The 115343-nt window shown below is 32.4% G+C and carries 117 protein-coding genes (2 of these 117 running past the window's edge); 25 read left to right on the top strand and 92 right to left on the bottom strand.

Features of this window, described 5'->3' with window-relative positions; translation table 11 throughout:
• A protein-coding gene (locus tag LJY17_RS15515; protein ID WP_264544705.1) for a T9SS type A sorting domain-containing protein crosses the window boundary here: on the bottom strand, positions 1-121 show its beginning. 632 nt of this gene lie to the left of the window's left edge; the window shows 121 of its 753 coding nt (coding positions 1-121); the start codon lies at positions 119-121; the stop codon falls past the left edge of the window.
• A gap of 1 nt (position 122) precedes the next feature.
• Positions 123-641, bottom strand: coding sequence for an ankyrin repeat domain-containing protein (locus LJY17_RS15510; RefSeq protein ID WP_264544704.1), 519 nt, complete (start codon positions 639-641; stop codon positions 123-125).
• A gap of 93 nt (positions 642-734) precedes the next feature.
• Here LJY17_RS15510 and LJY17_RS15505 point away from each other — a divergent pair, with 93 nt between their 5' ends.
• Positions 735-1088, top strand: coding sequence for a hypothetical protein (locus LJY17_RS15505; RefSeq protein ID WP_264544703.1), 354 nt, complete (start codon positions 735-737; stop codon positions 1086-1088).
• Positions 1089-1119: 31 nt separating this feature from the next.
• Positions 1120-1662: a YceI family protein gene (locus LJY17_RS15500; RefSeq protein ID WP_264544702.1), complete on the top strand. Its 543-nt coding sequence runs from the start codon at positions 1120-1122 to the stop codon at positions 1660-1662.
• 1 nt (position 1663) lies between these two features.
• On the opposite strand, the gene LJY17_RS15495 is transcribed toward LJY17_RS15500, so the two are convergent.
• Positions 1664-2620: an ion channel gene (locus LJY17_RS15495; RefSeq protein WP_264544701.1), complete on the bottom strand. Its 957-nt coding sequence runs from the start codon at positions 2618-2620 to the stop codon at positions 1664-1666.
• A gap of 59 nt (positions 2621-2679) precedes the next feature.
• Between LJY17_RS15495 and nhaA the strand changes: the two genes are divergently transcribed.
• Together nhaA and LJY17_RS15485 are read left to right on the top strand one after the other, a co-directional pair.
• Positions 2680-3831 carry a Na+/H+ antiporter NhaA gene (gene nhaA / locus LJY17_RS15490; protein WP_264544700.1) on the top strand — a complete coding sequence of 384 codons (1152 nt, stop codon included), beginning with the start codon at positions 2680-2682 and terminating at the stop codon, positions 3829-3831.
• Positions 3832-3885: 54 nt separating this feature from the next.
• Positions 3886-4668 carry a hypothetical protein gene (locus LJY17_RS15485; RefSeq protein ID WP_264544699.1) on the top strand — a complete coding sequence of 261 codons (783 nt, stop codon included), beginning with the start codon at positions 3886-3888 and terminating at the stop codon, positions 4666-4668.
• Positions 4669-4715: 47 nt separating this feature from the next.
• On the opposite strand, the gene LJY17_RS15480 is transcribed toward LJY17_RS15485, so the two are convergent.
• Positions 4716-6272: an NAD(P)/FAD-dependent oxidoreductase gene (locus tag LJY17_RS15480; RefSeq protein ID WP_264544698.1), complete on the bottom strand. Its 1557-nt coding sequence runs from the start codon at positions 6270-6272 to the stop codon at positions 4716-4718.
• A 98-nt stretch (positions 6273-6370) separates the two neighbouring features.
• On the opposite strand from LJY17_RS15480, the gene LJY17_RS15475 reads away from it, so the two are divergent.
• The gene (locus tag LJY17_RS15475; protein WP_264544856.1) at positions 6371-6610 is read left to right on the top strand and encodes a hypothetical protein; all 240 of its coding nucleotides are present in this window, start codon (positions 6371-6373) and stop codon (positions 6608-6610) included.
• A 31-nt stretch (positions 6611-6641) separates the two neighbouring features.
• Here the strand turns inward: LJY17_RS15475 and recQ are convergent, their stop codons facing one another.
• The gene (gene recQ, locus LJY17_RS15470) at positions 6642-8837 is read right to left on the bottom strand and encodes a DNA helicase RecQ (protein ID WP_264544697.1); all 2196 of its coding nucleotides are present in this window, start codon (positions 8835-8837) and stop codon (positions 6642-6644) included.
• A gap of 83 nt (positions 8838-8920) precedes the next feature.
• Here recQ and LJY17_RS15465 point away from each other — a divergent pair, with 83 nt between their 5' ends.
• From LJY17_RS15465 to LJY17_RS15440, 6 genes are all read left to right on the top strand, one after another.
• Positions 8921-9886, top strand: a complete 966-nt coding sequence (locus LJY17_RS15465; RefSeq protein WP_264544696.1) for a KpsF/GutQ family sugar-phosphate isomerase — start codon at positions 8921-8923, stop codon at positions 9884-9886.
• Between the two features lies 1 nt (position 9887).
• Complete coding sequence (tatC, locus tag LJY17_RS15460; RefSeq protein WP_264544695.1) at positions 9888-10718, top strand: twin-arginine translocase subunit TatC; 831 nt, start codon at positions 9888-9890, stop codon at positions 10716-10718.
• Complete coding sequence (locus LJY17_RS15455) at positions 10693-11043, top strand: carboxymuconolactone decarboxylase family protein (RefSeq protein WP_264544694.1); 351 nt, start codon at positions 10693-10695, stop codon at positions 11041-11043. Before tatC ends, LJY17_RS15455 begins: the two co-directional genes overlap by 26 nt.
• 84 nt (positions 11044-11127) lie before the next feature.
• The gene (gene lptB, locus LJY17_RS15450; RefSeq protein ID WP_264544693.1) at positions 11128-11868 is read left to right on the top strand and encodes an LPS export ABC transporter ATP-binding protein; all 741 of its coding nucleotides are present in this window, start codon (positions 11128-11130) and stop codon (positions 11866-11868) included.
• Between the two features lie 6 nt (positions 11869-11874).
• Complete coding sequence (locus tag LJY17_RS15445; RefSeq protein WP_264544692.1) at positions 11875-12315, top strand: hypothetical protein; 441 nt, start codon at positions 11875-11877, stop codon at positions 12313-12315.
• 11 nt (positions 12316-12326) lie between these two features.
• A complete protein-coding gene (locus tag LJY17_RS15440; protein ID WP_264544691.1) occupies positions 12327-12551 on the top strand; it encodes a DUF5808 domain-containing protein in 225 nt (74 codons plus the stop codon).
• Between the two features lie 38 nt (positions 12552-12589).
• Here LJY17_RS15440 and LJY17_RS15435 read toward each other — a convergent pair whose 3' ends face one another.
• The 3 genes from LJY17_RS15435 to LJY17_RS15425 all read right to left on the bottom strand — a co-directional run bounded on the left by LJY17_RS15435 (position 12590) and on the right by LJY17_RS15425 (position 15162).
• Positions 12590-13447 carry a helix-turn-helix domain-containing protein gene (locus LJY17_RS15435; protein ID WP_264544690.1) on the bottom strand — a complete coding sequence of 286 codons (858 nt, stop codon included), beginning with the start codon at positions 13445-13447 and terminating at the stop codon, positions 12590-12592.
• 119 nt (positions 13448-13566) lie between these two features.
• Positions 13567-14415: a glycoside hydrolase family 25 protein gene (locus LJY17_RS15430; protein WP_264544689.1), complete on the bottom strand. Its 849-nt coding sequence runs from the start codon at positions 14413-14415 to the stop codon at positions 13567-13569.
• A gap of 3 nt (positions 14416-14418) precedes the next feature.
• On the bottom strand, positions 14419-15162 hold the full coding sequence (locus tag LJY17_RS15425; protein WP_264544688.1) for a CDP-alcohol phosphatidyltransferase family protein: 744 nt from the start codon (positions 15160-15162) through the stop codon (positions 14419-14421).
• A 194-nt stretch (positions 15163-15356) separates the two neighbouring features.
• Here LJY17_RS15425 and LJY17_RS15420 point away from each other — a divergent pair, with 194 nt between their 5' ends.
• Together LJY17_RS15420 and LJY17_RS15415 are read left to right on the top strand one after the other, a co-directional pair.
• Positions 15357-16349 carry a PorV/PorQ family protein gene (locus tag LJY17_RS15420; protein ID WP_264544855.1) on the top strand — a complete coding sequence of 331 codons (993 nt, stop codon included), beginning with the start codon at positions 15357-15359 and terminating at the stop codon, positions 16347-16349.
• Positions 16350-16357: 8 nt separating this feature from the next.
• Entirely contained in the window at positions 16358-17467 is a 1110-nt protein-coding gene (locus LJY17_RS15415) for a DUF4105 domain-containing protein (protein WP_264544687.1), read from the top strand.
• Positions 17468-17488: 21 nt separating this feature from the next.
• On the opposite strand, the gene LJY17_RS15410 is transcribed toward LJY17_RS15415, so the two are convergent.
• The 33 genes from LJY17_RS15410 to LJY17_RS15250 all read right to left on the bottom strand — a co-directional run bounded on the left by LJY17_RS15410 (position 17489) and on the right by LJY17_RS15250 (position 55497).
• Positions 17489-18883 (bottom strand): exopolysaccharide biosynthesis polyprenyl glycosylphosphotransferase, encoded by a 1395-nt coding sequence (locus LJY17_RS15410; protein WP_264544686.1) that lies wholly within the window; start codon positions 18881-18883, stop codon positions 17489-17491.
• Between the two features lie 71 nt (positions 18884-18954).
• Positions 18955-19962 (bottom strand): glycosyltransferase family 4 protein, encoded by a 1008-nt coding sequence (locus LJY17_RS15405; RefSeq protein ID WP_264544685.1) that lies wholly within the window; start codon positions 19960-19962, stop codon positions 18955-18957.
• Positions 19934-21289, bottom strand: a complete 1356-nt coding sequence (locus LJY17_RS15400; RefSeq protein ID WP_264544684.1) for an O-antigen ligase family protein — start codon at positions 21287-21289, stop codon at positions 19934-19936. The genes LJY17_RS15405 and LJY17_RS15400 overlap by 29 nt, the downstream gene beginning before the upstream one ends.
• A gap of 2 nt (positions 21290-21291) precedes the next feature.
• Positions 21292-22365 carry a glycosyltransferase gene (locus LJY17_RS15395; protein WP_264544683.1) on the bottom strand — a complete coding sequence of 358 codons (1074 nt, stop codon included), beginning with the start codon at positions 22363-22365 and terminating at the stop codon, positions 21292-21294.
• The gene (locus LJY17_RS15390) at positions 22362-23498 is read right to left on the bottom strand and encodes a glycosyltransferase (RefSeq protein WP_264544682.1); all 1137 of its coding nucleotides are present in this window, start codon (positions 23496-23498) and stop codon (positions 22362-22364) included. Before LJY17_RS15390 ends, LJY17_RS15395 begins: the two co-directional genes overlap by 4 nt.
• The gene (locus LJY17_RS15385) at positions 23498-24037 is read right to left on the bottom strand and encodes a serine O-acetyltransferase (protein WP_264544681.1); all 540 of its coding nucleotides are present in this window, start codon (positions 24035-24037) and stop codon (positions 23498-23500) included. The genes LJY17_RS15390 and LJY17_RS15385 overlap by 1 nt, the downstream gene beginning before the upstream one ends.
• The gene (locus tag LJY17_RS15380; protein ID WP_264544680.1) at positions 24034-25182 is read right to left on the bottom strand and encodes a glycosyltransferase family 4 protein; all 1149 of its coding nucleotides are present in this window, start codon (positions 25180-25182) and stop codon (positions 24034-24036) included. Before LJY17_RS15380 ends, LJY17_RS15385 begins: the two co-directional genes overlap by 4 nt.
• Before the next feature lie 5 nt (positions 25183-25187).
• Positions 25188-26564, bottom strand: a complete 1377-nt coding sequence (locus LJY17_RS15375; RefSeq protein ID WP_264544679.1) for a UDP-glycosyltransferase — start codon at positions 26562-26564, stop codon at positions 25188-25190.
• Positions 26551-27438 (bottom strand): hypothetical protein, encoded by an 888-nt coding sequence (locus tag LJY17_RS15370; RefSeq protein WP_264544678.1) that lies wholly within the window; start codon positions 27436-27438, stop codon positions 26551-26553. The genes LJY17_RS15375 and LJY17_RS15370 overlap by 14 nt, the downstream gene beginning before the upstream one ends.
• Positions 27438-28874: an MBOAT family O-acyltransferase gene (locus LJY17_RS15365; RefSeq protein ID WP_264544677.1), complete on the bottom strand. Its 1437-nt coding sequence runs from the start codon at positions 28872-28874 to the stop codon at positions 27438-27440. Before LJY17_RS15365 ends, LJY17_RS15370 begins: the two co-directional genes overlap by 1 nt.
• Positions 28874-29995, bottom strand: coding sequence for a UDP-N-acetylglucosamine 2-epimerase (gene neuC, locus LJY17_RS15360; RefSeq protein WP_264544676.1), 1122 nt, complete (start codon positions 29993-29995; stop codon positions 28874-28876). The genes LJY17_RS15365 and neuC overlap by 1 nt, the downstream gene beginning before the upstream one ends.
• A gap of 184 nt (positions 29996-30179) precedes the next feature.
• Positions 30180-30467 (bottom strand): GIY-YIG nuclease family protein, encoded by a 288-nt coding sequence (locus tag LJY17_RS15355; protein WP_264544675.1) that lies wholly within the window; start codon positions 30465-30467, stop codon positions 30180-30182.
• Between the two features lie 147 nt (positions 30468-30614).
• The gene (locus tag LJY17_RS15350; protein WP_264544674.1) at positions 30615-31655 is read right to left on the bottom strand and encodes an N-acetylneuraminate synthase family protein; all 1041 of its coding nucleotides are present in this window, start codon (positions 31653-31655) and stop codon (positions 30615-30617) included.
• A 4-nt stretch (positions 31656-31659) separates the two neighbouring features.
• Positions 31660-32331, bottom strand: a complete 672-nt coding sequence (locus LJY17_RS15345; protein WP_264544673.1) for a cytidylyltransferase domain-containing protein — start codon at positions 32329-32331, stop codon at positions 31660-31662.
• Positions 32332-33243: a PIG-L deacetylase family protein gene (locus LJY17_RS15340; protein ID WP_264544672.1), complete on the bottom strand. Its 912-nt coding sequence runs from the start codon at positions 33241-33243 to the stop codon at positions 32332-32334.
• Positions 33243-34184, bottom strand: a complete 942-nt coding sequence (locus tag LJY17_RS15335; RefSeq protein WP_264544671.1) for a glycosyltransferase family 2 protein — start codon at positions 34182-34184, stop codon at positions 33243-33245. Before LJY17_RS15335 ends, LJY17_RS15340 begins: the two co-directional genes overlap by 1 nt.
• Before the next feature lie 3 nt (positions 34185-34187).
• A complete protein-coding gene (locus LJY17_RS15330; protein ID WP_264544670.1) occupies positions 34188-35153 on the bottom strand; it encodes a glycosyltransferase family A protein in 966 nt (321 codons plus the stop codon).
• Between the two features lie 331 nt (positions 35154-35484).
• Positions 35485-36642 carry a glycosyltransferase family 4 protein gene (locus LJY17_RS15325; RefSeq protein WP_264544669.1) on the bottom strand — a complete coding sequence of 386 codons (1158 nt, stop codon included), beginning with the start codon at positions 36640-36642 and terminating at the stop codon, positions 35485-35487.
• Positions 36643-36648: 6 nt separating this feature from the next.
• Positions 36649-37302 carry a CatB-related O-acetyltransferase gene (locus LJY17_RS15320; RefSeq protein WP_264544668.1) on the bottom strand — a complete coding sequence of 218 codons (654 nt, stop codon included), beginning with the start codon at positions 37300-37302 and terminating at the stop codon, positions 36649-36651.
• Positions 37303-37308: 6 nt separating this feature from the next.
• Complete coding sequence (locus LJY17_RS15315; protein WP_264544667.1) at positions 37309-37887, bottom strand: acyltransferase; 579 nt, start codon at positions 37885-37887, stop codon at positions 37309-37311.
• A 74-nt stretch (positions 37888-37961) separates the two neighbouring features.
• Positions 37962-39047, bottom strand: coding sequence for a GDP-L-fucose synthase family protein (locus LJY17_RS15310; protein WP_264544666.1), 1086 nt, complete (start codon positions 39045-39047; stop codon positions 37962-37964).
• Complete coding sequence (gmd, locus tag LJY17_RS15305; protein ID WP_264544665.1) at positions 39047-40159, bottom strand: GDP-mannose 4,6-dehydratase; 1113 nt, start codon at positions 40157-40159, stop codon at positions 39047-39049. Before gmd ends, LJY17_RS15310 begins: the two co-directional genes overlap by 1 nt.
• Before the next feature lie 8 nt (positions 40160-40167).
• Positions 40168-41007: a glycosyltransferase family 2 protein gene (locus tag LJY17_RS15300; protein WP_264544664.1), complete on the bottom strand. Its 840-nt coding sequence runs from the start codon at positions 41005-41007 to the stop codon at positions 40168-40170.
• A gap of 5 nt (positions 41008-41012) precedes the next feature.
• A complete protein-coding gene (locus tag LJY17_RS15295; RefSeq protein WP_264544663.1) occupies positions 41013-41822 on the bottom strand; it encodes a hypothetical protein in 810 nt (269 codons plus the stop codon).
• Between the two features lie 5 nt (positions 41823-41827).
• On the bottom strand, positions 41828-43117 hold the full coding sequence (locus tag LJY17_RS15290) for an ABC transporter ATP-binding protein (RefSeq protein WP_264544662.1): 1290 nt from the start codon (positions 43115-43117) through the stop codon (positions 41828-41830).
• A 36-nt stretch (positions 43118-43153) separates the two neighbouring features.
• Complete coding sequence (locus LJY17_RS15285) at positions 43154-44026, bottom strand: ABC transporter permease (RefSeq protein ID WP_264544661.1); 873 nt, start codon at positions 44024-44026, stop codon at positions 43154-43156.
• A 247-nt stretch (positions 44027-44273) separates the two neighbouring features.
• Positions 44274-44657 (bottom strand): response regulator, encoded by a 384-nt coding sequence (locus LJY17_RS15280; protein WP_264544660.1) that lies wholly within the window; start codon positions 44655-44657, stop codon positions 44274-44276.
• Positions 44658-44672: 15 nt separating this feature from the next.
• Positions 44673-45662, bottom strand: a complete 990-nt coding sequence (locus LJY17_RS15275) for a PAS domain S-box protein (protein WP_264544659.1) — start codon at positions 45660-45662, stop codon at positions 44673-44675.
• Positions 45663-45667: 5 nt separating this feature from the next.
• Entirely contained in the window at positions 45668-46099 is a 432-nt protein-coding gene (locus LJY17_RS15270; RefSeq protein ID WP_264544658.1) for a response regulator, read from the bottom strand.
• A gap of 138 nt (positions 46100-46237) precedes the next feature.
• Positions 46238-47179: a sensor histidine kinase gene (locus LJY17_RS15265; protein WP_264544657.1), complete on the bottom strand. Its 942-nt coding sequence runs from the start codon at positions 47177-47179 to the stop codon at positions 46238-46240.
• 17 nt (positions 47180-47196) lie between these two features.
• Positions 47197-48816, bottom strand: a complete 1620-nt coding sequence (locus LJY17_RS15260; protein ID WP_264544656.1) for an ATP-binding protein — start codon at positions 48814-48816, stop codon at positions 47197-47199.
• A gap of 8 nt (positions 48817-48824) precedes the next feature.
• Positions 48825-54041: a PAS domain-containing protein gene (locus LJY17_RS15255; protein ID WP_264544655.1), complete on the bottom strand. Its 5217-nt coding sequence runs from the start codon at positions 54039-54041 to the stop codon at positions 48825-48827.
• Between the two features lie 34 nt (positions 54042-54075).
• On the bottom strand, positions 54076-55497 hold the full coding sequence (locus LJY17_RS15250; RefSeq protein ID WP_264544654.1) for a PAS domain-containing protein: 1422 nt from the start codon (positions 55495-55497) through the stop codon (positions 54076-54078).
• Positions 55498-56031: 534 nt separating this feature from the next.
• Between LJY17_RS15250 and LJY17_RS15245 the strand changes: the two genes are divergently transcribed.
• From LJY17_RS15245 to LJY17_RS15200, 10 genes are all read left to right on the top strand, one after another.
• Positions 56032-60213: a hypothetical protein gene (locus LJY17_RS15245; RefSeq protein ID WP_264544653.1), complete on the top strand. Its 4182-nt coding sequence runs from the start codon at positions 56032-56034 to the stop codon at positions 60211-60213.
• Positions 60164-60514 carry a gliding motility-associated C-terminal domain-containing protein gene (locus LJY17_RS15240; RefSeq protein WP_264544652.1) on the top strand — a complete coding sequence of 117 codons (351 nt, stop codon included), beginning with the start codon at positions 60164-60166 and terminating at the stop codon, positions 60512-60514. The genes LJY17_RS15245 and LJY17_RS15240 overlap by 50 nt, the downstream gene beginning before the upstream one ends.
• Before the next feature lie 4 nt (positions 60515-60518).
• Complete coding sequence (locus tag LJY17_RS15235) at positions 60519-61451, top strand: PorP/SprF family type IX secretion system membrane protein (protein ID WP_264544651.1); 933 nt, start codon at positions 60519-60521, stop codon at positions 61449-61451.
• A 10-nt stretch (positions 61452-61461) separates the two neighbouring features.
• Positions 61462-63384 carry an OmpA family protein gene (locus tag LJY17_RS15230; protein ID WP_264544650.1) on the top strand — a complete coding sequence of 641 codons (1923 nt, stop codon included), beginning with the start codon at positions 61462-61464 and terminating at the stop codon, positions 63382-63384.
• A 307-nt stretch (positions 63385-63691) separates the two neighbouring features.
• Entirely contained in the window at positions 63692-64882 is a 1191-nt protein-coding gene (locus LJY17_RS15225; protein ID WP_264544649.1) for a sensor histidine kinase, read from the top strand.
• A 245-nt stretch (positions 64883-65127) separates the two neighbouring features.
• Complete coding sequence (locus LJY17_RS15220) at positions 65128-66501, top strand: tetratricopeptide repeat protein (RefSeq protein WP_264544648.1); 1374 nt, start codon at positions 65128-65130, stop codon at positions 66499-66501.
• The gene (locus LJY17_RS15215) at positions 66498-66935 is read left to right on the top strand and encodes a response regulator (RefSeq protein WP_319800136.1); all 438 of its coding nucleotides are present in this window, start codon (positions 66498-66500) and stop codon (positions 66933-66935) included. The genes LJY17_RS15220 and LJY17_RS15215 overlap by 4 nt, the downstream gene beginning before the upstream one ends.
• Before the next feature lie 192 nt (positions 66936-67127).
• Positions 67128-67898 (top strand): LytR/AlgR family response regulator transcription factor, encoded by a 771-nt coding sequence (locus tag LJY17_RS15210; protein ID WP_264544647.1) that lies wholly within the window; start codon positions 67128-67130, stop codon positions 67896-67898.
• 61 nt (positions 67899-67959) lie between these two features.
• Positions 67960-68358 carry a response regulator gene (locus LJY17_RS15205; protein WP_264544646.1) on the top strand — a complete coding sequence of 133 codons (399 nt, stop codon included), beginning with the start codon at positions 67960-67962 and terminating at the stop codon, positions 68356-68358.
• Between the two features lie 140 nt (positions 68359-68498).
• A complete protein-coding gene (locus LJY17_RS15200) occupies positions 68499-69233 on the top strand; it encodes a tyrosine-protein phosphatase (protein ID WP_264544645.1) in 735 nt (244 codons plus the stop codon).
• A gap of 66 nt (positions 69234-69299) precedes the next feature.
• Here the strand turns inward: LJY17_RS15200 and LJY17_RS15195 are convergent, their stop codons facing one another.
• From LJY17_RS15195 to recR, 23 genes are all read right to left on the bottom strand, one after another.
• Positions 69300-71672 carry a GumC family protein gene (locus tag LJY17_RS15195; protein WP_264544644.1) on the bottom strand — a complete coding sequence of 791 codons (2373 nt, stop codon included), beginning with the start codon at positions 71670-71672 and terminating at the stop codon, positions 69300-69302.
• Between the two features lie 8 nt (positions 71673-71680).
• Entirely contained in the window at positions 71681-72475 is a 795-nt protein-coding gene (locus LJY17_RS15190; RefSeq protein WP_264544643.1) for a polysaccharide biosynthesis/export family protein, read from the bottom strand.
• A 5-nt stretch (positions 72476-72480) separates the two neighbouring features.
• Complete coding sequence (locus LJY17_RS15185; RefSeq protein ID WP_264544642.1) at positions 72481-74457, bottom strand: polysaccharide biosynthesis protein; 1977 nt, start codon at positions 74455-74457, stop codon at positions 72481-72483.
• A gap of 97 nt (positions 74458-74554) precedes the next feature.
• The gene (locus LJY17_RS15180; RefSeq protein ID WP_264544641.1) at positions 74555-75679 is read right to left on the bottom strand and encodes a DegT/DnrJ/EryC1/StrS family aminotransferase; all 1125 of its coding nucleotides are present in this window, start codon (positions 75677-75679) and stop codon (positions 74555-74557) included.
• Complete coding sequence (locus LJY17_RS15175) at positions 75672-76322, bottom strand: acetyltransferase (RefSeq protein ID WP_264544640.1); 651 nt, start codon at positions 76320-76322, stop codon at positions 75672-75674. The genes LJY17_RS15180 and LJY17_RS15175 overlap by 8 nt, the downstream gene beginning before the upstream one ends.
• Positions 76323-76330: 8 nt before the next feature.
• Positions 76331-76936 (bottom strand): sugar transferase, encoded by a 606-nt coding sequence (locus LJY17_RS15170; RefSeq protein WP_264544639.1) that lies wholly within the window; start codon positions 76934-76936, stop codon positions 76331-76333.
• Positions 76929-78122 (bottom strand): glycosyltransferase family 4 protein, encoded by a 1194-nt coding sequence (locus LJY17_RS15165; RefSeq protein WP_264544638.1) that lies wholly within the window; start codon positions 78120-78122, stop codon positions 76929-76931. The genes LJY17_RS15170 and LJY17_RS15165 overlap by 8 nt, the downstream gene beginning before the upstream one ends.
• A complete protein-coding gene (gene wecB / locus LJY17_RS15160; protein ID WP_264544637.1) occupies positions 78123-79265 on the bottom strand; it encodes a non-hydrolyzing UDP-N-acetylglucosamine 2-epimerase in 1143 nt (380 codons plus the stop codon).
• A 9-nt stretch (positions 79266-79274) separates the two neighbouring features.
• Entirely contained in the window at positions 79275-80393 is a 1119-nt protein-coding gene (locus LJY17_RS15155; RefSeq protein WP_264544636.1) for an NAD-dependent epimerase/dehydratase family protein, read from the bottom strand.
• Positions 80394-80396: 3 nt separating this feature from the next.
• A complete protein-coding gene (locus tag LJY17_RS15150) occupies positions 80397-80822 on the bottom strand; it encodes a WxcM-like domain-containing protein (protein ID WP_264544635.1) in 426 nt (141 codons plus the stop codon).
• Positions 80823-80829: 7 nt separating this feature from the next.
• Positions 80830-81873 carry a polysaccharide biosynthesis protein gene (locus tag LJY17_RS15145; protein WP_264544634.1) on the bottom strand — a complete coding sequence of 348 codons (1044 nt, stop codon included), beginning with the start codon at positions 81871-81873 and terminating at the stop codon, positions 80830-80832.
• Between the two features lies 1 nt (position 81874).
• The gene (locus LJY17_RS15140) at positions 81875-82684 is read right to left on the bottom strand and encodes a glycosyltransferase family 2 protein (RefSeq protein ID WP_264544633.1); all 810 of its coding nucleotides are present in this window, start codon (positions 82682-82684) and stop codon (positions 81875-81877) included.
• Complete coding sequence (locus LJY17_RS15135) at positions 82681-83967, bottom strand: O-antigen polymerase (RefSeq protein ID WP_264544632.1); 1287 nt, start codon at positions 83965-83967, stop codon at positions 82681-82683. The genes LJY17_RS15140 and LJY17_RS15135 overlap by 4 nt, the downstream gene beginning before the upstream one ends.
• A gap of 77 nt (positions 83968-84044) precedes the next feature.
• The gene (locus tag LJY17_RS15130) at positions 84045-85499 is read right to left on the bottom strand and encodes an oligosaccharide flippase family protein (RefSeq protein WP_264544631.1); all 1455 of its coding nucleotides are present in this window, start codon (positions 85497-85499) and stop codon (positions 84045-84047) included.
• 8 nt (positions 85500-85507) lie between these two features.
• Positions 85508-86548 (bottom strand): EpsG family protein, encoded by a 1041-nt coding sequence (locus LJY17_RS15125; protein WP_264544630.1) that lies wholly within the window; start codon positions 86546-86548, stop codon positions 85508-85510.
• 79 nt (positions 86549-86627) lie between these two features.
• Positions 86628-87506 carry a glucose-1-phosphate thymidylyltransferase RfbA gene (gene rfbA / locus LJY17_RS15120; protein WP_264544629.1) on the bottom strand — a complete coding sequence of 293 codons (879 nt, stop codon included), beginning with the start codon at positions 87504-87506 and terminating at the stop codon, positions 86628-86630.
• An 81-nt stretch (positions 87507-87587) separates the two neighbouring features.
• Positions 87588-88634 (bottom strand): dTDP-glucose 4,6-dehydratase, encoded by a 1047-nt coding sequence (rfbB, locus tag LJY17_RS15115; protein WP_264544628.1) that lies wholly within the window; start codon positions 88632-88634, stop codon positions 87588-87590.
• A gap of 3 nt (positions 88635-88637) precedes the next feature.
• Positions 88638-89993 (bottom strand): UDP-glucose 6-dehydrogenase, encoded by a 1356-nt coding sequence (locus LJY17_RS15110; protein WP_264544627.1) that lies wholly within the window; start codon positions 89991-89993, stop codon positions 88638-88640.
• A gap of 25 nt (positions 89994-90018) precedes the next feature.
• On the bottom strand, positions 90019-91290 hold the full coding sequence (locus LJY17_RS15105) for a nucleotide sugar dehydrogenase (protein ID WP_264544626.1): 1272 nt from the start codon (positions 91288-91290) through the stop codon (positions 90019-90021).
• Position 91291: 1 nt separating this feature from the next.
• Complete coding sequence (locus LJY17_RS15100; protein ID WP_264544625.1) at positions 91292-92260, bottom strand: SDR family oxidoreductase; 969 nt, start codon at positions 92258-92260, stop codon at positions 91292-91294.
• A gap of 13 nt (positions 92261-92273) precedes the next feature.
• Positions 92274-94730, bottom strand: a complete 2457-nt coding sequence (locus tag LJY17_RS15095) for a polysaccharide biosynthesis tyrosine autokinase (protein ID WP_264544624.1) — start codon at positions 94728-94730, stop codon at positions 92274-92276.
• A 5-nt stretch (positions 94731-94735) separates the two neighbouring features.
• A complete protein-coding gene (locus tag LJY17_RS15090) occupies positions 94736-95524 on the bottom strand; it encodes a polysaccharide biosynthesis/export family protein (protein WP_264544623.1) in 789 nt (262 codons plus the stop codon).
• A gap of 63 nt (positions 95525-95587) precedes the next feature.
• On the bottom strand, positions 95588-96208 hold the full coding sequence (gene recR / locus LJY17_RS15085) for a recombination mediator RecR (protein WP_264544622.1): 621 nt from the start codon (positions 96206-96208) through the stop codon (positions 95588-95590).
• Between the two features lie 86 nt (positions 96209-96294).
• On the opposite strand from recR, the gene LJY17_RS15080 reads away from it, so the two are divergent.
• Positions 96295-97791, top strand: a complete 1497-nt coding sequence (locus LJY17_RS15080; RefSeq protein ID WP_264544621.1) for a sodium:solute symporter — start codon at positions 96295-96297, stop codon at positions 97789-97791.
• On the opposite strand, the gene LJY17_RS15075 is transcribed toward LJY17_RS15080, so the two are convergent.
• Positions 97788-98144: a CoA-binding protein gene (locus LJY17_RS15075; protein WP_264544620.1), complete on the bottom strand. Its 357-nt coding sequence runs from the start codon at positions 98142-98144 to the stop codon at positions 97788-97790. The two genes, LJY17_RS15080 and LJY17_RS15075, sit on opposite strands and share 4 nt — an antisense overlap.
• Positions 98145-98255: 111 nt before the next feature.
• Here LJY17_RS15075 and LJY17_RS15070 point away from each other — a divergent pair, with 111 nt between their 5' ends.
• Positions 98256-98891 carry a MarC family NAAT transporter gene (locus LJY17_RS15070; protein WP_264544619.1) on the top strand — a complete coding sequence of 212 codons (636 nt, stop codon included), beginning with the start codon at positions 98256-98258 and terminating at the stop codon, positions 98889-98891.
• Between the two features lie 63 nt (positions 98892-98954).
• Here LJY17_RS15070 and ctlX read toward each other — a convergent pair whose 3' ends face one another.
• The 27 genes from ctlX to rpsC all read right to left on the bottom strand — a co-directional run.
• A complete protein-coding gene (gene ctlX, locus LJY17_RS15065) occupies positions 98955-99887 on the bottom strand; it encodes a citrulline utilization hydrolase CtlX (RefSeq protein ID WP_264544618.1) in 933 nt (310 codons plus the stop codon).
• Positions 99887-100843: an arginase gene (locus LJY17_RS15060; RefSeq protein ID WP_264544617.1), complete on the bottom strand. Its 957-nt coding sequence runs from the start codon at positions 100841-100843 to the stop codon at positions 99887-99889. The genes ctlX and LJY17_RS15060 overlap by 1 nt, the downstream gene beginning before the upstream one ends.
• Positions 100844-100954: 111 nt before the next feature.
• Entirely contained in the window at positions 100955-102238 is a 1284-nt protein-coding gene (locus LJY17_RS15055) for a citrate synthase (protein ID WP_264544616.1), read from the bottom strand.
• Positions 102239-102403: 165 nt separating this feature from the next.
• Positions 102404-103696 (bottom strand): phosphopyruvate hydratase, encoded by a 1293-nt coding sequence (gene eno / locus LJY17_RS15050; protein WP_264544615.1) that lies wholly within the window; start codon positions 103694-103696, stop codon positions 102404-102406.
• 100 nt (positions 103697-103796) lie between these two features.
• A complete protein-coding gene (gene carA / locus LJY17_RS15045) occupies positions 103797-104906 on the bottom strand; it encodes a glutamine-hydrolyzing carbamoyl-phosphate synthase small subunit (protein ID WP_264544614.1) in 1110 nt (369 codons plus the stop codon).
• A gap of 89 nt (positions 104907-104995) precedes the next feature.
• Positions 104996-105481: a 50S ribosomal protein L17 gene (gene rplQ, locus LJY17_RS15040; protein ID WP_264544613.1), complete on the bottom strand. Its 486-nt coding sequence runs from the start codon at positions 105479-105481 to the stop codon at positions 104996-104998.
• 62 nt (positions 105482-105543) lie between these two features.
• A complete protein-coding gene (locus LJY17_RS15035) occupies positions 105544-106536 on the bottom strand; it encodes a DNA-directed RNA polymerase subunit alpha (protein WP_073311678.1) in 993 nt (330 codons plus the stop codon).
• 23 nt (positions 106537-106559) lie between these two features.
• Entirely contained in the window at positions 106560-107165 is a 606-nt protein-coding gene (gene rpsD, locus LJY17_RS15030; protein WP_264544612.1) for a 30S ribosomal protein S4, read from the bottom strand.
• 88 nt (positions 107166-107253) lie between these two features.
• Positions 107254-107637, bottom strand: a complete 384-nt coding sequence (gene rpsK / locus LJY17_RS15025) for a 30S ribosomal protein S11 (protein ID WP_073311682.1) — start codon at positions 107635-107637, stop codon at positions 107254-107256.
• 11 nt (positions 107638-107648) lie between these two features.
• A complete protein-coding gene (gene rpsM / locus LJY17_RS15020; RefSeq protein ID WP_073311683.1) occupies positions 107649-108023 on the bottom strand; it encodes a 30S ribosomal protein S13 in 375 nt (124 codons plus the stop codon).
• Between the two features lie 2 nt (positions 108024-108025).
• Positions 108026-108142 carry a type B 50S ribosomal protein L36 gene (gene ykgO / locus LJY17_RS15015; RefSeq protein WP_002987490.1) on the bottom strand — a complete coding sequence of 39 codons (117 nt, stop codon included), beginning with the start codon at positions 108140-108142 and terminating at the stop codon, positions 108026-108028.
• 10 nt (positions 108143-108152) lie between these two features.
• Positions 108153-108368, bottom strand: a complete 216-nt coding sequence (gene infA / locus LJY17_RS15010) for a translation initiation factor IF-1 (RefSeq protein WP_007136545.1) — start codon at positions 108366-108368, stop codon at positions 108153-108155.
• A 1-nt stretch (position 108369) separates the two neighbouring features.
• A complete protein-coding gene (gene secY / locus LJY17_RS15005) occupies positions 108370-109716 on the bottom strand; it encodes a preprotein translocase subunit SecY (RefSeq protein WP_264544611.1) in 1347 nt (448 codons plus the stop codon).
• A gap of 13 nt (positions 109717-109729) precedes the next feature.
• The gene (rplO, locus tag LJY17_RS15000) at positions 109730-110182 is read right to left on the bottom strand and encodes a 50S ribosomal protein L15 (protein WP_073311685.1); all 453 of its coding nucleotides are present in this window, start codon (positions 110180-110182) and stop codon (positions 109730-109732) included.
• A gap of 14 nt (positions 110183-110196) precedes the next feature.
• The gene (gene rpmD / locus LJY17_RS14995) at positions 110197-110376 is read right to left on the bottom strand and encodes a 50S ribosomal protein L30 (protein WP_264544610.1); all 180 of its coding nucleotides are present in this window, start codon (positions 110374-110376) and stop codon (positions 110197-110199) included.
• Between the two features lie 12 nt (positions 110377-110388).
• Positions 110389-110913 (bottom strand): 30S ribosomal protein S5, encoded by a 525-nt coding sequence (gene rpsE / locus LJY17_RS14990; RefSeq protein ID WP_073311689.1) that lies wholly within the window; start codon positions 110911-110913, stop codon positions 110389-110391.
• A gap of 4 nt (positions 110914-110917) precedes the next feature.
• A complete protein-coding gene (gene rplR / locus LJY17_RS14985; RefSeq protein ID WP_264544609.1) occupies positions 110918-111271 on the bottom strand; it encodes a 50S ribosomal protein L18 in 354 nt (117 codons plus the stop codon).
• An 11-nt stretch (positions 111272-111282) separates the two neighbouring features.
• Positions 111283-111828 (bottom strand): 50S ribosomal protein L6, encoded by a 546-nt coding sequence (rplF, locus tag LJY17_RS14980; RefSeq protein ID WP_264544608.1) that lies wholly within the window; start codon positions 111826-111828, stop codon positions 111283-111285.
• Between the two features lie 14 nt (positions 111829-111842).
• On the bottom strand, positions 111843-112241 hold the full coding sequence (gene rpsH / locus LJY17_RS14975; RefSeq protein WP_264544607.1) for a 30S ribosomal protein S8: 399 nt from the start codon (positions 112239-112241) through the stop codon (positions 111843-111845).
• Between the two features lie 107 nt (positions 112242-112348).
• Positions 112349-112618: a 30S ribosomal protein S14 gene (rpsN, locus tag LJY17_RS14970; RefSeq protein ID WP_073311697.1), complete on the bottom strand. Its 270-nt coding sequence runs from the start codon at positions 112616-112618 to the stop codon at positions 112349-112351.
• A 3-nt stretch (positions 112619-112621) separates the two neighbouring features.
• Positions 112622-113173, bottom strand: coding sequence for a 50S ribosomal protein L5 (rplE, locus tag LJY17_RS14965; RefSeq protein WP_264544606.1), 552 nt, complete (start codon positions 113171-113173; stop codon positions 112622-112624).
• Positions 113174-113175: 2 nt separating this feature from the next.
• Positions 113176-113490, bottom strand: coding sequence for a 50S ribosomal protein L24 (gene rplX / locus LJY17_RS14960; RefSeq protein ID WP_073311701.1), 315 nt, complete (start codon positions 113488-113490; stop codon positions 113176-113178).
• Positions 113491-113502: 12 nt separating this feature from the next.
• Positions 113503-113871 carry a 50S ribosomal protein L14 gene (rplN, locus tag LJY17_RS14955; RefSeq protein ID WP_014166275.1) on the bottom strand — a complete coding sequence of 123 codons (369 nt, stop codon included), beginning with the start codon at positions 113869-113871 and terminating at the stop codon, positions 113503-113505.
• A 2-nt stretch (positions 113872-113873) separates the two neighbouring features.
• Entirely contained in the window at positions 113874-114131 is a 258-nt protein-coding gene (gene rpsQ / locus LJY17_RS14950; protein WP_073311703.1) for a 30S ribosomal protein S17, read from the bottom strand.
• A gap of 15 nt (positions 114132-114146) precedes the next feature.
• Entirely contained in the window at positions 114147-114338 is a 192-nt protein-coding gene (gene rpmC / locus LJY17_RS14945; protein WP_060383160.1) for a 50S ribosomal protein L29, read from the bottom strand.
• A gap of 11 nt (positions 114339-114349) precedes the next feature.
• Positions 114350-114775 carry a 50S ribosomal protein L16 gene (gene rplP, locus LJY17_RS14940; protein WP_073311705.1) on the bottom strand — a complete coding sequence of 142 codons (426 nt, stop codon included), beginning with the start codon at positions 114773-114775 and terminating at the stop codon, positions 114350-114352.
• A gap of 18 nt (positions 114776-114793) precedes the next feature.
• On the bottom strand, positions 114794-115343 hold the 3' portion of the coding sequence (gene rpsC / locus LJY17_RS14935) for a 30S ribosomal protein S3 (RefSeq protein ID WP_264544605.1). The gene runs 191 nt beyond the window's last position; 550 of the gene's 741 nt are visible here — the last part of the coding sequence; the start codon falls outside the window, past its right edge; the stop codon is at positions 114794-114796.

Below are 115343 nucleotides of genomic sequence, written 5' to 3'. Positions count from 1 at the left end.
TTACCGTATTTACATCTATTTTACCTGTATAATTTCCAAAAAAAGACATTGTTCCTGTTGTATAAGTCTGACCAAACATATTAAAATACAAAAACAATAAGAGGATGGTAATTTTTTTCATGTTATTTGGATTTAAGAATTTCTATAAGTTTATCATCATTAGCAATAATCGCATAATCAATAGCAGAATTTCCCCTTTTGTCTTTTAACTCAGGGTTTGCCTTATAGCTAATCAAAATCTTTGAAATATCATACATTTTAAACATCGTTGCATACATTATAGCTGTGACTCCATTTTCGTCTGTAATATTTGGATTCGATCCATTTTGAAGAAGCAACTTGACTAATTCTATTTTATTTTTTACTACCGCTGCCATTAATGCCGTTCCCATTTTATTAGAATAGTTGATATTCTCTACATTTTTCATGAGATATAAGGCAACTTCTGTATTTCCATTATAACATGCTAGTGTTAACATTGAATTTCCATCTTCATTAATATAATTAACAATTTTAGGATTCTTGGTGACTAATATCTCTAATTCTTGTAAAGTACCATTTCTAGCAATATCAAAAGAACTCCTCTGCGAAAAAACACAGCAAGACAAAAAACAAATGAATATAGACAATCCTTGTTTCATTATCAATAAGAAAATTCAATCAAATTTAAATATTTTTTATTAAATTTAATAAATTTTTAAATATATTTTCAATTACTGGTTAAAATAAGGCAAATGCAAAAAAAATTAATTTACATAACAAGCATCCTATTATTTTATGGATGCAGTAACGAAAGCACTGATGATTTAACAGACCCTGTCCCTGAAAAAGTGAGTTATTCAAGAGATGTAAAGCCAATAACTGATACTAATTGTATTCCTTGTCATAACAACCCACCTCTCAATGGAGCGCCAATGTCGTTACTAACAAAATTACAAGTTCAGGATGCAATAATCAACAGAGGTCTTTTGGATAGAATTTCTAGACCACAAGGAGCTTCTGGAATGATGCCTAATGGAGGAACAAGACTTCCGCAAAGCAGTATTGATATAATTAAAAAATGGCAGACAGATAATTTTTCGGAATAATTATTGAAACAACTCATTAAAAATTAGGATTATGAAACATTTATTTCTTTTAATACTAATCGCTTTTATTCACACTAATACTTTTAGTCAAGAAAAAGTATTAACCAAAACAGGCATAACCACTTTTGAAGCATCCGTTCCTTCTTTTGAAGAAGTTAAAGCTACAAATAAAAATTCAGGCTGTGTTTTAAACACAAAAACAGGTGAAATTGTTGGGTTACTTATGATGAAAGCTTTCAAATTCAAATTAGCTCTAATGGAAGAACATTTCAACGAAAATTATATAGAAAGTGACAAATACCCAAAAGGAATTTTTAAAGGAAAAATTATCAATTTTAACATAAACAAACTTACTTCACAAAGTCAAGATTTTACCATAACAGGAACTATGGAGATTCATGGAAAAACCAAAGAAATTTCAATCACAGCAAAAATATCGAAACAAGAAAACACAATATTTCTTAATTCAAACTTTGATTTAAATACTGATGATTTTAACATCGATCTACCAATTTTAATAAGAAGTAAAGTAGCTAAAAAAGTAAACGTTCAGATAGATTATTCATTAAAATAGATTAAAGTTCTACTTTGTGATATGTATTTAACTTGCTTAAATCTAACACCGTAATTGTATCGTCTTCGTCATCAAACATTTGAGAAAATTTTGCTCCATAAACAATTTCCGAAAACATATAAGAAGAGCTTATCGCCACTGTATTACTAAACATCTCATCAAAAGCCTTTACAAAAACTATAACTTCCCCGTTATTCTTTTTAAAATCTGCTTCTGTAAAACCGTACAAAGGGCTATCTTCAGTAATAGGATGTACAATTGTCCAACTCAAAGTCAAAGCATTAATTTTATCATACTCTAAATCTAAACTAAAAAATCTATTAATTTCAATACCATTTTCTTCAACAATCATTCCTAGATTAACTTTTGCTTCTGCTTCTGTTAAATTAGTATTTTTATAAGGAGTCATACGAAACATAAGCGCTTTCCCTCCTTGAAAAGGGGCTATTACAGCATTTTCAGAAAACTTTATATGCGCTTTTGGCTTGCTAAATCGACCATAAAACAAACCCGTAGCGATTGCAAAAGTTAGCAACCCAAACAAAGCTTCAATTGAAGCGACAAAACTTGCCCAAAAACCGACTGGACTTATGTGCCCATAACCAACTGTCGTAAACGTTTGTGCACTAAAAAAGAAAGCTTGACCAAAGTTTTGCACAAAAGCCGAAGGCTCAATCCCATTCAAATGCTCAACCCCTATTAAACAATACAGACTAGCAAAAACAAAATTTACTAATAAATAAAAAACAAAAATTATACACATAAATTTTATTCCAGAAATATTAAGCATAGTGTGATACCAGCTGATTCTTTCAAGAATAGGTATTCCAATTTTTTTTACGTTTGCACTTCCGTCTTTATTTATAAATCTACCTCCGTAATTAGAAGCATTTGTTCCAAATCCAGTTTGTTTATTAGCTTTTTTCTTCTTGTTAATTCTATTTTTTAATACCGACATGTATTTATAATTATAATCGTAAATTTAGAGATTTTAATATTCAACTCAATAAATATTCAATGAGAGCAACAAAATTGTTTACAGAGTTTTTCGAAAATGAAAAAGCTAGCGGAATAACATTATTAATTTGCACAGCAATATCAATTCTTTTAGCAAATTCTTTTTTTAGTGAAACATACATCCATTTTTGGCATTCAAAGATTGGAAATTTCTCAATAGAATATATAATCAATGATGGTTTAATGGCCATCTTCTTTTTGTTAATAGGGCTAGAATTAGAAAGAGAAGTTTACATAGGTGAATTATCAAACATAAAAAATGCATTATTACCCATATCGGCAGCTTTAGGAGGAATGTTAATTCCTGCGTTTATCTATTTCATATTCACAAAAGATACTTCCTACCAAAGCGGAATAGGAATTCCTATGGCTACAGATATTGCTTTTGCAATAGGAATTTTATCTCTATTAGGGAATAAAGTACCCACTTCGTTAAAAGTTTTTTTAACTGCATTAGCAGTAATAGATGATTTAGGGGCTATTCTTGTCATTGCAATTTTCTATTCTAAAGAAATTCAAATGACATATTTATTGCTTTCACTGGGAGTTTTTTCAATTTTATTACTTATGAACAGATTGAAAATTTATAAACTTTTACCCTATCTAATTGGCGGAATATTTATGTGGTATTTTATGCTTAACTCAGGTGTACACGCAACTATTACAGGAGTTCTTCTCGCATTTGCCATTCCGTTTGAAAATGGAGAAGAGAAATCTATTTCTTATCAACTGCAACATTGGCTACACAAACCAGTTTCTTTTATAATTTTACCCATTTTTGCTTTAGCCAACACTGCAATTGCATTAAACTTTAGTGACTCAAACTCCCTATTCCCTATTTATGCTTATGCTATTATTTTTGGATTAGTAATTGGCAAACCACTAGGCATTTTTATTTTTTCTTATCTATCAGTAAAACTGAAGCTTTCAAAACTTCCTTCAGATTTAAATTGGACAAAAATAATTGGGGTTGGAATTTTAGGTGGAATAGGATTTACTATGTCAATTTTCATAACTCTATTAGCATTTACTGACGAACAAGCAATAAACAATGCAAAACTTCACATAATCATAGCTTCGTTAATAGCAGGAATTTTGGGACTACTTTTCCTTAAAGTTATTTTAAAAGAAAAAGCTATTGAAAATGATTGATTTCAACTAAAACTAAATATTCTATAAATTTAGCTGTTTTTAAAGTTTATAAAAATGAAAATCTTTTTTACATATACCCTACTTTTTCTATGCATGGTTGTTAATGCTCGATTTCAAAAAGCAGAAGTTCTTTTTAACGACGGACATTCAGAAATTGGATTTGTAAGATCATTTTTAGAACAACGAGTTATGACTGCAGGCTTTTCAAATAATTTAGAACATGAACTAAATTTAGATGATAAGATTATCAAGTTTAAAATAACTGAAGATGCCGAAACTAAAGATCTATCTATTGACGATATTAAACAAATAACCATATTTTACGAGAATAATTACACTGCAATTTATAGAGCATTGTTTTTAAAAGAACTTGACAAAAAAGGTAATTTCAAAGAAAAATCGAGAAGAGTCTTTCTTCCATTATTAAAAGAAGGAAAAATAAACATTTATGGATTAAGATACTCTACACAAACAGGATCTGGTGCAGGGCCATATAGCGCAGAAGTTTTTTATTACCAAAATGCTAAAGAGAATTATGCTGTAAACTATTTTAATATGGGATTTTCTGCACTGTTTAACATTCAGGAACGAACACTAAATCCATTTCGCTCTTTATTTAAAGATTGTCAAACGGCACTAGCAGAAATTGATAATCTGCAAAACAAATGGAACAATGCAACTAAAGACGAACGAAAAGCCAAAAAAGAAGAAAACAAAAAATTAATGAAGGAATTTGATAACCTAAATAAAACAGAAAGAAACAAACTCTTGACAATTCATCATTATTATTTTAATGATTTTGAAAAGCTAATTAATGCATATGAAAGTTGCGATTAAAAGTTTTAATATTATAAAAAAGGTCTGATTTTTCAGACCTTTTCTATTTATAAGCTTTCAACACACATTATAGCACATTTTTCACCATCAATCGCTGCCGAAATAATTCCACCAGCATAACCCGCACCTTCACCACAAGGATACAAACCTTTTATTTGCAAATGTTCTAGTGTAAAATTATCTCGCGGAATTCTTACCGGAGATGAAGTTCTACTTTCTGGCGCATGTAAAATTGCATCGTTTGTAAAATATCCTTTCATAGATTTACCAAATTCTTGAAAGCCTTGACGCATAATTTGCGTTAGAAAACCCGGAAAAACCTGTCCCAACTCAACCGAAGTTGTTCCGGGAACATATGATGTTTTAGGAATATCTTTTGACACTTTACTCTGTGAAAAATCAACCATTCTTTGTGCTGGTACTTTTTGAGTTTCCCCTGCCAAATGCCATGCTTTTTGTTCAATTGCTTTCTGAAATTCCATTCCTGCCAAGGGTCCAAATTTTGCAAATGGTTTAAAATCTTCCAATTTCAATTCTACAACAATACCTGAATTTGCTGTTGCTTGATCACGTTTAGAAGGTGACCAACCATTAGTAACCACTTCTCCCGGACTGGTAGCACATGGCGCAATAACACCACCTGGACACATACAAAACGAGTACATGCCGCGTCCGTTAACTTGCTTTACTATCGAATATGGAGCCGGAGGCAGATATTCACCTCTAAAATCACAAGAATACTGAATACTATCTATTAAACTTTGTGGATGCTCTGCACGAACTCCTAAAGCAAATGGTTTTGCTTCTATTAAAATTTTCTTTTTATCAAGTAACTGAAATATATCACGCGCAGAATGTCCTGTAGCCAAAATAATTTTCTTAGCTTCAATTACATCTCCGTTCTGTGTTACTATTCCCTGAACTTCGTTTGACTTCACAATAATATCTGTCACACGAGTTTCAAAAAGTACTTTACCGCCAAATTCTATAATTTTATCACGAATATCCTGTATAATTTGAGGCAATTTATTTGTTCCGATATGCGGATGTGCTTCGACTAAAATTTCAGGAGTAGCTCCAAAAGCTACCAAAAGTTTTAGAATTCGGTCAACATCACCACGCTTCTTTGATCTAGTATATAGTTTACCATCGGAATACGTTCCTGCTCCACCTTCTCCGAAGCAATAGTTAGAATCTTCATCTACAATATGATCTCTATTAATAGCTTTTAAATCACGCCTTCTGCCTTGAACGTCTTTCCCTCTTTCAATTAAAATTGGCTTAACTCCCAGTTCAATCAATTGCAAAGCTGCAAATAATCCGGCAGGACCAGCACCAACAACAATTACTTCTTGTGCATTAGAAACGTTTTTATAATCAGGAAGTTCAATAACTTCTTCTGTAATAGGTTCTCCTTTAAAATAAACATTTGCCTTGACATTTATCTTAATGCTTTTTTGTCTGGCATCTATTGAACGTTTCAAAACCGAAATATGCTGAATTTCAGCCAAAGGAGTCTGAACTAATTTTGCAACATGCTCTTTAAGCAATTGTTCGTTTGCAGCAATTTCTGGAGTGACCTGTATTTGTAATTCTTTTGGCATAAAAGATGGTAAATTTTTATTTTACAAACATTTCAGCAACAAAAATACAAATTCAAAATCAACCTAACTATCTTTGTTATACATTCCGCAACGATATTATGCAACGACAAATAAAACTAATTTGGGACTTTAGAGGACCATCGGCCGCAAAAACTGCCGAACATCATGAAATTCATCTAAAAGAATATATTGACATCGAAAAATTACCATTAAAGATTACTGGTTTTGAAATCATAAACGATATGCATGCTATTGCATGGATGGTTGTAGATGACAACCATATGATAACAGTTAGAGATGCATTAAAACCTCATCGAGGAGAAATTTATAGCGAATAATTAAAAAAGGGAAGTTTAAAACTTCCCTTTTTTAATTTGCTACTTCGCTAATGAATTTAATTCGCATTAGACGTAATTCTTCGGTATCATATTCTCCGTCAAACTCATCAAGAGCATCCTGAATTTTATCTGATTGTGATTCCATAAAATAATCATAAATTTCTTCCTGCTGATCTTCATCGAGAATATCATCAACCCAATATTTAATATTAAGCTTAGTCCCTGAATAGACAATTTGTTCCATTTCCTTCAGCAAAGCGTCCATATCTATTCCTTTTGCTTTAGCTATATCTTCTAAAGGTAATTTACGGTCTATATTTTGAATTATATAAAGCTTTAGTGCCGAATTTGCTCCTGTTGATTTAACCACTAAATCATCTGGGCGCATAATATCATTGTCTTCTACATATCTAGCAATTAATGCGACAAATTCCTTACCATATTTTTTTGCTTTCCCTTCACCAACACCTTGCACATTACTCATTTCTTCTATAGAAATAGGATATTTTAAAGCCATATCTTCTAAAGAAAATTCTTGAAACACTACGTATGGAGGAACTCCTTCTTTTTTGGCAACTTTTTTTCTTAAATCAATAAGCATAGACATTAAGGCCTCGTCAGCCACACCTGTTGATTTTGAAGCAGTAACAATTGTTTCATCTTCACTCTCGCTATACTCATGATCTTCAGCCATCATGAAAGAAGAAGGATTTTTAATAAAATCTAATCCTTTATCTGTTACTTTAAGTATTCCGTAAGACTCAATATCTTTAGAAATTAATCCGTCAACAAGAGCTAGTCTCAAAACAGCCATCCAATAACGCTCATCATGATCTTTACCAATTCCAAAGAATTTCTGACCATCTGTTCTGTGCGCTTTAATAACCGCATTTACCTTGCCAATAAGGGTAAATACTATCTCTTTGGATTTATAAATGCTTTTTGTTTCTTTTATAACTTCAAGCAGTTTAACAACTTGATCTTTAGCTTCTACTTGTGGTTTAGGATTACGCACATTGTCGTCCATATCTGCTCCTTCCCCAGTTTCACTATCAAACTCTTCACCAAAATAGTGAAGTAAAAATTTACGTCTGGACATTGCTGTTTCTGCATAGGCAACCACTTCATGAAGCAATGCAAAACCAACTTCCTGTTCCGCAACAGGTTTACCAGCCATAAATTTTTCTAGTTTCTCAACATCCTTATACGAATAATAAGCCAAACAGTGCCCTTCTCCACCATCACGCCCAGCACGTCCTGTTTCTTGATAATAACTTTCTAATGATTTTGGTATATCATGGTGAATAACAAAGCGCACATCTGGTTTATCGATACCCATACCAAAAGCAATCGTAGCTACTACTACATCAACATCTTCCATTAAGAACATATCTTGATGCTTGGCTCTAGTTTTAGCATCGAGACCTGCATGATAAGGAACTGCCGATATTCCATTTACCTGTAAAACCTGAGCGATTTCTTCAACTTTTTTTCTACTTAAACAATAGATTACTCCAGACTTACCTTTATGTTGTTTGATAAATCTTATGATATCTGCCTCAACATTTTTAGTTTTTGTACGTACTTCGTAAAATAAATTTGGTCTATTGAATGATGCTTTAAAAGTATTAGCATCAGGCATATCTAGATTTTTCAGAATATCTTCCTGAACTTTTGGAGTTGCTGTAGCTGTCAAACCTATAATTGGAATATCTCCTAAAGCCTTTATTATGTTTCTTAAATTGCGATATTCTGGTCTGAAATCATGCCCCCATTCTGATATACAGTGTGCTTCATCAATAGCTACAAAAGAAATTTTCTCACTTCTTAAAAACTCAATATACTCTTCTTTTGTAAGGGATTCGGGTGCCACATAAAGTAATTTAGTTAACCCTGTAGAAATATCTTTTTTTACTTGCGTAATTTCAGTTTTGTTGAGCGATGAATTCAATACATGCGCAATACCAAACTCAGAACCTAAGCTTCTTAGTCCATCAACTTGATTTTTCATTAAAGCAATTAATGGAGACACAACGATAGCCGTCCCTTCTTTAATCAAGGCCGGCAATTGGTAACATAATGACTTACCTCCACCGGTAGGCATTATTACGAAAGTGTTTTTCCCTGAAACTATGCTTCGAACTACTTGTTCTTGCAATCCTTTAAATTGGTCGAACCCAAAATATTTTTTTAGCTCCTTATGTAAATCAATTTCGTTAGAACTCATCCTATGATAACAGTATTTTTATAAATTTGCATACATAAAGATACAAATTTCTTTTTCACACACAAATTTAAAACTATTCTGTTTTGATTACAAAAGAAAATATTCTGGCTAGTGCCAAAAACACCATCCTATCACAAAGCGATTCCATATCTCAGTTAATCAATTATTTGACTGAAGATTTTGCAAAAGCAGTAGAGTTAATTTACAATTGCAAAGGAAGATTAGTGGTTACTGGAATTGGGAAAAGCGCCATTATAGCGCAAAAAATGGTAGCAACTTTCAATTCAACTGGCACTCCAAGTATGTTTTTACATGCTGCTGAAGCCATTCACGGAGATTTAGGAATGATTCAGCCAAATGATGCTATTATCTGTATTTCCAAAAGCGGAAACAGTCCTGAAATTAAAGTTTTAGTCCCTCTTTTAAAAAGATATGGAAATCCATTAATTGGTATGACTGCAAATCTCTCTTCATTTTTAGGAAAAGGTTCTGATTTAGTTTTAAATGCACATGTAGACAATGAATCATGCCCAAACAACTTAGCACCAACAAATAGTACGACGGCGCAATTGGTTTTAGGTGATGCTCTTGCTGTTTGTTTAATGGAAATGAGAAATTTTAAAAGCGAGGATTTTGCAAAGTATCACCCAGGTGGAGCTTTAGGAAAAAAACTATTGCTACGTGTAACTGATATGCTTGACAGAACCCACAAACCAATGGTGAGTAATAGTTCGTCTATCAAAGATGTTATTGTTGAAATATCTGAAAAGAGATTAGGTGTAACTGCAGTAATGGAAGATAAAAAATTAGTAGGTATAATTACAGATGGAGATATTAGAAGAATGCTTAATAAAACAGAAACCATTTCAGGTTTAGTTGCAAAAGACATTATGACAATAAATCCAAAAACTGTTCAATTAGAAAGTATGGTTATTGATGCTTTCAATACAATGGAAGATTTTTCGATAACACAACTTGTGGTTTTTGACAAAGAAGAGTATGTTGGCATTATCCACATTCACGATATTTTAAAAGAAGGAATTATATAAAATGGCAAAGAAGAGTTTAGGAGAAATGTCCTTTTTAGATCATCTAGAGGAATTAAGATGGTTATTGGTTAGAAGTTCATTCGCTATTGTATCACTAGCAATAGCAGTATATTTTGTATCAGATTTTATTTTTGATGATATTATTTTTGGTCCCACAAGAGTTGATTTTGTTACTTACAGATTTTTTTGTGACGCTTCACATTATTTAGGATTCGCTGAAACCATTTGCATTGAAGAATTGCCTTTTACCATACAAAACACAAGTATGGAAGGTCAGGTAAATGTATTCGTATGGACATGTATCACTGCAGGTTTTATTTTAGGTTTCCCTTATCTTTTATGGGAAGTATGGAAATTTATCAGCCCTGCTTTATATGAAAGTGAACGCAAATATGCCAAGGTTTTTGTAGTTACTGCTTCGTTACTTTTCTTTATTGGAGTTCTTTTTGGTTACTATGTAATTGTACCAATGTCTGTAAACTTCGTTGCAACCTTTTCAGTGAGTAACGTTGTAAAAAACGAATTCAATTTAGAATCTTATATCAGTATGATTAAAACTTCTGTAATTGCAGGTGGTTTATTTTTCGAATTACCAATCATAATTTATTTGTTGACAAAAATTGGATTAGTAACTCCTACCTTCTTACAAAACACTAGAAAATATGCTGTTGTAATAGTTTTAATTATTGCTGCAATTGTAACTCCTCCAGATGTGGTGAGCCAAATTACAGTAGCAGTTCCAATGCTTTTGATATATGAAATAAGTATACTAATTTCAAAATTAGTAGTTAAAAAAAGAGAAAAAAATGAGCAACTTAGTACAAGAATTTAACGATTATCGTTCTAAAATGAACGAAAAGCTATTAGCTGACGAAAATAAAGTTATAAAACGTATTTTTAATTTAGACACCAATACCTATGCAGAAGGTGCTTTAGATGTTAAAACAAAAGAATTATTAGGCTTAGTTGCTTCTGCTGTATTGCGTTGTGACGATTGCATAAAGTATCATTTAGAGACTTGTTATAAATTAGGCATTAATAAAAAAGAGATGATGGAAGCTATGAGTGTTGCCACTTTAGTAGGCGGAACAATTGTAATTCCTCATCTAAGAAGAGCTTACGAATTTTGGGAAGCCTTAGAAGAACAAACTAAATAATTGTTAATATGAATATTTATGGTTTTGTTTATTCGTTACTTTGCGTCTAATCAAATTGTAAATAACCTACATACTCATTGAACAATGATATTAAGAGCAGATAATTTAATCAAAACCTATAAAAAGAGAACTGTTGTAAAAGGGATTTCAGTTGAAGTAAATCAAGGAGAAATCGTTGGTTTACTAGGACCTAATGGAGCGGGAAAAACGACATCCTTTTATATGATTGTTGGATTGGTAAAACCAAATTCTGGCAATATCTATCTCGACGACATGGATATTACTAATTTTCCCATGTACAAACGTGCACAAAACGGAATTGGTTATTTAGCTCAAGAAGCTTCTGTTTTTAGAAAAATGACCATTGAAGAAAACATTTTAAGTGTTTTGCAACTAACTAATCTATCAAAGCAAGAACAAGAAGCTAAAATGGAAGCCTTGATTGATGAGTTTTCATTAGGTCATATTCGCACAAACAGAGGTGATTTACTTTCTGGTGGTGAGCGTCGTCGTACAGAAATTGCCCGTTGCTTAGCAACCGATCCTAAATTTATCTTACTTGACGAACCTTTTGCAGGAGTTGACCCGGTAGCGGTAGAAGATATCCAACGTATTGTTGCGAAGCTTAAAAACAAAAATATTGGAATTCTAATTACTGATCACAACGTACAAGAAACCCTTGCAATTACTGATAAAACATATCTAATGTTTGAAGGCGGGATCCTTAAAGCTGGAGTTCCTGAAGAATTAGTGGAAGATGAAATGGTACGTCGTGTATATCTTGGTCAAAACTTTGAATTGAGAAGAACTAAGATTGAGTTTTAGTTTGAGATGAAAAAAATCTATGTTTTTATCATAATATTAGCAACTCTTCTTTTTTTAATCATTTATCCAAAACACAATTTAGACCTTGGAGGTACTTGGTTTGTAAATAAAATTCAACTTAACAACGAAAACATAGATGGATCTTTTGTAAAAATTGATGACTGGCGAAAAACAATATTTTTTGAAAAAGATCATAACCATCAAATAATAGCAAATTTTAAAATAAAATATGACAGTATTTTTCCTTACATGATTTTATCATCAAAAGAAAAATCACTTAATGGTAAATTTGATATTAAAAAAGACACTATCATTCATTCTGATGTTTATAGAAATGATTTGATAATAAACTTAAAGTTAATATCTAAAAAGTCATGTCTAAGTTTATACAAAACTATTCAACCCAATAAAAAAACCGAGAATTTCCCTAAGAGAGGTAGACCTTAAATTTGTAAAAAATGCAACCTACAAAAGAACAAATCGAAAAATGGCATAATGACCCAAAAAACTGGAAATTGGGCTCAATCTACTATAATCCTGAAGATCCTAGAGGTTGGGTAAACAAAAGGATAGAATGGATGGGATGGACAGTGAATTTCGCCAACAAAAAAGGAATTGGAATCTTTGCAGCTCTTACGATAATCATCATATTAATGATGGTGTTTTTACCTAAAAAGAATTAAAAGAGTGTATTACAATTGTAATACACTCTTCCTTTTATCTAATCTTCAAAATCAATATTAGTAGGTTTATCAGGAAGCCCACTTATTGAGGTTTCTTCAATATCTTTTACTACTTCAAAAGAAAGACGATCAAAATAAACAATTCCAGTACCATCTAATAGAACTCCGAAGTTTAACGTCTTACTTTCATTAGGAACATTTAACACGATTTCACATTTAGTCCAATCTGTATTTCCTTTCAGACCTCTTTTATACATATTATCGAACCCCAACATGGTAGTTTCTCCCTTATCATTAACCCCGTCAACTCGCAACCACATTCCTGCCCAGTTTTTAACATTAACTGTTTTTATATAACCAGTCATTTTTATACGTTTTCCGAGGTAAAGTTTTGCTTGACAAACTTGCATTAAATTTCCAAAACCTTTTATTTCGGAATCAATTGATTTAATATACGCACATTTTTTTCCCATTGGAGATACAGTTTTATCTAAACCGATCTCATAACTTTTTGGCTTATCACCCCTTTTAATCCATCCATCGATAGTTTGTGCCTGAGTTTCATTTTTAAAGAATAAAACAAATCCAAGAACGACAAGGACAGATGCTACAGATAATTTTTTCATAGTGTCTTTTTTTAAATTAAAAATATCTTTCCAAAAACCACTTGATGCAGACGTCTTTACATCAGTAGAATTGCCATTCAAATTATAATAATCAAAATCCAAAGCCGCGAAAATAACTTTTAAAGTATAACTTCTTGGTGTAACCTCATTCAATTCAATACGCTGAATTGTTCGCAAACTTACACTACACATTTCTGCAAGTTCATTTTGTGTAAGTCCTTTTGAAAGTCTTAACTCTAAAATTTTTTTTCCTAATTCTGGTTGATTCATAACTCAAATTTGCACTGCAAGAATAATTGCTTCTAAAAAAAGTACCAAAATTTTGTCAATACTTACTTATGACATTCTTACGTCAATTACATAAATTACTTATTTTTAATTATTTAAAACTATTTAATCAACAATTCTTTCATTTCAACCGAAGTTCCATTGTATATATTGATATCTACAGATCCTTTTATTCCAGGAACACATCCATTCTCTGTTAATTGCCAAATGGACCATTCGTCATCAATATCTTTATAGAAAGCTGTGTAATTTGCTATCCAAAAAGGATATTCTTCAAAATCATCTTTCAAAAAATCTAAATAATAACTTTCACCACTGTAAATAATTGGTTTTACTCCATAATGAGCTTCAACTTTTTCTAACCAACGCTTTAAACCTACTTTAAGACGTTCTAATGATTGTGTTTTAGGTAACTTCTCAATATCTAAAACTGGTGGAAAATCACCTTCAACCAGCGTAACTTGTTTGATAAAATTTTCGGCTTGTTCAATAGAATTTTCATTTGGACGATAGTAATGGTATGCTCCACAGATAAATCCTTTCTCTTTTGCTTTTTTCCAATATGTCTTAAACTTTTTATCAGGTCTTTCGTTTCCTATAGAAGCACGAACAAAAACAAATTCAATTGGATAACCTCCATCAATATCTTTAACCTTATCCCAATTTATTTTATCCTGATATTCAGAAACATCAATACCAAAAGATTTTTCGATATGAGCATCAAGCACTTTATCGACTGCAACCTCTCGTGTTTCCATAAATATTTTATCTGTCTTAAAACCCAAATAATACGCTAACACATTGCGTTGACTATAAATAACTACTGCGAAACCGAATAATAAAATCAGTTTAAAAAAAGTAGAACTCGAAAAAAAGGATGGTTTTTTAGCAGTTGATTTATTACTTCTTTTTGTTGGAGGCTTTCTAACAGTAACTTTTTTAACCGGCATAGATTACTTTTCCTTTTTGATAAAAACATTATTAACTACAGATAATAAAACGTAAAATAAAATAATTAGCGGAACGCCTAAATATTTAAAAACCAAAAGAAACACAACAGAAACTGCCAAAAAGAAAATTTGCAAAGCATTTTTTTGAAAAGAGAAGTTTTTGATTTTAAGAGAAAACAAAGGAATTTCGGCATTCATAACATAAGCGCTTAAAAGTGTAATAACTAAAAGTACTTTAATACATTGTAATGATTCTGAAATAAATTCGATTCCTGAATATTGAATTACAAGTGGTAAACTTAAAATAAATAAAGCGTTGGCAGGGGTTGGCAATCCTATAAATGAATCTGATTGACGTGTATCTATATTGAAATTTGCCAACCTAAAACAAGCTCCAAGCGTAATTATAAAGCCTAAAAACGGCATAATCATTACTGAATTATCCCAAGAATTAACATCGTTTACTTTATCTGAACCAAATGAATTAAGTATCAACTGAAACATTACATAACCTGGTACCACTCCGCTCGTAACCATATCTGCCAGTGAATCTAATTGCAAACCTAATTCGCTTTGCACTTTAAACATTCGAGCAAAAAATCCATCAAAGAAGTCAAAAAATATTCCCAAACTCACAAATATGAAAGCTAGTTCAAACTGTTTCTGAGATGCAAAAACTAATGCAATACAACCACAAAAAAGATTAATTAATGTTATAATATTGGGAATGTGCTTTTTAATATTCATTTTTAAAGTTTGATTTATATACAAGTAAGCAAATTTAACACAATAAGTTTATATAGAACAGAGTTTAATATATCAGATTTTTATTTAATCTTTGCTGAAACTATTTCCCATTGAAAAAATTAGTCTTATTTACATTATTAACAGTAACTTGGTGTACTCAATCTCAAACTATTCGTAAATATTCCAACGAATTTATGAATATAGGTGTAGATGCTCGTGCATTTGGTATGGCTAATACTATGGTTGCGCATAGTGGTGATGTAAATTCAGGATATTGGAATCCAACAGGTTTATTAAAAATTGAAGATAGCGAAGCGGCTTTAATGCATGCCAGTTATTTTGCTAACATTGCACAATATGATTATGCTGGTTTTGCAAAAAAAATAGATGACCGAAGTGCTTGGGGAGCACACATCATCCGTTTTGGTGTTGATGACATTTTAAACACTACACAATTAATAGATTCTAACGGAAACATTGATTATAACAGAATTAGTTTATTTTCAACTGCCGATTATGGTGTGACTTTTTCATATGCAAGAGAACTGCCAATTCAAGGATTTCAGTATGGTGTAAACGCAAAAGTTATCAGAAGAATTATTGGAGATTTTGCTAGTTCTTGGGGATTTGGATTTGATATTGGATTACAATTTCAAAAAGATGACTGGCAATTTGGTTTAATGGTTCGAGATGTAACTACGACGTACAATATTTGGAACATTAACGAAGAAGAATTCCAGAAAATAAAGGATGCACAAACTCAAACTCCTCTACAAAATCAGGACTTACCAGAAAACAGCGAAATAACATTGCCTAAAGCACAATTAGGAGTTGCGCGAAAATTTGATTTTCACAATGACACGAGTCTTTTAGCATCAGCTAATTTAAATATGCAATTCCAGCAAACAAACGATATCATTTCAACTAGTTTTGTCAGTATTTCTCCTGCTTTAGGATTCGAATTTGGGTATAACAATTTAGCATTTGCGAGAGCGGGTGTTGGAAACTTTCAAAATACATTACAAATTAGCGGCACAGAAAAAGTGAGTTTTCAACCTAACATTGGCTTAGGATTCCATTACAAAGGAATTTCTGTTGATTATGCCTTGACTGATTTAGGAAATCAGGCTGCTGCATTGTATTCTAATGTATTCTCTCTTAAAGTAGATTTATCCATTTTTAGATAAAAACTAACATGAAAAAACAATTACTGCATTTCTTTATTCTGTTACACAGCCTAGTTGCTTTTTCACAATTTAACCCAATTACTCCCGAAACAAAAATTAGCATTCTAACAGTAGATGTTGCTAACGAATCGCATACTTTATATGGTCATACAGCCATCAGGATTAAAGACGAAAAAAACAAATTTGATTATGTGTGGAATTATGGTATGTTCGATTTTAGAACCGAAAATTTCATTCTAAAATTTGTAAAAGGAGATTTACAATACTACGTTGCCGCTTATCCTTTTGAAAACTTTGAACATAGTTATCAAGAAGAAAATAGAAGTATTTACGAGCAAGTTTTGAACATTTCATTTGATGAAAAACAAAAATTATTTGACAAACTAAATAAATCGCTTTTTTCTGAAGATAAGTTTTACACTTACAAATTTATAGATCGAAACTGTACAACCAAAGCAATTGACATTGTTAACGAAACGCTACATAACAAACCTATAAAAAACACTTTACACAAAGAGGAAAGTTATCGTGATGTTCTATTTCCATATCAAGAGAAACAATATTGGTTAAACTTAGGGATCAATATTATTTTTGGGCATAGACCTGACGAACAAGCTGCTGTATTATTTCTCCCTCTAGATTTAATGAAAATTCTAGAATCAACTCAATATAAAGAAAAACCATTAGTTGAAAAAACAGAAACATTGTTTCAAGCATCACAGCCAGAAAATGATTTTAGTTTTTGGAACAGTTGTTATGCTTTAATCTTATTCCTTCTTCCATTTGCTATTTTAAACAGAAAAGCAACCAACATTCTGTTTTTTAGCATTTTGGGACTTATAGGGTTATTTTTCTGTTTGGTGGGATTATATTCTTTACACAGAGAAGTTCTTTGGAACTACAACGTCTTATTATTTAATCCACTGCTATTGATTTTAATCTATTTTTTAATCAAGAACAATTTAAAGGCAATAAGAAAATTGAGTCAAATTTGCTTACTATGCTTAGTGGGTTATGTCTTGTATATGCTTAATAAAGCACATCTTTTAATGATTTTGCCAATCTTATTGACGTCAACAATCATTCTTATACGATTATCGCTTAAAAAAGAAAATTGATTTTATAATCTGATTTAAAAACTACTGTCCTCTGTAGAACAAAACTGTACTAATAGTTTTTACTGTAATATTTAAATCTAAAAATAAACTTCGGTGTTTAATATAATATAAGTCGTATTGAAGTTTAATAAGGCTATCCTGTAATGTTTCTCCGTAAGAATAATTTACTTGTGCCCAGCCTGTAAGTCCTGGTTTAACTACATGTCGCGTTTCATAAAAAGGCATCATTGTCGCAATCTCTTTAACAAAAACTGGGCGCTCAGGTCTTGGCCCAATCAGAGCCATATCTCCCTTCAAAACATTAATAAACTGAGGCACCTCATCAAACCTTGATTTACGTAAAAATTTACCAAAAGCTGTTACTCGATTATCTCCCAGAGTTGCAAAAACAGCTCCATTAACTTCTGCATTAACCACCATTGAGCGAAGCTTAAATATTTTAAAAACTTGGCCGTTTTTACCAACTCTCTCTTGTGTATAAAACAAAGGTCCCCTATTGGCTAAGATATTCCCTATTAAAACAAAAGGCAAAAGCAATAATCCTACTCCTAAACCTGACAATGCAACAATAATTTCTAAAAACCTTACAACACTGATGTACAATTTATTTTGATTACTTCTTGAAAATGGAAAATATTTATAAAAATCCTTTTCAACATATTGAACAGGAATTCTATGTGTAATACTCTCGTACACTTGTGTGTACTCACGTATCATAAACCCTTTTTCTAATAAGCTAATTAACTTATTGTATAAATCAACTGTTATGTGTTCAGTTTTTTGAGAAGCAATTACTATTTCAGAAATAAAATTAGTTTCTAAAAACGAATCAATTTCATCCAATTCGATAGATTTTATATGTTGATAAGCAACATCTTTTGTTAAATTTACTTCTAAATTAATAAATCCAACCACTCTATAATGAGGATCAACATTTTGAATCCCTTTGACTAATTCGCCTAATTCAGCCTTATCACAAACTAAAACAGCACTTTTTACAAATCGTGTTGAGGCAAGAAATTTTACATAAACTAATCGCCAAAGCATTAATGAAAAAAGTATTGTAAAATAAAAAAGTACAATCTGCAATCTATTTTCTGGCAAAACTGGAGTTAATATTGGTGTCAACAAATACACCAAAACAGTCATCGAAGTTGTTAAGACTATACTTTTAGTAACCTGAAACTGATTACTAGCAACCTGTAAATTGTACATTTCGAATACAGTTCCAAAAAAAAACAAATAAAATGACAGAACTAGTGTCCAGTAAAAGTTTTGCGAAGATATAGTGAAGTAATTAAAGTCTAAAAAATCACCTAAAAAATGTAAAAAAAACAAAACAACAATAACATCAAAAAGTCTTAGAAGTACTTTTCTTTCAGACACTTCAAAATGTATTTGCTTATGTTGGTTCATTTTTAAAATTAAGTTTGTTTAAGGTGTAATTAACTAACTCAAATAACTATAAAATATTTTACAATATCTAATTACTTTAAAAGATTTATCCATTCCTTTTTTATTATTTCCCAATTGAAGTTTTCTGCTTTTAATCTAGCATTTTTAGAAAGTTTTTCAGTTAATTCATTGCTAGTTAATAATAACTCAATTGCTTCTACCATTCTATCAACATTACCTTGATCAACTAAAAGTCCAGTCTGGTTATCATCAATTAAAAAAGGGATTCCTCCAACATTAGATGAAACTATTGGCAATCCTAGTGACATAGCTTCTATGACACTTACTGGAGTGTTATCAAAGTTAGTAGTATTAATAAATATATCATAATTACTAGCTAATTTACACCATTCTTCTTTAGATAATTTTCCAGTAAATTCAACATCAACATTTAAAGATTTGGCATATTCTTTTGTCGTGTACAAAGATCCATCTTTATCTGGTCCAACCATACAGAGTATAGCATCAGAAAATTTCACTTTTAATTTTACAAAAACATCTATTGCCATCTTAGGATTGTAAATTGAAGCAAAAGCTCGAACCCAAATCAATTTAGGGTGTATTTGATTTCTTAACTTAAAAGCATATTTATCAACTTCTATACTGTTTGGTATATGAATTATATTAGTAAAACCTCTTTTTTTAAATTCGTTTAATAAATAATTTGAAGGAGCAATATTTATGTAAGCATTATGAAAAATCATTTTCGAAAACTTACTATTCTTATCCAATCTAAAAGGAAGATTTCCTCCATGTAACATTGGAATATATTTTAAGCTAAACAATCTACAAAGCTGACTTGTAAAAAAGGCATACCAAAAAGCAGAAGTACTATAAGTATCAATTAAAACATAATCAACATTATTGTTTTTGATAATAGACAACAACATATCCATTAGCCTTACAACCTGATTCGTCCTGGATGAACTTGTAACTACTAAAAAACCTTCACTTTGCAACTGCTTGCTTAAAGTATCAATAGTGGTTGCGTTTAAACCTTCCTTGGTTAATTTATTCCCTATGTATAACAGGTTTTTCAATACTATAAACTTTTAATAAAGATAAAGCATAAATAAAAGCCGGTGCAGCAATACGCATAGCGGCATGATTAATCGTAAGTAACCAGAAAATAACAAAAGGTAGAATAAAAATATTCATCCGATTGTTGAAAGCTAAAAGCAACGGAGTAAAAAACAGAATCAATAAATCAAAAAACCCAAACATTCCGTGCTCAGCAAGCATTCGGGAAATCTCATTGTGTGAAGCAGCCTCGATACCGGTTGTTTCCTGTCGGTACTCTTTGTTTTTACCTACACCAACACCAAAAATAGGATTATCCATAAACATTTTAAACTCAGATTCGATTAGTTTTTCTCTCCCTGTTAATTTACTTGCTTTAATCCTTCCCCTAGCATCCTGATTAGCATAGCGCTTATCGATCAAACCTCCAGTTTGAACAGAACTATAAGTCCAAATCCCAAAGAGTATTAAGGTCATCAAAAAAATAAATCTAAAAACAGTCATTTTAGCTTTTGTTCTGATATTAAAAAATATGATAATCATCAAAATCAAAATCATGATACCTCCTGCAATAACTCCTCCTCTTGAAAAAGTCACAATCCCCCTGAAAACAATTATAATCAACAAAATAACATCAATGATTTTATTTTTTGTTGAATTCGAAAACAATACAAGTTTGGTAAAAAACAGGAATATCCCCAAACCTAATATAGTCGACATCTGATTTGGCCCATATCCTCCCGAAGTAGCAAAATTAGATTCTGTGTTCGTTACAACCTCTTTTATGCTTGGTGTGTATAAAAACAAGTAGACAACAATACTAATAATGGGAAAAGATGCACTATGAAGAATATCTACCATTTCCTTCAATGAGATCCTCCTGCCATAACAGTAAATTGCAGAAAATGCTAATGTAAGTGGTCCTATAATATTAAATGTGATGGCTTTCCTTATATCAGTATCAAGATTAAGGGTAAAGACGCCAAGGATTATTCCTGGAAGTAAAAAAACGAGAAAAACAACATAGGGAATAGCTGGCTTAGCAATTCCTTCAAATAATATTCCAAGCAGTAAAATACCTATAATTCCAAATTTAGCATATTGTTCTATAAAATTCCCTTCGGTCATCCTAAGAAACACCTCAACTCCAGTAAGATAAGCCGCAACATAAAGTGCTTCGTTATTTTTATTTCTAGTTTTTATGACTATTAAAAAACCTACAAGAAGAATCAACAAAGCATAAATTTTGGACAAAAATGGCAGTAAAAAAACAGCAATACCAATCAACACATGCAACAAAACAAGTGTTAAGTAAGATATTTGCTTCCCTCCTGATTTTGAATTCATATCTAAACTGATTGATAAAATTTTATTGCTTTCTGAATAATTATTTCATGAGAAAAATTCTCATAAACATAAGACTTTAAATTAGAAGAATAAAACCTTCTTAAGTCACTATCATCCGCCAATTTTTGTAACGACTCTTCTAATTGCTGAACATCATCTGGTTGAAATAACAACCCATTCTTTCCTTCAAGTATGATTTCGGGACATTGTCCTACATTAGAACTTATTACCGCTAAACCAGATTGTCCGTATTCGAGCAGCACAACGGGAAAACCTTCAAAAGTTGATGCCAAAACACCAATTGTGGCCTGAGATAAAACTGAGTATACATCATTTTGTGCTCCATATACAAAAACCTTATCTTGCAAATTCTTGTCTTTTATAAACTTTTTTATATTTTCAGAATACGTGTCATGACTATCTTTACCAACAAGATGTAATGTCCAACCGCTTTCTGCAAGCTTTGATTTGTGGAAGCCTTCAAGCAGTACCATATGATTCTTAGGATTCCTCAAATTAGACAAACAGACAATTCGTTTTCCATCAATTCCACTCAGAATCAAAGACTTTTCATGTTTAGGATTATGAACTGTAAAATTAGGCAAGTAAACATGTTTGGCATTGTATAAATTGGATTTTGCCCATTGCAATAATTCATTATTACAGACTATTACCCCATTAAAAAACAAGGAAGCAAATTTAATCAGCCAATTATTTGACATACTGTTTTTAACCCTATCTCCATAATGGTCGTGCCAGATTAATTTCACTCTGAAATAAATAATTTTCACTAACAAACCAACAAAAAAAGAACTCCCATGCGCATGAACAATTTCAACTTTATGCTCTAAAAGAAATTGACGCAAACGTAACAATTCTTTTAAATCAAAAGTTTTGGTACGATTTAAGCATATAAAATGTACATTATCATCAATCTGTGTTTTTAATGCTCCCTCACTTCGGGTTGCAATCAATCCAGAAAATTCAATTACTTCTGCTAAACTGTTTGCATAATTAACCGACATACGTTCGGCACCTCCAGCATCTAAACTATCTATTATTTGTACTACTCTCACCTCTTTGAATTCACTAATTTTGCGATTTCGCTTTCAAAATAATCAATTGTATATTTTCTAGACCAATCCGAAGCTTCCATACTTGTCTTTTGGTAACTTTTCTCATTACTTAGCAAAGTTATAACTGCTTTGCTATCTTTTTCAAGATTTAACGTTAAAATTCCTCCTCTATTACCATGACCCAGCATATACGGCACACATGAAATCTCAGTCGATAAAGGGACACAACCCCAAAACATTGCTTCGGCAACTACTTTAGGCCACCCCTCACTTTTTGAAGGCAATAGCAAAAAATGACTTTCCTGATACGCTTTTTTGACAGTTTTCACCAATTGATTTCCTTTCAAAACAATAAAATCAGTCAAATTATTCGCAGCAATATAGGTTTCTAAGAGCTTTCTTTGCTGTCCGTCACCATACAAATCCAAGTGCACATTATACCCACTGGCGTGTAAACTTTCAACTAATTTAATTGCATACAAGGGACGTTTCCCTTCTGAAAGGGTGCCGACAAATAAAAAACGAATAACCGCCCGATCCTGCAAAATAATTTTTCGTAAAGAAACATCTTCTTTATCCCCTTCAGTGTAAGATGCCGTAAAAAAAGGCTTTATATTTTTAGAACTGCCCTCCCATTCCCCATAAACCAATACCTTCATATTTCTGGTTAAAAAAGTATTGGATAAAATCCATTTTTGAATTCGATAACTTAAGGGTTGTTTAGCCTTAGGATCCCAATTCCCGGCATATTTAGCTGTTTTTGGAGTATTCGGAAAAAAAATCTGAGCCACACATCCTAACAAGCCTATGTTTCCGGGACATCGCAAATGAATGTGGTCTGCTTTTCGCATGGCCCGTACAATAAGCCATAGGTTCAATACGGCTGCGATTATAGTATGAAGCACTGCTTTTATGGAAGTAACATTAAAATCTTTTAAGACAACTGGAGATACCGTTTCAAACGGAATTTGTGTAACCAACAACCCTCGATCGGTTTCCCAAACAGGACAACAAAACTGAATGGTATCAGTATGCTTAGCCCAAATTGCCATTTCTTTTACATAAGGACCATAAGCCATCCAACCGTTATTTGACGGAATTAAAGGCGCGGCAGAAACAACAAGTAATTTCATTAGATATAGCCCTCCGAACCTTTCAAAGAAACTTCCGTTGCCGGAACACCCACAACAACCGCATTAGAATTCACATCGCTGGTCACCAGCGAACAGGCACCGATAACCGCATTATCTCCCACAGTAATCTTTCCCGCCACTACAGCATTAGCTCCTATATATACATTGTTCCCTATAACCGGAACCCCTCTTTTCTCTCCCGTTCCGGAAACCCCAATAGTAACTCCTTGGGAAATATTACAATTGTTGCCGATAACGGTTTTTGCATTTAAAATGATGCCTCCAAAATGCCCGATGTAAAAGGAATTTCCTATGGACACGGAAGCTGGAATCGAAATCCCTGTTAGTATTTCAATTGCTTTTTGCCATAAAAGACAAACGAAAAGCAATAACTGTCGAAGTACGGGAATGTGCATTTTTCTATATACTGCTCGAGCTATTCGATACTGGAAAATTGCCCAAAAACCTTGAGTAAAGAAAAGTATAGTAATAAAATTACCTCCGTATTTTTTATATTTTTTATAATCCGATACTATCATTTCTTACTTAATGATTTGAAAAAATCAATATTTTCAGCAACCAATTCCGACACTGAAAATCGTTTTTGAACCTCTTTTTCTGCATTTTTGCCCATTGCAGAAGCTGCTGCTTTGTCCGTAAAAATACGAAGAATCTTTTGAGCGATATCGTTAGGGTCTAACGGATTACACAAAAGTCCTGTGACCGTATCGGTAATAATTTCAGGTCCCGGGCCTCTATTTGTAAAAACCACTGGTTTTGCAATAGCCATAGCTTCGGGAGCGACTAGGCCAAGGGTTTCCATATGAGATGGAAAAACACAAACTTCTGCTTCAGCATATTTTTTTGCAACCTCACTTAATGGCAATACTCCTTGAAAAAAAACACTTTCAGCAACAGGACCAAGTCTTGGAAGCTCTTTTTCTTTTAAAAACGCAACAAAAGAAGCCCCATCCGGGAAGAACCAATCCCTACCATAAAGATGTAATGTTGCATCGGGAAACTCCTCTTTTACCAATGGAAAAGCCTGAATAAGCTGACGTACCCCTTTCTTTTCACAAATAGTCCCTGCAAATACAATTTTATGAGGAATTATATCATTAAGCATAGGCTTAAAAACAGCTGTATTAATGGGATTATTAATGTAACCCAACGGCTTATTATGATAACTTAGGTACTTTTCAGTATGGTTTTTCACATACTTTGAAACGGCTATAAAAGCATCTGCTTTGGCAAAAGACCTTTTTTCCTGAAACCCTTTCCACCAGTTAATCCCTCTATTTTCGGCTTCGGCAAAAAAATAATGGCCTCCGTGCAAACGAATTACATATTGTATGTCTTTTATTTTGGAAAGAAACGCCAAACCTGATTCGGCACTTTCCACGATATCAATAGGGTGGTGTTTGTGAATTTCCCTGATTTTCCCTGAAACAGCTTTAGAATTCATCCACCAGGACAATCCTTTAAGTTTACTTCTATTTAATCGGTAAATCCTAACACCTGATTCCATCAATTCTTCATACTCCGAAGTGTAATTCATCCCTACCACACTCACTTGAATGCCATTTGCTGCCAAAGCTTCACCAATGGTTTTAACAAAACTGCCCAATCCACCATGTGGAAAACCAGGTTTGGGATATTCATGAGTTATGAAACAGATGTGCATATCGGTTAATCTATATTTAATTGCTTTCGGATGGCAACCGAAGCGTTTTTATAATCGGCAATAACAACAGTTTCCCATTGCTTCATCGCTTTACTATTAAACGGCTGGCGCAGTTTTTCAGCTATCTCATCAGGATGGTTGAGCCAAATTACAGCTTCACTATTAGGCATGCTTCTGAAATGCTGGTATTGATAAATCGTTTTAACAGACCAATTTGGATTTTTTTTATGTTTCTGATCGTAATTGATAAAAATACACGGTTTATCGAACATGGCAAAATCAAAAGCCATGGTAGAACCAACATTTACGACAATATCAGAATAGTAAGCGGTGCTTACCAAAAGTGAAACATCATCCCGTGAAGGATATACCATACTCCATGCTGAAGAATTCTTAAAAAGCCAAAGTGGGGTTGCCTCTTTTATTAATCCGCGGTGTTTTTTTACTACAGCTTCAAATCGTCCGGACAAATCCACCGGGCAACGACGCAAAAGGAGCTGATACTCGTTTTCCAGTCCTGCTTTAATCAATGCTTCTGCAATATCATCAAGGTATTGAGGATCATCGGGAGACGTTTTGATGTCGTCTCCGGAATAACAAATTATTTTTTTATTGCAATCCAAGCCGTATGCATCATAAAAAAAATCCTTTGGAATAATTGAATGTGCCGACTCATAACATTCAAATTGTGGCGTTCCAGTAACAACAACCTGTGTTTGATTAAACTCAGGATAATACAACTCTACTTCTTTTTTCATGTAATCGGACCAAACCAGATATTTATCGGCCCGTAATGCCATTCTGGCTTTAGGAAGGTTATCCCACGAATAAATCACGGTTGATGTTTCGATACCCAAATCAGCAGCAGCCGCAAAAATAGTAGCACACTGTAATCCTCTTTGATGAGAACAGAACAACATATCCGGTTGCACTTTTTCGAGTATTTCTTTCACCTCTTTATAAAAAAAAGTTCCTCGAATGGCTTTCTGATAAAACGACTCCAAAGCAAGAATAGTATCGTATTTTTTTATAAAAGGAGCAGTAATTTCGATTGCCTTATAAAAAACTTTTTTAGAAAAACTTTTATGGTCCCGATTCCAATTGGTCAGAATGGATGGATTTCCAGTTTTATTTGAATTACGGTACAAACGCGACAAGCATATTAACTCCCTCAAAAATTTTTCTTTAAGGGATTCATTATATTTTGGTATCTGGAAGGCCTGAGAAAGTCCGGTTAGTTTTTTTACATCGGCTGCTGTTTCATCATCGAAATTGTGAAACAATATTAGTTCTGCTTCGGTATTTTTAAAAACATCCGAATACAAATAATTCCGAATCCCGACACCATCCGGGAATAACAATAAAATTTTATTTTTTCTCATTTAGAATTTCATTTGCAACCAATCGCTTTGTAAAGAGTAGTGCTCCTTGCTGGTTTAGATGAGCACAATCATAAAACAAGGTATCGTTATAGCCTGTAGAATAATCCTTTAACTCCGGTAATTTTGTTTTTAATTTTCCAATATACTCTTTATTTTCGGCTATCGAACAGAAAGGGGCGCAAAATAAAACCACCTCAATCTGATGCTCCTTACAAATCTTCTTAATGGCTTCCACTGCTGTATTGGTTTCCGAAATGGATGAAGGCAAAGAATACTTCTCAAAAGAACGGTTGCCTTGTTTGGGTGTAAATCCTTCTCCGGGATTAATTTTCGGTTTCTTATTCATGGCCGAAAAACAAAATTCACGGAACCCAATTTTAGGAGCGGCCATAATGTACCTGTAAAAAGGAATATAACAATTCGCTTCGAAATTTGGAGTATTGGTGGAACGCAAATGCTCTTTAATAACCGGATGTTTAATAAAAGGCATGGCTTCTGAAAGGGCAATCGGCGATCTTCCTTTGTCTTCAAATTGATAATCCACCTGTAAAAAAAGTTTTTGCATTCTAACTCCCTGATGCAGTAATAATTTCAACTGCAACAGATTGTCTTCCAAATGCGCGCCTTCCATACCCAAATTAACGGCTCTTTTACCGGTTAATTGTTCTACTTCTTTTGTATCGATATGATTGGCTACACGAGAAGATCCCAAAAAAACATAATCAATCGTTTGTGGTTTAAGTGTAAGGATGTATTGGAACTTATTTCTAGGTGGAGCGGTTTCATACACACGAGTGAATAAATAGTCCATTGCATATAACAACACGACAACACTACCTATTACTATCGCTAAAGAATATAAAAACTTCCTCATTAAAACTGAAAATAGATAAAATCTGCAGCATTTGTAAATGCTCCAAACAATAATAATCCCAAAAGTACCAATACTAATCGAATGTAGCGAAACTTACCGAAAAAAGGATGCTCTTTTTCACGGGAAACCCATTCAAAAACAATGAATAGTCCCAAAAGCCCAACCAGTTCGATGGTATAACGATCGATTGATAAATAAGCTATACCTCCTTTAAAATTAAACAGAAAAATATTTTTTATGTACTGTAGGGCCATGGTAACGGTTTCTGCTCTGAAAAAAATCCAGGCAAACATTGCAAGGCAGAATGTCAGCATCATACTGAAAAATTCTTTAACCGTAGGCCATTTTTTCCCTTTTGCAACGATATCAATATGGTTTCGGTTACGGTTGGACAACAACAAAGGCATAAAATATACGGCATTGAGCAATCCCCAAATTATAAACGTCCAATTGGCGCCATGCCAAAAACCGCTTATTAAAAAAATGATGAACGTATTTCGTACTTTCATTAACGTTCCTCCCTGACTGCCTCCCAACGGAATATAAAGATAGTCCTTAAACCATGAGGAAAGTGATATGTGCCATCTTCTCCAAAATTCGGCGATATCCCGGGAAAAGTAGGGATAATTAAAATTCCGAAGTAAATCAATTCCGAAGAGTTTTGAAGTTCCCAAAGCAATATCCGAATATCCACTGAAATCCCCATAAATCTGAAATGTAAAATACAGGGCACCAAGTAACAAGGTTAACGAATTCGCACTTTCATAAGTGTCAAATATTTGATTGGCATAAGTAGCACAACTGTCTGCAATTACAATTTTCTTGAACAATCCCCAAATAATCTGATGTAGCCCGTCGATAGCTTTATCACTGTTGAAAACTCTTTTTTTCTTGATTTGCGGCAGTAAGTGCGTGGCCCGTTCGATAGGTCCGGCAACCAACAAGGGAAAATAACTCACAAAAAGTGAATAATCCACAATATTGTGTTCCGGTTCGATACGTTTTTTATAAATATCAATTACATACGACAACCCGTGAAAGGTATAAAACGAAATCCCCACCGGAAGAATTACCTGCAAGGTCCAGAAGTTAGCTTGAAATCCAAAACCGGACAGCAGATCGGCAAACGATTGGGCGAAAAAATTATAGTATTTGAAGATGCCTAAAAAACCAACGTTAATACTAATACTCAGCCAAAACCAGAATTTCCTGATACGGACAGTCGAAGCATCCTGCATTTTCAATCCAGTATAATAATCCAATCCCGTGGAAAATACCAGTAAAAAAAGAAAGCGCCAATCCCAACAAGCGTAGAAATAATAACTGGCTACCAAAAGCAACAGGTTCTGAAGCTTTAACGATCTGTTATTTACGCCCCAATAAAGGGCAAATACCAACGGCAAAAAAATCAGATATTGCAGGGAATTAAAAAGCATTATTTATCTCTAAACTGTTTTTGATGGTTCAGTTGCCAAATATCGTTGTTTTCCAACGATTGCAAAAACAATTGCGCACTGTTTCCTTTACCAAAATCACCATCGGTTTTCTGTACTTTATGGGTGTCGATAATGTCAAGTGCTTTTTTAATACTTTTTTTATCGTAATCAACATTAAGGATATCGGCATGAAGCGCCCTATTTTGCTGACGCGTCCCAATATTAATAATCGGTAAACCGTAATAAGGCGCTTCCCGAATTCCGGCACTACTGTTCCCGATGATAAATTGTGCTTTTTTTAATAACGTTAAAAAGTATTCGAAACGAAGGGACGGGAAAACACGAAAACGTGCATTGTCTTTCAATCGTTCATACGCTTTTAAAATGGCGGTACTTCCCAAATCATTATTGGGAAAAATCACCACATAGTTGTGAGTGTCCTCCAGTAAAGCTTCAACAAAATCATCGGCATATTGTTGCATGTATTTGGCTTCCGTGGTTACCGGATGAAACATTACCACGGCATATTGGTCGAAAGTAATTTCATAATAGTTCTTCGCCGTTGCCAAATCCGGCAAGGTATCGGAAAACATGATATCTACATCAGGAGATCCTATGGTAAATACCGATTCCGACAACTCGCCCATCTGAATGAGTCGTCTCTTAGCCTGTTGGTTGGAAACAAAATGCACATGGCTCATTTTACTGGTGGAATGACGAATCAGTTCATCAATCGTTCCCGAAACTTCACCACCTTCTATGTGCGACACTAAAATATTATTCAACGATCCTACAATGGCTCCTGCTAAAGCTTCCACACGGTCACCGTGAATAACTATCATGTCTGGAGTACAGGTTTTAACATACGCCGACAATCCTTCTATGGTTTTGGCTAATGTTAAATCCATCGTGGTTTCGTGAGTATGATTTTCAAAAGTATGTACATTGGAAAATCCGCAACGTTCAATTTCTAAAAGCGTATAGCCATATTCCTGTTGCAGGTGCATACCGGTAACAAATACAAAAGCTTCAAAATCCGGATGGTCTTCCAGAATTTGAAGTAAGGATTTTATTTTACCGAAATCCGCTCGGGTACCGGTTAGAAAGAGTATTTTTTTCATTGTACTGATGAAGTGCACTTAACAGGCCGTGAAGATAACAATATGAAAAATCAATTAAAAACTTCTCGATACATTTTATTCCGTTAACACTCCATAAAATACTCGAAGTGACGTAAAAAAGAAATCTACGCCGTCAGTTTGAGTGGTTTTGCGCAATGCAATGAAGCAAAAATGTATCGAGAACCTAGAACTTTTTCTTCGCTAAATTAAGCAATGCATCAAAATCACCATTTATCAAAGCTTCCTTCTTAGCTTTAGACCATTTTTTAATCTGCTTCTCTTTTTCAATTGCAAGGGTAATGTCTGTAAAATCAAAGAAATATACCAAATCAATCGGTCTTTTCTTAAACGTATAGCACTCGGGATAGAAGCCGCTCTCATGTTGAAAAAGTCGCTTTGTTAAGTTGCTGGTAACCCCTGTATAATAAGAATCGTCAGAACATTTTAAAATGTAAACATAAGATTGTTTCATAAAGTAACTACTTAGAGTACAAGACTTCTCGATACATTTTATTCCGTTAACACTCCATAAAACACTCGAAGTGACGTAAAAAACAAATCTATGCCGTCAGTTCGAGTGGTTTTGCGTAATGCAATGAAGCAAAAGTGCACTGAGAACCTATTGAAAATCAGACCAATCCAATTGTTTGTCGCTCGCAATATCACGAGTGGCTGTTTTTCCTAAAAGACTTTCAAAATGTTCCGCTAAGATCTTACCGGTTCCCGGACGCTTTACCCAAATATTCTCTTTGGTCAAGACCTCGCCTTTTTTAATGGGCGCAATGGAACAAACCGTAGCAAAAGCAAAATCGATGGTCACCTGTTCTTCATCCGCCGGTTTTTTTGTACCGCCTCGCATTAAAGCCATTTCGGCACTGTTTACAATCAGTTCTTTCGTTGCCTGTTCGTCCATACTGCAAACGATATCCGGTCCGGTGCGGTTCATGTGGTCGGTAAAATGACGTTCTAATATCGAAGCACCCAAAGCCACAGCTCCCAAACAGGCATTATTGTTTAACGTATGATCGGACAAGCCGAAAACCTTATCAGGAAAAGCCTCGTGCATTTCCATCATCGCGCCGAAACGCACCAAATGAATCGGCGTTGGATACAAATTGGTAGTATGCAGGAGCGCAACCGGAACCTTATGCTTATCGAAAATAGCGACCGCTTTACGAATGCTTTCAATGGTATTCATCCCGGTACTTAAAATTACCGGCTTTCCAAAAGAAGCGATATGTTCCAATAACGGATAGTTGTTACATTCCCCAGACCCAATTTTATAAGCCGGAATATCAAATTTCTTCAAACGCTCTGCAGCCGCACGGGAAAAAGGCGTGGAAATGAAAATCATTCCTTTGCTTTCTACATAGTTTTTTAATTCCAGTTCTTCTGCTTCGTTTAAGGCGCAACGCTCCATGATTTCATAAATGGACACATCGGCATTACCCGGAATCACTTTCTTGGCTGCACCGCTCATTTCATCGGCTACAATATGGGTTTGGTGTTTTACTACCTCAACACCCGCTCTGTGAGCAGCATCTACCATTTCTTTGGCTACCTGCAGCGACCCTTCGTGATTGATACCGATTTCGGCAATAACTAAAGGTGGAAAATCGGGGCCAACTTTTCTTCCGGCAATTTCTATATAGGGATTCATATGTTCAGTTATTAGTTTTATTTAAAAGAAATTCTGCGTAATCAAAATCTTCTTGTGTATCGATATCTACATCAGCAAAAGGATGATTTACTTCTAACGGAAATGCTTCTTTTGTAATGATTTCATTTTGAAGTATAACGGATGCTTTTGTAATATAAAGCAACCCATTTTCGTAATATAAAGGTTCTAAATCTTGGCTGCGTTGTCCAATTTCATAATTAAACGGAATAAATTTATCGTTTGCAATCTTACCAAATTTCTGATGGTTTCGCGTTACGGTAAACAAACTGTCGTACTCGCCTTCTTTGTACTTCAAAAAAGCTTGTTTGAGTAAGGTATCCGGTCGAAGCGGATTGGTTACCTGCAAAAGAATTACATTTTCGACACCTGCTCCCACAACTTCCAAAACATGTTTCAAAGCGGAAACCGTTGGCTCAAAATCTCCGGAAAGATTTTCTGGACGGTCTACAACTTTGGCACCATAAGTTAATGTAACATTTTTAATCGCGGCATCATCGGTAGAAACGTAAACTGCATCAATAAACTCATGCTGTTGGGCATATCGAATACTGTGCACCAACAACGGCAAATCGCCCAGTAATTTTATATTCTTACCAGGTAAGCGTTTGGAACCGCCTCGTGCGGGTATGATGGCGATGGTTTTTTTCTTATTCAACTATTTCAAAAATAAATTATATGAATTTATACAAATCTCATGACCCTTAAATAATTCATGTGTGTTCACATTATGAAAAATAGAAATTATTTTATTGTATTCATCTATATTAACTTTAAAAAAGACTTCCACATACCTTTTTTCTTTGCTTACTGATAAAAATCTAGAACTCCAAGCATCGCGAGCTATAGTTAAATGATCGTATGCCTGAGCTACCAACTGGGATTCGTAGCAACTTAGTAATTCTTGTTTTTCAGCTTCCTCTGAAGTAATATCAACAAAAAAATTAGGAATTATTTCGGTATGTACAGAGTATAAAAACATTGAAAAAGCTGGTTTTTTAACCTTTGTCAGTGCTTTTTGGACAAATAAGGCACAAATTCTATGCTTTGGAGGGTAATCCATTGGCCAAACTGTAAAAACACTATCCCATTTTTTACTGTTAAACACTGACACCATTTGTTCTAAGTGCTCGCATTTTATTTCCATTGTATTATTGGGAATACCAATTTCAATACAATCGGCATTTAATTTCAGTGCTACTTTTTTAGCTTCTTCCGATCTTATTTTTTTTGTCTCGGATGGATTCAATGCATTGGCTCCATCAGTTAAGAAAACCAATGTAACACTGCATTCTACATTTTTTAACTTAAGTAATGTTCCTCCAAGACCTATAACTTCATCATCCTGATGCGGAGCTATAACAAGTACGTTCTTTAAAGTTTGAATTTGAAGCGGTAACGGATCTATAATTTCTCTAAAAAAATCCAATTGAAATACTTTTTCTATAAATAAGATATCTGTAGACTTATAAATCTTTTTTAAAAGCGTATTAGTTGCACCATGCTTAACGTTCGAAAAATATCTGTAATAATATATACTTTCCAGTTTATTTAATATTCTTCTTATCATTATCGTATTATTTTTAAACCTCTTCCTGTTAATTTAAACGAGCAATAGCCTATAATGAGCTTAGAAATCCAAATAAGGTATTTTAAATTAAAAATGAAGGTTTTTTTTATTAGCAACCAATACAATTTAAAAAAGTCAGGGCTCTCATAAAGCACTATTAAATTTTGCACTTGAAATTTAAAAAAAAATAGTTTTATAGTCGAGTTTAACATTTTTTTTCCCTGCAGCAAATCAAGTATATCCAGTACTGCCCTATGTCTTGTTTCCAACACAGTGTACTTTGCATTTGATGAATTAGAATCCGAATGAATACGGTATAAGGTAAGATATGTATCAGCTAAAACCAATTTAGGTTTTTCTGCCAATCTTCTTATATGAAAATCACGGTCTAACCATTTGAGCAATTTTTCATTGTACAGCATTTTTCCTTCCAAAAATTCCTTCCGCCACATGATATCGTGCATGTACCAAGAAATTTTTAACGTAATAAAATCTTCGATTAAATTATCCGACAATTTTGTACGGTGCTCTCTTTTAATTTCTTCTTTAGCATCGTTTGTCATAATTGTTTTTGAAAGCACACCATCAGCAGTAGGGTTTTCATCAAAAACTTTAATTTTTACTGCTATATGATTGGGCAACAACCAATCATCAGAATCCAAAGACATAATATACTTTCCGCTAGATTTATCAATACCGTAATTCCTAGCTCCATTTGGCCCTTTAGGAATATGTAACGGTCTATTGAAAAATTTTATACGGGAATCAATAGCCATATATTCTGAAACGACCTGCTCTGTATCGTCTGAAGAGCCGTCGTCGACTACAATACACTCCCAATCCGTATACGTTTGATCTCTTACACTATCGAGTGTTTCCTTAATCAAACCGGCTCGATTGTAAGTCGCAATTATTATTGAAACTAAATTATTATTATTCATTGTTTATGCCTGTAGTAATTTTCGAAAAATCCGTGTAAAAAAAATTTTAATAATATACGGTAAAACTAAAGGTTTTAAAGCAGTTAAACTAGTGTTTGAACAAACCAGTTTTTTATTTTCCAAGGAGGATTGTAACAATTCCTGTTTAACATTGTTTCCCATATGATAGGCAAAAGCTTTGATTAGTGAAACTCTGTAATATCCAAGCTTGTCAATTGGTGTATCAATAAATTTCAGTTCTCCTCCAGGAAAAACAAAAATAGGCTTTTCTAATTTCATTTCAGTAAATACCTGTTTTCTGTATGTGGAAGCAAAATGACTTGCCCCAATAACCACTTTCACTCCTTTTTTATTCAGATAATACTGTTTTTGTTTCCAATTGTTATTTTTTGATATGAAAAAATCTTTTTTATTAATTCCTTCTTCAAAAAGTTCCAAATCAAAATCGTTCACAACTTTACCCTTATTAACAGAAAAAAAAGAACCAAAAAACAATGAATTATTACAATAAAAAGCCATATGCGGATCTGGAGTTAAACCAACAACCCCTATTTTTTTAAATGTATCAAATACCTGATGAACCTCATTTTGCCAATTTGTAAAAAAGAAAACATCGGCATCAGCAATGGTAATAAAATCTTCATAAGACGAACGGGCTTCCTGTAAAACGGAATACACTTTACCTTTATTTTCTGAATAAACTATGTATTTATCTATTCTTTTTTGCAGGAGTAACGCCTCAATAAAAGCACCAACTTCTTTCTTTGAATTGTTATTGATTATTGTTATTGCAGTATTTTTGGGATCTATGGTTTGCAACAGTGACTGTATTGACGCATAAAAAACTTCCGCAAGATTCTTAAAATAATCATGGGCATCATCAGGAATATACACAGGAATTATTACCCTGTGCTTTTTGTAATTCAATTGTTTTGCCTTTTGTTTTTCAGGATTAGTTCCTATTCGCATTAGAAAATTATATTATTTAAGAAAAATATGATGAAAAAATATTTTACTGCTAAAAATGTTTTTTTTAAAACTCTTTATTTAAAATTTTAGAAAAAATTGCTACATCTTTTTATTTAAATATTCACAATTATAAAAACTACTTTTGTCAATAGGTAAATTAATAAAATTCTAATTGGTTACGTTAAGCTTATCCGAAAAAATAACTGGATAACAACATTAAACCGTTTAGGGTTTTTATTTTTTTTTTATGACGAACCAATAAAAAGACTATTTATAAAAAAACGTAATTAACAGAATTATAAAAATGAAAAAACAGTATAATAACTTGATATTAAAAACTTTTGATTTTGTTTAAAGATTCTAAATATTTCTCCGTTATGGATGCTATTGAATAATAATCTAAATACCGTTCCCTATTATGTTTTGAAATCATTAATCTTTCAGATTCATTTAAACTTAGAACCTGTCTTATGGCTAATTCAAGTGTAGACAAATCTTCAATTTGAAACCAAAAACAATGAAGTTTGTTTAAACGTTCTTCCATAGCTCCTACTTTTGTAGAAATAATAATTTTCCCAGCCGCCATGGCTTCTAAACCAACTAAAGGTCCTGATTCTTCATACGAAGGAATAACTAATACATCAATTTCATTAAAAAATAAATTTAAATTTTCGTTTATTAGTGACCCCATAAATTTACAATTAGATTTATCTGCAATAATCTCCAAAAGTTCTTTCTTTTGATTACCATCACCAGCAATTACAAAAGGTAAATTTGTTTTAGAAAAAAATTCAGCAGTTGGTAAAATTCCTTTTTCTGAAGTAAGTCTTCCAAGATAACCAAAACGCAAATCTTTATTTAATTTAATTTCCGAGGCTAAAAATTTATCTTCATTTAGAGCACATTGATCTATAATGATATAAGGTAAATTAATTTGCTTATTTAAATTATAAGCGTTTTTTTCAGAATGATGAATAAACATACTTACCTTTTTTAAAAAAGACAAATCTAATATAGACACTTCTCTGATTGTTCCCGTTGTCCGAACCAAACATGGGATATTTCTTCTTTCACAAAACGAAACTATTTCTGGTAAAAATTTTGATGTTAATTGCACGCATAACAACACTAAATCTGATTCCTTTATTTGCTTTTCAATTTCATTCTGATATAGTTTATCTAAATCAAAAAGTTTTTTTGAAATTGAATTTTTCAAATAAGCATAATTTTTAAGCTTACCTCTATTTACAATTTTAGTAAAAAAACTTAGAAAAAAAAGTAGAAAATTTTTTGAAATTATTTTTTTTGGGACTGACTCCCATTTAATAGAATTTAAATTTTTTAATGCAAAAGAGTGTCCTGTCATATAACCTGTAGATAAGACACTCACATCAAAATCGCTTTTCAATGCATTAGCAATAATATTAACTTCTAATTCCCTTCCTCCAAAATCACCTATGGGTCCTGCAATGAGTATTTTCTTTTTCATCTGAATTTATTGGTTCTGATGTATAAAAGCATCAACATCAAAAAAAAGAGTATTTATTTCCTTTAACTTTTCCTCATCAAAATCCCACCAGGCTATCTTTTTTAATTTTACAATTTGTTCTTGGGTAAAACGATATTTTTTAATCTGAATCGGGCTGCCAACCGCAATGGCATAATCCGGAATGTCTTTGGAAACCACAGCACCAGCTCCGATAACAGCACCATCGCCAATAGTCACCCCATCCAAAATGGTTACATTAGCCCCAATAAACACATCGTTGCCAATGGTAATCGGTTTACGTTCTTCAGCTAATTTTTTTGTCGCAAGGGTACTGCCGTTTTGTTTCGCTGTACTGTAAAAATAAGGACTGGTAGAAATGCCGTTAGTAGGATGGATCCCCCAACCGCAAACTAAATTAGGTCCAATCGAGCAAAATTTACCGATGGTGGTGTTTACTATTTTTGAATTGGCAGAAACATAGGTTCCTTTACCAATTTTAGAATGCATTATTGTGTAGGGCGGATGTAATTTTGTTAAAGTATCCCGTTCTACATCCTGTTCGATATTTTCAATCCACTGCAAAGCTACTTTCCCTCTTAGTATGGGTGCTAATTGCGGTACAAGTCGTAGTAAAATTTTAGAGGCTATTTTTTTAAACATACCCAATTATTTCCAATTAATTTCTTCTTTAATAACTTTTGCAGGATGCCCAGCGATTAAGGTATTTTGCTTTGTAAAAACACCTCTAACAATCGAATTGGCTGCAATAACACAGCCGTCCGGCACAACGGAACCTTTGTAAATTTTAACCCCGCAACCAATCCATACGTTATTACCAATTGTAATTTCGTTTGGGGTTATCGTTTTACCTTCGTAATCAATATCATGAAAATCCTCATCCAAAAACTGACAGTCCCATGAAATAACGCAGTAATCCCCAATGGTAAGTCCGTGCATAATGATAAAAGTCGAATTCACATTAATATACCCACCTTTTCCAATCGACATAACGGCTTTTTCAGCGATGTCGAAACGACACCCTCTTCCTATGGAATACGGTCCGTTTAATTTCAGTTTACCCTGAATATTGAGATAAGTTCTATGCGTTTTGTGCATAAACCCAATGTAACTCATTCCTATATCAAGCCGGTCATTGGTTTCGATATTCGTAATTCCTTTCACTGACACTTTATGGTGCAGGATGAAATTTTTAGAATACAAAATCCTATAGGCGAAATGCTTCATAAAGGAAATTACGAAATTACTTTCTGCCTTTTTACACTTCTTATACAACGAAACGGTTTTTGATAAAAACATATTTATTTTTCCTGTGTATACCAACGGTACATTTTGTTCACTCCTTCTTCGATATCAACCTGATGTTTCCACCCCAAGGCATTCAGCTTACTTACATCCGTTAGCTTTCGCATCGTCCCGTCGGGTTTTTCGGCATTAAAAACAAACAATCCCTTAAACCCAACGGTTGCTTTGATGCGTTGCGTTAAATCGGCAATTGAAATATCACTTCCGGTGCCAATATTCAGGTGCGTATTCCGGATTTCTTCTGTTGAAGTAACACAATCCGAAAAATCACGGTTTTCCATTAAAAAAACACAAGCATCGGCCATGTCTTCCGACCATAAAAATTCGCGCATCGGTTTACCAGAACCCCAGATTTCGACAACAACAGTTTCATTATTTTTTGAAATGCCAAAAGAACGCAATACTTGTAAAATTTCAGCTTGCGAAGCCTGTCCGTCAATTCCCCGTATTGGCAAACGATTTAAATCCGACTGAATGGTTTCCCAATCGTTATTTTCCAATGCTTTTCCCAAATGGATTTTTCGGATTAATGCCGGAAGCACATGCGATTTTTCCAAATCAAAATTATCATTCGGGCCATATAAATTAGTCGGCATCACCGACATGAAATTAGTGCCGTATTGCAGATTATAACTCTCACAGGCTTTGATACCTGCTATTTTAGCGATGGCATAAGGCTCATTGGTGTATTCTAAAGCACCCGTTAACAGGTAATCTTCTTTTAAAGGTTGTGGTGCATTTTTCGGATAAATACAAGTACTTCCCAAAAACAACAATTTTTTCACCCCATGCACATAACTCTGATGAATCACATTGTTCTGGATCATCAGGTTTTCATAAATAAAATCGGCCCGATAGGTGTTATTCGCCACAATACCGCCCACTTTGGCAGCGGCCAGAAATACATATTCGGGTTTTTCTGTACCAAAAAAATCAGCGGTTGCTTTCGCATCGGTCAAATCGAGTTCGGCATGCGTCCGCACCAGAATATTGGTAAATCCTTTAGCCTCCAGATTTTTCTTTATGGCACTGCCTACCAATCCGCGATGTCCGGCAACATATATTTTGGAATGTTTGTCCATTATTCGAAATAATTCTTCGTTTCAAAAGCGCCTTGCTTTAAATACACTTCTTTTTGCATCAGTTTCAAGTCGCCTTGCATCATATCGGTCACCAAATCCTGTAAATTATATTCCGGTACCCAACCCAGTTTGTTTTTGGCTTTGCTGGCATCACCTATTAACAAATCTACTTCGGTTGGTCGGAAATATTTTGGATCAACTGCTATTACCTCAGTCCCTTCAGCTAACTGAAAACGCGGATCTGAACATTGGGCCACATGGCCTTTTTCATCGGCTCCGGATCCTTTAAAGACCAGTTCAATACCTACTTCGGCAAATGCCATCTTTACAAACTCGCGAACTGCTGTTGTTTTTCCGGTAGCGATTACCCAATCTTCCGGTTGTTCTGCCTGTAGAATCATCCACATCATTCGTACATAATCCTTGGCGTGACCCCAATCGCGTTGCGCATCTAAGTTTCCTAAATATAACTTATCCTGCAATCCTAAAGCGATACGTGCTGCGGCTCTTGTAATTTTTCGGGTAACAAACGTTTCCCCGCGAATGGGTGATTCGTGATTAAACAAAATACCGTTACAGGCAAACATGCCGTAGGCTTCCCTGTAATTTACCGTTATCCAATAGGCATACATTTTAGCAACGGCATAAGGGCTTCGAGGATAAAAAGGAGTGTTTTCGGTTTGAGGCACTTCCTGTACTTTTCCATACAATTCAGAAGTAGAAGCCTGATAAATCTTTGTTTTTTTTTCCAATCCTAACAACCGAACGGCATCCAGAATGCGTAAAGTACCCAAACCATCTGCGTTCCCGGTATATTCCGGTATCTCAAAAGACACGTGCACATGACTCATCGCCGCCAAATTGTAAATTTCATCGGGCTGAATTTCCTGAATAAGACGAATCAGGTTGGTACTGTCAGTCATGTCTCCATAATGTAAAAAGAAATTACGGTGCTCGATATGCGGATCCTGATACAAATGGTCGATTCTATCGGTGTTGAATTGAGAGGAACGTCTTTTCAAACCGTGAACAATATAGCCTTTTTTTAATAAAAACTCACTCAAGTATGCGCCGTCCTGACCGGTTACTCCTGTTATAAATGCAACTTTCATAGTCTGTATTATTTTCTCTTATCGAATAGTTTCATCAGCAGTGTGATTGCTGAAAGCTGAAAGGTAGTAAATTTTCTGAAAAAAGATCGTTTATCAATCTCACGGAGCATTCGAAACCGTTTGTTCGTTTCCTTGAACTTATCAAAAATATAGCGATCATTTTCATTATTGAAAACATAAGGCAAGTAATTTTTAAAAACCCGAAGCTTCTCTTCCTGCACCTTATCCTCATGAACCGAGGATATACCATTCATATCAAAATGGGTAATCGTATGATGCAGCTTTTGATAGCTGGCACCATTTAATCCCAAAGCTTTGAAAAAAAACTCCCAATCCGAAACAATTTTATTGTTTTCATTGTACAAGCCATAGTGTTCAAACAGCGTTCTTTTTATAAACGTGCTGGGATGGTAAACGGTCTTCGAAACCAAATAACTAAAGCTCATTTGTTCGGGATGCTCTTTAACTACAACTTTTCCGGACTGTTCATAACACAAATGCCCACATATAAAATCGGCATTGGAATCAAAACTACTGAAAACGTTTTCAAAAACCGTAGGATCAACCAGGTAATCACCGGAATTTAAAAACAGCAGGTATTTCCCTTTAGCGGCTTTAATTCCTTTATTCATGGCGTTGTAAATCCCTTTGTCTTTTTCACTTACCGAATAAGCGATATTCGGTTTGTAGGCTTCTATAAGCGTCGGACTTTCATCGGTCGAACCACCGTCAATAACAAGGTATTCAAATCCTTTCCAGGTTTGGCTTACCACACTGTCCATGGTTTTTTTCAGCCCAGCGGCATCGTTATAATTAATGGTAATTACCGATAAGAGAATATTTTCCAATTTGGTTATTGATTTTGGTTGAGAATTAAATCGGTACGCTTTTCAAAAGGGAACACATCGAAATGTGAAAAAGGATCACCGTTTACAATTTGTAATCCCTTTGTTTCGGCTTCTTTTTTTAGGCTTTCATATTGCTGATACAATTCATATTCGCGGTACAACCGTTCTTTAGGGAAAGGTTGCTTTTGTTCTTCGTAACTGATTTTTATCCCTTCTTTTTTAAGGTAATATTCTAATGAAGGTTTTTCGTGATTGTAAAAATGGGTATACGGTTGAATGCACTGCCAGTCGTGATTAATCCCCAACAAAACGATTTTGGGAATTTTGCAATACACCGCCAGTTGCAGCCCTACAATAGTGACACTCCAAGGAGATAGGATTTTCTTTGTAAAATCAACCGGTAATGTTCCGCCATAAGAGTACGTATAAATTTTTCGTCCATTGAAAACTTCAAGAGCCTTTATTTTGTCTTTTGCTTCAACTAAAACCGGGGTTTGTTTCGGCAATACCTCATGGCATCGGGTCCACCAGTCTGTCAGTACTTTTTCAGTCATGGGCAGATGGGAGGCAGCAAAAATATGCAGCTTCGGATTGATCTTTTCGATATCAGGATGTTCGTAAAAATTCCCCATCGTAATCACAAAGTCATCCTTAAAAACGGATATATCCAAGTTGTTAATGGAAGGCCCGGAACCCAAAATCAGGGCTTGTGGATAGGTCCCGAAAAGATCCGCCAGTACACTGTTTTCAGGATGAATTATCTGAGAAACAAACATACTTTTGATTTTATTTTTTATTTTAAGTAAAATGCTCATCCTGCTTATTCTCTAAATCGGGCGTCTATAATCGCAACATTGGTTGCTCGGTTTATCCTTCCGGAATTCCAAAAATCACCCGGAAAAACATTAAATTCAAACACATCATGCAACAAATCAATTTGATTGACTGCGATTTTCCCGTTTTGAACAACAATATCCAAGCTGTACACACCTCCTCGCAATAGTAGTTTTGGTATTTCTAAATCAACATACCCATTTTGAAGTACTTTGTCGAAAGTTATACCCATCTCATCCGAATAAAAATCCGCAACTTTTACTTCGTTAATATCTCTAAACACCACTCCAAAAACTAGATTTTCGGCAGAAGTATTTTTTAACTGCTCAAAAGCAAGCCTAAATCTAACTGAATCCCCAGAAACTATTTCTAATACAGAATCTCCTTTTTCATTGAGTAAACAAACTGATGAAAATTTTAATTCTCCACTTCCTCTTCTATCTGTTCTCGACAACAAGTCCGTATTAATTTTATTGCTATTATTGGTTAGATAGAAATCTACAGCAGCATTACTTTCACCATCAAAAACCACTTTTCCATGTTCCAGAACAATTCCTTTTGTACACAAACTTTTCACAGCAGCCATGTTATGACTCACAAACAAAACGGTTCGTCCTTCTCTTTTGGAAATGTCCTGCATTTTACCAATCGCTTTTTTCTGGAACTCAGCATCACCCACAGCCAAAACCTCATCGACTACTAAAATTTCAGGTTCTAGGAAAGCAGCCACTGCAAACGCCAAACGCACGGTCATACCACTACTGTAACGCTTTGTAGGAGTATCAATGTAACGTTCACATCCTGAAAAGGCAATAATCTCATCCATTTTAGAAACGATTTCTTTCTTGGTCATTCCTAAAATGGCTCCATTGAGAAATACATTTTCCCTTCCAGTTAATTCGGGATTAAAACCTGTACCAACTTCCAATAAAGATGCAATACGTCCTCTGGATTTAATCGAACCCGTAGTAGGCGCAGTTACCTTGGACAAAATTTTCAATAAAGTTGACTTTCCAGCACCGTTTTTACCAATAACGCCCAGCACATCTCCTCTTTCAACCTCAAAACTAATGTCCTGCAAAGCCCAAACATATTCGCTATTGCCTTTAGTACTTCGGTCATTGGCCTCACCAATTTTCAAATACGGATCTTCTTTCCCTCGAACTGTATGCCACCATCGATTCAAATCATGACTTAATGTCCCAGTACCTATAGTACCCAGTCGATATTGCTTGGAAATATTCTCAACCTTTAATATGATGTCCTTCTCTTTCATTTAACTGTTTTTTTTAAAACGCTACTCCTTTAGGCCTTATACGGTATCTATAAATTTCTTTTCTGTTTTATTAAAAATGACCAAACCTAAAAAGAATACCGTAACAGAAACCACAACCGTATACAATAATCCTCCCCAACTAATAACGCCTTCCCCTAAAAGAAGGTAGCGGGATGTTTCCACAACATAGGCTAATGGATTATATTCAATCAGCCAGCCCAATTGAGGCAACTTTTCTTTTAACAAGGCCATAGGATACATAACAGCCGATACATACATGAGCAATTGAACGCCAAAAGAGACCAAAAAAGTCAAATCTCGATATTTTGTTACCATTGAAGAAATAATCATTCCGAAACCTAAGCCCAAAAGCCCCATAATTAAAACTAAGAACGGATACCAAACAAGATTTATCCCCAACGTATTATCCATACCTTTCAATAAATAAAATATATAAAAGCAAACAAAAATGAACGACTGTATTCCTAATTTTATCAAATTAGTTATGACAATCGATATTGGAATAATTACTCTGGGAAAATACACTTTTCCAAAAATAGAAGCATTTTTCTTGAATGTATCTGAGGTTTCATTTAAACAAGAAGTGAAGTAATTCCATACGATAATTCCAGCTAAATTGAACAAAAAGGGAGGAATTGAACCAGTAGCTATTCCAGCCATACTATTAAAAATAACGGTAAAAATAATAGCTGTAAACAAGGGCTGTATAAAATACCAAAGCGGCCCTAATATGGTTTGCTTATATACTGTTACTATATCACGCTTTACAAAAAGCAGCAACAAATCGCGGTAACGCCAAATTTCTTTAAAAGGGAGTTGGAAAAAATTGTTCTTTGGGGTTATTTCAAACAACCATTCATTATCATTAAAATCCTCCTGATACTTCATTTGTTAAATTAAAATAAGCTGCGAAATCTATTTACTTCAATGCGCAACATGTAAAATCACAGAGGTCAAATATACTAAACTTTAAGTAACCTAAGAGCAATTTAACGTTATTAGAAGAGTCAACATTAATAAAAAAAATTATAGTTTTAATATCCTACGTTGTATTCTTTTTCAAAAAAAACATACCAGAATAAATGAATTAAAAAGACCTTATCTCTGAATTAATTTTTATAACCGTAAAATATTACTAATTCACTTTAATCAACTCGTCTAAAGTAGCAACTGAAAGAGGCTTTGACAAAAAACGTGACACAAAAGGAGATTGATTCGCACGGATTTTATCTGTTTCATCTACTGAAGAAGTTACTAAAAAAACCCTTGTTGTATTTGGAGTTGTAAAAGTCTCTAAAGAATTTAAAAACTCCCATCCATTCATTATAGGCATATTAATATCTAGAAAAACAATATACTGATTGCTGGATGAATAGTTATTTTTAAAATGATCTAATGCTTCTTCACCATTTTTAAAAGATAAGGGGGTAATATTAAAATCACATTTTATCAATAGTTTTTTTAGAATCATAATAGCTATTGGATCATCATCAACGATAAAAAAATGTTTTTTTAACATATAGATTTCATAATTTTAAGGGAGAATCAATTTTGATTGCTTTACAATTTCCCGAATGATTTCATCCAATTCATTTGCAGAATCCAACACATGCGACAACATTTCTAGTTTTTCTTCTATGGAAATACCTTCATCTGAAATCAAATTTACAAGACCCATAATTCTTGCTAAAGGAGCACGAACCACGTGTGATTGAGTCCATGCGATTTTCATGAGCCGTTTATTTTGTTCCTCAATAGCCTTAAGATGTTTTATACTTTCTGTAATATCATTTACTAAAACAACCTTGGCTTCTTTTTCTTTATAAGGAATAGTATTGCTTTGGATGGATACATATATGATTTCGCCATTCTTTTTCCTATGTCTATAAACCTCTTCAAAATTTACAAAAATTTCATTAGAAATCAAATCTTTTTCAAAACTATCACATTCTATATCTGTAACAAGCATGGTTTGAAACTCTTCTGTTGTATAACCATAATGATCAATTGCAGCTAAATTCACATCCAGAAATTGGTAATTATCAAGATTATAAACCCACATAGGTTGAGGGCTCAAGTGAAATAAATCTGAATAGCGATGTTCTGATTCTTTTAACTTGACCAAATTTTTATTGCGTTCAATATTGTAAATAATGCTTTTATAAAGAGTAGCTGCATTTAAATCATCTTTAAGAAGATAATCAGAGATTCCTAAGGCAAGAGATTTTACTGCAAAAGAGAAATCAGGATAACCTGTAAGTACAACTGTTGGTGTAGTACCAACAATTTCGAGGGTATCTTTAATGAGTTCCTCTCCTTTTTTGTCTGGAAGACTCAAATCCAGAAGTACAATATCAATCTCTTTAGAGTTTGTAGCAAAAAATGAATCTAATTCCTTGAAAGAGGCTACATGAATAATTTCTGGTGCCAAAATCATTTCATCCAAGTAATCTTGTAGAAGAAAGAAATCACCAGCATTATCTTCGACTACAATTAAGGTATACTTTTTTCTATCCTTGTGCATTATTTTTATTTTCTGACAGGTAATTTTACAATATTAAACCAAAATTGTTCAATACTGGCAACAGCTTCAAAAAAATCTGTTAAATCCACAGGCTTAGTAATATAACAATTTACAAAGTGTTTGTAAGAGAGATTAATGTCTCTTTCAGATGATGAAGTAGTAAGCATAATTACCGGGATATGTTTTGTTCTGTCATCTCCCTTAATTACCATAAGGACTTCATGACCACTTTTAAGAGGTAAATTTACATCTAGAAGTATAAGATCGGGCTGCGAAGCTTCTTTATACTTGCCTTCATTGAAAACATAATCGATAGCCTCTTTACCATTACGTACTACATTAATACTGTTTATTATTTTACTTTCTTCTAAAGCTTCTATCGTTAAAACAATATCTCCTTCATTGTCCTCCACTAATAAAATATTTACTGATTTCATTTTTCTATTTTTTAATTTTGACGAATTTGGATTAAGACCTTTTAAAGGAAAATAATACTGATATTAACAAATTTAACATAAATTTACTTATAGAGAAACTAAATAATAGAAAGGTTTCACTTTTGTTTTGTAAAACGATTACTGTAAACTCTTCTTTTTTAAAGAAAAATAAAAAGTAGCTCCTTTATCTTTTTCAGAAATTACCCAAACTCTTCCGTTGAGTTTGTCTACATTTTTTTTAACAATTGCTAATCCTATTCCATTTCCATTAAATTCTTCACTACTATGCAACCGTTGAAAAAGAAGAAATATTTTCTTAAAATACTGTTTTTCAATTCCAATTCCATTATCTGCAACTGAAAATATCCAATCATGATTTGTTTCTTCAATCGCTATGGTTATTGAAGGCAAAATCATTTCATTAGTATATTTAAGTGCATTCCCTATAAGCTGATGAAATATTTGAAAAATTGCTGAAGAATCTGTATTAATTACTGGCAGTTTTTGTACATGAATTTGAGCTTTTTTTTGGGTAATTACCTCATGGTGGAGCAATAAAATTTCTTGTACTATTTGGTTTATATCTTGAATTTCAGTTTTTTGTTTTTCTTTCCCAATTTTAGAATATTCGAGTAAATCAAGTATTAAAGTACGCATTCTTTTAGCACCCGATACTGCAAAGCCAATATACTGTTTTCCTCTTTCATCAAACTTTTCTTTATACTCAGTTTCTAATTTAGTTATAAAACTAATAATTGTTCGTAACGGTTCCTGAAGATCATGTGAAGCGACATAAGCAAATTGCTCGAGTTCTTTGTTAGACATTTCTAATTCCTGTGTATATCTTTCTAGTTGCTCTACTTTTGCATTAATAATTTTATATTGTCGTCTTAATAATAAAAAAAGAAGTAATGCTGTTGAAGCTACATAAAAGAAACCTTTCACGCTTTGCAGATAGGTCAGTTTTTTTAGTTCAAAATCATTGAAGAAGAATAGTAGAAATCGATCACTAATCAAAATCCATAATATACCTGACACTAAATAAATTAGTGTTATTTTCATTTCAGGTTTAACTTTCATTTCATAAAAGGTTAGTTCTACAAATCATTTTTATAAGGTAATGTAAAGTAAAAAGTAGTACCCAGACCTACTTCAGATTCCAACCATACCATTCCTCCTAGGTTGTTTATTATTTTTTTTACAATTGCTAATCCCAATCCAGAACCTGAATATTGATCTTTTGAATGTAAGCGTTGAAAAATTACAAATATTTTTTCGGCATATTCTTTTTCAATACCAATACCATTATCTTTTATTGAAAAAAGCCATTCATTATCATGTCTTACCACTACTACGTGAACTATTGGATGCACCCCTTCGCGAGAATACTTAAGAGAGTTTCCTATTAAATTCTGAAACACTTGTAACATTGGGGAACGATAAGTGAAAATCTCTGGTAAAACATCATAGGTAATAACGGCTTGTTTTTCTTTAATTATTTTTTGAAGTCCCATACAAACCTCATCCAACAATTGATTTAAATCAATTTTTTCGGGTTTTTCAATATATTTTCCAACCCTAGAGAACTCCAATACATCTAATATTATGGATCGCATTCGTTTAGCTCCTTCTACAGCAAAATAAATGTATTTTTTTCCGTTTTCATCTAAAACATGTGAGTATTTACGCTCAATTTGAGTTAAAAATGTAGATACCATTCGAAGTGGCTCCTGCAGATCGTGCGATGCGATATAGGCAAATTGTTCTAATTCTTTATTGGAAATAGTGAGTTCATGAGCTCTTTCTTCTAACTCTTTATTGAGCCTATCTAAAGCTTTGGTTTTATTTTCAACAAGCAATTTTAACTTTTGTGGCTGTTCTGAAAGATGCCACATAAAAAGGGTAAATAAAAAGGAAAACAACAACCCCAATAATGAAAATTGCAAAGCTCTATCTAAGTAATGAGGATTATTTAACTTGATATAAATATCCCAGTCTCCTATTTTTACATGTTCTTTAAAAAATACTCCTTTATTAAAACCTTTCATGTTCTTGAACATCAAATCTGAATTTCCACTTTCCTTATCTGATTTTACAAATTGATAGCTGTAAGTATCATTTTTTCCTGTACTGTCGATACCAATCGCATTGAGTAATGTTTCTTTTCGAATAATCACGGCTGAAAACCCCCAAAACACATTATTGCGATAAACAGGTAATCGCCCTACAATACCTACACCACCTTGTTTTAATTTGATAGGACCTTCAAAATAAAGCTCATTTCGTTTTAAAGCCTTTAGAGCCTCTTTTCGATGGAATGAATTTCGAAAGACTGAGTACCCGATTGTTGCTTCATTTCCTTTTAAAGGATAGGTTTTTATAATTGTACTATCTTTAACTAACTGCAAAGCATCAACAAAACTATTTTTACTAATAAGTTCCTTTGATACATTTTCAAAATAATTATCAATTAAATCACGCTCTATAAGAAAACCAATTATCCTAGAAGTATTAATACTCTGATAAAGTGTTGTCTCTAATTGATTTTTAACATTTGCTGCTTCCCGTTCTACTTGAAGAAATTCATTTTCCTTTTCTACTTTGTAAATACGATAAGCAATTCCTTGTGTAATTAATAGGGAAGCTATAAAAACAATCCACGCATTTCGATTAGGTCGAGTCTTTAAAAGATCACTCAAAATTAAAAATGACTTCATATATCTAATTACTTGGGAATTTTGAAATAAAAGGTACTTCCCAAACCTTCTTCAGATTCTACCCAAATACTTCCTCCTAAATTATCTAAAATTTTCTTTACAATAGCTAAACCTATGCCTGTTCCTCTATATTCTTCATTAACATGAAGACGTTGAAAGAGAATAAATATTTTTTCATGATATTCCTTACTAATTCCTATACCATTATCTTTTATAGCAATTTCCCATTCATTTCTAGTTTCTTTTGCGCTTACTTCTATGGTAACTGGTACATTATCTTTTGAATATTTTAATGCATTCCCAATTAAATTTTGAAATATTTGAAGAATTGGAGAACGATAAGATACAACTATTGGGAGATTTTTAAATTTTATCAAAGCTTCTTTTTCCTCAATTAACTTATGTTGCAACTGACAAACCTCATTAATAATTTCATTCAAATCAATTTCATCTTTGTTTTCATCATGTTTTCCAACTCTTGAAAATTCTAATATATCTAAAATAATTTGTCGCATTCGTAAAGACCCATCAACTGCAAAATGAATGTATTGGTGTGCTTTTTCATCAAGTTGATCATTGTATTTTCTTTTCAACTGATTTAAAAAACTTGTCACCATTCGAAGTGGTTCCTGCAAATCATGTGAAGCGATGTATGCAAACTGTTCTAATTCTTTATTAGAGATCATCAGATCTTTTGTTTGTTTTTCCAATTGTGCATTAAGACTTTTTAATGATTCTTCATACTCTTTTCGATAGGTTATATCTGTCATAGCTCCTATCATTCGTAAAGCTTTTCCTTGATTATTTCTAATAATAACACCTCTATCAATTACGTAAGCTGAACTCCTATCTTTTCTTGTAATCTTATATTCTTCTTTCCATATGTTAATTTCTGGATCTTTTATAGCTTTATCAATACTATTTGCAATTCTACTAACATCATCAGAAAAAAAATGACGTTTCCAAAATTCATCTGGAACAATATCTTTTTCCATTTTGTAACCAAAAAGTCTGTCAAAACCTTCACTACGGTAATAGGTATTATTTTGTATATCCCAATCCCAAATCGCATCATTAGTGGCTTCTGTTACTTTTTCAAAACGTTCATTAGTTTGACGAATTTCTTCTTCTGCTATTTTTCGAATACTTACATCTTTAAAGTAAACTGACAATCCTTCCTCTGAAGGATAAGCACTCACCTCAAACCATTGATTACTATACGGATAATAGTCTTCAAAATGAACAACCTCACCCGTTTTCATCGCTTTACTATACTCAGTATACGACCTAAGTTCTACCGCATCAGGAAAAATTTTCCAAAGTGATTTTCCAAGTATTTCCTTTTTCTTTTTCTGCAATACTTTTTCTGCTTGTTTATTCCAATAGGTAACTATCCAATTCTTATCTACAGCAAAAAAAGCATCACCTATGCTTTCAAGAATATTATTACGTTCTTCAAAAGATTTTTGCAACTCAATTTCAGTAACTTTTTGATTATGAATATCTTGCAAACTTCCGTAAATTTTAAGACATCGATATCCAATACGATCTGATTTACCAATACAACGAACCCACCTAAGGTTTCCTTTTGCCGTGGTTAATAGTAATTGTAAATCAAACGTTTGTCCTAATTCTATGAGTCTTTTAACTGCAGTTTCAATCTGATATCTATATTCGCCTTGAAAAAAATCAAATGCTTTTACCAAAGTCGTTTCAAAAGAAGAATCAACTTCCATGATTTGACGTGTCATAAAAGACCAATACATATCATTAATATTACCATCAACTAAATCTAGCTCCCAACTTCCAATTCGAGCCATAACAGAAATACGTTCAGCCAGTTCTTCCAAGTCATGTTTCTCTGTAATATCCATTACAATAGAGTCCCAAACTATAGATCCGTCTATCATTTTTTGAGGATTGCCATAACCTTCATGAAAATGAACACTACCATCTAGTTTTACATATTTCCAACGAGAATGCCAACGTGTTAATTGCTCTTTTGATTCTAATATATCCTTACGAACTATCTCAAAATCACCTCCTTTTTTAATTCCTTCCCATATACCTTTTGCATCCTTCATACTCTCTTCTGATGTAATCCCCCAAACTTCTTCAGCACCACCACTTACATACAAAAGCTTATCTGTTCCGTCTGGATACAGATGGTATTGAAACAAAATTCCTGGCACATTATCAGAGATATTTTTTAATCTTGATTCAGTAACCTTGCGCTCATGAATATCTTGAAAGCTACCGTAAAGGCGAATACATTTACCTTGAAAAAATTCAGCATTTCCAATTGCCCTAATCCAACGTTCTTTTCCTGTCAAAGTAATTATTGGAGCTTCAAAATCAAATGGCTCACCAGTTTCAATAGCATTTTGTACATACGATTTGACCTTATCTCTAAAATCCTCACGATAAAAATTAATTGAATTAAAAAAATTTGTTTGAAAATCCTCTGGCACCTCGTGAATAATCTTAGTCATTGGAGACCAATACTGTAAATTATTTACTACATCTACTTCCCAACCACCAACACGTGACAATTTAGATGCATTTTCGAGCAATCCTTGTAGCTCAATGATTTCTGTCATATCCCTACCATAAACGAAAATAAGATTTTCGTCACCAAATGTATTTGAAGAAGTCCATGATATCCATCGATAATTACCAGATTTTGTACGATATCTGTTTAATGAACTATATATTCTTTTTTGACTAGTAATAGCTTTTGAATACTCTATGTCAGTTTTTACCAAGTCATTGGGATGTATAAAACTATCAAAGGGTTGTTCCAATATTTCCTTTTCAGTATAACCCAATAAATTACAAAATGCGGGATTAACCTTTACAAAATACCTGTCAGGCGAAACTATTGCCATAATTTCAGGCGCACTATGAAATAAAAGAAACATCTCCTCTTCCTGTTGCTTTCTTTTAATTTCGTCACCTAAATTATATTGTAATGATTCATATTGTTCTACCAATAATCTTGTGAAGAATTTATTTGTACTGGAACATACTAACAAAACACCAATTACTTTATCTTTATGAAAAAGAGGTAGTGCCATCGCACTTTTCAAACCAGCTTTTTTTGCAGCATTTCTACGAATGAATAAATAATTTTCATCTATATCATCCCAAATCTCAACTTGACCTTTTTTCCATACTTGGCCTGGCATTCCTTCACTGCTTTTTAGCTTATTTATATTGTCGCTTTCATTAAAAAAAATAGCTGCTTTAGTTGTTTGAGCATATCGTGAAGAAGACATTACATTCAAATATTTTTCATCAATACTTGTTAACCAAATTTCAGCGGTTTGTAATTCGCCTTGAATTGTAAGAAACTTTAAAACTTGCGATAGTGTTTCATTCAAATTATTTTCTGTTTTGAAAAACTGAGACACCTGATACTGTAGTTGTTTTTGCTTTTCAATAAGTTTTGCAGAAGAAACATCTCGCAATACTCCAATCATTCGCAAAGGTCTCCCGTTTTTATCTCGAATTAAATGACCTATTTCTTCAACATAAGCATAAGTGCTATCTGCTTTTTTGAATCGAAATTCTTTTGTCCACCTAGTTCGGTTTGAATCGTTTAAAAAAGCAATCCATTTCTCTTTAAGCCTTTTATCATCTAAAGGATGCATTAAATTTGACCAATCTGCAATACGAAAAACACCTTTATCTTTCGAATAACCAAAAACCGAATAAAAACTTTCATTCCAATAGAAAATATCTGAAACAATATCCCATTCATAAATAGCATCTTTAGAAACCTTATTAATAAGCTCATAGCGTTCGTTACTTTTTTGAATATTTTTGATGTATTCAAATTTTTCTATAAAAATCGATATTAATCGTCGCGAACGTTCTATGACATGTTCTTCTAATGCATTTGGCATTCTATTTGTTGCAGGGTAATTGGCAAATGTAGCGATTACAGCACCGCTTGAATTAAATATAGGATAAGACCAACAAGCTTTTATATTGTGTTCCCTTGCTAAACTTTTGAATTGTCTCCAACGTTCATCATTAAGAACATCTGTTACAATGACTTGCTCTTTTAATTGTGCTGAAGTTCCACAGGATCCTACATTGTCGCCAATCATAACACCTTCTATACTTCGAATATATTCTTGAGGTAAGAAAGGTGATGCCAGATTTTCAAGTGTATTATCCTTTATACGCATTACAGATGCTTTTATATCTGGAAAAAAACTTTCTAATTTTTTTATATATGTTGTCAATATACTCCTAAGATCAGTATTAGTAGACATACTATTTTCAATAATCTCCTTCTCCAACAAATCAAACTGATGATAAAAATACTCTGATGTATTGTCCTTAAGTGACCCTACAACTCGATAAGCAGTACCTTTTTCATCTCTCAAAATAACAGCTTCATCTTTTACATAGGCTATTTCTCCATTTGATTTTATCAAACGGTATTCACAAACCCATTTTTCCTGATTGGTTTGGTTTAGTACATTATAAAAAAGATCAAGAACCCTATCTTTATCAAACGGATGAATGTGGCTAACAATGAGCTCATGGTTTTCTTGAAGTGTTTTACTTTCAATTCCAAAATTTTCTTTAAAACCGTTGCTCAAAAAAAACTCATTATGAAGCAAATCATAGTCCCAAATACTTTCGGAAGCAGCTTTCATTAAAACTTCGAATCGTTCATTACTTCGGTTAAGAGCATCTTGAGTATGAACCAAAGTGGAAATATCTACCGTATTAATTACAATACCCTGAATTGTTTCGTCGGTAAGAAGATTAGAACCTGTGCTCTGAAAAAAAGACCAATTTCCGTTTTTATGTTGAAAACGGTATATGGATGATTTAACTCTTTTCTCTGAAAACAAACTAACAAATTCTTCTTTGATTTGCTCCAAATCATCTGGATGAACAAAATCGAAAGCACACTTGCCTAATAAATAATTTTCTGAATAGCCAACAATATCTGGGTAATTAGGGCTAACATAAAGATAAACACCTTCCTGATTTACGACTGCTGTCATATCAGCCCCTTCTTGTACCAATGCCTTGAATCGTTTTTCGCTGAATACTAATCGTTCTTGTATCTTAACCTGTTCTGTAACATCCTTTAATGAGACCACATAACTGGAAGTCTCTTCCCCTGCGAAGAACATTTTTGCTGTTTCACATTCAAGGATGAGTTTTTCAACTTCTTTATTATCGTTCTTTTTTGGCATGTTAAACTATTACTTATTTTATTGTAACTAAATGTTATCTTTCCTTTTTTGGGATTGTGATTTCCGTTTTTCCTTCCTTTGACATTGCTGCAATTACTTGCTGGATTATAAGATTTTTCAATTCTTCTTCGTCATAATGAAGTTTAGTAGCATATTCTTTAACCAATTTCTGAAACGAAGAATTCTCTTTAAATAAATTTAACTTGCTTGTAAGTACCAACATACTTTCAGGTGCAAATTGAAGTATACTCTCAATAGTTGTTAATAGTTTTTGTTGTTGTTTTATGAGTTGATTACGTTGGGACAAATCTACTCCAACACCATAAACACATTTTTCTCCTTTATAGATAAACCTTGAAGAAATAAAAAGCATGGGTTTTCGTTCTCCATATTTAGAAATAAATTCAGTTTCAACCTCTGTGTATCCCTTGTCGATTACTTTTTTAAAATGTTCTGTTAATATATCTCTTTGGGTAAAATCAAAAAAATCCCAAGGAGTAAGATTTTTCATATCATTATCTACATAACCACTTACTTCTAATAATTTATCATTCCATAAAAGAAATTTACCTTCTTCACTGAACAAAAAAATTACGTTTGGAAGATGTTGTATAAGTTGTCTATTAAGATTACGTTCTTGTTCAAGTTTTTTATGAATTTCTTTATTTTCAGAAATATCTACAAGAAGCCCTCGTAAAATAACAGGTTTACCATTTTCAGAAATCACTCTCACACGATCCTGCAACCAAACATAATCACCAGATTTCTTCATCATTCGATATTCGAAAGTATGATCTTTTGCATTTAGAGTTTGTTCATGACAAAAATGAATGGCTGCTTCCCTATCTTCAGGATGAATATGATTTTGCCAAAAAAATGGTTTTGTAAGCCAATCTGAAGGAGAATAGCCTAAAATACGTTCTACTTGATTGCTGATATAAGTGAATTCAAATGTAGCAGCATTTGCTTCCCAAATAATTCCTTCTACGCTTGTTGCAACAACTTCAACTAATGATTTTACAGATTCTAATTCTTGATGAGCCATTACAAAATCAGTTATATCTTGAAAAACTCCAATTAATTTATGAGGTTCTCCATTTTCATTTAAAAGAAGTTTCCCTGAAGAACGAATATATTTAATTGATCCTTTTGCTGTTATAAATCGCTTTTGAATACTGTATTCCTTACCTTGATTAATAGCGTCATTCATTTCTTGAACGGCTCTATCTCTATCTTCAGGATGAATGACCTCAATGCCCTTATTATAATCTACTGGGAATGACTGCGGAGGATATTCTAAAATCATATAAACTCCATCAGACCAATATAACTCCTGAGTTTGCAAATCAAGTTCCCAACTACCAGTCTTAGCTATAGCTTCAGTTTGCGTAAGCAGAAAAGCCTCCCTATTTACCACCATTTCCCTACTATTAACTATTTTGTTTTTTTTCTGCATAGAAGGTTTTAAAAAATCATCTTTTATTAAACTGTGCTTATGACTTTTAAACTTTCAAACAATCATTTTAATCTTTAATAGAGATATTCTAGGATTAAATGAAATTAATAGAAAAATCATTTTGTAAAGTAATCATCACAACAAAGTGTTGTAGTGTAAATATATTTATTTTTTCTTAGAGAAAAAAAACACAACTCGCTTATTCACTGCACTAAAGGATATTATTTAACAAGAAATTACTCTTTTAAATTGATTTCATTGAATGAAAAAATAAATAATTCACATCAAAAAGAACAATCAGAAAGCAAAAACAACTTTTAAATCAAAAAAATTAACATAAAGATAAAAAAAAATCATTTTTTTAACACAAAAAAATACATTACAAAATATTTTATGACTATTCCTTAAAACAATACAGTTGTTAAGTCTTTCTCACCAGTTATTAAGCTATGGTATAGTACTTATAAAGGGTTAGCGACATTTGTTAAAAGTTTAAAAAAAGATTATTAAAAAACAAGAACAAATGCGACGCCTATGATACCAAAATTACATTCAATATTATGGCAATCTCTTTTTCTAATAGTATTTTTATCGACACTTCAGAATGCAGAGGCTCAGTGTTCAAACAACTTCATTCGTCCTTCAGACAGTTTTCAAGTGGTAGGATGGTCTCCAAGATGTAATAATGGGACTGATGGAGAAATTCAGATAACTAATATTTCAAGTACGCTAGGACAAGGCAACTTCACTAATCAAAACTATTCCGTTCGTATATTATCTGGACCAAACGCCCCAGCAACCTACCCTATTAGCACAAATTCGGCTTCTATAACTTTATCTGGCCTATCTTCAGGAACATATACATTAGATATTATAGACCAATGTGGCGGTAATAGTGCCGACAAAACAGTAACGCTTACTAATCCTCCGCTTAACACGACTTTAGCAACAACAACTTATCTTCTTAAAGACAAAACCAACAACTCCTTGTATAATGAATGTGGTAACACATTAAAGTACAGAATGTTTATAACCTCAACAACTACAGCAGGAGATGTTATTTGTATTTTTACAAACAATCAAGGTAATACGCTTTCATTCATAAAAACAATTATTCGCTTACCCCAAGTATCAAATAAAATTGAATTCTTAGACATCGAAATTCCAACAACTTTTTTCAATAATCAAGATATTAACTATTCTGTCTCTAATATGTGTGGAGTATTATCAAATGGGACTTTAGCTTTTCCAACAACAAACAACATAGTTTATGGCATCCCAAGCATTATCGACACATCAAACCCTCAAAATGAATGTATTGTAGGTTATAACATTAAAGTGTTTAGAGATTTTATGACCAATCCAATAACAGTTACTGTAGAAGAAGCAATAAATCCTGGTGTAACACCTTTAAATTTTATAGGTGAACCAATTACTCCAAGTGTAGTTAACTTACTACATCTTAATTCAGCACCCATGGGTATGGGGACAGAAATTTCTTTAGGACTCAAATACAATATTGATTATAATATTACTTTCACTGATGCTTGTGGCTTAATGGTTACCAAAACTATGGTACAAACTATTACTCCTTTCAATCCAACTATGAGTTGTGGAACAGATTCATCTATCGCGGACGAATCTGGCTATTTTGATGACGCAGCGTTAATTAAATATGATGGTGTAGCTATTTCCAGTAATGCAGTTGGGCCATTGACTTTGAGTATAAATTCAGGTCCTTCAAATTATACCACCTCTTCTGGTAGCAACAACATACTTTCATCTGTAATTACTCAATACCCTTATTCAATAGCAATTTCATCGCCTTTTTCTAATGGTTACATCTCAATGAATGGGATTCGTACTTTTCCTCCAGGATTATACAATATGACCATTACTGATGCTTGTGGCAAAACAAATACATTTGATTATAATGTAAGTTGTACTAGAAATTCTAACATATCTCATTCCTTAATGACATGTGAAACGGTAACCCAAGAAAACATTGGTGTTAAAATATTCATTCCTAAAGGGCTTTTAGGAACAAATGCCACCATATACAAAGCTAACGGAAATGTTGCCATAGGAGGTATCATAAACTCTGGTGCACCATTTTATTATACAGCTTCTTCATCATACGGTACTCTAACAATTAATTTACCTAACAATACAGAATACTATTTCAGATATGGAGGAGTTACACAAAATGGAAATTTAACGGAACCAATACAATTTGGAGGTAATGGAGCTCTACAAAGATTACAGGGAGGATATTTGTATGAGTATTACTTTAAAACAGAATTATCCCCTTTTCAATTCGAGGCTATTCAAGCCTGTGGCACATCTGTAAATATGACTGCTTCTGGTGGAACTGCACCATATACATTCACAGTTCTAGACGCATCAGGTAATGCTCAATTATTTCCTAACCAAAGTTCAGCTTCTTTCTCGGGATTAATTACAGGAATGTTGTACACTGCAAAAGCTATTGACGCTTGTGGAAGAGAATTCACACAACAATTTCAAGTATTACCACTTCCTATACCTACTTTTGAGACAATCATTCATCCTAATTGTCAAAACAATTTAGGTAGCGTTACAATAAAAGATCTTCCCACCAATTGGACTATCACAATGAATCCAGGAAATATTATTTTTAACAATACCAGTAGCTCATTCACCATCAACAATTTGGCTCCAGGAAATTATACTTTTTCTGTTCAAGACAACATCACTACTTGTACAGAAAACCAATTATTAAATATAACTATCAACCCACAACCCATTTGCCCTATTGCTTCAAATGATATTGCTAATTATAGCTTAGGAATCCCCTCTACTGTAAACACGTTAGAAAATGATATTACTGGCGCATTAGTAAATCCTACTTCTGTAAGTTTAGTTACTCAATCCAATAGTACAAATATTGTTAGTAATAATAATCTTATTATTAACATGGATATTATTAATGAAGGGTCATGGACTGTAAACACTACAACAGGACAAATTTCATTTAATCCACTTGCTACATTTAATGGCACTCCTTCTTTAATAGAATATAATGTAAGAGACTTTAATGGAAATATTAGTAATAATGCTACAATTACCTTGGATTTTCTACCAATAGCAACAAATGACACCTCCTATTATACTCCGGGAGTTCCTGTCACAATAAGCATTATAAATAACGATACACTAGGTGATCTAGTTAATCCATCAACAATTAGTCTTTTACCTTTTGGAAACTCAAACCAAAATAACTCAACACAAGTTGTTCAACTTACCATTAATAATGAAGGCAATTGGTCTATAGATACTAATATTGGGACTGCGACTTTTACACCTTTTTCTGGATTTACAGGAATTCCTACAACACAACAATATACAATAAAAGATTTTCAGGGTAATCTTTCTAATATCGCTACTATCAGCCTAAATAAAAATTGTTCATTTCAAGTTAACTGTCCTTCTTTTCCCGACACAACTGTAGCATGTTATAATGATATACCAACAGTTTTTCAACTTACAGAAGCTGAATTTGAAATGTTAGGTAACGGAAATGGAAACATTGAAAATACTTCTTGTGGTATAATAGAAATCACTGCTTCTAATTCACCTTTTACTGGTTGCAACACAAACATTCAAAGAACATATCAAATTACTGAATATGAAGACACAAATACAAATGGAGTAAGAGATTTAAATGAGAATACAATTCTAAATTCCATTATTTGCACTCAAGTTATAAATATAAACGACACAATACCTCCAACATTTAATGAAACACTTCCAACAAATCAGTTAGTAGAGTGTGACGCTGTGCCAGCAGCAGCATTATTAACCGCAACAGACAACTGTGGAAATGCAACTGTTACTTTTAATGAAGTGCGTTCTAATGGCAACTGCGCTAACAATTACACAATCACTAGAACATGGATAGCTTCTGACACTTGTGGAAATATTATTACACATACACAAACTATTAATGTAGAAGATACTACACCACCAGTTTTTAATGAAGACCTTCCTTCTAACATTACTATAGAAAACAATAACATTCCAGCAGTCGCCATCTTAACAGCAACTGATAATTGTGGAAACGCTACGATTACCTTTAATGAAACGCACACTGATGGCAATTGCCCTAACAATTATACGATTACTAGAACATGGAATGCTACTGACTCATGTGGAAACATTACCACACATACACAAATTATAAACATTAAAGATACAACTGCTCCAATATTCAACGAAACACTTCCTTCAAATAGCATTTTTGAGTGCAATTCAATCATTCCAACACCTGTTATCTTAACTGCAACAGATAATAATGGAATTGCGTCAGTAATTTTTGAAGAAGAAACCACAAATGGGAATTGTCCTGGAAATACTATAATTACTAGAAAATGGAAAGCTATCGATGCTTGTGGGAATGAAAACATCCATATCCAAACTATTACTATTAATGATACAATCCCACCTGTGTTTGATGGTATACTGCCACAAGACCAAACATTGGATTGTGATAACATTCCAGTACCTCAAACACTTACAGCATCAGACAGTTGTAGCAATGTAACTGTGACTTTTGAAGAAAAAGAAATAGAAGGAGGCTGCAAAAGTAAATACCAAATTATACGAAAATGGACAGCTACCGACACATGTGGTAATACAGCAACTCACACCCAAACCTTATCACGTAAAAGTATTTAATGCTGTATCACCAGATGGAGACGGAAATAATGATATTTTTTATTTAGAAGGCATAGAATGTTTTCCTAACAACTCTGTAGAAATATTTAACCGTTGGGGAGCAAAAGTTTTTGACACAGTAGGATATGACAATACAAAAAATGTTTTCAGAGGTAAATCTGAAGGACAAAATACCATTTCAAAAAACGAAGAATTACCTACAGGAACTTACTTCTATGTTTTACACTATGATTTTAATTCTAATGGAAGTCAAAATGAAAAAATAGAAAAAACAGGATATCTATACGTTGTAAACAAATAGAAAAATGGAGATGATTTTAAAAAAAATAGGCAACACATTAATCCTTAATTTATTCATAGGAATATCACTTCCTTGTTTTTCTCAACAAGACGCACTATACACAAACTATATGTACAATACCTCAACTATTAATCCAGCATATGCAGGGACAAGGGAAGCATTAAGTGTTTTTGGATTACATAGATCACAATGGGTTGGTCTGGAAGGTGCTCCTATTACAAGTTCTTTTACTGCACATACCCCTTTAGGACTTTCAAACACAGGATTAGGAATATCATTTGTGAACGATCAAATTGGTCCTTCTGTAGAAAATAACATCTCAATAGATTTTGCTTACAGAATTTTAATAGGCTTAAATACATTATCCTTTGGAATCAAAGGCTCTGCAAATTTATTAAACATTGACTATCGCAAACTGGACATTTATGATATGTCTGATTCAAAATTCCAAAATAATGTCGATAATCAATTTTCACCAAATGTTGGAGCTGGATTATATTGGTACTCTAATAATCATTACATAGGGTTATCAATACCTAGTTTTCTAGAAACCAAACACTATAATGATAATTCTTACTCATTAGTCAAAGAGCGTATGAACTATTATATTATGGGAGGATATGTTTTTAGTTTAAGCGATGATATCAAACTTAAACCTGCTTTTTTAACTAAAATAGTACAAGGATCAAAACTACAATTAGACACAACTGCAAACTTAATGTTTTATGACAAATTCATAATTGGAGGATCTTACAGATGGGACGCAGCAGTTAGTATTCTTACAGGGTTTCAACTAACAGAAAAATTTTTAGTAGGATATAGCTACGATACAGACTCTAACCGTTTAGCAAATTATAATTCAGGATCACACGAGATTTTCTTAAGATTTGAATTACTTCCAAAACAAGAAAAAATTTATGCGCCACGATTCTTTTAATCTTTAGCAAATGAAAAATAACTATATATTCATTTTTTTACTTACCTCTGCAATAGTTTTATCCCAAAAAACACTATTAAAAAAAACGGATAATGCTTTTGAGAACCTTGCTTACATGGACGTTGTAAAAATTTATGAAAAGGCAGTAATAAAAGGACATGGTACTCCTGAAATTTTTCTAAAACTAGGTGATTCTTATTATTTTAATGCAAATTACTCTACAGCAAATAAATGGTACACAAAAGCTATTGAAACCACTAACACTATTGATCCTGAATACTATTTCAGATATGCTCAATCATTAAAATCAGTTGGTGAACAACAAAAAGCAAATGAATATTTAAAAAAATTTTCAGAAATAAAAAATAACGATTCAAGAGGAATTCGATTTTTACAAAAGAGCAGTACAAATACTGAAATTCAGGAGCACAATGAATACGAGCTGACTGATGCAGGAATCAACACAGAATATAGTGAATATGGTGTGGTTTTCTATAACGGAAATTTAATTTTCACAAGTAGTAGAAAAAACCAAAATCAGACGAATCAAATACATCAATGGACAAAACAACCATTTACTGATTTATACTTTGTTTCGGTAATTTCAGAAAGTCAATTAGGAAATGAAATACAAAATTTTGACCCTTACATCAATTCAAAACGAAATGAATCGACAGCCGTTTTCACTAAAAATGGAAAAACAATATATTTTACTAGAAATGATACTGAGTCCAAAAACAAAACCAACAGTGTTTTTTTAAAAATTTACAAGGCCACCTTTAATAATGGTCATTGGGAAAACATAACCGAATTACCTTTTAATGGCTCAAATTTCAATTGTGCACATCCTACTTTAAGCAATGATGAAAAAAAACTATACTTTGTTTCGGATAGGCCAGGCACATTAGGGCAATCAGATATTTTTGTGGTAACAATACATGAAGATGGTACTTATGGGACTCCTTCGAATTTAGGAAACTCAGTAAATACTGAAGGACGCGAATCGTTTCCGTATATAACACCCAATGGAGATCTTATTTTTGCCTCAGATGGTCATTTAGGTTTAGGAGGATTGGATTTATTTAAGGCAACTCTAAACCCCTTAAATAATTCTTTTAGTAAAATAGAAAACTTAGGAATCCCTTTTAACAGTAGCTATGATGACTTTACCTACTTAGAAGCCCCTAATGGCAACTATGGTTTCATTTCATCAAATCGTCAAGGAGGAAAAGGATATGATGATATATATAAATTCGCTAAAAATAAAAATCTTGTTTATGATGATACGCTACAAATCTCGGGTCAAATAATCGATAGAGAAACAGGTATAGGTATTTCCAAAGCTATTGTAACAGTATTTAATGATGAATACAAAAAAATTGAATCGATAGAAACAGACACCATTGGAAACTATAATTGGAGCGGTAAAACCTCAAGTAAGAACATATTTATTCGTTCTGAAGCCAAAAATTACCATACACAAGAACAACTCATCAATATTGAAAAAAACTCTAATAGCTTTATTTACAACCCTATATTACCAAAACAAATACATAGTATTAAAACAGGAAAAGATCTTGCAAAAGCATTAGAAATTGAAAACATTCATTTCGATTTAGACAAATGGGAAATAACCCAAAAGGCAGAAGAAAAATTGGCACTATTACTTGTTATACTTCAAGAATTTCCGGATTTAAATTTAGAAATACGCTCACACACTGATAATCGTGCCTCAACAAATTACAATTTGGCTTTATCCGAAAAAAGAGCTAAAGCTACTGTAGAATGGCTAATAAAAAAAGGAATTACTAAAGAAAGACTTCGTTATAAAGGAATGGGAGAAACACAACCCCTAAACCAATGCAAAGACGGTATTGAGTGTAGCGAAGAACAACATCAAATCAATCGTAGAAGTGAATTTATTATATTCTAAAAAACTTATGATTGTGTAAAAAACTTTAATAAATCGCACAATTCAAAAACATTAGAATATCTATCAAGATTTTTTACATGTAAAGAATTAAGATACTAAAAAATGAAAAACACGTTCAAAAAGATAAAACTAACTTTTGAAACACTAAATAAAATATTTAGCATCAAAAACTTAGCTTTTTCAAAACAAAAGGATTTTTAATTCAGTTATTTTGCCTTTGTGAGGGCCTATATTTTTATTATCTTGCATGATATTGATAGTTTAAAATGTTTCTAAAAAAGGACTATTCTTAATATTTAGGCAAACCATGTGGAAAGAAAATGAGATATTACGCTCAAGACTTCTGGAAGAATATAAAATTTTTGACACTTCTCCAGAACAAATGTATGACGACATAACTGCTATGGCCGCATCAATTTGTAACACTCCTATTGCTTTAATAACTTTAGTTGACAAACACCGTCAGTTTTTTAAGTCACATTTTGGAATTGAAATAAACCAAACTCCAATAGAACAATCTATATGCAATCATACCATAAAATCGAATGAAGCTTTTTTAGAAATTAAAGATCTTCGTATTGACAATAGATTTGAAAATCACCCTATGGTTATAGGAGAACCAAAAATAGTATACTATTTTGGTGTTCCTCTCATTTCAGAAGATGGCATTCCTTTTGGCACGTTGAGTGTCATCAATACCAAAATACAAGAATTAACAAATATTCAAAAAAATGCTCTAAAAGGTTTAGCTAAACAAGTTGTCTATTTACTTGAACTTAGAAAAAAGAATTTTTTATTAGAAGCTTATCGAAGAAAGTTAGAAGGGCATTCTAAAGTTATGGAAGAATTCGCCTTTATAGCTGCACATGATTTACGTTCTCCACTAAGAGGTGTTAACTCGTTTTTAAAACTTCTCGAAAGCAAAAACGATCATTCATGGGATGAAAAAGACAAACAGTACTTTAGTTTCATCTTCGAAAATGTCCAACGAATGGACAAACTTGTTCTAGATTTACTAGATTATGCAAAAAGCTATATGACACATAATCATAACGCCATAGTAAACACAAAGGAGCTAGTAAGTGATATTTTTAAAGGACTAACTAAAGAATATACTATCAATCGCCCTGAATTATTACTTTCCGAATTACCAACAATAATCTCATCAGAAATTGCACTAACAATAATTTTCCAAAACCTGATAGCCAATGCATTAAAATATCAATCTGGAGGAAAAACACCAAAAATAGAAGTTAGTTGTAAAGAGAATGAGGCAGAATGGATCTTTGAAATAAAAGATAACGGAATTGGTATTGAACAAGATAATCTAGCTATAATTTTTGAGCCTTTCAAACGGCTTCATAATCAATCCGAATTTAGCGGTAGCGGCTTAGGACTTGCCGCCTGTAAAAAAGTAATTGAATCGCTAAAAGGCACTATTAAAGTTACGTCAGAAAAAAACAACGGTAGTAGATTTATTTTCACAATTCCTAAATAATACTTTCTCTCAAGTAGTAAAACTATTAGCTAAAAAAGGAATCGATAACAAGCCAATTTTTAACGTTACTAACTTTTTAACTAAAATGAAAAACTATGAATCTATACAAATTAAAGGTAACAGCTACGTTTATACTGATATTGTTTCAGATGGTGGTTTTTTCGCAAACTAATCCTCAAATAAAATATATTGATTCACTAAGCAATTTAGTTAAAAAATCTCAAAAAGATAGTACTCGCGTGGTCTTGTTAGAAAAAATAAGCCTTGCTTATGCCAACAGCGATCCTTCCAAAGGACTTGAATATGCAGACAGAGCTTACAAATTAGCCACCGAAATGAATTTGAAAAATCGGCAAGCAGCTTCAATGGCTATGATGGCTGTAAACCATTTAGCGGCATCAAATCCTGAAAAAGGGATTGAATACAACCAAAGGGCAATCGAAATATACAAATCGTTAAATAACAAAAAATCAATCGCAGCAGTATATTCAAATCTTTCGCAAATTTATCTACGACAAGGAAATTACGACAAGGCATTAGAATGCAGTTTCAATGCACTTGCCGTATACGACCAAAGTAAAGAATACCGAAACAAAGCTATCGTACTTGAAAACATTGCAAACATTCATTACGAACTGAAAAATTTAAAAAAAGCAAAAAACTACTATACCCAAGTCCTTGAACTTTTTAAATCCTACGGTTTAAAAACCGATTTGGCCCGTTGCATGGGCAATATGTCACGCGTGGAAATGGATAAAGAAAACTATCCAAAAGCTTTGGAATACCTAAAAAAAGCACTCAAAATCAATCAGGAATTAGGAAATATAAACTCCGAACTCATCAACCTTACCAATATCGGAAACGTATATTCGAAACAAAAACAAAATAAAAAGGCTCTTATCTTCATGAAGAAATCGCTCGAAATGAGCGAAAAACTCAACATGAAAAATTCCATTGCGGTAAACAAGGGCAACATTGGGAGCATCTATTTAGAAATGTACAAAGAATCAGGTCACTCAGACATAAATTTATTGCAAAATACGATAAAAAACACCCAAGAAGCCATCAGTATTTGTGACAGTATAGGGTTTATTGCTCCAAAAATGGAATTCACACAAATTCTAACAGAAGCCTATTCTCTTCAAAAAGATTATAAAAGAGCATTTGAAACCTTACAAGAAAAGACCAATCTTTCCGATTCCTTAAAAATCATGGAAGCTAGCCAAAAACTTTCGATTTTAGAAACAGAACGGGCAAAATCCCTGAAGGAAAAACATTTAGTCATTAAAAATAAGGAACTTGAAATCATTCGGCTGAAATCAGAAAAGAAAACATTATTTTATTTATTGATTATTTCCGTTTTAGTAGTTATTTTTGCTTTTATTGTAAGAAGCTTTCTCCAAAAGCAGAAAAAACACAGTCAAATTTTGTCTGAAATAAAACAAATCCAATCGCATGAAATACGTGGGCCTATAGCAAGTATATTAGGACTAACAGCTCTTTTAAAAGAAAAACCAGCAGAGGATTTTTCAAAAAGCAAACTATTAGAAGGTATTGAAGAACTAGCTTTGAGATTAGACGAAATTGTAATCAAAATAACTAAAAACTCAAGTTTATAAATCTAAACCAATCATTAAGGCGAATTATAACTAAAAACATCCTTCTGAAAACAATATTAATCATAGACGATTCAATGTTTGACCGCTTAATTGCCACTGAGGTTATTAAACATCGTATGCCTAATAATGAAATTATTGCTTTGGAATCTGCAGAAGAAGCTCTAGAATACATTAACAATACAATAAATACACAATCGACAATACCTGACATTATTTTTCTTGATATCAAAATGCCTAAAATAGATGGATTTGGTTTTTTAGAACGCTATGAAAAATTTCCTTCAACCATAACAGGCTTATGCAGAGTTTATATGTTGAGTTCTTCAATAGATCCAGATGACATAAACAAAGCAATGAAATCTAAACATGTTTATGATTTTATTGAAAAACCTTTGACAAAAGAAAAAATCGAAAAGCTTTTCTCTAATTTATAACTATAGCTAGTTTTCATAGAAAAGATTCTATAACAAATCATAACCAAAAAAGTAAAGCTAGATAAACGACACTTGGCAATACCCTTAAAAACGATTTTATTTCTTTCTTATGTAATTAAAAACATATTACTTAAAAATTGCAAAAAACATAAATTTCTTTTTTGTAAATTTGAGTAAATCACAAAAGCTTAAATGCTTAAGAAAAGCATGAGAATAGTAAATGCCATTGTAATTGAAAACGAATCAGGAACTGCACAAATTTTAAATAAATTTGGTGAAGACAATTCATTAATATTAAACATTATTGAAACTGTAGAGGATATTACTCATAGCTTAGAATTAATAAAACTTCACAAACCAGAATTAATTTTTTTACATGCAAGTTCTGAAAATCTTAAAAACCTAAAACAAATAACCGACCTAGATTTTAATACACCTAAATTCATCTTTATGTCGGATGAACCTCAAAAAGCTTATGATGCCTTTAAGTGTAATGCTGTAGATTTTCTTTTAAAACCTTTAGACTTCAATACCATTATAATTTCTATTTACAAAGTAATTAAAACAATAGAAATGGAAATTAGTTTTCAAAACCAAAAGTTACAACAAATAGACTCTATAAATTCTAAACATCGTAACAATGAATATATTGCTGTTGCTTCTATAGATAAAATTGAGTTATTAAAAATAGAAGATATTATTTTTTGCAAAGCAGAAGGAAAATATACAGAATTTATCCTAACCAATGGTATAAAAATACTTTCTAGCCGAAACTTAGGAGAATATAGCAGCATTTTAAGTGACAATTTTTTCTTCAGGATTCACCACTCATATATAATAAATATCAAACATGTAGTAAAAATTTCTAAAAAAGAAGGCTTCTATTGTGAGTTTTCTAATGGAATGACACTTCCTATCGCAAAAAGAAGACAAGAAGAATTCATCAAATTTATCAAGTTATAAAGTTTTTCAATGAATTACAGAAGATTACTATATTTTTACAAAATTAAACAAAGACGATTTTATGACACCACGATTTAATAAATTGATGGTTATTGACGACAACCAATTTGACTGTTATATAACAGCCAAGCTAATTACTAATATCAACTTAACAAACGAAGTACTTGAATTTAATTCAGCTGAATTAGCTTTACAATATTTAGTGGAAAATCAAAACGATCCCACTATGTTGCCAGAAATTATTTTCCTAGATATTTACATGCCTATAATGGATGGGTTTGACTTCATAAATATGTTTAAACTTTTACCTGAAACAGTAATTAATCACTGTGAGTTATGTATTGTATCAACTACTGTTGATGATTATCATATTTACAAAGCAAAAATTGATGAAAGTATACGATTATTTACAAGTAAACCAATATCGGTAGAGTTTTTACAAAGTCTTACTAAAAATTAATATTTCAACTTTACCTTAAAAGTGTTACACTTTTTCTTTTTTCTGTTTCATATATAATAAAGATGTTTTAAGATTCGCTTTTTTTATGGGTTTACATTAAGTTATACACTATAAAATTTAAAAATACGTATCTTTGACTCATGTTATCATTTTTCAAATCTAAGCCAGTTTTAAAAGACATAATACCTAATAATTATGTAGACATCCATTCCCACATTCTCTTTGGTATTGATGATGGAGCCAAAACAATAGAAGACACAGAATATTTAACATCAGAGTTAGAAAAAATAGGCTTTAAAAAATTTATCACCACACCTCATACTTTCGCTGGATTTTGGGACAATACAAAAGATGGAATTCTAGCAAAAGAAAAGGAAACTTTAGAATTACTTTCTTCTAAAAACATCTCTATTAATCTAAAAGCAGCATCAGAGTATTTAATTGATGATCATTTTGTTTCATTGTTTAAAAAAGGAGAAATTTTGACTTTAAAAGACAATTTAGTTTTAGTTGAAATGTCTTATCTAAATGCCCCTATTAATTTGTATGACATCCTTTTTGACTTACAAGTAGCTGGTTACAAACCTGTTTTAGCTCATCCAGAAAGATATTTATTTTATCACAAAAATTTTGACGAATATAAAAAGCTTAAAAATGCTGGCTGTTATTTCCAATTGAATATGCTTTCAACTGTAGGCTATTATGGAAATGAAGTGACCGAAACAGCTAAGAAATTGCTAGAAAAAGGCTTATATGATTTTGCCGGTTCTGATGTTCATCATCAAAAACATATTAAAGCATTTGAAAATAAAGTTTTATTTAAAGACACGAAGGTATTAGAGGAAGTTATTAGAAACAATAATTTTTTCAAATAAAAAATATTTACAATAAAAAAAACCTCTAATCTTAGAGGTTTTTTTATTCTTTTTATAAAATCTAATTTATCCTATAAACGGAATATAGCTAAATAACTTTTTATACCAAGGTTTATTTTCAACCTCAACTCCATAACCATAACCGTATCCATAACCATTAATGGTATCAGTATCGTTTAATAACACACATAAATTAGGTAATTTATTTTCTCTATGTAAAACTTCTAAAGTTTTTAGCATCGGTTTGTGTAAATAATTAGCTCTCACCACATAAATAAAAGAATCTGCATTCTTGGAGATTAAGAGAGTATCAGTTACTAAACTTACAGGAGCAGTGTCTACAATTATATAATCATATTCTTTTTTAAGATCCTCAAACATTAATTCTACTTTCTTACTCATTAGTAATTCAGCAGGATTTGGAGGAATAACTCCAGCAGGTATTATATCAAAACATTCATATCCTTTCTGCTTAACAATATAATCATGGATATCTGCTCCATTAGTTGATAAATAATTTGTTAAACCTCTGCCTGGCAAACTAACATATTCATCCAACTTTGGATTACGTATATCCATACCAATTAACAAAACTTTTTTACCAGAAATAGCAATAGTAGCTGCTAGATTCATCGTAATGAAAGTTTTACCTTCTTTTGGAACTGTCGATGTAAGAAATATAGTTTTAGCTTTATCAGTACTAACATTATTGAGTATGAACTCTAGATTAGTCCTAACAATTCTAATGGCTTCTGCAGAACTTGTTCTACTATCCGATTGAATAATTTCGTTATTTGAATCTGAATGAGGTACGTCGCCAACAAAAGGAATACCTAGCCAATCTAGATCATGTCTATCTTTAACTTTAGTATCCATTAAATTTTTCAAATATATAATTGCAAAAGGTATTAATACTCCCATCATTAATCCTACTAGATAAACTAAACTTCCTTTTGGCGAAACTGGTATTCCTGTGGAATAGGCCTTATCAACGACTTTTGAATTTGGGGCAGTTCCTGCAAGTGCAATTGCAGTTTCTTCTCTCTTTTTAAACAAATACAAATAAAGCTCTTCCTTAATTTGTTGCTGTCTAAATATATTTCTAAATTCTCTTTCTTGTTTTGGTATTTTAGATATTCTATTCCCTAAAATATTCCCTTGGTTACGTATATCATTATTTTTAACAGATAAAGACCCTTTTAACCTTAAGAGACTTTCATTAATATTATTTTTGAGAGCATTAATTTTATCATCTAATCTTATAACTAAAGGATTTTCTTTTGTTGAACTCTTCAAAATTCTATCTCTTTCAACAACTAAATTATTATAATCTCCAATTAGTTGTGATGAATTATTATCTGAAGGAATTATATTTGCAGGTATAACATCTGATTCGCTATTTGATTTCAAATAACGGATCATCATATCAACTACTTTTACTTGAGTTTCTACAGAGATTTCTTCTGTTTTAAATTCATTCGCTGATCTTAAATTAAGTTCAGCTTCTGATGGAAGATCAGTAATTTTATTCTTTATTTTGTAACCCTCAGCATCTTTTTCAATGTTTCCAAGCTCTTCGGTTATAATAACTAATCTTTCATTAATAAATTTAGCAGTTTTCTCGGATATAAGATTCTTATCATTAATCGCATCCCTGTTATATATTTCAATCAATTTATCTAAAAAATCTTCAGCTTTATCACTTACACGATCTGTTATTGATATTTCAACTACATTTGCGAATTTTGATAGCGTTTCAACATTCAACCTATTTTTAAAATCATTGGAACAAGTCGCAAGATTTGATATTTCAATAATAGTCTTTCTTTTTTTTAATGGTTCTGGCTCATCATAATCGTCAAAGACAACATTTTTTTGAACTATAAAATCTCCTAATCTTTTTGAATGTATTTTTTGTCCAAAAGAATATCGACCTATTTTGTTACTTTCTTTGTCGAATAAATCAAACTGATTACCTGAAATAACATCAACACTGAAAACAGTATCAGTTACGTACAAACGTTCCTTTTTATTTAAAAAAGATACTTTAACTTGATTTTTACCATACACATCTGATGACTTTATACGACCTTCAGCTACATAGTTAATATTAAACTCACCTTCTTTGATTGTTTTCTCAATTAATTGTCTAGATTTTAATACCTCTATCTCATCCACAATACGATTTTTAGGACCTGAAAACAAGCCTATATCCTGAAAAGCAGACAACTCTGAGGCCAACCCTCCTGATTGATCATCTTTAATTAAAATACTTGCAGACGATTTATAAATTGGAATAGAATAACGTAAATAAATTTTAGATAAAATCAGAAAAGCAAAAATGCTCAACAAAAACCATTTCCAATGAATTAAATATTTATAAAACAAATCTCTTAAGTTTCCGCTATTCTCGTCAGTATTGTCTATTTTATGCTGCATAATTCCTTTTAATTTTTATTAATTAGAAGTATAGAGAAAACAGCTGATGAAACCAATGAGGCTATTGCTATCCAAACAGATGTATTTTGATTAAATGTTGACGAGCTACTTTTTGCCTTATTCGGCTCTACATACACTAAGTCATTTTGAGATAAATAATAAAATGGAGAATTAATAAAATCTGCTTTAGTTATATCTACTCTTCCAACAGTTTTTTTCCCATTTATTTCTCTTACAACTATTATATTGTTTCTTTTTCCATAAATAGTTAAGTCCCCTGCCATACTTAAAGCTTCAGTAATTGTAATTCTTTCAGAAGATACAGAATAACTTCCAGGCTTTACTACCTCACCGTATACCGTTATCTTATAATTCATAATACGCATATTTACTATGGGGTTTTTAACATATTGGAGTAATTTATCTTTTAACAATTTTACAACTTCTGTTTTTGTCACTCCTCCAACATTAATCGACCCTAGAACTGGAAAATCAATTGTTCCATTTTTATCAACTAAATATAATTGCTGTTGACGTTGTGCCATATTTGCTTGTCCTATAACCGTTGGAATATTCTCTGTTGTAAGATTAAATGGAGATGCTGCTTCTTGGTCTGGCGCAGATACAATAATCATCAATAAGTCATCTGGTTGAATAGTTGGTTCAAAACTTGAACCATTAAATTCTGAAATCTGATCAATGTTTTGAAAGTAGGTAATCTTTTTTTGTTGACTGCAACTGCTTATTAAAAATAAAGCAAGTAACAGCATTGTTGAACCAACAATTTTGGGCAATCTAATCATAATTATTAATTAACTTTTTTGTCTAAAATTTCGAAAATCGAATTTAGACTTTTAAATTCGGGTACTAATTCTTTCATCTTGGAAACTACAAGATGATTATTATATTGTGCAGATGCTTTTAGAATTTCTAAAATAGATGCTTTAACATTATAATGAGCATCTATTTCTTCTTGCGCGACCATTATTTTTTCGTGGTGAGTTGGCAAGGTTTTCGAATTATCATTCAAAAGCTCCTCATACAGCTTTTCTCCTGGCCTAAGACCAACTTCCTTTATTTTAATATCTTTATCAGGTATGTAACCTGCTAAACGAATCATTTTTTTTGCTAAATCATATATTTTAACTGGTTTACCCATATCAAAAATATAAATTTCACCACCATTACCCATAGCCCCAGCTTCTAAAACCAATTGACAAGCTTCTGGTATGGTCATAAAATATCTAATAATTTCTTTATGAGTAATCGTTACTGGTCCTCCTTCAGAAATTTGTTTAGAAAATAAAGGAACGACAGACCCATTTGACCCTAGAACATTTCCAAATCTTGTAGTAATAAATTTTGTAGTATCAGTATTCCCTTTTAATTCATCAAAATACAATGACTGGACATATTTTTCTGCAATTCTCTTACTAGCGCCCATTACATTACTAGGATTTACTGCTTTATCTGTGGAAACCATTACAAACCTTTCAACACCAAACTGTATCGACAAATCAGCTAGGTTTCTTGTTCCCATAACGTTTGTAAAAATAGCTTGAGATGGGTTTTCTTCCATTAACGGAACATGCTTGTATGCTGCCGCATGGTATATAAGATTGGGACGATAAAGATCAAATATTTTTTCTAAACCAACTTTATCTCGTATATCAGCAATCACAGAAACCACATTAGTAGCAATACTCATTTTTTGGAGCTCTAAAGATAAATCGTGCAAAGGAGTTTCTGCCTGATCTAATACTATAAGCGTTGCAGGATTAAAATCTATTACTTGACGTACAATTTCACTTCCTATAGAACCTGCTGCTCCTGTAATTAAAATAGTTTTATTTTTAATTTGAGATGATATACTTCTATTGTCTAAAACAATAGGTTTTCTATCTAATAAATCTTCAATCTGAAAACTTTTAATTTTTTGAGAAATTTCTTTTTGATTTTCCCAATTGCTAATTAGTGGAACGGTATAAACTTTTAAATTATGTTCTAAACATTCATCAACAATTGCTAATTGTTCTTCTTTAGAAAGTCCTTTATCAGCAATAATTAATGCTTCAGCATTTAACGAGCGCATTATAACTGAAATCCTCTTCTTCTGATTAATAATGGGTAATCCTAAAATTTGTTTAGATTCATTTAAACTGTATTTATCAATAAAACCTAAAAGTTTAAATCGTGTAGGAGTTTCAGATTGCAATGCGTTTGAAACTGAAATTGCGTTAGCATCTGCTCCGTAAACAATAGCATTTACAAGATTTGCTGCTTGAATTCCTTTAAAATAAACTTCAAAAATTTGCTTTACTAAGACTCTGTACAAAAACAACAGGCAAAACGAAAAAATTATATTAATCAACAATGCTGTTGTCAAAAAAATATTTTCTTTAAAAAAAAACGAATAACCTAAATTAATTAATCCTAAGAAGGCAAAAGTAGTTACTTGTGAAAAGAATATTTTTATTGCATCTATAAAAGAAGAATGCCTTATAATACCTGAATATGTTTTAAACCACCAAAAAAAGAAAATATTAAAGCCAAAATATAAAACAATCTTAAGTGCTTCATGAGTAGAATTAAAGTACTCTAACCCAATACCCTTAAAGAGATAAAAAGTAACAGAGCCTGAAAATGTTATGGCAACAATATCCAATAAAAGTATAACCCATCTTGGTAAATAACCTAAATTTTTAAGATTAAATCCATTTCTAGGGTTAAACCTAAGCACTTGCTTCAATACTGATTTTATAGTAGCTCTTTCCTCTATATCCAAAACATTAACATTTAAAATGCATCTTCAAAACACTTAAATCACTTCTAACAAATAACTTATAAAAGCTAAAAGAAGCTTAAAAGAGGATCGCAAAATACTAAAAAAATAGTTCTAAAACGGCTTTTATCCTGTTTTTTTCTTCCTCTTTTAAATTTGATCCTGAAGGCAAACACAGTCCCTTGTCGAACAACTTTTCTGACACATCACTACCATAGTAAGGGCAGTTTGAAAAAACAGGCTGTAAATGCATAGGTTTCCATAGTGGACGTGTTTCTATATTCTCTGCTTCAAAAGCTAATCTAAGAGCTTCTCTCTTTTCGTAAGAATCAAGCTCAATGGCACTTAACCAATGATTTGAAAAATAATCCTGTGTAGGCTCAAATAGAACATTTACCCCTTCTTTTTCTTTAAAAAAATTCAAATAAAAATAGTGATTCTCTCTTCTTAAGGCTACATGTTCATCCAAAACCTCCATTTGACCTCTACCAATACCAGCACATATATTACTCATTCTATAATTATAACCAATATGTGAATGTTGATAATGTGGTGCATTATCTCTTGCTTGAGTAGAAAGAAAAACTACTTCATCTTTTAACTCTTTAGTTTTTGCGACTAAAGCACCTCCACCAGAAGTTGTGATAATTTTATTTCCATTGAATGATAAAATACTGATATCTCCAAAAGTCCCACATTTTTTTCCTTTATATGTACTTCCAAGAGCCTCTGCACTATCTTCAACTATTGGAATTTGATATTTTTGAGAAATCGTTTTGATTTCATCGTACTTAAAAGGCATGCCATATAAATGAACCGCAATTATTGCCTTTGGTTTCTTGCCTTTTGCAATTCGATCAACTATAGCTTCTTCCAAAGCAATTGGGCACATATTCCAAGTTTCACGTTCGCTATCAATAAAAACAGGCGTAGCTCTCAAATAAGCAATAGGATTTGCTGAAGCCGAAAATGTCATACTTTGACAAATAACCTCATCATCTTGCTTAACATCAAGAAGAATAAGTGCTAAATGCAAAGCAGCTGTTCCTGAGCTCAGTGCTGCAACATGAACATTTTCCCCAAGATAAGTCTCTAAATCAATTTCAAAACCATTAACATTAGGCCCCAATGGTGCAACCCAATTAGTATCAAATGCTTCTTGCACATATTTTTGTTCATTTCCTCCCATGTGCGGTGAGGAAAGCCATATTTTTGAATTATTCATTGGTATGAAATTTTATAGGTTTTGCCGGAATACCAACTGCTGTACAATTTTCAGGTAAACTTTTTGAAACTACAGCTCCAGCACCAACAATTGTTCCGTTTCCTATATGTAATTGATTAATTATTTTTGCTCCTGTACCTACATAAACACACTCGCCTATTTTTACTTCACCAGATATATTTACAGATGGCATAAAAGATGAATAGGCTCCAATGATTGTGTCATGACCAACCGTACAAAATAAATTTAGAATTGTAAATTTTTCAATTTTAATATTACAAGTTATAATATTTCCAGCACATATAATACACCCTTTTTCGATTACAACATAATCTTTAGAAATTATTGCTGATGGATGGATAAGTGTTGGAAAAGTTAACTTATTATTAGACAACTGACTTAACAATTTAGACTTAACAATAGGATTACCAATAGCAACAGCTACACTTATCGAATCTGAGACAGAATTCAAATCTGCAATTCCTCCCAAAACTGGGAACCCATTTACTAATGTATCTAAAGCAAAACCATCATCATAGAATCCTAAAAATTCATATTTCCTTTCTATCTCATTGATTGCATCTATAATTATTTTTACTTCACGGCCAAATCCTCCAGCTCCAACAATAACAATTTTCTCCATAATCAAAATCAATTATATCCTGTAAAAGGCTCAATAGTTGCTGAATCAGCAGCGTTTACACCTTCTTTTTTTAATACTTTCAAAAAAGTCTTTACTATTATCTTAAAATCAGTTAAAAAATTACAATGATCTACATACCAAACATCATAAGCAAATTTTTGATCCCAAGAAATAGCATTCCTTCCATTAACTTGAGCCCATCCTGTAATCCCTGGTTTCACTTCATGTCTTCTATTTTGAAAATCATTATAAAGATGAACATAGTCTGTTAATAATGGTCTAGGCCCTACTAAACTCATGTCTCCTTTAAGAACATTAATTAATTGAGGAATTTCATCCAGAGATGTTTTTCTAACAAATTTCCCTATAGGCGTTAATCTTTCCGAATCATGAAGTAGTTTACCTTCTTCGTCTTTTTTATCATTCATTGTCTTGAATTTAATTATGGAAAAAACTTCACAATTTTTACCAGGACGACGTTGTATAAAAAAGGGTTTTCCTTGATTGGCAAAAAAAAGTAGGACAGTTATCAAAAAAAGAACTGGCGAAAGTAAAATCAAGCCAATCAAAGCTAAAATAAAATCTAAAAAACGTTTGACAAAAAAATTATACATGATTCATTATCCTTTCATAACTATGCTTTGGAGTAACCTCATTAATAAAATACTCATACCCATTTTCTCCCATAGATGTACAAAGTTGCGGATTTGCTCTTAAAAAATCTATTTTTTCTTTAATTTTTAATGGTTCATTTGAAGGAGCCCAAACCCCTCCTCTTATTTGTTCTTGAATCAAAAAACCATAATCAGTATTTTTATCAATTGCTGCTAAAACAGGAATTTTTGCATTAAAATAGCTTAAAGACTTAGACGGAATGTTAGGTATAGTGAATTTTTCACTGAGAGAAATTAAGCCACAATCAGCAGCTGAAATAATATTTTGATAATCCTCACGTGGTAAAGAGTCTTTTATCACAACATTTTTTAAATTCATTTGCTTTGATAGAGCATCAATTCTTTCTTTTTCTGTCCCTTGACCAACAATAAAAAAAAGTACATTATCGTTCCCATTGTACAATTTTGCAACTTTAAGTATGTTTTCTAATTTCTGAGGAAGTCCAATATTTCCCCCGAAAATAACTACAAAATAATCATCAAAGCCATATTTTTCTCTTAATGAAGCTCTATTTTCGGGATTTAGCAAAATTTCCTTTTGCCAATTTGGCAACAAATGGAGCTTTGATATTGCAACCTCTGGATTATACTTTTTTACATAATCAATATTCCCCTGTGACATACAACCAATACTATCTGAAATCTCATAGAGCTTTCTTTCTTTTTGTCTAAAAATACGATACAAAAAACCTCCTTTTTTCATCATCCCTAAATCAACAGCATTTTGTGGAAAAATATCTCTCAAAATCAGATAGACTTTTGCATTACTCTTTTTTTTCAACCAAGTAGCTACAGTAACAAGACTTATAGGTGGAGTAGGCATTATTATTAAATCTGGAATAATTTCTGATTTAAAATGGTTTTTTATCGCTTTCTTATATTGAAAAGGCAATAATAAATTAGCTAAACCTTTTTTGACAGCTCCAACATTCAACAATGACATTGTTTTTACCCTCAATACTTTAATTCCTCCTTCATCTATTAATCCAGTTTCATTTTCATCAATAGAGGGGGCAACAACAAAAACTTCATGTCCTTGGTCACAAAATTCTTCCATTAAATCTGTATAAAGATTACCTCCGTGTCCAATTTTAGGAAAAGTTAAAGCTAAAAAAAGTATTCTCATTTATATATTCTTTGACCAAACAACTCTATTCACATAATCAGTATAACTTAGAATTATACGTACCATTTTTTCTGAAACATTAGGCATAGAATAATCAGCAACTGGTCTATAATTACGTATTGTTTTTCCAACATTTTGTTGCTTTAATTGAACTAGTGACTGCATAATTCTCTCTGAGGAAAGACCTGTCATCATTACTGAAGTCTCCTCCATTGCTTCTGGCCTTTCATGTGCTTGACGAATATTGAGTGCTCTAAAATTTAAAATAGAACTTTCTTCAGAAATCGTTCCGCTATCAGAAAGTACTGCGTAAGCCCTCATTTGTAAAGCATTGTAATCATGAAATCCTAATGGTTTTAAAAATCGGATTTCGGGCCTCACTTTTACTTGCTTCTTATCAATCATATTTCTAGTTCTTGGATGAGTTGAAACAATAATCGGATATTGATACTTTTCTGCAATTAAGTTTAGACTTTCTATTAATCCATTAAAATTCTTTTCTGAATTGATATTTTCTTCTCTGTGAGATGAAACAACAAAATACTTACCTTCTTCTAAATTTAAACGAGACAAAACATCTGAAGCTTCTATTTGTGGAAGATAATGATTCAAAACCTCAAACATTGGAGAACCTGTTTTAATAATTCTGTCAGCCGGCAATCCTTCACGAAGTAAATATTCTCTAGCAATATCACTGTAAGTTAAGTTAACATCGGCGGTATGATCAACTATTTTACGGTTTGTTTCTTCAGGAACTCGTTGATCGAAACAACGATTACCTGCTTCCATATGAAAAATTGGAATTTGACGTTTTTTAGCTGGTATGGCACACAAACAACTGTTAGTATCTCCCAAAACTAAAAAAGCGCCAGGTTGTAGCTGCTCTAAAAGTGGATCAATTTTTATTAAAATATTGCCAACGGTTTCGGTAGCAGTTTTACCAGCAGCTTCTAAAAAGTAATCGGGTTTCCTTAAGCCTAAATCTTCAAAGAAAATCTGATTAAGTTCATAATCATAATTTTGGCCAGTATGAACAATAATATGTTCAATTGCCTCAGAAGCATCCAAAGCCATCAATACTCTTGATAATCTGATAATCTCCGGACGGGTTCCTACCACCGTCATTACTTTTAGTTTTTTCATAGTTGTATTTTATACTTCAACAAAATAAGTATCTGCATCTTGTGGATTATAAGGTTCGTTTATCCAAAAATTAGTATATAAATCCTCATCCCCTATGTTTTTTATGTTGTGGGTGTACCAAATGGGCATATCTACATAAGCTGGCTCGTCTCCATCAAGATAAAAATTAAACACTTCATCAGTTCCTATTTTTCGCAACTGAATTAAAGCTTTGCCTTTAATAACAGCAAAACGTTCAATTTTTCTTGTATGATAATGATTTCCTCGAGTAATACCTGGTACAGTAGTAGAAAAAGAAACTTGTCCCCCTACTCCCAATCTAATTACCTCAACAAAAGCTCCTCGAGGATCTGTATGCTGAACAAATTTAACTGGATAATGATTTTGTATATCAAAATAACATCTGAACGTGTTAAACAAATTCAAATCGAAAGTAGTATCTAGAACCGGAATTTCTCCTTTGTCGAAATAAGTTTGCTTATAATAATTCAATTTGGCTAAAACCTCCGAAACTTTATGGGTTGAAGTATGCGAAATTATTAATTCACTTTCAGAATTTCCAGTTCTGATTTGGCTGATGATTTCCTGAACCAATTCACCCACATAAATCAATTTTACTTCGCCATCAACATCAATGGTTGGTATTTCGTTATGTGTTAATTTATGACAAAAGGTAGCTACAAACGAATTATAATTTGGTTTTCCGAAAGGACCAAAAACATTCGGAATAATTAATCCGGTGAATTTTGTCTCGTTTCTTCCTGCCCAATTTACAAACAATTCTCTACCTTCTTTTTTAGATTTTCCGTATAAGTTATCTCTTTCTTCTTGTGACGAAGAGGAAAAAAGTAAATGTGGTTTTGATTGCGTTCTTTCTAATGATGAAACTAATTTCTCTACTAAATCTAAGTTGGTAGCATATATAACTTCTTGACTTTCGTGTCTATTCATCGCTGCTAAATGAACAATTACATCACATTGTTTCACAAAAGCATCTAATTGCTGTTGGTTTTCAAAAAAACTTTTATCAAAATCAACTCTTTCAAACTCATCAGGAAATAATCCTAAAGTATTGTATAAATGATTCCCTACAAAACCATTTTGTCCTGTAATTCCTATTTTTAGCATATTTTATTGTTTTGTGCAGACAAAGTACTCTAAAGGATATTTATATTCATCTTTAATTTCTCCCAAAAGATAATCGCTCATTACTAAAAGTTTTGCATTTTCTTCCTTTGATTGAATACAAGAAATATAACCCGAAGGAACATGTAATATATCTAAGTTCTCTGAAGAAAGACAAAAAACATATGGTTTTAATGTTGGCTCAGGATTATCCCAATTATCTATCCTTATTAGTTGTATTTCAAAAGTTCCAACCATAGCAGAAAACCATCTTTGTTCTCTTTTATGTCCTTGCCATCCTCTCCTAAAATTAGAACTTTCATTTTCAATTACATACATCCTTTTTATTTGACTAGCATCAAAACCATTATTGAATTTAAGAGTGCCTCTATGGTCTGAATGACAATTCCCTTTTATTACTATTGGCAACATACTCAATTTAATCTGGATATTGTTTTAAATCAGCTTCTCCTAATACATCTTTACGAATTAACGGAAGTTTCATTAAGAGTTGCTTCATCCCTTCAACATCTTGTTGGATTGTATTATGGGAATGATAATCTTCAATTTTAGAAACATCTATTTCGCCTTCAGAAAAATATTGGGCATAATTTAAATCCCTATTATCAGCAGGAATTCGGTAAAAACCTCCCATATCTTCTGCTTTTACCATTTCTTCACGAGTACAAAGTGTTTCATACAGCTTTTCACCATGTCTTGTTCCAATAATTCTAATTGGATTATCTGCTTTGAACATTTCTTTTAATGCTTGCGCTAAATCGCCAATTGTTCCTGCTGGAGCCTTATTCACAAACAAATCCCCTGAGTTTCCATGTTCGAATGCAAAAAGAACTAATTCTACCGCCTCTTCTAAAGACATCAGAAAACGTGTCATTGAAGGATCAGTAATCGTAAGTGGTTCACCATTTTTAATTTGCTTAAGGAACAATGGAATAACAGACCCTCTTGACCCCATTACATTTCCGTAGCGCGTTAAACAAACGGTTGTATGCTCTAAATTTCTTGAAGCTGCTACGGCTACTTTCTCCATCATGGCTTTAGAAATGCCCATTGCATTTATAGGATACGCCGCTTTATCGGTGCTTAGGCAAATTACTTTTTTTACACCATGCTTTACAGCCGCATCTATAACATTTTGTGTTCCCTCTACATTAGTTTTTACCGCTTCCATTGGAAAAAATTCGCAGGAAGGCACTTGCTTCAAAGCGGCTGCATGAAACACATAATCTACACCACGCATTGCATAATCAATACTTGATGGATTACGAACATCTCCAATATAGAACTTGAGTTTGTCGTTTCTATACAGATTTCGCATGTCATCCTGTTTTTTTTCATCTCTGGAAAAAATTCGGATTTCCTTGAAATGGTCTGTTTGTAAAAAACGATTAAGCACAGCGGTTCCAAATGAACCTGTACCACCAGTAATTAAAAGTATTTTATCTGTGATGGATTGTTTCATTTTATAAATATTTTTTATAAATTCTATATGATTTTTGTATTACTTCATATTTGTATCTTGAATTCATTTTGGAAGTTGTAGCTGATTCATTATGATAGCATTTTAATGTAGGCTCGTACATTATCTTACCACCCACACTCTTAATTTGACCTGCTAAAATTGCCTCTTCTCCATATAAAAATACCTTTTGCCATAAATTGTCAAAATGTTTGAAAAAAGATGGAGTTAAAACATACAAAGCACCAATGCCCATATAAATGGGTTTTCTTTCAGAATCAAATGGCTTAAATTTTCTTTCTGACGAGTAAAATTTAGTTATCAATTTTGCAACATAATAATGACTATAGTAAACACTATACATTGTTCTTCTTATATATGACACTCTACTAATAACATGCGGATTTTCATGCGAATTGTCATTTGTAACAATATCAGGAGCTAAAATTAAAACATCTGATTCTTGATTGATCTTATTTAATTGATCCAAAAAATCTTTCTCAAAAGTAATATCATTGTTTCCGACAATATAATAATCTGCTTTAAAAACTGAATTTTTAGCATAATTAATTCCATTGTTAAGTCCATCAAAATATCCCTTATTTTCAATTTTAACAACTGAAACTAAATCACTTAAATCATTTTCAATGATATATTGTTTTATAATAAAGAAATCAACTTCATCTTTAGAATTATCAACAACAATAATTCTAACTTCATTTTGAGGATAAAACAATACTACATTTTGAATGTATTTTAATGTTTCTTCTCGAGAATGGTAATTAACACATATGAAAACGAACTTCATACTCATTTAGCTGTTTTTTTGCAAATATTAATAATAACAGCAGGGACTAAAAAACTAATTAAGACAGCATTATGCACTGTTATAGACAACAAAATAGTGTGAAATAAATAAGTATAGACCACAATCATTATAGCTATTGCAGCAAGAGATCCTTTTACCGCTTTTCCATAGAAATATCCTGAAAAAATACCATATAAAAAAAACACAAATAAACCTCCTAATAAACTAAAATCATCTATGAATTGTCTAAAAGCAGTAAAAATATTTGTTGTTAAAGAAGAGTCTTTTTTTGAAAATCCTAGATACTTTGTGTAAACTCCTATTTCATTTTTAGAAATACCTAATAAATCATAAAGGGAACTGTAGGAGTATTTCCCTAACCCAAGTGTACTAAAATTAGAATATTCATTTTCAAAATAGGTTGAAAAGGCAGATATTCCCCCAAAAAGATATTCTTTAAAAACAGTAGTTGATGTCTCTAAATTTTCAGGAGTTAGCGAAAATTGTTGTCTTCTTAACATATCTCCACCAATAAATATAATAAAGGCAAAAACAATAAGTACCATCATTTTTTTTATTAGCTTTTTTTCAGCAAAAAAATTATTATTTCCTTTATAGTTGAGCTTTTGATCATAAACAGTTATCCAAAAACTAGACAAAAATACTTGAACTAAAATTAAAATAAAACCTGCTCTTCCCGCTTGAGCAATTCCCATAATTAGCAATGATATGTATGGTAAAAACAAAAACCATTTTATTTTTCTATACAATAAAAAGTAGATAGTGGTCAGTACCACATCGCTATAACCTAACATTAAAATGGCTCTAACAGCAATAGGGACAGAAATTTCTTCAAGTGCTCCTCGTGCAGCCCATCCAGCTGTAACACCAGCTTCAAAAGAACCAAAAAAAGAAACAAAATAACCAAAATATAGTATTGCACCAACAAAAGATAGAACTCCTAATATTATTAAAAAAAAAGTAAATTTACTTTTAAAAGTTAGCGACTGATATATTTTATAGTCTGTACCAAAATTGACCTTTTTAGATGATAGACTCTCCAAATAACTTCCTGTTATATCGCCTAAAAAAAACGAAAAAATAAAAATAAAAAAAAGCTGTGCTGTAGTAGATGTAAAATAATATTCTGGTGCAAAAACGAATTGTAAAATCACACAAACTCCCCAAGTAATACCTAAAATACCTGTAGGGCTTAAAAAATAATTAGAAAAATCTTTTCTAATTATAAGTATTAAAAGAATACCTAATATGAAAAAAAAATGTAGCATTTATTCTGCAAAAAACCAACTTATTTTGTTACATCTCCTCTATATATTGAAAGAGTAATAATGTAAAGCAATCTAAGTTATAGTTCGTTATTATTAATCGTTTTAAACATTTTTTTTATTTCTATTGAACTAAATAATGTTAAAATTGTCAGTGCTACAAAAATAAACATTCTAATCATTAAATGTGAGTTCTCTGTTAAAATATAATTGGAAATTAAAAAGGAAATTAAAACTAAAAAAATATTCTTAACTATGAACATGGGCGAAATTTTAATACGGTAAACATTTACAGAATAATAGTACACAAAAACATTATACAAAACCTGAGCTAAAATTGATACCAAACAGGCTGCCTGTACACCCCAAATGGGAATTAGCCAAACATTCAGAATCAAGCTTAATCCAGCAACAACCAAGGCAACTTTCGCCATAAGCTCTGTTTTGCCATCTACTTCTAATCCTTTATGTAAATACATCGATATGGTTCCCAAAAAAATAGAAAACACAACTAGAAACATAAGATTGGTTTCTAACAGATACTTTTTACTTACTATATAAACCAGCACATATTCCCCAATAAAAAAAATGCCCATAAAAATAGATGTAAATAGCGTGGTTAGCAATTTAATATTCTGTATAATTATATTCTCAATTTCTTTTTTATCAACCGCTGTTTTAGCCATTTGAATAATTATTGGATGTGAAGCCATAAGCAAAGGCATGGTAATAAAACCTGACAATCCAACAGACAAATCTCTGAAAGAAGCATAATTAGCAACTAAATTTGTTATATTAAAATACTTAAAAAGTATCCTATCTCCTATAGCAAAAAATTGAGAGGCAAAGAACCAAATACAAACAGGAATTCCATACGTTAGTACTTTTTTGGCGATTTTAAAATCAAAAACGGCAAAAACTCTTTTATTTAATAATAATTCATAAATCTTATCCGAATACATTACATAATTGCTCGCTAAGAAATAACTCAAGAAAAGGACTGCAAATATTGCATAAAGATTTTCCTTACAATAAAAATAACAACCAGTTACACCTATTACCTGTACAACACTCTGAACAAATGTTGATCTAATTTGAATTAAAACACGTCTTTCAGCTTGCAAAAAACTATATAACAAATTAATAAATGTTTGAGAAAGCATTAAGAACAAACCCAACCCAATTATTAAAAAATCTTTTAATCCGAAGTAACACATAATGAAAAAACCAATAGCTCCAACGAAGTATAGAATTAATTGCAGAAAAATAATATTGATTTTTAAAACATCTAAATTATTTTTTGCATCATAATCCGGGTAAAAATAAATAACGGAACTATTTATCCAACCGCTAATTAGCTGTCCAAACAACAAAATTGTAGCACTTACAAAAACATAATTTGAATAAAGTGAATTAGATAAAGTTCTTGTTAAAAGATAAATGGTAAGCAATCCTGATATGGCTGGTAAAATCTTTACCACCAAATATTTTAAAACATCTTTATTTAAATTATTGACTTGCGTTTGATTTCGCATACTTAAAATTATTTAAACAACAAATTACTATCAAACAATGGAAAAATTGTTTTTTCTCTAACTAAGAAAATAAAACAATAAAAGCCAAATAAAAGATAACTTAAAAATAAAATTTTTGGGATTTTTTTTTCTCCAAATAAAATAGATTTATTTGTTATGAATACCAAATTAACGATAGACATATTCAAAAGTATTCTGATAAAAACAGCCATTTCGTAGTAAACCACAATGAGTAATAGCATGACAATATTAATATTTACAATCATGATATTTAACCTTTTATCACTTGTAGTGCCATTTACGTCATCTGATTTTAAAAAATATTTAACAATCCACAGGTTTGCAATTTGAATAGATGAATAAAACAAAAATAGCGATAAACTAGTAGTATAAAATATTACTTTATCCTTTGAATATATTGACAATATTCTAAATATTAAATCATGTGACACTAAAACTATTGTAAGTAAACCAATGACCCAAAATACAATCGTTTTAATTTTGATCTCATTTTCTTTAAAAGCTAACAAAAAAATTAAATACATTAGCGATGAGATGTGAATAGTTGAAGCAAGCAGTACACACAGAACGAATTTCTCTCTATAATATTTTTCATTTCTAAAAACTGAGATGAATCCTTGTAATACAATTGAAAAAGCGATAAAATTCCTTAAAACAACATATTCTAATGGAAAAAAGAACCACAAGAAACACAACCCTACAAATGCTGGAACATTTGAAAAGATATAGAAAAAACGGAATATAAAAAGTAAAACTATTCCTGAAACTATTATTAAAAATTCCTGTAAACTTAATCCCAAATATCTAGAACAGAACATTAAAAAACTGTAACCTCCTTCAAATTTTAGGAATTCTATTTTAGAGATAGAAACACTATACATTTCTGTATACATTCTGCGATCTGCATTTGAATAATTCCATCCAAAAAGCAACCACATAAAAACAAATAAAATCAACAGGATTATCTTCGATCTCTTAAAAAAAAAAGCTAAACCAGACAGTACTACACCAAAAAAAAACGCTATCATGAATTTCTATTCCTTTATAATTCTATTCTGACTCTAAAAAAATATTTTAAAAATCATTTAAACACAGAAAATCTTTTCATCATTGGTATTTTGCAATTTTTCTTAAATATTCAGCATAGGTACTTTTACCTAAAATTCCTGCACAATTTTTAAACTGCTCATTATTTATGAAGCCCTTCCTATAAGCAACTTCTTCTATACAAGCAATTTTAAGGCCTGTACGTTTTTCTACAGCTTTTACAAATTCTGTAGCTTCTGTCAACGACTCATGCGTGCCAGTATCTAACCATGCAAACCCCCTTCCCATTAATTGTAAATTAAGAGCTCCTTTTTCTAGATAAATTTGGTTTACTGTAGTTATTTCAAGCTCCCCTCTATGCGAAGGTTTGACGTTTTTAGCAATTTGAACAACTGAATTTGGATAAAAATATAATCCAACAACTGCAAAATTAGATTTTGGTTGTTCAGGTTTTTCTTCAATCGAAAGAACTTTACCGCTATCATCAAACTCAGCAACTCCGTAACGTTCAGGATCATCTACATAATATCCAAAAACCGTTGCTTCTTTCCTGTCAGTAACAATACTTACAGCATTAGACAGCAAATTTTGAAGTCCTGCTCCATAGAAAATATTATCGCCAAGAATCAAACATACATCATCATCCCCAATAAATTCTTCACCTAAAATAAAAGCTTGAGCTAAACCATCGGGAGATGGTTGTTCTACGTATGAAAGTTTTAATCCGATTTGACTTCCATCACCAAACAATCTTTGGAAATTTGGTAAATCATGAGGAGTAGATATAATCAATATTTCTTTTATTCCAGCTAACATTAATACTGATAGCGGATAATAAATCATTGGTTTGTCATAAATTGGCAATAATTGCTTAGAAACCACTTGTGTAAGCGGATGTAATCGTGTTCCTGAACCTCCTGCTAAAATTATTCCTTTCATATTTTAAAGCTTTGGGCTTTAAGTTTTAAGCTTTAAGCAAAACTTCAGAAAAGCTTACGGCTTATAGCTTACGGCTTATAGCTATTGATATTGTTTTTCGTAATATTTTGCGTATTCTCCAGAAGTTATGTTATTCAACCATTGTGTATTATCTAAATACCAATCGATAGTTTGCTTCAATCCTTCTTCAAAAGTAACCGATGGTTTCCAGCCTAATTCAGCATTGATTTTTGAGGCATCTATAGCATAACGCAAATCGTGTCCTGGTCGATCTTTTACAAAAGTGATTAATTTAGCTGATTCACCTTCTGGACGACCTAGTTTCTCATCCATTTTTTCACACAATAAACGAACTAAATCTATATTTTTCCACTCGTTAAATCCGCCAATATTATATGTTTCGTGATTTTTTCCTTTGTGAAAAACCAAATCTATAGCTACTGCATGATCTTTTACAAACAACCAATCACGAGTATAATTACCATCACCATATACTGGCAAAGGTTTTTTATTGATAATATTATTGATGAATAAAGGAATTAGTTTTTCTGGAAAATGAAAAGGACCGTAATTGTTAGAACAGTTTGTCAATACATACGGAAGTCCATACGTTTCTCCATAAGCTCTCACGAAATGGTCTGAACTAGCTTTAGAAGCAGAGTATGGCGAATTAGGATCATATGGTGTCGTTTCTGTAAATAGTCCAGTTTCTCCTAAAGAACCATAAACCTCATCTGTAGAAATATGATAAAAACGTTTTCCATCAAAATTATCCTTCCAAAGTTTTTTGAAAGCATTCAAAAGATTTACTGTTCCAATGATATTTGTTTTCACAAACGCTAATGGATCTGTAATTGATCTATCTACATGAGATTCTGCAGCAAGATGCAAAACTCCTTCAAACTGATATTTTTCGAAAATTTCATTTATAAAAACTTCATCAACAATATCACCTTTTAAAAAAGTATAATTTGATTCGTTCTCGATATCTTTAATATTTTCTAAATTTCCGGCATAAGTTAGTGCATCTAAATTATAAACATGATAGTTAGGATAGTTTTGAACAAACCTTCTAACCACATGAGACCCTATGAATCCCGCACCCCCCGTAATTAATATACTTTTCATAAACTAACTTCCTACTGCTGAATAAACAAACCCAATTTCTTTCACTTTTTGTTTGTCCAAAAGATTTCTTCCATCAAAAACAAAAGCTGGTTTAGACATTGAGTCATATATTTTTTGCCAATCATAAGTTTTGAATTCATCCCATTCAGTTAAGATAGCAATAGCATGAGCATTATTACAAGCTTCATAAGGATTTGTTTCTACTTTAATTTTATCTTCTATTCCTTCTAAATCAAATTTTATTTGATCATGAGAAACTTTTGGATCGTAAACAACCACATTAGCTTGCTCAGCAATTAAATCCTGAGCGACAGTTATAGCTGCTGATTCACGTGTATCATTTGTATCTTTTTTAAACGCCCAGCCTAACATTGCAATTCGTTTACCCGAAACTGTATTATACAGAGTTTGCACTATATTTTTTGAAAAGCGATGTTTTTGATGATCATTCATAATAACCACTTGCTCCCAATAATCGGCAACTTCGTTTAAACCGTAAGACTTTGCTATATAAACTAAGTTTAATATATCTTTTTGGAAACATGATCCTCCAAAACCAACTGATGCTTTAAGAAATTTTGATCCAATACGAGAGTCCATTCCAATAGCTCTAGCTACTTCATTAACATCCGCTTCTGTTTTTTCACACAATTCAGAAATTGCATTGATTGAAGAAACACGTTGCGCTAAAAATGCATTAGCAGTTAATTTTGATAACTCAGATGACCAGACATTTGTTGTTAATATTCTATCTTTTGGCACCCAATTAGCATATACTTCTAGTAAAGATTGAATTGCTTCTGCATCATTTCCTCCAATAAGTACGCGATCAGGATTATGCAAATCAGTTACTGCGGTACCTTCTGCTAAAAATTCAGGATTTGAAAGAATTTGAAAATTTACTCCATTACCTGTATTATCTAAAATACTTTTAATAGCCTCTGCAGTACGCACTGGTAAAGTTGATTTTTCAACTACAATTTTATCAGACTTTGCTACTCGAGCAATTTGACGAGCACATAATTCTATATATTTTAAATCGGCTGCCATTCCTTTACCTGCACCATACATTTTTGTAGGTGTATTAACAGAAATAAAAATCATTTCTGATTCTTCAATAGCCTTGTCTACATCAGTAGAAAAAAATAAATTTCTCCCTCTAGCCTCTTTTACGACCTCATCTAAACCAGGCTCATAAACAGGTAGTTTTCCAAAGTCTACATCATTCCAAGCCGCAATTCTCGCTTCATTTAAATCGACAACTGTTACTTTAATATCTGGACATTTTTGTGCAATAACTGCCATTGTAGGACCTCCCACATAACCAGCACCTATACAGCAAATGTTTTTTATTTTCATTTAATTAAAAAATTAGTGTGTAAAATTACAGTTTTCCATCGACATGAGAACCTAAAATTCCTTTCACATCATATAAAACAGAGTTTTCTTTTCTTAATTGAGATAAATCTATATCCATAAATTCTTTGTGAGCAACTCCTAGAACCAAAGCATCAAATTTACCAGATGGTAAATTAGTTTCTGTATCTAAATTATATTCATGATTTACTTCTGCAGGATTTACCCAAGGATCATAAATTGTTACGTTTATTCCATAATCATTCAATGCTGCAATCACATCTACTATTTTAGTATTACGTACATCTGGGCAATTTTCTTTAAAAGCTATTCCAAGCATTAACAAATTGGCTCCATTTATGGCAATACCTTTTTTAATCATTAATTTAACGACTTGCGACGCAACATACTCGCCCATGCTGTCATTCAGTCTTCTACCAGCCAAAATAATTTCGGGGTGATATCCTTTTTCTTGTGCTTTTTGAGCTAGATAATATGGGTCAACACCAATGCAATGACCTCCAACTAATCCTGGTTTAAAAGGAAGAAAATTCCATTTTGTTCCAGCTGCAGCTAAAACATCTTGTGTGTCGATTTCTAAAATATTAAAAATCTTTGACAACTCATTTACAAAAGCAATATTGATGTCTCTTTGAGAATTCTCGATAACCTTTGCCGCTTCTGCTACTTTAATTGTGGGCGCAAGATGTGTTCCTGCAATGATTACCGATTTGTATAATTCATCAACTTTAACACCTATTTCTGGAGTAGAACCAGATGTAACTTTAAGTATTTTTTCTACAGTATGCTCTTTGTCTCCTGGATTAATTCTTTCAGGAGAGTAACCTGCAAAAAAATCTTCATTAAACTTTAATCCACTTACTCGCTCTAGAACTGGTACACATTCTTCCTCAGTAACCCCAGGATATACTGTAGATTCATAAATTACTATATCTCCTTTTTTAAGCACTTTACCAACTGCTTCACTAGACTTATAAAGCGGCGTCAAATCTGGCTTATTATGCTTATCTACTGGTGTTGGCACCGTTATCACATAATAATTACAATCTTTTATATCATCTAAAAAAGTTGAACAAAACAATCCATTTCCTTTAGAATTATCTTTTTTTAGAACTGACTTTAATAAATCTTCACCCACTTCGAGTGTAAAATCTTGTCCTTGATTTAATTCTTTTACTCTATTTTGATTGATATCGAAACCTACAACATCGTATTTAGTAGCAAACAATCTTGCTAAGGGCAAACCCACATAACCTAATCCAATAACTGCAATCTTCATACTATTTTAAATTTTCCCAATACCATTTTACAGCTTCTTTTAAGCCTTGTTGCAATGAATACTGTGGATTATATCCTAAAATTTCTTTTGCTTTTTCTATACTTGCCAATGAGTGTGGTATATCTCCTGCTCTATTTGGCCCATGAACGATTTCAACTTTAGCAATTTCAGAATCAAAAAAAGACAATTCTTTACGTAAAATTGTAACTAATTGATTTAATGTAGTTCTATCTCCATAAGCTGTATTAAAAACTGTATTTACAGCTTTAGGATTTTCAGACAACATTGCCAATTCATTCATTTGAATCACATTATCAATATAAGTAAAGTCACGAGAATAATTTCCGTCACCGTTAATCACAGGGCTTTCATGCTTCATGAATTGCATTACAAACTTTGGAATAACTGCTGCATAAGCACCGTTTGGATCTTGCTTTCTTCCAAAAACATTAAAATATCTTAATCCAATAGTTTCTATACCATAAGTTTTACTAAATATTTCCGCATACAATTCATTCACATATTTAGTAATTGCGTAAGGAGAAAGTGGTTTCCCTATTTTATCTTCAACTTTTGGAAGACTTTCAGAATCTCCATAAGTAGAGGAACTGGCTGCATAAACAAAACGTTTCACTCCCGCTTCCTTGCTTGCCTGTAGCATATTCAAAAAACCATTAACATTAACTTCATTTGATGTTAATGGATCTTTAATAGACCTTGGAACTGAACCTAAAGCTGCTTGATGTAAAACATAATCAACTCCAATTACAGCTTTTTCACAATCTTCATAATTTCTAATATCACCTTCGATAAAGGTAAAATTATCATATCGTAAAAATTGCTCTATATTTTTTTTATGTCCTGTAGCAAAGTTATCCAAACAAATAACTTGATAATTTTTTCTTAAAAAATATTCGCACAAATTGGAACCAATAAAACCAGCACCTCCTGTTATTAATACCTTTTTCATCAATTTGTTTAAGTTATTTTTTTAATATTTTATCTATTATTTTTCTAATTGGACTTTTTACCTCGTCGACTTCTAAATAACCTTCTCCATAATTTCCATAGCCATAACCGTAACCATAGCCATAACCGTAACCATAGCCATATCTAGCTTTAATTTCAAATCCATTGAAGACAATACTTATGTTATTAAGCTCTCCTCTTTTATGTTTATTATTAACCAAGGTTAACATATCATTTTTAGTTACATTTTGTCTTACAACATATAACGTTGCATCAGAAAACTGAGTTAATTCTAATGCATCAGAAACCAATCCCACAGGAGGGGTATCTAATATTATGTAATCATATCTTCCTTTAAGTTCATTAATCATTTCTTCCATACTCTCTCCCATAATTAACTCAGAAGGATTTGGAGGTATTGGCCCAGAAGGTATAAAGTCAAGATAAGGAATTTGTGTTTTCTGAACTATTTCATCAATTGATTTCTGACCAATTAAATAGTTAACAACACCAACATTATTTTCTATTTTAAAATCATCGAATATTTTAGGCTTTCTTAAATCAAGACCAACGATAACAGTCTTTTTTTCACTCAACGCAAAAACAGTTGCTATATTTATTGAACAAAAAGTTTTCCCTTCTCCCCCAACTGATGAAGTTAACATTAGAACTTTTGTACCTGCTTGTTGTTTTTTATATAAAAATTGTAGAGAAGAACGTATTGCTCTAAAACTTTCAGATAATGGTGATTTAGGCTTTTCAAAAACTGCCAAGTTTGAAATTGTATGCTTTTTACCAATAACACCAATAACAGGAATTTTTGTAAGCCTAGCAATATCTCCTGTATTTTTAATAGTATTATCAAGAATAGTCTTTACAAAAACTAGAATCAAAGGTATTAGTAATCCTAACAAGAATGCTAAAACATAATTCACACTTGTTTTTGGACCTAGCAAACCTCCTCCTGTATCCTTAGCTGTATCAATAAATTGAATATCCGACAAATTTGCCGCCTTAACAATATCAGCTTCACTTCTTTTCTCTAAAAAAGTGTTATAAATATTTTTATTAAGATCGTATTTTCTATTTATTTTAACTAATTCCTGTTGTTGCCCAGGCAATTTCCTTATGTTACTTTCTGCTTTACCAATCTTTCTATTAACAACTCCTAAATCATACAAAATAGAAGCTTTTGCTGTAGAAATATTTTCGAGTAAAACACTCTTTAAAGCATCCATTTGAACATCAAAATCCTTAAACTTTTTTTCATTCTTCAATGTATAAGCCATTTCAGACCTTTCAGCTGACAATGCTGTTAATTTTGAAACATTTGAAATAATATTAGGATCATCAATTCCTGCTACTGATGGGGCTGGAAGTTTAGAAAAATCTACGCTGTTTACTAAATATGAATTTAAAGAATTATAATAGTTTAACTTCCTATTTAATAAATCCTTTTCGACATCAAGTCCAGATAATTGAGATGTAATTTGTTCTCCACCAGCTTCAACCTCAAAAATATTTTTATCTCTACTAAAATCTTTAAGTTCATCCTCTGTATTTTTAAGTTGACCCTCCATAGCCACTAAAGTACTATCTATAAAAGATATCGTATTAGTTGCAAATTGATTCTTTAATTGCAACTGTCTATTCATCAATATATTAATAGTACCATTTAAGTAATCAACCAATCTTTCTTTATTAGTACCTTGAAGATTTAGTTTCAAAATTGAACCTGCTTTTGCATCAGTCTCAACATCAATACCTTGATAACTCGATACAGTACCATTAAAATCAGCAAACCTCACCATGTAATCCCCTCCTTCGTAAAGACCTGGATTTTCTGTAAGCTCTAATTTCCAATGCAAAAAAGGTAGAGAAACTTGTTCTCCAATTTTGTATTTTTTCTTGAACTCTCCTACAACAACATTTGTATTACTTTCCGTTTCTGTTGCATAATTATACATGACAGCACTTGGATTCTCAAAATTTATTGAAAGTTCATACTCTGTTTGATTTAAAAACTTAATGTTTATAAGTTGACCTTTTAATTGAGGTAGATTCTTATTAGTATTGATATAAAAAGGGACTTCACCATAAGCATCTTCTATATTGTACTTCCCTTGCCTTAAATATTCGATATAATAATTAAGTTGTTTTACAACAATTTCATTATGTGATCTTGATTTTATTGTGGTAATTAAAGTTTGTACTTGGTCAGATGTACCTCCCCAATTAAAAACCAAACTTGTATTTGAAGTAAAAAAAGGATTATTTTCTTCTTTGTAAGCTATGATTGTTGAAATACCATAGATTTTTTGTTTTCTAACATTAATTTGATAGGCAATTGTAAAAGCTATTACTAAACTTACTATAAACCATACCCAATGCCCAACGATTTTAACAAAAAAAGCTTTAAAATCAAAATGATTTTGACTTTCAAAAAACGAAAAATCTTTTGTATCGAGCATAAATATTATCTATTAATCAATAAATACGTAGTTATAACCAAAGACAACGCACTTAAAATTGTTGTAACCGATTGCAATCCATTTATACCAAATCCCCATGTTTTTTGTTTTATTGGCTTTACATAAATATAGTCATTTGGCTGAATATAGTAGTAAGGTGATTTTATGGCATCAACACTTGTCAAATCTATTGTATGAACTTCTGTTCCATGAGGATATTGCCTCACCAAAACTACTTCTTTATGATTCCCAGTGATATTTATATCACCACTGTTTGCTATAGCTTCGAGTATAGTAACTTTATCCTGAAAAAGTGTTTTTGTTCCTGGTGAACGTACTTCCCCGTTTGTTGTGTAACGTAATCCTGCTAATTTTACCAAAACAAACAAATCTGCTTCTTTATTAAAGTATTCGTCTAACAATTGTTTTTCGACTTTTGCTCTAACCTCTTCAAGAGTCAAACCTAAAACCGCAATTTCACCAAGCACTGGAACCCTAATATTTCCGTGATCATTAACAGTAAAACCATCAAAATATAATGCATCTGTTGAATTAGCAACGGCTCCACTTGTTGAAGAGTTAAACATTTCGACCAATTTTTGATCTAATGCTTTTAATTTGATACTCAAAACATCATTTATTTGAATACGATATGGCTTTAAAGGCACAACCTCTATTGAAGTTCCATTTTTCTTTGCATTTGCATCTTGAAGATAAGTCAAATCCTTATTAGACACACATGACGTCATAAAAACAACAAACATTAAACAAAGAAAACTATATATTTTATTCATATTTTGAGTGAATTTAAGGAAACAAATATAGTTTTTCATTTCTAATAATGAAATCATATTCCTTTAATTATTCTTGATTGAATTCTCGAACGGAATTCGGTTAATTATACTTCTTCCCAATGTAACTTCATCAGCATATTCAAGTTCATCTCCTACAGAAATTCCTCTTGCAATTGAAGAAGTAATAATTCCTGTATCTTTTATCTGTTTATAGATATAAAAGTTGGTCGTATCCCCTTCCATCGTTGAACTTAATGCAAAAATAATTTCCTGAACATTTCCCAACTTCACTTTTTCGACAAGGCTTGAAATATTCAATTGACTTGGCCCTATCCCATCTATTGGCGAAATCTTCCCACCAAGAACGTGATAAATCCCTCTAAATTGCCCTGTATTTTCGATAGCCATTACATCTCTTATATCTTCTACCACACAAATGATGTGATGATTTCTATTTGGGTTAGCACAAATTTCACAAATAGCCACATCTGAAATATTATGACATGATTCACAAAATTTTATATCCTCTCGCATTTTTTGCAAGGCATTTGTCAAAAACTCAGTTTGTTCCTTTGGTTGCTTTAACAAATGTAACACCAAACGTAAAGCCGTACGTTTACCTATCCCTGGCAACTGTGACATTTCATTTACTGCGCTTTCTAATAATTTTGAAGAGAAATCCATTGTGCAAAAATAGTCAATTTGGGAGTGGTATAATTTGAAAAATTGAAGATTATTTATGTAAATTGGCACAATCTAAAAACATTTCAATGAGCCCGTTTGCAATTTTATCACTTATCATAATCTATTTTGGAATTTTATTTTTCATTTCTCACGTTATGAGTAAAAATAACAGCGGAAATGATGCTTTTTTTAAAGCCAACAAAAATTCTAAATGGTATTTGGTTGCTTTTGGGATGATTGGAACTGCCCTTTCTGGAGTAACCTTTATTTCGGTTCCGGGTGAAGTTGGCAATCCAGATTTACAATTTAAATATTTTCAGTTTGTATTAGGAAATGCCATAGGTTTTATAGTTGTTGCTACTGTCCTATTACCATTGTATTATAGAATGAATTTGACTTCTATTTATGGCTATATCGAACAACGACTTGGAAAAACTAGTTATAAAACAGCTGCATCCATTTTCTTGATTAGTCGCACAATTGGATCAGCTTTTAGATTGTACTTAGTGGTTATTGTACTTCAACGCTATGTTTTTGATTATTATGGAATCCCTTTCACCGTTACAGTTTTTCTATCACTATTATTGATTTTTGCTTACACCTATAAAGGCGGATTAAAAACGATTATTATTACAGATACTTTACAGACATTCTTCTTAGTTTCTTCAGTATTTTTAACTATTTTCTTTATTTGCAAAAGTTTAGATTTGAGTGTTTTTCAAGCATTTCAAACTGTGAAAGAAAGTCAATATTCTAAAGTTTTCTTTTTTGACGATTATCTAAAAGGAAATTATTTTTGGAAACAAATCATAGGTGGAATATTTGTAACTATTGCCATGGTTGGTCTTGACCAAGATTTAATGCAAAAGAATTTGAGTTGTGCTAACATTGGTGAAGCACAAAAAAACATGTTCACTTTTACAGGAATATTTGTTGTTATAAACATCTTCTTCTTGAGTGTTGGAGCATTATTATATATGTATGCCGAGAAAAACGGAATTGCTGTTCCTATGGTTGATGACGTTGCCAGAACAGATTTTCTATTTCCGGAAATAGCCTTAAAATCACTGGGATTGATTCCTGCAATTGTATTTTTATTAGGACTTACAGCAGCTACCTTTGCCACAACCGATTCGGCTTTAACTGCCTTAACAACATCTTTTTGTGTTGACTTTTTGGGAATGGAAAAAACCGAAAACGTTAATAATCCAAATATTGTTAGAACTCGACATTTAGTTCATATTGGATTTTCTTTTTTGATGTTTTTAGTGATTGTGTTTTTCAATGCGGTGAATGACGCTTCTGTAGTGAAGATGATTTTCAAAATTGCATCATATACTTACGGACCGCTTTTAGGATTATATGCTTTTGGTTTGTTCATGAAAACAAAAACAGTAAATGATAAATTAGTTCCTGTTATCTGTTTAATTTCGCCAGCAATTTGTTATTTCATTTCGACATATTCCTCGGTATGGTTGGGAGGTTATACAATTGCAGAAGAACTAATTATCATCAATGGATTAATTACTTTTATTGGCCTATTATTCATCAGTAAACCAGCAACTGGAGAAACGAGGTTTTAATACTGGTTAGTTGTCAGCAAAACCAAAGTACAAGCAACCTCATAACTTATTTTGCTTAAATCAAGAATTTTATAAAACTCAGGATTTTCTGTACCTGGATTAAAGATGACCCTTCTTGGTTTTAAACCTACAATGTAATCATAATATTCATTTTGCCGTTGTGGATTAATATATAATGTTACTGTATCGATCCCTTCAAAATTAGGAAAACCTTTTTGAACATCTACACCAAGAATATTTTCGTTTTTTAATCCAATAGCTACGACTTCATGATTGTGATTCAACAATCTGTTTATGGCCAAAAAAGAATATCTTTCAGGATTAGAACTTGCCCCAATAACTAAAGTTTTCATTGTATTTCTGTTTTACTAAATAAAATTAGTATTTTTAATCGAAAATAAACTATTCCTTAACATTACTTTCATATCAAAAAATTATTACCAAGCTAATTTTGCAAAAAACTTATGGATTTATTTTTCTACATTTTCGCTGCTTTGTTTTCTGTATTAAACCCTATTGGAGCCATCCCTGTTTTTGTTGGACTAACCAATGGTTATACACGTGAAGAACTTTCGAAAACATCTTTGTGGACAGCAATAAATGTTTTTATCATTATGATTGTCGCCTATTTTATGGGTGAATATGTCTTACGATTTTTTGGAATTAGTCTAGAAGCACTTCGAATTGCAGGCGGTATGATTATTGCTAATTCTGGATTTGGTTTGTTATCTGGAAAAGTGAAAAAGCGCAAAGGGATTAATAAAAAAGTAGAATCTGAAGCGCAAGAAAAACACGCCATTGCTTTAACTCCGCTTGCTATGCCATTATTAGCAGGACCAGGTTCGATTTCTTTATTAATTGCTTTTTACCAGGAACATCACAATTGGATTGCTATTTCTATTGCGGTTGGAGCCATTCTGGCAGTTGCCTTATCAATTTTCTTAGTTCTAAACAGTGCACATTATTTAGTAAAATATCTTGGAGAAGCAGGAATCGTAGCTATTTCAAGAATTGTTGGATTTTTCGTAATTGCTATTGGAGTACAATATATTGTGAATGCTATTTTAAAGATTATTGAAAACAGCCACATTATAAAATAAATTTCAAACTCATTTGAAATAAAAATCCCAAACATAAAAAGTTTGGGATTTTTTATTTCTATTTTATTCTTTTTGCAAAAACACTTCCGCCATCATACAGCGAGCACTTCCACCGCCATATTTTTCAATAGTTTCTAAATTTGAATACAAAATAGATGTATGTTTTTCAATTTGACCAATTTGTCCTTTATTTAATGAGTTATAAGCGGATTCGCTCATCACCAAATAATTTTTATCAGCACCTTTTATCTGAAGCATATTTCCAGCAAAAGCACTTACTTGGTTTTCTGCGATATAAATAATTTCCTTATCGTCTTGTTTTAAACTATCAACAACCGATTTTCTTTCTGTTTTATCATCAATACATTCAGAACATACTACAGCGAAAGTCTCACCTATTGCCATCATTACATTAGTATGATAAATCAGTTCACGATTACCTTCAACTGTTTGATATGCATTAAAGATTATTGGAGAATATTCAAAATCTTCGCAAAACTCAATAAACAAATCTTCATCAGCTCTAGGAGATAATGCGCAATATGCTTTATTATTTGTTCTGTCTAAAACTATACTTCCAGTTCCTTCAAGGAAAACACCTTCTTCTTCAGCAGAAGTATAATCCATCACATCGTTTATTACAAAACCTTCATCTTCCAAAAGATCCAAGATATCATCACGACGTTCTAATCTTCTATTTTCAGCAAACATTGGATACAAAATTACATCTCCCGTTTCATGAAAAGAAATCCAATTATTTGGAAAAATTGCATCTGGTGTATCCGTATCTTTCGTATCATCTACTACAATAACATTCACACCAACTTCCTGTAGCTTTACAACTAGAGCATCAAATTCTTGTTGGGCTTTCGCATTAATAGTAGCAGGAAGCATACCATTGCTTTCTTTTTGATAAAAATTATTCACCGCTGTCTGTTCATTCTTACGAAATGAAACAGGACGAATCATTACTATAGTATTGGTAATTTGCTGCATTATCTATTTTTTATAGTATCAGTAACTGCTTCTAAAATGTCAAGAGTTACTTCTGCCATTGTATTTTCTTTCTCGTCCAAACAAGGATTTACTTCAACAATTTCAATACAAGCCGTTTTTTTATTTTGTGCCAAAGCAACTAATAAATCTTTAGCCTCCAATTGAGAAATTCCATCTGGAACTGGTGTTCCTGTACCATGAGAAGTCATATCAGGATCCATAGAATCTACATCGAAAGTAACATAAATAATATCGCAATTTTTTAAATGCTCATTGATTCCTTCAACTATCGCCGAAATACCTTGAGTACGAACATCATTAACAGTAAACCACTTTATTCCGAATTTCTCAATAATTCTTTCCTCTTGTTCTTCGGTATCACGAACAGCTACATAAACAACATCGTCAGGATATATTTTTTGGCTTGTTCCTCCAACATTTTTCAATTGACTCCAAAGTGCTTCAGTTTCAGCATCAACATCATTTATCTTACATTCCAAATTATCGATATTCATTACTGATGCCAATGGCATTCCGTGCATATTACCTGATGGTGTTGTATAAGGTGTGTGAATATCTGCATGCGCATCTATCCAAACAGCTCCAATACGTTTATCTGGAAAAGTTGATTTCAGTCCTGATATAGTTCCTCCTGCAGAACCATGATCTGCAGCTAAAATGATTGGAAAAGAGTTGTTTTTAAGAATTGAAGAGACTTTGGCATTTAGCTCTTCATAAATTGATAGCAATCCGTCTATTCGTTTGGCGAAAGGATATTTTGTTGGTTGATCTAAATATCGGTTAACATTTTGAATTTTGTCGAGAGTATTTTCCCCAAAAATATAGCTCTCTTTTTTCCTGGCAGCAGTTATAATAGCATCTGGTCCCAAAGATGCTCCGCGTGTACCGGCTGTAATTTCAGATTTGTTGATTAAAAAAGTAACATTGGTACTCATAAAGTTTTTTATTTGATTATAGATAAAAGTTTAAAGCATTCTATCTTCGGACAAATATAAAAAAAAGCCTCTCTAAATGAGAAGCTTTTTAATGTATTTAATAGTAAAGATTTATCTTTTATCCATTGGAACGAATGGTCTTAATGCATAACCAGTGTACACCTGACGAGGACGACCAATAGGTTCTTTATTGATACGCATTTCTTTCCATTGTGCAATCCAACCCGGAAGACGACCAATAGCGAATAATACTGTAAACATATCTGTAGGAATTCCTAAAGCACGGTAAATAATTCCTGAATAGAAATCTACGTTTGGATATAATTTTCTGTCAACGAAATAAGGATCAACTAAAGCTGCTTCTTCTAATTGCTTAGCGATACTTAAAATAGGATCATTAACTCCCAGTTCAGCTAATACTTCATCAGCTGCTTTTTTAATGATTTTTGCTCTTGGATCGAAATTTTTGTAAACTCTGTGTCCGAATCCCATTAAACGGAATGGATCATCTTTATCTTTTGCTCTAGCTAATGCTTTTTGTGCATCTCCTCCATCTTTTTGGATTTGCTCTAACATTTCCAAAACTGCTTGATTGGCACCACCGTGTAATGGTCCCCATAATGCAGAAACCCCTGCAGAGATTGAAGCAAATAAACCAGCATGAGAAGAACCAACGATTCTTACTGTAGACGTAGAACAGTTTTGTTCATGATCTGCATGAAGAATGAATAATTTATCTAAAGCATTGATAACTGTTTTGTTAGTAGTATAAGGACCTGTTGGTAATGAGAACATTAATTTCATGAAATTGTCTACATAACCAATAGTGTTATCATAATAGTTTAATGGGAATCCCATCATTTTACGATACGTCCAAGTTGCAATAACCAAGAATTTACCCATAGTTTTGCAAATTGCCTCATACATTTCTGCCTCATTTTCTACATTTACCACTTTAGGGTTAAAGGCAGTCAAGGCACTTGTAAGCGAAGATAAAACACCCATTGGATGAGCCGTTTTTGGAAAACCATCAATGATGTTTTTCATTTCTTCGTTTACTAAAGTGTATTTACGAATATTGTTTTCAAATTTTTCTAATTGTGATTTTGTAGGTAACTCTCCAAAGATAACAAGGTAAGATACTTCTAAGAAATCAGCTTTTTCAGCTAAATCTTCGATAGCATAACCTCTATAACGAAGAATTCCTTCTTCTCCATCAAGGAAAGTAATATCACTTTTACAAGAACCTGAATTTTTATACCCTGGATCTAAGGTAATCGCGCCAGTTAAAGCACGTAATTTTTCAATGTCGATAGCTGGTTCGTTTTCACTCCCTATAATAACTGGAAACTCATACTTATTGCCATCGTACTCTAATATCGCTGTTTTTGACATAATGTAATTTGGGAATTAATCTTATTAAAATAACTTAACAAATTTAGCGAAATATGTATTAAATAAAAAAGTTTTACTGAAACGTTTTCGTTAAATCTTTGATAAAAAAAGAAAACCTGATAGAAATTGACTATCAGGTTTTTAATATTATTAAACTAAAATAATTTATTTCATTTTAAAAGCACTCTCTCCTGGAAAATAAGCCACATCTCCTAATTCCTCTTCAATTCTTAATAACTGATTATATTTTGCCATACGATCTGAACGAGAAGCGGAACCTGTTTTGATTTGCCCACAGTTTAAAGCTACTGCTAAATCTGCAATTGTATTGTCTTCAGTTTCTCCTGAACGGTGAGACATTACAGAGGTATATCCAGCATTATGAGCCATATTTACTGCTGCAATTGTTTCAGTTAAAGTACCAATTTGGTTAACTTTAATCAAAATCGAATTAGCAATTCCTTCAGAAATACCACGAGATAAACGCTCCACATTCGTTACAAATAAATCGTCTCCAACTAATTGTACTTTATCTCCAATTTTATCTGTTAAATATTTCCAACCTTTCCAGTCATCTTCATACATTCCGTCTTCAATAGAAACAATTGGATATTTAGACGCTAATTCTGCTAAATAATCAGCTTGTTCTTCTGAAGTTCTAACTTTACCAGTAGCACCTTCAAATTTTGTATAATCGTATTTACCATCAACATAAAATTCAGACGCAGCACAATCTAAAGCAATCTTGATATCATCACCAAAAGTATAACCTGCATTTGTTACGGCTAATTTGATAGAATCTAAAGCATCTTCTGTACCACCAGCTAAATTTGGTGCAAAACCTCCTTCATCTCCAACTGCAGTAGATAAGTTTCTGTCATGTAATACTTTTTTAAGGTTATGGAAAATTTCAGTTCCCATTTGCATTGCATGAGTAAAAGAAGTTGCCTTAACTGGCATAATCATAAATTCTTGGAAAGCAATAGGCGCATCAGAATGAGACCCCCCATTAATAATGTTCATCATTGGCACAGGTAATGTATTTCCAGAAACACCTCCTACATAACGATATAAAGGCAATCCTAATTCATTTGCTGCCGCTTTAGCTACTGCCAAAGAAACTCCTAAAATAGCATTTGCGCCTAATTTTGATTTGTTTGGAGTGCCATCCAACTCAATCATTATTTTATCTATTAGATTTTGCTCAAAGACCGAAGTTCCAACCAAAGCTTCTGCAATAGTAGTATTTACATTTTCAACCGCTTTTAAAACCCCTTTACCCATGAAAGCCTTTCCACCGTCACGTAATTCTACAGCTTCATGCTCACCTGTAGATGCTCCAGAAGGAACAGCTGCACGACCAAGAATCCCATTATCTGTTACCACATCGACTTCTATAGTTGGATTACCTCTTGAGTCAAGAATTTGTCTTGCATGTACTTTTATAATAATACTCATATTTTCAATATTTTAATTTTCTTTTTGAATGAATTACAAATTTATCCAAACTGGATTAAGAATAACTCTTCAAAATAAAATTGTTATTAACGATAACGTTTTAGTTTTTACTTGATTTTATATTTTCAATGAATTGATCAAACAAATATGATGAATCGTGCGGTCCTGGACTAGCTTCTGGGTGATATTGTACCGAAAAGCAATTTTTAGATTTCATTCTCATTCCAGCCACTGTACCATCGTTTAAATGTATGTGAGTAATTTCTAATTCATTGTGTTTCTCTAACTCTTCTTTATTCACAGCAAAACCGTGGTTTTGAGAAGTAATTTCTCCTTTACCTGTAACTAAATTTTTAACTGGATGATTAATTCCTCTGTGTCCGTTAAACATTTTATAGGTTGAAACACCATTTGCTAAAGCAATCACTTGATGTCCTAAACATATACCAAATAACGGTTTGTTTTGAGCTAAAATTTGGCGAGCAACATCTTGAGCACTAAATAAAGGATCTGGATCACCTGGTCCATTAGACAAAAAGAAACCATCAGGATTAAAAGATTTCATATCCTCGTAACTAGCATTGTAAGGAAAAACTTTTATATAACAATCTCTTTTTGCAAAATTTCTAAGTATGTTCTTTTTGATTCCTAAGTCAAGAGCTGAAATTTTATAAGTAGCATTTTCATCTCCAAAGAAATAAGGCTCTTTAGTTGAAACTTTAGAAGCCAATTCTAAACCTTCCATATCTGGAGTCGCTGCTAATAATTGTTTTAATTCTTCCACCGAAGTTCCATCTGTACAAATGACCGCATTTTGTGCTCCATTATCTCTAATATAACTTACTAAAGCGCGAGTATCTACATCAGAGATACATATCAAATTTTGCTTTTCAAAATAATCGTACAAATTACTTTCAGAATCTGGACGAGAATGAAACATTGAAAAGTTTTTGCAAACTAAACCAGAGATCATAATTCTATCTGATTCTACTTCTTCAGCATTTACACCATAATTGCCAATGTGAGCATTAGTAGTTACCATAATTTGCCCAAAGTAAGAAGGATCTGTAAAAATCTCCTGATAACCTGTTGTTCCGGTATTAAAACATACTTCTCCAAAGGTTTTCCCTTTAATTCCAATTGACTTTCCGTGAAAAATAGTACCGTCTGCAAGTAGTAAAATAGCAGACTGTTTTGTTGTGTGTTGCATTGTTGTGTAAAGTTTGACAAATTTATTCAAAAAAAAAGGATAAACTAAAATGTTTATCCTTTTTTATATTTATGAATTGAGCATCATAATTATTCAGCAGATTCAGAAGATTCTTCAGTTGCAGGAGCTTCAGGAGTAGCATCAGCTTTTTTAGCTTTAGCACCACCACGACGACTTTTTGCTTTTTTAACTTCTTTTTTACCACCGTTGTAGATTTCGTTGAAATCCACTAACTCAATCATAGCCATATCTGCGTTATCCCCTAAACGGTTTCCTAACTTGATGATACGAGTATATCCTCCAGGACGGTCACCAACTTTAGCAGCTACATCTCTGAATAAATCAGTTACAGCGTATTTGCTTTTTAAGTATGAGAAAACGATACGACGATTGTGAGTAGTATCTTCTTTTGATTTAGTGATAAGCGGCTCAACAAATTGTTTTAACGCTTTCGCTTTAGCAACAGTAGTGTTAATACGCTTGTGTTCGATTAATGAACATGCCATATTAGCCAACATAGCTTTTCTATGTCCTGCCTGTCTGCTTAAATGATTTACTTTTTTTCCGTGTCTCATGACATTGCTTTTTAAACTTCATCTTGCTTCAATCCTCTTTGGAGAGCAAAATATGAAGTAAATTATTCTTTATCTAATTTGTATTTTGACAAGTCCATTCCGAATGTTAAATTCTTATTGGCAACTAATTCATCAAGCTCAGTTAATGATTTTTTACCAAAGTTACGGAACTTCATTAAGTCATTTTTATTAAACGATACTAAGTCGCCCAACGTATCAACTTCAGCTGCTTTTAAGCAATTTAAAGCTCTTACAGATAAGTCCATGTCCACAAGTTTAGTTTTCAACAACTGTCTCATGTGTAATGATTCTTCATCATATGATTCTGTTTGAGCAATTTCATCAGCCTCCAATGTAATTCTCTCATCAGAGAACAACATAAAGTGGTGAATTAATACTTTTGCAGCTTCAGTAAGAGCATCTTTTGGATGAATAGATCCATCAGTTTTAATTTCAAAAACTAATTTTTCATAATCCGTTTTTTGCTCTACACGGAAGTTTTCGATAGCATACTTCACGTTCTTTACTGGTGTAAAGATTGAATCTGTAAAGATTGTACCTATTGCAGCGTTTTGTTTTTTGTTTTCTTCTGCTGGCACATATCCTCTACCTTTCTCAATAGTAAGTTCCATATTAAGGTTAACTTTACTATCAAGGTTACAAATTACCAACTCAGGGTTTAACACTTGGAACCCAGAAATAAATTTTTGGAAATCCCCAGCAGTAACTTGATCTTTTCCTGTGATTGATATTGTCACAGCTTCGTTATCGATATCTTCAATTTGACGTTTGAAACGTACTTGTTTTAGATTAAGGATAATTTCAGTAACATCTTCAACAACACCAGAAATAGTAGAGAATTCATGATCAACACCTTCGATACGAACAGATGTGATAGCATATCCTTCCAATGCTGAAAGTAAAACTCTTCTAAGTGCGTTACCAACAGTCAATCCGTAACCTGGTTCAAGAGGTCTGAATTCGAATTTTCCTTCGAAGTCAGTAGAATCGATCATGATAACTTTATCGGGCTTTTGAAAATTAAATATTGCCATAAATTTTCGACTGATGTCAATTATTATTTGTTGTACAATTCGACGATAAGTTGTTCTTTGATATTCTCAGTAATTTGGATTCTTTGAGGAACAGACACGAAAGTACCTTCTTTAGTATCGTTATTCCAAGTAATCCATTCATATACGTGAGAAGATGCAGATAAAGAACGTTCGATAGCTTCTAAAGATTTAGATTTTTCACGAACAGCAACTTTGTCACCAGGTTTTAAATGGTAAGAAGGAACGTTAACCACTTCACCATTTACAGTAATATGTCTGTGAGATACAATTTGACGTGCAGCTCTTCTAGACGGAGCGATACCCATTCTGAAAACTACGTTATCTAAACGAGCTTCACATAATTGTAAAAGGATTTCACCTGTTACACCTTTAGAAGCAGCCGCTTTTTCGAATAAGTTTCTGAATTGTTTTTCTAAAATACCGTAAGTATATTTAGCTTTTTGCTTTTCCATTAACTGGATAGCGTATTCAGATTTTTTACCTCTCTTTTTAGCTAAACCATGTTGCCCTGGAGGGTAATTTCTTTTCTCGAAGGCTTTATCATCTCCGAAGATTGCTTCGCCAAACTTACGAGCAATTTTTGTTTTTGGACCAGTATATCTTGCCATTTTAAAAAATTTTAAGGTAGAGATTATGAATTCAGGTCGTCAAATCCTCCGATAATCTGTTTTCTACCTAGTGTTATACTTAAATAAATTAAACTCTACGTCTTTTTGGAGGACGACATCCGTTGTGTGGAAGTGGAGTAACGTCGATAATTTCTGTTACTTCTATTCCTGAATTATGAATTGATCTGATTGCAGATTCTCTACCATTTCCAGGACCTTTCACAAAAACTTTCACCTTTTTAAGTCCAGCTTCTAATGCTACTTTTGAACAGTCTTCAGCTGCCATTTGAGCTGCATACGGAGTATTCTTTTTAGAACCTCTGAAGCCCATTTTACCAGCAGATGACCATGAAACAACTTCACCTTTTTTGTTAGTTAACGAAATGATGATGTTGTTAAAAGTTGCACTAATATGCGCTTCTCCTGTCGACTCAACGATAACTTTACGTTTTTTTGTGCTTGTCTTAGCCATATTACTACTTATTATTTAGTTGCTTTTTTCTTGTTAGCAACAGTTTTTCTTTTACCTTTTCTAGTTCTAGAATTGTTTTTAGTTCTTTGTCCTCTTAATGGAAGACCTGCTCTATGACGGATTCCTCTGTAGCATCCAATATCCATTAAACGTTTGATGTTTAATGAAGTTTCTGAACGTAATTCACCTTCAATTTTGTAGTATGAAACTGCGTCACGGATTGCTCCAATTTCGTCGTCATTCCAGTCTTGAACTTTTTTGTCTTGACTTACTTGAGCCTTTTCTAAGATCTCAATAGCTCTGCTTTTTCCAATTCCGAAGATATATGTCAAAGCAATAACTCCTCTTTTGTTTTTTGGGATATCTACCCCTGCTATTCTTGCCATAATTATCCTTGTCTTTGTTTAAATCTAGGATTCTTTTTGTTAATAACGTATAATCTTCCTTTTCTACGAACGATAATGCACTCGGCACTTCTCTTCTTTACTGATGCTCTTACTTTCATTTTAGTAGCTTTAGTATCTATAAGTAATTCTTGCTTTTGACAAATCGTATGGACTCATTTCAAGTTTCACTTTATCACCAGGTAATAATTTGATATAATGCATACGCATCTTTCCTGAAATGTGAGCAATTACGATATGTCCATTTTCTAACTCAACACGGAACATTGCATTTGACAATGCTTCAATAATTGATCCGTCTTGTTCTATTGCTGATTGTTTTGCCATATTAAGCTACTGCTTTTCTGTTTTTACCACTTTTCATCAAACCATCATAATGTTTATTTAACAAATATGAATTAATTTGTTGAACAGTATCAATTGCTACTCCAACCAAAATTAATAATGATGTACCTCCAAAGAACAAAGCCCATTGCGTTTGTACCCCCATTGCAGTTTGAACTATTGCTGGGAACACAGCAAGTAACGCAAGGAATAATGATCCAGGGAATGTAATTAAAGACATCACTCTATCTAAAAAGTCAGCAGTTTCAACTCCTGGTTTAACACCTGGAATGAATCCACCACTTCTTTTTAAATCGTCAGCCATCTTATTAGTAGGAACTGTAATTGCAGTGTAAAAATAAGTAAATACTATAATTAACGTTGCAAATAACAGGTTGTACTCCCATCCAAAAATATTTTGAAATCTTGTGCTAATAGATCTTGCTGTTTCTGAAGATGATAAACCTGCAATTGCTGCTGGTATAAACATGATTGCTTGGGCAAAAATGATTGGCATAACTCCAGATGCATTTAATTTTAATGGTATAAATTGACGGTTACCTCCCATTAAATCTTGCTCTAAGTCTCCAGAAACTGAACGACGAGCATATTGTACAGGGACTTTACGAACTGCCATAACCATTAATATACATGCAATGATTACTAATAGCCAAATAATAACTTCAAGAACAATTAACATTGGTCCTCCGTTATTATTACTAACTACTGATGAGAATTCTTGAATAAATGCTTGTGGCATTCTAGCAACAATTCCAACAAGGATTAATAATGAAATACCGTTTCCAATACCTTTATCAGTAATTTTTTCTCCTAACCACATTGCAAAAATAGTTCCTGTAGTTAAAATAATTACTGACGAGAATAGAAATCCGAATGAATTAAATCCTAATAAGAAAGCATCAGCTGGAAGTGTACGGTATAAGTTATAGATATAACCAGGACCTTGCACTAAAGTGATTCCAATTGTTAACCATCTTGTGATTTGATTCATCTTCTTTCTACCACTTTCTCCTTCATTTTGAAGTTTTTGTAAATAAGGAATTGCAATTCCCATTAACTGTACTACAATTGAAGCAGAAATGTAAGGCATAATACCCAAAGCAAATACCGAGGCTTGTGAAAATGCTCCACCTGTAAACACGTCAATTAACCAACCAATACCTTTATCTGTTTGATTAGTTAATCCTTGTAATTTAGAAGCATCTATACCTGGTAACGTTACTTGAGCGCCAAAACGATAAACTAACAGAAATCCTAATGTAATTAGGATTCTGTTTTTTAGTTCCTCTATTTTCCAAACGTTTTGTAACGATTCAATAAATTTTTTCATCGTGTTCAGAAAATTATAATTCTATAGCTTCACCACCAGCAGCTTCGATAGCAGCTTTAGCAGTAGCCGTGAATTTGTGTGCACTTACTTTTAATTTAGCTTTAAGCTCACCTCTTCCTAAAATCTTAACAACTTCAGTTTTAGTAGCTAAACGGTTTTCTACTAATGTAGCGAAATCTACAGTATCAGTAGCATATCCGTTATCAACAAGAGCTTGTAAAGTATCTAGGTTTACACCTTGATATTCAACTCTATTGATATTTTTGAAACCAAATTTAGGTACACGTCTTTGAAGCGGCATTTGCCCTCCTTCAAAACCAATTTTTTTAGAATAACCAGAACGAGACTTAGCTCCTTTGTGACCACGTGCAGCAGTACCACCTTTTCCAGAACCTTCACCTCTACCTACTCTTTTGTTTTGGTTGTGCGTTGAACCTTCAGCTGGTTGTAAATTACTTAAATTCATAACAATATTAGTTATTAAGCTTCTTCTACAGAAACTAAGTGTTTAACTTTATTTACCATTCCAAGGATAGCAGGATTTGCATCGTGCTCAACAACTTGACCCATTTTACGTAAACCCAAAGATTCTAATACTCTTTTTTGGTTTACTGGACAGTTGATTTTGCTTCTTACTTGTTTTACTTTAATCTTTGCCATAATTTCCTTGAATTAACCTTTAAATACTTTCTCTAAAGAAACTCCTCTTTGCTTAGCTACAGTAACTGCGCTTCTCATTTGTAATAAAGCATCGAAAGTTGCTTTAACTACATTGTGAGGGTTTGAAGATCCTTGAGATTTAGACAATACATCGTGCACCCCTACTGATTCAAGTACGGCACGAACAGCACCTCCAGCAATTACTCCGGTACCGTGAGAAGCAGGCATTAAAAATACTCTTGCTCCACCAAATTTACCTTTTTGCTCATGAGGAACTGAATGACCACTTAAAGGAATTCTCACTAAATTTTTCTTAGCATCTTCCACCGCTTTAGCGATTGCTTCAGAAACATCTTTAGATTTTCCTAATCCGTGACCAACTACACCATGCTCATCACCTACTACTACAATTGCAGAAAACCCGAAAGCTCTACCACCTTTTGTAACCTTAGTAACACGATTAACACTAACTAAACGATCTTTCAATTCAAGACCACTTGGTTTTACTAGTTCTACGTTTTTATAATTATGATACATAATTTTAGAATTTTAATCCAGCGGCTCTAGCGCCTTCTGCTAATGATTGAACACGACCGTGGTATAAATATCCACCTCTATCAAATGTAACATTATCGATACCAGCTTTTAAAGCTTTCTCTGCAACTAATTTACCAACTGCCGCAGCAATTTCTACTTTAGTTCCTTTAGTATCAACACCTTTTTCGCGAGAAGAAGCTGCTAATAATGTAACACCGTTTACATCATCTATAAGCTGAGCATAGATTTCTTTGTTACTTCTGAATACAGATAAACGAGGTCTTGCAGCAGTTCCGCTAACAATTTTTCTAATTCTGTACTGTATTCTTTGTCTTCTATCAGTTTTTGTTAATGACATAACCTTATTTTTTAAGCTGATTTACCTGCTTTTCTTCTTAATACTTCACCTACAAACTTAATACCTTTTCCTTTGTATGGTTCAGGCTTACGGAAACCTCTGATTTTCGCAGCAACCTGACCTAAAAGTTGTTTGTCATAAGAAGTTAATTTTACGATAGGGTTTTTACCTTTTTCAGAAATTGTTTCTACAACAACCTCAGGCGCAACCTCTAAAACGATATTGTGCGAGTAACCCAAAGCCAAATCAAGTTTATTTCCTTGATTAGAAGCTCTGTAACCAACTCCCACAAATTCTAATTCTTTAGTAAAACCAGTAGACACACCAGTAATCATATTATTGATTAAAGCTCTATACAAACCGTGTTGAGCTCTCTCTTCTTTGCTATCGGCAGCTCTTGAAACAAGAACTTGATTTTCTTCAACAGTTACAGTAACATTGTTTGTAAACTCTTGAGAAAGTTGCCCTAGTTTTCCTTTAACTGTAACAACAGCATCCTTAACTTCTACAGTTACGCCAGCTGGAATTGCAATTGGATTTTTACCTATTCTTGACATTTCTTATCTCTTTTTTAGTATACGTAACAGATTACCTCACCACCAACATTTAATTGTTTAGCTTGTTTTCCAGTCATAACTCCTTTTGAAGTTGACACGATAGCAATACCTAAACCATTCAAAATTCTTGGTAATTTAGAAGCACCTGCATACTTACGTAAACCTGGTTTACTAATTCTTTGAATATCTTTAATTACTGGCTCTTTAGTATCTTTATCATACTTAAGGGCAATTTTGATAGTACCTTGAACAGTACTGTCTTCGAACTTGTAGCTAAGAATATAACCTTGATCGAATAAGATTTTTGTGATTTCTTTTTTCAAGTTAGACGCAGGGATTTCAACCACTTTGTGGTTTGCTTTTACTGCATTTCTAACTCTCGTAAGATAATCCGCAATTGGATCTGTATACATTATAAACAAATTGTGGTTATGGTTTTCAACTCACCCTCAGTGAGTTGAACCTTTAACCTATTAAACTTTAATATTTTAAGTTTGCAAATATAATACTTTTTTGCAAACTACCAAGAAGCTTTTTTAACTCCTGGAATCAATCCACTGTTTGCCATTTCACGGAATGTTACACGCGAAATACCGAATTGACGCATATACCCTCTTGGTCTACCTGTTAATTTACAACGATTGTGTAAACGAACTGGTGAAGCATTTTTCGGTAACTTTTGTAAAGCAGCATAATCTCCAGCTTCTAACAAAGCTTTTCTTTTCTCTGCATATTTTTCTACCGTTTTTTGTCTTTTAACCTCGCGGGCTTTCATTGATTCTTTAGCCATGTCTTAATTCTTTTTAAAAGGTAAACCTAATTCAGCTAATAATGATTTTGCTTCTTTGTCTGTATCGGCAGAAGTTACAAAAGTAATATCCATACCAGAAATTTTATTCACTTTATCAATATCAATTTCGGGGAAGATGATTTGCTCAAGAACTCCTAAGTTGTAATTACCTCTTCCGTCGAAACCTGAAGATTTAATTCCACCAAAATCTCTTACACGTGGTAATGAAGCCGTAATTAAGCGATCTAAGAATTCATACATTCTTTCTCCACGTAAAGTTACTTTAGCACCAATTGGCATACCTTTTCTTAATTTGAAAGACGCAACGTCTTTTTTAGAAATAGTAGCTACTGCTTTTTGACCAGTAATTTTTGTCAACTCTTCTACAGCGTAATCGATAAGTTTTTTATCAGATACAGCCGCACCAACTCCTTTACTTAAAACGATTTTCTCCAATTTAGGAACTTGCATTACGTTTTTGTAACCGAATTCTGCTGTAAGAGCAGCAATTACTCTGCTCTTATATTCTTCTTTTAGTCTAGGTATATAAGTCATGACTATAATACTTGATTAGATTTTTTAGAAACTCTTACTTTCTTATCCCCTTCAACTTTTGAACCTACTCTAGTCGCAGACTTAGTTTTAGGATCAATTAAAGCGATATTAGAGATATGAATAGGAGCTTCTTTCTTAACGATTCCACCTTGAGGATTTTTAGCACTTGGCTTAGTGTGTTTAGACACGAAGTTTACTCCCTCAACTACCGCTTTATTTTTCTCGCGAAGTACACGTAAAACTTTACCTTCAGCACCTTTATGGTCACCTGCAATAACTTTTACAGTATCTCCTGATTTTATTTTTAGCTTTATCATCGTAATTAATAATTAAAGCACTTCTGGTGCTAATGATACAATTTTCATGAATTGTTTTTCACGAAGTTCTCTAGCTACAGGTCCGAATACACGTGTTCCTCTCATCTCACCTGCTGCATTTAACAATACACAAGCGTTATCATCGAAACGGATGTAAGATCCATCAGCTCTTCTTACTTCTTTTTTAGTTCTTACAACAACTGCAGTTGAAACAGCACCTTTTTTAACGTTTCCGTTAGGTGTTGCATCTTTGATAGCTACTACAATTTTGTCACCAACTGAGGCATAACGTCTTTTCGTTCCACCTAAAACACGGATAGTTAAAACTTCTTTAGCTCCCGTATTATCTGCTACTTTTAGTCTTGATTCCTGTTGTACCATAATTATTTAGCTCTTTCAATGATTTCAACTAATCTCCAACATTTTGATTTTGATAAAGGTCTTGTTTCCATGATCTTTACTGTATCACCAATGTTACAGTCGTTTGTTTCGTCGTGTGCAACATATTTCTTAGTTTTTAACACGAACTTACCATATAATGGGTGTTTTACTCTTGTTACTTGAGAAACAACAATAGACTTATCCATTTTGTTAGATGTAACAACACCAATTCTTTCTTTTCTTAAATTTCTTTTTTCCATCTTTTCAGCTGAATATTATTGAAGCTCTCTTTTAGTTAATTCAGTTGCAATTCTTGCTACTGAACGTCTAATACTTCTAATTTGAAGTGGATTCTCGATTGGAGAAATAGCATGAGCAATTTTTAGGTCGGCATAAGTCTTTTTTAATTGAACTAGCTTCTCTTGTAACTCAGCTGCAGATAGATTTTTAATTTCTGATTGTTTCATAATCTTATTTATTATGCTTCGAAATCTCTAGCAACGACGAATTTAGTTTTTACTGGTAATTTTTGTGCTGCAAGACGTAAAGCCTCTTTTGCAACAGCTAGTGGCACACCACCTACCTCAAACATAATTCTTCCTGGTTTAACAACAGCAGCCCAGTATTCAACTGCACCTTTACCTTTACCCATACGTACCTCAAGAGGTTTCTTTGTAATTGGCTTATCTGGGAAAATTTTAATCCATAATTGTCCTTCACGTTTCATGTAACGAGTAGCTGCGATACGAGCTGCCTCAATTTGACGAGACGTTAAGAAAGCACCATCTTCATGTACAGATTTAATTCCAAACATTCCATTTGAAAGTTCATGCCCTCTATTAGAGTTCCCTTTCATTCTACCTTTTTGTACCTTACGGTATTTTGTTCTTTTAGGCTGTAACATTTTTCTTTAATTTAAAAATTACTTTCTCTTACGAGCTCCTTGTTTACCGTTTGGCTTTCCTCCTCTTGGAGCATCACCACCTTTACCAGCTGCAGCTTTTTTATCCATACCTACAAGTGGAGAAAGATCTCTCTTTCCGTAAACTTCACCTTTCATGATCCAAACTTTAACACCCATTCTACCATAAGTAGTGTGAGCCTCAGCTAAAGCATAATCGATGTCTGCTCTGAAAGTTGATAGAGGAATACGTCCTTCTTTGAAACTTTCTGAACGTGCCATTTCAGCTCCGTTTAAACGACCAGAAATCATTACTTTGATTCCTTCTGCATTCATTCTCATTGATGCAGCGATTGCCATTTTGATAGCTCTTCTGTAAGAAATACGGCTTTCAATTTGACGACAGATACTATTTGCAACTAAATAAGCATCTAACTCAGGTCTTTTGATTTCAAAGATGTTGATTTGAACCTCTTTGTCAGTAATTTTCTTAAGCTCTTCTTTTAACTTGTCTACCTCTTGTCCACCTTTTCCGATAATGATACCAGGTCTAGCAGTAGTGATAGTAACG

Origin of the sequence: Flavobacterium hankyongi (assembly GCF_036840915.1) — a bacterium.
GTDB lineage: Bacteria > Bacteroidota > Bacteroidia > Flavobacteriales > Flavobacteriaceae > Flavobacterium > Flavobacterium hankyongi.
The sequence above is the reverse complement of the archived record's forward strand: the minus strand, read 5'-3'. Positions and strand labels throughout refer to the sequence as shown.

What these genes read in the sequence shown, in the direction of transcription:
- rfbB (WP_264544628.1), bottom strand. Translation starts at nt 88,634, where the DNA reads ATGAAAAGTATATTAATTACGGGGGGTGCGGGATTCATAGGGTCTCAT.
- LJY17_RS15310 (WP_264544666.1), bottom strand. Translation starts at nt 39,047, where the DNA reads ATGGACAAACATTCCAAAATATATGTTGCCGGACATCGCGGATTGGTA.
- LJY17_RS15295 (WP_264544663.1), bottom strand. Translation starts at nt 41,822, where the DNA reads ATGAGCATTTTACTTAAAATAAAAAATAAAATCAAAAGTATGTTTGTT.
- LJY17_RS15435 (WP_264544690.1), bottom strand. Translation starts at nt 13,447, where the DNA reads ATGAATCAACCAGAATTAGGAAAAAAAATTTTAGAGTTAAGACTTTCA.
- LJY17_RS15140 (WP_264544633.1), bottom strand. Translation starts at nt 82,684, where the DNA reads ATGAGTATGAAGTTCGTTTTCATATGTGTTAATTACCATTCTCGAGAA.
- rpsK (WP_073311682.1), bottom strand. Translation starts at nt 107,637, where the DNA reads ATGGCTAAGACAAGCACAAAAAAACGTAAAGTTATCGTTGAGTCGACA.
- rplF (WP_264544608.1), bottom strand. Translation starts at nt 111,828, where the DNA reads ATGTCAAGAATAGGTAAAAATCCAATTGCAATTCCAGCTGGCGTAACT.
- LJY17_RS15495 (WP_264544701.1), bottom strand. Translation starts at nt 2,620, where the DNA reads ATGTCGGTATTAAAAAATAGAATTAACAAGAAGAAAAAAGCTAATAAA.
- tatC (WP_264544695.1), top strand. Translation starts at nt 9,888, where the DNA reads ATGGCAAAGAAGAGTTTAGGAGAAATGTCCTTTTTAGATCATCTAGAG.
- LJY17_RS15230 (WP_264544650.1), top strand. Translation starts at nt 61,462, where the DNA reads ATGAAAAATAACTATATATTCATTTTTTTACTTACCTCTGCAATAGTT.
- LJY17_RS15425 (WP_264544688.1), bottom strand. Translation starts at nt 15,162, where the DNA reads ATGAATATTAAAAAGCACATTCCCAATATTATAACATTAATTAATCTT.
- lptB (WP_264544693.1), top strand. Translation starts at nt 11,128, where the DNA reads ATGATATTAAGAGCAGATAATTTAATCAAAACCTATAAAAAGAGAACT.
- LJY17_RS15125 (WP_264544630.1), bottom strand. Translation starts at nt 86,548, where the DNA reads ATGATAGCGTTTTTTTTTGGTGTAGTACTGTCTGGTTTAGCTTTTTTT.
- LJY17_RS15440 (WP_264544691.1), top strand. Translation starts at nt 12,327, where the DNA reads ATGCAACCTACAAAAGAACAAATCGAAAAATGGCATAATGACCCAAAA.
- LJY17_RS15170 (WP_264544639.1), bottom strand. Translation starts at nt 76,936, where the DNA reads ATGTATAATTTTTTTGTCAAACGTTTTTTAGATTTTATTTTAGCTTTG.
- LJY17_RS15355 (WP_264544675.1), bottom strand. Translation starts at nt 30,467, where the DNA reads ATGAAACAATCTTATGTTTACATTTTAAAATGTTCTGACGATTCTTAT.
- LJY17_RS15385 (WP_264544681.1), bottom strand. Translation starts at nt 24,037, where the DNA reads ATGATAGTATCGGATTATAAAAAATATAAAAAATACGGAGGTAATTTT.
- rplR (WP_264544609.1), bottom strand. Translation starts at nt 111,271, where the DNA reads ATGTCATTAACAAAAACTGATAGAAGACAAAGAATACAGTACAGAATT.
- rpmD (WP_264544610.1), bottom strand. Translation starts at nt 110,376, where the DNA reads ATGGCAAAGATTAAAGTAAAACAAGTAAGAAGCAAAATCAACTGTCCA.
- recR (WP_264544622.1), bottom strand. Translation starts at nt 96,208, where the DNA reads ATGGATTTCTCTTCAAAATTATTAGAAAGCGCAGTAAATGAAATGTCA.
- rpsQ (WP_073311703.1), bottom strand. Translation starts at nt 114,131, where the DNA reads ATGGAAAAAAGAAATTTAAGAAAAGAAAGAATTGGTGTTGTTACATCT.
- LJY17_RS15500 (WP_264544702.1), top strand. Translation starts at nt 1,120, where the DNA reads ATGAAACATTTATTTCTTTTAATACTAATCGCTTTTATTCACACTAAT.
- LJY17_RS15165 (WP_264544638.1), bottom strand. Translation starts at nt 78,122, where the DNA reads ATGAGAATACTTTTTTTAGCTTTAACTTTTCCTAAAATTGGACACGGA.
- LJY17_RS15055 (WP_264544616.1), bottom strand. Translation starts at nt 102,238, where the DNA reads ATGTCAAAAACAGCGATATTAGAGTACGATGGCAATAAGTATGAGTTT.
- LJY17_RS15205 (WP_264544646.1), top strand. Translation starts at nt 67,960, where the DNA reads ATGACACCACGATTTAATAAATTGATGGTTATTGACGACAACCAATTT.
- LJY17_RS15325 (WP_264544669.1), bottom strand. Translation starts at nt 36,642, where the DNA reads ATGAAAAAGAAAATACTCATTGCAGGACCCATAGGTGATTTTGGAGGA.
- LJY17_RS15480 (WP_264544698.1), bottom strand. Translation starts at nt 6,272, where the DNA reads ATGCCAAAAGAATTACAAATACAGGTCACTCCAGAAATTGCTGCAAAC.
- LJY17_RS15315 (WP_264544667.1), bottom strand. Translation starts at nt 37,887, where the DNA reads ATGAAGCATTTCGCCTATAGGATTTTGTATTCTAAAAATTTCATCCTG.
- LJY17_RS15190 (WP_264544643.1), bottom strand. Translation starts at nt 72,475, where the DNA reads ATGATTAGATTGCCCAAAATTGTTGGTTCAACAATGCTGTTACTTGCT.
- neuC (WP_264544676.1), bottom strand. Translation starts at nt 29,995, where the DNA reads ATGAAAAAAATACTCTTTCTAACCGGTACCCGAGCGGATTTCGGTAAA.
- LJY17_RS15380 (WP_264544680.1), bottom strand. Translation starts at nt 25,182, where the DNA reads ATGCACATCTGTTTCATAACTCATGAATATCCCAAACCTGGTTTTCCA.
- LJY17_RS15135 (WP_264544632.1), bottom strand. Translation starts at nt 83,967, where the DNA reads ATGCTACATTTTTTTTTCATATTAGGTATTCTTTTAATACTTATAATT.
- LJY17_RS15415 (WP_264544687.1), top strand. Translation starts at nt 16,358, where the DNA reads ATGAAAAAACAATTACTGCATTTCTTTATTCTGTTACACAGCCTAGTT.
- LJY17_RS15370 (WP_264544678.1), bottom strand. Translation starts at nt 27,438, where the DNA reads ATGAGGAAGTTTTTATATTCTTTAGCGATAGTAATAGGTAGTGTTGTC.
- rplX (WP_073311701.1), bottom strand. Translation starts at nt 113,490, where the DNA reads ATGATAAAGCTAAAAATAAAATCAGGAGATACTGTAAAAGTTATTGCA.
- LJY17_RS15075 (WP_264544620.1), bottom strand. Translation starts at nt 98,144, where the DNA reads ATGAAAACTTTAGTTATTGGGGCAAGTTCTAATCCTGAAAGATATTCT.
- LJY17_RS15320 (WP_264544668.1), bottom strand. Translation starts at nt 37,302, where the DNA reads ATGTTTAAAAAAATAGCCTCTAAAATTTTACTACGACTTGTACCGCAA.
- rplN (WP_014166275.1), bottom strand. Translation starts at nt 113,871, where the DNA reads ATGGTACAACAGGAATCAAGACTAAAAGTAGCAGATAATACGGGAGCT.
- LJY17_RS15195 (WP_264544644.1), bottom strand. Translation starts at nt 71,672, where the DNA reads ATGCAGCATAAAATAGACAATACTGACGAGAATAGCGGAAACTTAAGA.
- LJY17_RS15375 (WP_264544679.1), bottom strand. Translation starts at nt 26,564, where the DNA reads ATGAGAAAAAATAAAATTTTATTGTTATTCCCGGATGGTGTCGGGATT.
- LJY17_RS15210 (WP_264544647.1), top strand. Translation starts at nt 67,128, where the DNA reads ATGCTTAAGAAAAGCATGAGAATAGTAAATGCCATTGTAATTGAAAAC.
- LJY17_RS15475 (WP_264544856.1), top strand. Translation starts at nt 6,371, where the DNA reads ATGCAACGACAAATAAAACTAATTTGGGACTTTAGAGGACCATCGGCC.
- LJY17_RS15330 (WP_264544670.1), bottom strand. Translation starts at nt 35,153, where the DNA reads ATGCGAATAGGAACTAATCCTGAAAAACAAAAGGCAAAACAATTGAAT.
- LJY17_RS15175 (WP_264544640.1), bottom strand. Translation starts at nt 76,322, where the DNA reads ATGGAGAAAATTGTTATTGTTGGAGCTGGAGGATTTGGCCGTGAAGTA.
- gmd (WP_264544665.1), bottom strand. Translation starts at nt 40,159, where the DNA reads ATGAAAGTTGCATTTATAACAGGAGTAACCGGTCAGGACGGCGCATAC.
- rpsM (WP_073311683.1), bottom strand. Translation starts at nt 108,023, where the DNA reads ATGGCAAGAATAGCAGGGGTAGATATCCCAAAAAACAAAAGAGGAGTT.
- LJY17_RS15255 (WP_264544655.1), bottom strand. Translation starts at nt 54,041, where the DNA reads ATGCCAAAAAAGAACGATAATAAAGAAGTTGAAAAACTCATCCTTGAA.
- LJY17_RS15265 (WP_264544657.1), bottom strand. Translation starts at nt 47,179, where the DNA reads ATGAAAGTTAAACCTGAAATGAAAATAACACTAATTTATTTAGTGTCA.
- LJY17_RS15510 (WP_264544704.1), bottom strand. Translation starts at nt 641, where the DNA reads ATGAAACAAGGATTGTCTATATTCATTTGTTTTTTGTCTTGCTGTGTT.
- rplE (WP_264544606.1), bottom strand. Translation starts at nt 113,173, where the DNA reads ATGACTTATATACCTAGACTAAAAGAAGAATATAAGAGCAGAGTAATT.
- rpsD (WP_264544612.1), bottom strand. Translation starts at nt 107,165, where the DNA reads ATGGCAAGATATACTGGTCCAAAAACAAAAATTGCTCGTAAGTTTGGC.
- LJY17_RS15235 (WP_264544651.1), top strand. Translation starts at nt 60,519, where the DNA reads ATGGAGATGATTTTAAAAAAAATAGGCAACACATTAATCCTTAATTTA.
- ctlX (WP_264544618.1), bottom strand. Translation starts at nt 99,887, where the DNA reads ATGCAGCAAATTACCAATACTATAGTAATGATTCGTCCTGTTTCATTT.
- nhaA (WP_264544700.1), top strand. Translation starts at nt 2,680, where the DNA reads ATGAGAGCAACAAAATTGTTTACAGAGTTTTTCGAAAATGAAAAAGCT.
- LJY17_RS15110 (WP_264544627.1), bottom strand. Translation starts at nt 89,993, where the DNA reads ATGAAAATAAAAAACATTTGCTGTATAGGTGCTGGTTATGTGGGAGGT.
- LJY17_RS15150 (WP_264544635.1), bottom strand. Translation starts at nt 80,822, where the DNA reads ATGTTGCCAATAGTAATAAAAGGGAATTGTCATTCAGACCATAGAGGC.
- rplQ (WP_264544613.1), bottom strand. Translation starts at nt 105,481, where the DNA reads ATGAGACACGGAAAAAAAGTAAATCATTTAAGCAGACAGGCAGGACAT.
- LJY17_RS15105 (WP_264544626.1), bottom strand. Translation starts at nt 91,290, where the DNA reads ATGAAGATTGCAGTTATTGGATTAGGTTATGTGGGTTTGCCCTTAGCA.
- LJY17_RS15245 (WP_264544653.1), top strand. Translation starts at nt 56,032, where the DNA reads ATGATACCAAAATTACATTCAATATTATGGCAATCTCTTTTTCTAATA.
- LJY17_RS15250 (WP_264544654.1), bottom strand. Translation starts at nt 55,497, where the DNA reads ATGCAGAAAAAAAACAAAATAGTTAATAGTAGGGAAATGGTGGTAAAT.
- LJY17_RS15400 (WP_264544684.1), bottom strand. Translation starts at nt 21,289, where the DNA reads ATGAATTCAAAATCAGGAGGGAAGCAAATATCTTACTTAACACTTGTT.
- LJY17_RS15145 (WP_264544634.1), bottom strand. Translation starts at nt 81,873, where the DNA reads ATGAAACAATCCATCACAGATAAAATACTTTTAATTACTGGTGGTACA.
- carA (WP_264544614.1), bottom strand. Translation starts at nt 104,906, where the DNA reads ATGCAACACACAACAAAACAGTCTGCTATTTTACTACTTGCAGACGGT.
- LJY17_RS15180 (WP_264544641.1), bottom strand. Translation starts at nt 75,679, where the DNA reads ATGAATAATTCAAAAATATGGCTTTCCTCACCGCACATGGGAGGAAAT.
- LJY17_RS15365 (WP_264544677.1), bottom strand. Translation starts at nt 28,874, where the DNA reads ATGCTTTTTAATTCCCTGCAATATCTGATTTTTTTGCCGTTGGTATTT.
- rplO (WP_073311685.1), bottom strand. Translation starts at nt 110,182, where the DNA reads ATGAATTTAAGTAATTTACAACCAGCTGAAGGTTCAACGCACAACCAA.
- rfbA (WP_264544629.1), bottom strand. Translation starts at nt 87,506, where the DNA reads ATGAAAGGAATAATTTTAGCAGGAGGTTCAGGAACACGATTACATCCG.
- LJY17_RS15060 (WP_264544617.1), bottom strand. Translation starts at nt 100,843, where the DNA reads ATGAGTACCAATGTTACTTTTTTAATCAACAAATCTGAAATTACAGCC.
- recQ (WP_264544697.1), bottom strand. Translation starts at nt 8,837, where the DNA reads ATGAGTTCTAACGAAATTGATTTACATAAGGAGCTAAAAAAATATTTT.
- LJY17_RS15260 (WP_264544656.1), bottom strand. Translation starts at nt 48,816, where the DNA reads ATGAAGTCATTTTTAATTTTGAGTGATCTTTTAAAGACTCGACCTAAT.
- LJY17_RS15290 (WP_264544662.1), bottom strand. Translation starts at nt 43,117, where the DNA reads ATGAAAGAGAAGGACATCATATTAAAGGTTGAGAATATTTCCAAGCAA.
- LJY17_RS15095 (WP_264544624.1), bottom strand. Translation starts at nt 94,730, where the DNA reads ATGCTCGATACAAAAGATTTTTCGTTTTTTGAAAGTCAAAATCATTTT.
- LJY17_RS15070 (WP_264544619.1), top strand. Translation starts at nt 98,256, where the DNA reads ATGGATTTATTTTTCTACATTTTCGCTGCTTTGTTTTCTGTATTAAAC.
- LJY17_RS15275 (WP_264544659.1), bottom strand. Translation starts at nt 45,662, where the DNA reads ATGCACAAGGATAGAAAAAAGTATACCTTAATTGTAGTCGAAGATAAT.
- LJY17_RS15485 (WP_264544699.1), top strand. Translation starts at nt 3,886, where the DNA reads ATGAAAATCTTTTTTACATATACCCTACTTTTTCTATGCATGGTTGTT.
- rpmC (WP_060383160.1), bottom strand. Translation starts at nt 114,338, where the DNA reads ATGAAACAATCAGAAATTAAAAATCTATCTGCAGCTGAGTTACAAGAG.
- LJY17_RS15270 (WP_264544658.1), bottom strand. Translation starts at nt 46,099, where the DNA reads ATGAAATCAGTAAATATTTTATTAGTGGAGGACAATGAAGGAGATATT.
- LJY17_RS15455 (WP_264544694.1), top strand. Translation starts at nt 10,693, where the DNA reads ATGAGCAACTTAGTACAAGAATTTAACGATTATCGTTCTAAAATGAAC.
- LJY17_RS15410 (WP_264544686.1), bottom strand. Translation starts at nt 18,883, where the DNA reads ATGAACCAACATAAGCAAATACATTTTGAAGTGTCTGAAAGAAAAGTA.
- eno (WP_264544615.1), bottom strand. Translation starts at nt 103,696, where the DNA reads ATGAGTATTATTATAAAAGTACATGCAAGACAAATTCTTGACTCAAGA.
- LJY17_RS15035 (WP_073311678.1), bottom strand. Translation starts at nt 106,536, where the DNA reads ATGGCAATATTTAATTTTCAAAAGCCCGATAAAGTTATCATGATCGAT.
- LJY17_RS15225 (WP_264544649.1), top strand. Translation starts at nt 63,692, where the DNA reads ATGTGGAAAGAAAATGAGATATTACGCTCAAGACTTCTGGAAGAATAT.
- LJY17_RS15390 (WP_264544682.1), bottom strand. Translation starts at nt 23,498, where the DNA reads ATGAAATTACTTGTTGTTTCTGCCGCGCCTTTAATTCCGTCAAATAAC.
- ykgO (WP_002987490.1), bottom strand. Translation starts at nt 108,142, where the DNA reads ATGAAAGTAAGAGCATCAGTAAAGAAGAGAAGTGCCGAGTGCATTATC.
- LJY17_RS15350 (WP_264544674.1), bottom strand. Translation starts at nt 31,655, where the DNA reads ATGAATCCCTATATAGAAATTGCCGGAAGAAAAGTTGGCCCCGATTTT.
- rpsN (WP_073311697.1), bottom strand. Translation starts at nt 112,618, where the DNA reads ATGGCTAAAGAATCAATGAAAGCCCGCGAGGTTAAAAGACAAAAAACG.
- LJY17_RS15080 (WP_264544621.1), top strand. Translation starts at nt 96,295, where the DNA reads ATGAGCCCGTTTGCAATTTTATCACTTATCATAATCTATTTTGGAATT.
- infA (WP_007136545.1), bottom strand. Translation starts at nt 108,368, where the DNA reads ATGGCAAAACAATCAGCAATAGAACAAGACGGATCAATTATTGAAGCA.
- LJY17_RS15505 (WP_264544703.1), top strand. Translation starts at nt 735, where the DNA reads ATGCAAAAAAAATTAATTTACATAACAAGCATCCTATTATTTTATGGA.
- LJY17_RS15340 (WP_264544672.1), bottom strand. Translation starts at nt 33,243, where the DNA reads ATGATAAGAAGAATATTAAATAAACTGGAAAGTATATATTATTACAGA.
- LJY17_RS15155 (WP_264544636.1), bottom strand. Translation starts at nt 80,393, where the DNA reads ATGCTAAAAATAGGAATTACAGGACAAAATGGTTTTGTAGGGAATCAT.
- rpsH (WP_264544607.1), bottom strand. Translation starts at nt 112,241, where the DNA reads ATGTATACAGATCCAATTGCGGATTATCTTACGAGAGTTAGAAATGCA.
- LJY17_RS15090 (WP_264544623.1), bottom strand. Translation starts at nt 95,524, where the DNA reads ATGAATAAAATATATAGTTTTCTTTGTTTAATGTTTGTTGTTTTTATG.
- LJY17_RS15285 (WP_264544661.1), bottom strand. Translation starts at nt 44,026, where the DNA reads ATGAAGTATCAGGAGGATTTTAATGATAATGAATGGTTGTTTGAAATA.
- secY (WP_264544611.1), bottom strand. Translation starts at nt 109,716, where the DNA reads ATGAAAAAATTTATTGAATCGTTACAAAACGTTTGGAAAATAGAGGAA.
- LJY17_RS15445 (WP_264544692.1), top strand. Translation starts at nt 11,875, where the DNA reads ATGAAAAAAATCTATGTTTTTATCATAATATTAGCAACTCTTCTTTTT.
- rplP (WP_073311705.1), bottom strand. Translation starts at nt 114,775, where the DNA reads ATGTTACAGCCTAAAAGAACAAAATACCGTAAGGTACAAAAAGGTAGA.
- LJY17_RS15200 (WP_264544645.1), top strand. Translation starts at nt 68,499, where the DNA reads ATGTTATCATTTTTCAAATCTAAGCCAGTTTTAAAAGACATAATACCT.
- LJY17_RS15280 (WP_264544660.1), bottom strand. Translation starts at nt 44,657, where the DNA reads ATGTTAAAAAAACATTTTTTTATCGTTGATGATGATCCAATAGCTATT.
- rpsE (WP_073311689.1), bottom strand. Translation starts at nt 110,913, where the DNA reads ATGTATCATAATTATAAAAACGTAGAACTAGTAAAACCAAGTGGTCTT.
- LJY17_RS15100 (WP_264544625.1), bottom strand. Translation starts at nt 92,260, where the DNA reads ATGAAAAAGGTATTAATAACAGGAGGTGCTGGTTTTATTGGTTCCAAT.
- LJY17_RS15130 (WP_264544631.1), bottom strand. Translation starts at nt 85,499, where the DNA reads ATGCGAAATCAAACGCAAGTCAATAATTTAAATAAAGATGTTTTAAAA.
- wecB (WP_264544637.1), bottom strand. Translation starts at nt 79,265, where the DNA reads ATGAAAAAACTAAAAGTAATGACGGTGGTAGGAACCCGTCCGGAGATT.
- LJY17_RS15335 (WP_264544671.1), bottom strand. Translation starts at nt 34,184, where the DNA reads ATGAATAATAATAATTTAGTTTCAATAATAATTGCGACTTACAATCGA.
- LJY17_RS15430 (WP_264544689.1), bottom strand. Translation starts at nt 14,415, where the DNA reads ATGCCGGTTAAAAAAGTTACTGTTAGAAAGCCTCCAACAAAAAGAAGT.
- LJY17_RS15420 (WP_264544855.1), top strand. Translation starts at nt 15,357, where the DNA reads ATGAATATAGGTGTAGATGCTCGTGCATTTGGTATGGCTAATACTATG.